The sequence below is a fragment of the Lysinibacillus sp. FSL W8-0992 genome (assembly GCF_038008685.1).
Classification (GTDB): Bacteria; Bacillota; Bacilli; order Bacillales_A; family Planococcaceae; genus Lysinibacillus.
In genome coordinates this window covers 1,326,447-1,441,789 of sequence record NZ_JBBOZQ010000001.1, presented here as the reverse complement: position 1 = coordinate 1,441,789, position 115,343 = coordinate 1,326,447, and the positions used below count along the sequence as shown (strand labels likewise).

The 115,343-nt window shown below is 37.7% G+C and carries 96 protein-coding genes, 3 rRNA genes and 3 riboswitches (2 of these 102 cut by a window edge); of the genes, 19 read left to right on the top strand and 80 right to left on the bottom strand.

Annotation, left to right across the window (positions count from 1 at the left end; all coding sequences use genetic code 11):
• Positions 1 to 659, bottom strand: partial view of a flagellar motor stator protein MotA gene (motA, locus tag NSQ74_RS06935; protein ID WP_340822322.1) — the 5' portion only. It extends 145 nt beyond the left edge of the window; the window shows 659 of its 804 coding nt (coding positions 1-659); it begins with the start codon at positions 657 to 659; its stop codon lies off the left edge, out of view.
• A 198-nt stretch (positions 660 to 857) separates the two neighbouring features.
• On the opposite strand from motA, the gene NSQ74_RS06930 reads away from it, so the two are divergent.
• From NSQ74_RS06930 to NSQ74_RS06920, 3 genes are all read left to right on the top strand, one after another.
• Entirely contained in the window at positions 858 to 2,093 is a 1,236-nt protein-coding gene (locus NSQ74_RS06930; protein WP_340822321.1) for an aminopeptidase, read from the top strand.
• A gap of 142 nt (positions 2,094 to 2,235) precedes the next feature.
• Positions 2,236 to 2,370 (top strand): hypothetical protein, encoded by a 135-nt coding sequence (locus tag NSQ74_RS06925; protein ID WP_340822319.1) that lies wholly within the window; start codon positions 2,236 to 2,238, stop codon positions 2,368 to 2,370.
• 183 nt (positions 2,371 to 2,553) lie between these two features.
• Positions 2,554 to 3,114 carry a beta-class carbonic anhydrase gene (locus NSQ74_RS06920; RefSeq protein ID WP_340822317.1) on the top strand — a complete coding sequence of 187 codons (561 nt, stop codon included), beginning with the start codon at positions 2,554 to 2,556 and terminating at the stop codon, positions 3,112 to 3,114.
• Positions 3,115 to 3,229: 115 nt separating this feature from the next.
• Here NSQ74_RS06920 and NSQ74_RS06915 read toward each other — a convergent pair whose 3' ends face one another.
• Positions 3,230 to 4,306 carry a helix-turn-helix domain-containing protein gene (locus NSQ74_RS06915; RefSeq protein WP_340822316.1) on the bottom strand — a complete coding sequence of 359 codons (1,077 nt, stop codon included), beginning with the start codon at positions 4,304 to 4,306 and terminating at the stop codon, positions 3,230 to 3,232.
• Positions 4,307 to 4,447: 141 nt separating this feature from the next.
• On the opposite strand from NSQ74_RS06915, the gene NSQ74_RS06910 reads away from it, so the two are divergent.
• On the top strand, positions 4,448 to 5,197 hold the full coding sequence (locus NSQ74_RS06910; protein WP_340822314.1) for a class I SAM-dependent methyltransferase: 750 nt from the start codon (positions 4,448 to 4,450) through the stop codon (positions 5,195 to 5,197).
• Between the two features lie 302 nt (positions 5,198 to 5,499).
• On the opposite strand, the gene NSQ74_RS06905 is transcribed toward NSQ74_RS06910, so the two are convergent.
• Together NSQ74_RS06905 and NSQ74_RS06900 are read right to left on the bottom strand one after the other, a co-directional pair.
• Entirely contained in the window at positions 5,500 to 6,087 is a 588-nt protein-coding gene (locus NSQ74_RS06905; RefSeq protein ID WP_340822312.1) for a GNAT family N-acetyltransferase, read from the bottom strand.
• A gap of 109 nt (positions 6,088 to 6,196) precedes the next feature.
• The gene (locus NSQ74_RS06900; protein WP_340822311.1) at positions 6,197 to 7,024 is read right to left on the bottom strand and encodes a polyphosphate kinase 2 family protein; all 828 of its coding nucleotides are present in this window, start codon (positions 7,022 to 7,024) and stop codon (positions 6,197 to 6,199) included.
• 207 nt (positions 7,025 to 7,231) lie between these two features.
• Between NSQ74_RS06900 and NSQ74_RS06895 the strand changes: the two genes are divergently transcribed.
• Positions 7,232 to 7,945, top strand: coding sequence for a hypothetical protein (locus NSQ74_RS06895; RefSeq protein WP_340822310.1), 714 nt, complete (start codon positions 7,232 to 7,234; stop codon positions 7,943 to 7,945).
• A 47-nt stretch (positions 7,946 to 7,992) separates the two neighbouring features.
• On the opposite strand, the gene map is transcribed toward NSQ74_RS06895, so the two are convergent.
• The gene (gene map / locus NSQ74_RS06890; protein WP_340822308.1) at positions 7,993 to 8,748 is read right to left on the bottom strand and encodes a type I methionyl aminopeptidase; all 756 of its coding nucleotides are present in this window, start codon (positions 8,746 to 8,748) and stop codon (positions 7,993 to 7,995) included.
• A gap of 254 nt (positions 8,749 to 9,002) precedes the next feature.
• Positions 9,003 to 9,563, bottom strand: coding sequence for an energy-coupled thiamine transporter ThiT (gene thiT, locus NSQ74_RS06885; RefSeq protein ID WP_340822306.1), 561 nt, complete (start codon positions 9,561 to 9,563; stop codon positions 9,003 to 9,005).
• A gap of 121 nt (positions 9,564 to 9,684) precedes the next feature.
• Positions 9,685 to 9,792, bottom strand: a riboswitch (TPP riboswitch).
• Between the two features lie 128 nt (positions 9,793 to 9,920).
• Between thiT and NSQ74_RS06880 the strand changes: the two genes are divergently transcribed.
• The gene (locus NSQ74_RS06880) at positions 9,921 to 10,253 is read left to right on the top strand and encodes a DUF4870 domain-containing protein (RefSeq protein WP_340822305.1); all 333 of its coding nucleotides are present in this window, start codon (positions 9,921 to 9,923) and stop codon (positions 10,251 to 10,253) included.
• A 28-nt stretch (positions 10,254 to 10,281) separates the two neighbouring features.
• Positions 10,282 to 10,404 (top strand): hypothetical protein, encoded by a 123-nt coding sequence (locus tag NSQ74_RS06875; protein WP_255639590.1) that lies wholly within the window; start codon positions 10,282 to 10,284, stop codon positions 10,402 to 10,404.
• A 188-nt stretch (positions 10,405 to 10,592) separates the two neighbouring features.
• Here the strand turns inward: NSQ74_RS06875 and NSQ74_RS06870 are convergent, their stop codons facing one another.
• The 9 genes from NSQ74_RS06870 to NSQ74_RS06830 form a co-directional block, all read right to left on the bottom strand.
• On the bottom strand, positions 10,593 to 13,673 hold the full coding sequence (locus NSQ74_RS06870) for an SMC family ATPase (RefSeq protein ID WP_340822302.1): 3,081 nt from the start codon (positions 13,671 to 13,673) through the stop codon (positions 10,593 to 10,595).
• Positions 13,670 to 14,827: an exonuclease SbcCD subunit D gene (locus NSQ74_RS06865; RefSeq protein ID WP_340822300.1), complete on the bottom strand. Its 1,158-nt coding sequence runs from the start codon at positions 14,825 to 14,827 to the stop codon at positions 13,670 to 13,672. Before NSQ74_RS06865 ends, NSQ74_RS06870 begins: the two co-directional genes overlap by 4 nt.
• A 1,012-nt stretch (positions 14,828 to 15,839) precedes the next feature.
• The gene (locus NSQ74_RS06860) at positions 15,840 to 16,772 is read right to left on the bottom strand and encodes an SGNH/GDSL hydrolase family protein (protein WP_340822298.1); all 933 of its coding nucleotides are present in this window, start codon (positions 16,770 to 16,772) and stop codon (positions 15,840 to 15,842) included.
• 32 nt (positions 16,773 to 16,804) lie between these two features.
• The gene (locus NSQ74_RS06855) at positions 16,805 to 18,034 is read right to left on the bottom strand and encodes an aminopeptidase (protein WP_340822297.1); all 1,230 of its coding nucleotides are present in this window, start codon (positions 18,032 to 18,034) and stop codon (positions 16,805 to 16,807) included.
• A 1-nt stretch (position 18,035) separates the two neighbouring features.
• Positions 18,036 to 19,184, bottom strand: a complete 1,149-nt coding sequence (locus NSQ74_RS06850; protein ID WP_340822296.1) for a DEAD/DEAH box helicase — start codon at positions 19,182 to 19,184, stop codon at positions 18,036 to 18,038.
• A gap of 147 nt (positions 19,185 to 19,331) precedes the next feature.
• A complete protein-coding gene (locus NSQ74_RS06845; RefSeq protein ID WP_340822294.1) occupies positions 19,332 to 20,033 on the bottom strand; it encodes an aspartate/glutamate racemase family protein in 702 nt (233 codons plus the stop codon).
• Entirely contained in the window at positions 20,030 to 21,262 is a 1,233-nt protein-coding gene (locus NSQ74_RS06840; RefSeq protein WP_340822292.1) for a carboxylate--amine ligase, read from the bottom strand. Before NSQ74_RS06840 ends, NSQ74_RS06845 begins: the two co-directional genes overlap by 4 nt.
• Positions 21,263 to 21,365: 103 nt before the next feature.
• Positions 21,366 to 22,349, bottom strand: coding sequence for a C39 family peptidase (locus tag NSQ74_RS06835; RefSeq protein WP_340822291.1), 984 nt, complete (start codon positions 22,347 to 22,349; stop codon positions 21,366 to 21,368).
• Between the two features lie 146 nt (positions 22,350 to 22,495).
• Positions 22,496 to 23,992 carry a class I adenylate-forming enzyme family protein gene (locus NSQ74_RS06830; protein WP_340822290.1) on the bottom strand — a complete coding sequence of 499 codons (1,497 nt, stop codon included), beginning with the start codon at positions 23,990 to 23,992 and terminating at the stop codon, positions 22,496 to 22,498.
• Between the two features lie 383 nt (positions 23,993 to 24,375).
• On the opposite strand from NSQ74_RS06830, the gene NSQ74_RS06825 reads away from it, so the two are divergent.
• The gene (locus tag NSQ74_RS06825) at positions 24,376 to 24,987 is read left to right on the top strand and encodes a metallophosphoesterase family protein (protein WP_340826421.1); all 612 of its coding nucleotides are present in this window, start codon (positions 24,376 to 24,378) and stop codon (positions 24,985 to 24,987) included.
• A 647-nt stretch (positions 24,988 to 25,634) separates the two neighbouring features.
• Here NSQ74_RS06825 and NSQ74_RS06820 read toward each other — a convergent pair.
• The 5 genes from NSQ74_RS06820 to NSQ74_RS06800 all read right to left on the bottom strand — a co-directional run bounded on the left by NSQ74_RS06820 (position 25,635) and on the right by NSQ74_RS06800 (position 28,750).
• The gene (locus NSQ74_RS06820) at positions 25,635 to 26,213 is read right to left on the bottom strand and encodes a DUF305 domain-containing protein (RefSeq protein WP_340822289.1); all 579 of its coding nucleotides are present in this window, start codon (positions 26,211 to 26,213) and stop codon (positions 25,635 to 25,637) included.
• Between the two features lie 94 nt (positions 26,214 to 26,307).
• Positions 26,308 to 26,490 (bottom strand): cysteine-rich CWC family protein, encoded by a 183-nt coding sequence (locus tag NSQ74_RS06815; RefSeq protein WP_340822288.1) that lies wholly within the window; start codon positions 26,488 to 26,490, stop codon positions 26,308 to 26,310.
• A gap of 84 nt (positions 26,491 to 26,574) precedes the next feature.
• Positions 26,575 to 26,769: a gamma-type small acid-soluble spore protein gene (locus NSQ74_RS06810; protein WP_340826420.1), complete on the bottom strand. Its 195-nt coding sequence runs from the start codon at positions 26,767 to 26,769 to the stop codon at positions 26,575 to 26,577.
• A 25-nt stretch (positions 26,770 to 26,794) separates the two neighbouring features.
• Positions 26,795 to 27,004: a hypothetical protein gene (locus tag NSQ74_RS06805; protein ID WP_340822287.1), complete on the bottom strand. Its 210-nt coding sequence runs from the start codon at positions 27,002 to 27,004 to the stop codon at positions 26,795 to 26,797.
• Positions 27,005 to 27,277: 273 nt separating this feature from the next.
• Entirely contained in the window at positions 27,278 to 28,750 is a 1,473-nt protein-coding gene (locus NSQ74_RS06800) for a helix-turn-helix domain-containing protein (protein ID WP_340822285.1), read from the bottom strand.
• A gap of 452 nt (positions 28,751 to 29,202) precedes the next feature.
• Here NSQ74_RS06800 and NSQ74_RS06795 point away from each other — a divergent pair, with 452 nt between their 5' ends.
• On the top strand, positions 29,203 to 29,493 hold the full coding sequence (locus NSQ74_RS06795; RefSeq protein WP_340822284.1) for a hypothetical protein: 291 nt from the start codon (positions 29,203 to 29,205) through the stop codon (positions 29,491 to 29,493).
• A gap of 185 nt (positions 29,494 to 29,678) precedes the next feature.
• Here the strand turns inward: NSQ74_RS06795 and NSQ74_RS06790 are convergent, their stop codons facing one another.
• Together NSQ74_RS06790 and NSQ74_RS06785 are read right to left on the bottom strand one after the other, a co-directional pair.
• A complete protein-coding gene (locus tag NSQ74_RS06790) occupies positions 29,679 to 31,847 on the bottom strand; it encodes a coiled-coil domain-containing protein (protein ID WP_340822283.1) in 2,169 nt (722 codons plus the stop codon).
• 547 nt (positions 31,848 to 32,394) lie between these two features.
• Entirely contained in the window at positions 32,395 to 32,619 is a 225-nt protein-coding gene (locus NSQ74_RS06785) for a hypothetical protein (RefSeq protein ID WP_340826417.1), read from the bottom strand.
• A gap of 200 nt (positions 32,620 to 32,819) precedes the next feature.
• On the opposite strand from NSQ74_RS06785, the gene NSQ74_RS06780 reads away from it, so the two are divergent.
• Positions 32,820 to 34,427 (top strand): ribonuclease J, encoded by a 1,608-nt coding sequence (locus tag NSQ74_RS06780; RefSeq protein ID WP_445669073.1) that lies wholly within the window; start codon positions 32,820 to 32,822, stop codon positions 34,425 to 34,427.
• Positions 34,428 to 34,498: 71 nt separating this feature from the next.
• Here NSQ74_RS06780 and NSQ74_RS06775 read toward each other — a convergent pair whose 3' ends face one another.
• The gene (locus NSQ74_RS06775; RefSeq protein WP_340822281.1) at positions 34,499 to 35,167 is read right to left on the bottom strand and encodes a restriction endonuclease subunit S; all 669 of its coding nucleotides are present in this window, start codon (positions 35,165 to 35,167) and stop codon (positions 34,499 to 34,501) included.
• Positions 35,168 to 35,382: 215 nt separating this feature from the next.
• Between NSQ74_RS06775 and NSQ74_RS06770 the strand changes: the two genes are divergently transcribed.
• Entirely contained in the window at positions 35,383 to 35,772 is a 390-nt protein-coding gene (locus NSQ74_RS06770; RefSeq protein WP_340822280.1) for a helix-turn-helix domain-containing protein, read from the top strand.
• Between the two features lie 829 nt (positions 35,773 to 36,601).
• Here the strand turns inward: NSQ74_RS06770 and NSQ74_RS06765 are convergent.
• Positions 36,602 to 37,486, bottom strand: a complete 885-nt coding sequence (locus tag NSQ74_RS06765; RefSeq protein WP_340822278.1) for a radical SAM/SPASM domain-containing protein — start codon at positions 37,484 to 37,486, stop codon at positions 36,602 to 36,604.
• Between the two features lie 209 nt (positions 37,487 to 37,695).
• Between NSQ74_RS06765 and NSQ74_RS06760 the strand changes: the two genes are divergently transcribed.
• Positions 37,696 to 38,136 (top strand): hypothetical protein, encoded by a 441-nt coding sequence (locus tag NSQ74_RS06760; protein WP_340822277.1) that lies wholly within the window; start codon positions 37,696 to 37,698, stop codon positions 38,134 to 38,136.
• 69 nt (positions 38,137 to 38,205) lie between these two features.
• Here NSQ74_RS06760 and NSQ74_RS06755 read toward each other — a convergent pair whose 3' ends face one another.
• The 3 genes from NSQ74_RS06755 to NSQ74_RS06745 all read right to left on the bottom strand — a co-directional run bounded on the left by NSQ74_RS06755 (position 38,206) and on the right by NSQ74_RS06745 (position 42,884).
• A complete protein-coding gene (locus NSQ74_RS06755; protein ID WP_340822276.1) occupies positions 38,206 to 39,606 on the bottom strand; it encodes a SpoVR family protein in 1,401 nt (466 codons plus the stop codon).
• A gap of 49 nt (positions 39,607 to 39,655) precedes the next feature.
• Positions 39,656 to 40,822 (bottom strand): sporulation protein YhbH, encoded by a 1,167-nt coding sequence (gene yhbH / locus NSQ74_RS06750; RefSeq protein WP_340822275.1) that lies wholly within the window; start codon positions 40,820 to 40,822, stop codon positions 39,656 to 39,658.
• A 166-nt stretch (positions 40,823 to 40,988) separates the two neighbouring features.
• Positions 40,989 to 42,884, bottom strand: coding sequence for a PrkA family serine protein kinase (locus tag NSQ74_RS06745; protein ID WP_401021964.1), 1,896 nt, complete (start codon positions 42,882 to 42,884; stop codon positions 40,989 to 40,991).
• 201 nt (positions 42,885 to 43,085) lie between these two features.
• Between NSQ74_RS06745 and NSQ74_RS06740 the strand changes: the two genes are divergently transcribed.
• On the top strand, positions 43,086 to 44,081 hold the full coding sequence (locus tag NSQ74_RS06740; RefSeq protein ID WP_340822272.1) for a M23 family metallopeptidase: 996 nt from the start codon (positions 43,086 to 43,088) through the stop codon (positions 44,079 to 44,081).
• Positions 44,082 to 44,410: 329 nt separating this feature from the next.
• Complete coding sequence (locus tag NSQ74_RS06735; RefSeq protein WP_340822271.1) at positions 44,411 to 46,105, top strand: methyl-accepting chemotaxis protein; 1,695 nt, start codon at positions 44,411 to 44,413, stop codon at positions 46,103 to 46,105.
• 46 nt (positions 46,106 to 46,151) lie between these two features.
• Here NSQ74_RS06735 and NSQ74_RS06730 read toward each other — a convergent pair whose 3' ends face one another.
• Positions 46,152 to 46,847, bottom strand: a complete 696-nt coding sequence (locus NSQ74_RS06730) for a hypothetical protein (RefSeq protein ID WP_340822270.1) — start codon at positions 46,845 to 46,847, stop codon at positions 46,152 to 46,154.
• Between the two features lie 542 nt (positions 46,848 to 47,389).
• The gene (locus tag NSQ74_RS06725; protein WP_340822269.1) at positions 47,390 to 47,890 is read right to left on the bottom strand and encodes a YehS family protein; all 501 of its coding nucleotides are present in this window, start codon (positions 47,888 to 47,890) and stop codon (positions 47,390 to 47,392) included.
• A gap of 192 nt (positions 47,891 to 48,082) precedes the next feature.
• On the opposite strand from NSQ74_RS06725, the gene NSQ74_RS06720 reads away from it, so the two are divergent.
• On the top strand, positions 48,083 to 48,283 hold the full coding sequence (locus NSQ74_RS06720) for an alpha/beta-type small acid-soluble spore protein (protein WP_340822267.1): 201 nt from the start codon (positions 48,083 to 48,085) through the stop codon (positions 48,281 to 48,283).
• A gap of 424 nt (positions 48,284 to 48,707) precedes the next feature.
• On the opposite strand, the gene NSQ74_RS06715 is transcribed toward NSQ74_RS06720, so the two are convergent.
• From NSQ74_RS06715 to NSQ74_RS06660, 12 genes are all read right to left on the bottom strand, one after another.
• Positions 48,708 to 49,949 (bottom strand): MFS transporter, encoded by a 1,242-nt coding sequence (locus NSQ74_RS06715; protein WP_340822266.1) that lies wholly within the window; start codon positions 49,947 to 49,949, stop codon positions 48,708 to 48,710.
• 62 nt (positions 49,950 to 50,011) lie between these two features.
• Positions 50,012 to 50,833, bottom strand: a complete 822-nt coding sequence (gene nikE, locus NSQ74_RS06710; RefSeq protein WP_340822264.1) for a nickel import ATP-binding protein NikE — start codon at positions 50,831 to 50,833, stop codon at positions 50,012 to 50,014.
• A gap of 32 nt (positions 50,834 to 50,865) precedes the next feature.
• Complete coding sequence (gene nikD, locus NSQ74_RS06705) at positions 50,866 to 51,684, bottom strand: nickel import ATP-binding protein NikD (protein ID WP_340822263.1); 819 nt, start codon at positions 51,682 to 51,684, stop codon at positions 50,866 to 50,868.
• Between the two features lie 15 nt (positions 51,685 to 51,699).
• Positions 51,700 to 52,533, bottom strand: coding sequence for a nickel ABC transporter permease subunit NikC (gene nikC / locus NSQ74_RS06700; RefSeq protein ID WP_340822262.1), 834 nt, complete (start codon positions 52,531 to 52,533; stop codon positions 51,700 to 51,702).
• Positions 52,530 to 53,474 carry a nickel ABC transporter permease subunit NikB gene (nikB, locus tag NSQ74_RS06695; RefSeq protein ID WP_340822261.1) on the bottom strand — a complete coding sequence of 315 codons (945 nt, stop codon included), beginning with the start codon at positions 53,472 to 53,474 and terminating at the stop codon, positions 52,530 to 52,532. The genes nikC and nikB overlap by 4 nt, the downstream gene beginning before the upstream one ends.
• A gap of 17 nt (positions 53,475 to 53,491) precedes the next feature.
• Positions 53,492 to 55,123: a nickel ABC transporter substrate-binding protein gene (nikA, locus tag NSQ74_RS06690; RefSeq protein WP_340822260.1), complete on the bottom strand. Its 1,632-nt coding sequence runs from the start codon at positions 55,121 to 55,123 to the stop codon at positions 53,492 to 53,494.
• 137 nt (positions 55,124 to 55,260) lie between these two features.
• Positions 55,261 to 56,214 carry a tRNA dihydrouridine synthase gene (locus NSQ74_RS06685; RefSeq protein WP_340826416.1) on the bottom strand — a complete coding sequence of 318 codons (954 nt, stop codon included), beginning with the start codon at positions 56,212 to 56,214 and terminating at the stop codon, positions 55,261 to 55,263.
• Between the two features lie 446 nt (positions 56,215 to 56,660).
• The gene (locus NSQ74_RS06680) at positions 56,661 to 58,607 is read right to left on the bottom strand and encodes an LTA synthase family protein (RefSeq protein WP_340822258.1); all 1,947 of its coding nucleotides are present in this window, start codon (positions 58,605 to 58,607) and stop codon (positions 56,661 to 56,663) included.
• A 484-nt stretch (positions 58,608 to 59,091) separates the two neighbouring features.
• Positions 59,092 to 59,937 (bottom strand): methyl-accepting chemotaxis protein, encoded by an 846-nt coding sequence (locus NSQ74_RS06675; protein WP_173479625.1) that lies wholly within the window; start codon positions 59,935 to 59,937, stop codon positions 59,092 to 59,094.
• Positions 59,938 to 59,957: 20 nt separating this feature from the next.
• Positions 59,958 to 61,412: an aldehyde dehydrogenase family protein gene (locus tag NSQ74_RS06670; protein WP_340822257.1), complete on the bottom strand. Its 1,455-nt coding sequence runs from the start codon at positions 61,410 to 61,412 to the stop codon at positions 59,958 to 59,960.
• A gap of 457 nt (positions 61,413 to 61,869) precedes the next feature.
• Entirely contained in the window at positions 61,870 to 62,652 is a 783-nt protein-coding gene (locus NSQ74_RS06665; RefSeq protein WP_340822256.1) for an SDR family oxidoreductase, read from the bottom strand.
• A 17-nt stretch (positions 62,653 to 62,669) separates the two neighbouring features.
• A complete protein-coding gene (locus tag NSQ74_RS06660) occupies positions 62,670 to 63,440 on the bottom strand; it encodes an SDR family NAD(P)-dependent oxidoreductase (RefSeq protein ID WP_340822255.1) in 771 nt (256 codons plus the stop codon).
• Positions 63,441 to 63,580: 140 nt separating this feature from the next.
• Here NSQ74_RS06660 and NSQ74_RS06655 point away from each other — a divergent pair, with 140 nt between their 5' ends.
• Positions 63,581 to 64,174, top strand: a complete 594-nt coding sequence (locus NSQ74_RS06655) for a TetR/AcrR family transcriptional regulator (protein WP_340822254.1) — start codon at positions 63,581 to 63,583, stop codon at positions 64,172 to 64,174.
• 100 nt (positions 64,175 to 64,274) lie between these two features.
• Here the strand turns inward: NSQ74_RS06655 and NSQ74_RS06650 are convergent, their stop codons facing one another.
• Entirely contained in the window at positions 64,275 to 65,258 is a 984-nt protein-coding gene (locus tag NSQ74_RS06650; RefSeq protein ID WP_340822252.1) for a bile acid:sodium symporter family protein, read from the bottom strand.
• A gap of 11 nt (positions 65,259 to 65,269) precedes the next feature.
• Complete coding sequence (locus NSQ74_RS06645) at positions 65,270 to 66,655, bottom strand: FAD-binding oxidoreductase (RefSeq protein WP_340822251.1); 1,386 nt, start codon at positions 66,653 to 66,655, stop codon at positions 65,270 to 65,272.
• Between the two features lie 239 nt (positions 66,656 to 66,894).
• On the opposite strand from NSQ74_RS06645, the gene NSQ74_RS06640 reads away from it, so the two are divergent.
• Positions 66,895 to 67,605, top strand: coding sequence for a FadR/GntR family transcriptional regulator (locus NSQ74_RS06640; RefSeq protein ID WP_340822250.1), 711 nt, complete (start codon positions 66,895 to 66,897; stop codon positions 67,603 to 67,605).
• Positions 67,606 to 67,894: 289 nt separating this feature from the next.
• On the opposite strand, the gene NSQ74_RS06635 is transcribed toward NSQ74_RS06640, so the two are convergent.
• Complete coding sequence (locus tag NSQ74_RS06635) at positions 67,895 to 68,977, bottom strand: LuxR C-terminal-related transcriptional regulator (RefSeq protein ID WP_340822249.1); 1,083 nt, start codon at positions 68,975 to 68,977, stop codon at positions 67,895 to 67,897.
• A gap of 163 nt (positions 68,978 to 69,140) precedes the next feature.
• On the opposite strand from NSQ74_RS06635, the gene NSQ74_RS06630 reads away from it, so the two are divergent.
• Positions 69,141 to 70,034 carry a 3-hydroxyacyl-CoA dehydrogenase gene (locus NSQ74_RS06630; RefSeq protein WP_340822248.1) on the top strand — a complete coding sequence of 298 codons (894 nt, stop codon included), beginning with the start codon at positions 69,141 to 69,143 and terminating at the stop codon, positions 70,032 to 70,034.
• Positions 70,035 to 70,279: 245 nt separating this feature from the next.
• Here the strand turns inward: NSQ74_RS06630 and NSQ74_RS06625 are convergent, their stop codons facing one another.
• From NSQ74_RS06625 to NSQ74_RS06530, 20 genes are all read right to left on the bottom strand, one after another.
• Positions 70,280 to 71,623 carry an APC family permease gene (locus NSQ74_RS06625; protein ID WP_340822247.1) on the bottom strand — a complete coding sequence of 448 codons (1,344 nt, stop codon included), beginning with the start codon at positions 71,621 to 71,623 and terminating at the stop codon, positions 70,280 to 70,282.
• A 12-nt stretch (positions 71,624 to 71,635) separates the two neighbouring features.
• Positions 71,636 to 72,352 carry a cysteine hydrolase family protein gene (locus tag NSQ74_RS06620; RefSeq protein ID WP_340822246.1) on the bottom strand — a complete coding sequence of 239 codons (717 nt, stop codon included), beginning with the start codon at positions 72,350 to 72,352 and terminating at the stop codon, positions 71,636 to 71,638.
• A 160-nt stretch (positions 72,353 to 72,512) separates the two neighbouring features.
• A riboswitch (Lysine riboswitch) is annotated at positions 72,513 to 72,697 on the bottom strand.
• Positions 72,698 to 73,089: 392 nt separating this feature from the next.
• On the bottom strand, positions 73,090 to 74,298 hold the full coding sequence (locus NSQ74_RS06615) for an MFS transporter (protein WP_340822245.1): 1,209 nt from the start codon (positions 74,296 to 74,298) through the stop codon (positions 73,090 to 73,092).
• A gap of 702 nt (positions 74,299 to 75,000) precedes the next feature.
• A complete protein-coding gene (locus NSQ74_RS06610; protein ID WP_340822243.1) occupies positions 75,001 to 75,855 on the bottom strand; it encodes a malate synthase in 855 nt (284 codons plus the stop codon).
• A 539-nt stretch (positions 75,856 to 76,394) separates the two neighbouring features.
• Positions 76,395 to 77,759, bottom strand: coding sequence for a 23S rRNA (uracil(1939)-C(5))-methyltransferase RlmD (gene rlmD / locus NSQ74_RS06605; protein WP_340822242.1), 1,365 nt, complete (start codon positions 77,757 to 77,759; stop codon positions 76,395 to 76,397).
• Positions 77,760 to 77,968: 209 nt separating this feature from the next.
• Complete coding sequence (gene cydS / locus NSQ74_RS06600) at positions 77,969 to 78,091, bottom strand: cytochrome bd oxidase small subunit CydS (protein WP_340822240.1); 123 nt, start codon at positions 78,089 to 78,091, stop codon at positions 77,969 to 77,971.
• A gap of 12 nt (positions 78,092 to 78,103) precedes the next feature.
• Positions 78,104 to 79,129, bottom strand: coding sequence for a cytochrome d ubiquinol oxidase subunit II (locus NSQ74_RS06595; RefSeq protein WP_340822237.1), 1,026 nt, complete (start codon positions 79,127 to 79,129; stop codon positions 78,104 to 78,106).
• Positions 79,126 to 80,472: a cytochrome ubiquinol oxidase subunit I gene (locus NSQ74_RS06590; protein WP_340822235.1), complete on the bottom strand. Its 1,347-nt coding sequence runs from the start codon at positions 80,470 to 80,472 to the stop codon at positions 79,126 to 79,128. The genes NSQ74_RS06595 and NSQ74_RS06590 overlap by 4 nt, the downstream gene beginning before the upstream one ends.
• 355 nt (positions 80,473 to 80,827) lie before the next feature.
• Positions 80,828 to 81,742, bottom strand: a complete 915-nt coding sequence (locus NSQ74_RS06585) for a diacylglycerol kinase (protein WP_340822233.1) — start codon at positions 81,740 to 81,742, stop codon at positions 80,828 to 80,830.
• Between the two features lie 178 nt (positions 81,743 to 81,920).
• Complete coding sequence (locus NSQ74_RS06580; protein ID WP_340822231.1) at positions 81,921 to 82,481, bottom strand: thioredoxin family protein; 561 nt, start codon at positions 82,479 to 82,481, stop codon at positions 81,921 to 81,923.
• 168 nt (positions 82,482 to 82,649) lie between these two features.
• Positions 82,650 to 84,077 carry an Asp-tRNA(Asn)/Glu-tRNA(Gln) amidotransferase subunit GatB gene (gene gatB, locus NSQ74_RS06575; protein ID WP_340822229.1) on the bottom strand — a complete coding sequence of 476 codons (1,428 nt, stop codon included), beginning with the start codon at positions 84,075 to 84,077 and terminating at the stop codon, positions 82,650 to 82,652.
• Position 84,078: 1 nt separating this feature from the next.
• Positions 84,079 to 85,542: an Asp-tRNA(Asn)/Glu-tRNA(Gln) amidotransferase subunit GatA gene (gene gatA / locus NSQ74_RS06570; RefSeq protein ID WP_340822228.1), complete on the bottom strand. Its 1,464-nt coding sequence runs from the start codon at positions 85,540 to 85,542 to the stop codon at positions 84,079 to 84,081.
• Positions 85,543 to 85,566: 24 nt separating this feature from the next.
• The gene (gatC, locus tag NSQ74_RS06565) at positions 85,567 to 85,854 is read right to left on the bottom strand and encodes an Asp-tRNA(Asn)/Glu-tRNA(Gln) amidotransferase subunit GatC (RefSeq protein ID WP_024364473.1); all 288 of its coding nucleotides are present in this window, start codon (positions 85,852 to 85,854) and stop codon (positions 85,567 to 85,569) included.
• Between the two features lie 335 nt (positions 85,855 to 86,189).
• On the bottom strand, positions 86,190 to 87,326 hold the full coding sequence (locus NSQ74_RS06560) for a CamS family sex pheromone protein (RefSeq protein ID WP_340822225.1): 1,137 nt from the start codon (positions 87,324 to 87,326) through the stop codon (positions 86,190 to 86,192).
• A gap of 114 nt (positions 87,327 to 87,440) precedes the next feature.
• Complete coding sequence (ligA, locus tag NSQ74_RS06555; RefSeq protein WP_340822224.1) at positions 87,441 to 89,438, bottom strand: NAD-dependent DNA ligase LigA; 1,998 nt, start codon at positions 89,436 to 89,438, stop codon at positions 87,441 to 87,443.
• A gap of 14 nt (positions 89,439 to 89,452) precedes the next feature.
• Positions 89,453 to 91,705 carry a DNA helicase PcrA gene (gene pcrA / locus NSQ74_RS06550; protein WP_340822222.1) on the bottom strand — a complete coding sequence of 751 codons (2,253 nt, stop codon included), beginning with the start codon at positions 91,703 to 91,705 and terminating at the stop codon, positions 89,453 to 89,455.
• Positions 91,706 to 91,736: 31 nt separating this feature from the next.
• Positions 91,737 to 92,426 (bottom strand): heptaprenylglyceryl phosphate synthase, encoded by a 690-nt coding sequence (locus NSQ74_RS06545; protein ID WP_340822221.1) that lies wholly within the window; start codon positions 92,424 to 92,426, stop codon positions 91,737 to 91,739.
• A 108-nt stretch (positions 92,427 to 92,534) separates the two neighbouring features.
• Positions 92,535 to 92,855: a YerC/YecD family TrpR-related protein gene (locus NSQ74_RS06540; protein WP_004225717.1), complete on the bottom strand. Its 321-nt coding sequence runs from the start codon at positions 92,853 to 92,855 to the stop codon at positions 92,535 to 92,537.
• Positions 92,856 to 92,871: 16 nt separating this feature from the next.
• Positions 92,872 to 93,924 carry a DUF3048 domain-containing protein gene (locus tag NSQ74_RS06535; RefSeq protein WP_340822220.1) on the bottom strand — a complete coding sequence of 351 codons (1,053 nt, stop codon included), beginning with the start codon at positions 93,922 to 93,924 and terminating at the stop codon, positions 92,872 to 92,874.
• 85 nt (positions 93,925 to 94,009) lie between these two features.
• On the bottom strand, positions 94,010 to 95,731 hold the full coding sequence (locus tag NSQ74_RS06530) for an adenine deaminase C-terminal domain-containing protein (RefSeq protein WP_340822218.1): 1,722 nt from the start codon (positions 95,729 to 95,731) through the stop codon (positions 94,010 to 94,012).
• A gap of 304 nt (positions 95,732 to 96,035) precedes the next feature.
• Between NSQ74_RS06530 and NSQ74_RS06525 the strand changes: the two genes are divergently transcribed.
• Complete coding sequence (locus tag NSQ74_RS06525) at positions 96,036 to 96,473, top strand: YgaP-like transmembrane domain (RefSeq protein WP_340822217.1); 438 nt, start codon at positions 96,036 to 96,038, stop codon at positions 96,471 to 96,473.
• Positions 96,474 to 96,565: 92 nt separating this feature from the next.
• Here NSQ74_RS06525 and purD read toward each other — a convergent pair whose 3' ends face one another.
• The 16 genes from purD to NSQ74_RS06445 all read right to left on the bottom strand — a co-directional run.
• Positions 96,566 to 97,822, bottom strand: a complete 1,257-nt coding sequence (gene purD, locus NSQ74_RS06520; RefSeq protein WP_340822216.1) for a phosphoribosylamine--glycine ligase — start codon at positions 97,820 to 97,822, stop codon at positions 96,566 to 96,568.
• 266 nt (positions 97,823 to 98,088) lie between these two features.
• Complete coding sequence (purH, locus tag NSQ74_RS06515) at positions 98,089 to 99,615, bottom strand: bifunctional phosphoribosylaminoimidazolecarboxamide formyltransferase/IMP cyclohydrolase (RefSeq protein ID WP_340822215.1); 1,527 nt, start codon at positions 99,613 to 99,615, stop codon at positions 98,089 to 98,091.
• Between the two features lie 183 nt (positions 99,616 to 99,798).
• Complete coding sequence (purN, locus tag NSQ74_RS06510; protein WP_340822214.1) at positions 99,799 to 100,368, bottom strand: phosphoribosylglycinamide formyltransferase; 570 nt, start codon at positions 100,366 to 100,368, stop codon at positions 99,799 to 99,801.
• Complete coding sequence (purM, locus tag NSQ74_RS06505; protein WP_340822213.1) at positions 100,368 to 101,423, bottom strand: phosphoribosylformylglycinamidine cyclo-ligase; 1,056 nt, start codon at positions 101,421 to 101,423, stop codon at positions 100,368 to 100,370. Before purM ends, purN begins: the two co-directional genes overlap by 1 nt.
• Positions 101,424 to 101,602: 179 nt before the next feature.
• The gene (gene purF / locus NSQ74_RS06500) at positions 101,603 to 103,027 is read right to left on the bottom strand and encodes an amidophosphoribosyltransferase (protein ID WP_340822212.1); all 1,425 of its coding nucleotides are present in this window, start codon (positions 103,025 to 103,027) and stop codon (positions 101,603 to 101,605) included.
• Complete coding sequence (gene purL, locus NSQ74_RS06495; protein ID WP_340822210.1) at positions 103,003 to 105,237, bottom strand: phosphoribosylformylglycinamidine synthase subunit PurL; 2,235 nt, start codon at positions 105,235 to 105,237, stop codon at positions 103,003 to 103,005. The genes purF and purL overlap by 25 nt, the downstream gene beginning before the upstream one ends.
• Complete coding sequence (purQ, locus tag NSQ74_RS06490; protein ID WP_340822209.1) at positions 105,224 to 105,907, bottom strand: phosphoribosylformylglycinamidine synthase subunit PurQ; 684 nt, start codon at positions 105,905 to 105,907, stop codon at positions 105,224 to 105,226. Before purQ ends, purL begins: the two co-directional genes overlap by 14 nt.
• Before the next feature lie 2 nt (positions 105,908 to 105,909).
• Positions 105,910 to 106,158, bottom strand: a complete 249-nt coding sequence (gene purS / locus NSQ74_RS06485; RefSeq protein WP_024364458.1) for a phosphoribosylformylglycinamidine synthase subunit PurS — start codon at positions 106,156 to 106,158, stop codon at positions 105,910 to 105,912.
• 2 nt (positions 106,159 to 106,160) lie between these two features.
• Entirely contained in the window at positions 106,161 to 106,871 is a 711-nt protein-coding gene (gene purC, locus NSQ74_RS06480; protein ID WP_340822207.1) for a phosphoribosylaminoimidazolesuccinocarboxamide synthase, read from the bottom strand.
• 127 nt (positions 106,872 to 106,998) lie between these two features.
• Entirely contained in the window at positions 106,999 to 108,294 is a 1,296-nt protein-coding gene (gene purB, locus NSQ74_RS06475) for an adenylosuccinate lyase (RefSeq protein ID WP_340822206.1), read from the bottom strand.
• Positions 108,295 to 108,307: 13 nt separating this feature from the next.
• On the bottom strand, positions 108,308 to 109,432 hold the full coding sequence (gene purK / locus NSQ74_RS06470; RefSeq protein WP_340822205.1) for a 5-(carboxyamino)imidazole ribonucleotide synthase: 1,125 nt from the start codon (positions 109,430 to 109,432) through the stop codon (positions 108,308 to 108,310).
• Complete coding sequence (gene purE, locus NSQ74_RS06465) at positions 109,429 to 109,917, bottom strand: 5-(carboxyamino)imidazole ribonucleotide mutase (protein ID WP_340822204.1); 489 nt, start codon at positions 109,915 to 109,917, stop codon at positions 109,429 to 109,431. Before purE ends, purK begins: the two co-directional genes overlap by 4 nt.
• Positions 109,918 to 110,129: 212 nt before the next feature.
• Positions 110,130 to 110,228: riboswitch (purine riboswitch) on the bottom strand.
• A 91-nt stretch (positions 110,229 to 110,319) separates the two neighbouring features.
• Entirely contained in the window at positions 110,320 to 110,514 is a 195-nt protein-coding gene (locus NSQ74_RS06460) for an NETI motif-containing protein (protein ID WP_340822203.1), read from the bottom strand.
• Between the two features lie 238 nt (positions 110,515 to 110,752).
• Positions 110,753 to 110,868 (bottom strand): 5S ribosomal RNA (gene rrf, locus NSQ74_RS06455).
• A gap of 71 nt (positions 110,869 to 110,939) precedes the next feature.
• Positions 110,940 to 113,867, bottom strand: a 23S ribosomal RNA gene (locus NSQ74_RS06450).
• A 310-nt stretch (positions 113,868 to 114,177) separates the two neighbouring features.
• A 16S ribosomal RNA gene (locus NSQ74_RS06445) occupies positions 114,178 to 115,343 on the bottom strand (it continues 386 nt past the right edge of the window).
• The 16S, 23S and 5S rRNA genes sit together here, the layout of an rRNA operon.

Below are 115,343 nucleotides of genomic sequence, written 5' to 3'. Positions count from 1 at the left end.
CGTTTTTGCTTCACTTCAACTGCTGATTTACGTTTTAACTTGTTAGCAAATGGATGCCATAATACGTAACCTGTAAAGATACCTAATAATGTTGCCATGAAAGCAGCTGAAATGGCATGTCCTAACTTATCAATATCGTTCATATCTGCTAACGCTGCGATTAAGCCTACTACCGCACCGAGTACCCCTAATGTCGGGGCATATGTACCTGCTTGTGTAAAAATGGCTGCGCCACTTGTATGTCGGTCTTCCATCGCCTCTACTTCTTCCGTTAATACGTCACGAATATAATCTGCGTTTTGACCATCAATTGCTAATGTAAGACCGTTTTTCAAAAATGGATCTTCAATTTCTGAAGCCTTACTTTCTAACGCTAACAAACCTTCACGTCGAGCTAAATCGGCCCATTGTGAAAACATCTTAATGATTTCAATATCATCCGCTAGTTTTGTTTCTTTAAAAAGAATTTTAAACAGCTTTGGCACCCGCTTTAATTCCTTCATTGGGAAGGCAATTGTTACAGCAGATATTGTACCGAAGATGATAATTAAAATAGCCGCTGGGTTATAAAAGGCACTTAAATTTACACCTTTTAACACCATCCCTGTTAACAGGGCGATAAACGCTAAAATTACCCCTACTACTGACGATAAATCCATTCTCGAACCTCCAAATCTTCTATCTTACTTATTTTCGTCCAATTTTCCATATTTTAAATAAAGATATTATATAGTATAAATGTATTTCACTAATTTTTCGATGAAATAAATGCTTTTTATTCACATTTCGACCATATTTGATTATATTGAATTAAGAATAATACACTAAATTGTCTTTAATGGAGAGGGGTTAAGAATTTGTTATTATCATTTAACACAAAATTACTAAGATATGCCGAATTAGCTGTGAAAATAGGTGTAAATATCCAGAAAAATCAATACCTTTATATGAGTTGTTCGACGGATAACTTAAAATTAGCAGAAATAATTACTAAAATTGCCTATGAAAATGGTGCAAAACAGGTTTTTGTCGATTTATCGGATGATAGACTTGTTCGTACACGCTATGAAAAAGCTCCAAAAGACTCATTTGATTTCTTCCCACCATGGAAAATTCAAGAACGTGAATGGCTAGCTGAGCAAGGTGCTGCCTTTTTAAGTATCGTTTCACAAAATCCTGACCTTTTAAAGGATATAGATCACGAAAAAATTATGACTTTCCAAAAAGCCTCAGGTAAAGCACTTGTAAATTATTATAATATGATGCAGGCAGACAAATTTAGCTGGACAGTTATCGCTGCTCCTTCTAAACCTTGGGCAGCTAAAGTATTTCCACATCTACCAGAAGAACAACAAGTTGATGCATTATGGGAAGCAATTTTTGCAGCAACACGCACAGATCAAGAATATCCTGTAAGTGCATGGGAAGCACACGATTTACAGCTACATAACAAAGCTGACTACTTAAATGGGAAACAATATAAATCCCTTCGCTATACAGCTCCAGGAACAGACTTAACAATTGAATTACCAGAAAAACATGTATGGACAGGTGGTAGTAGTGTCAATACACAAGGACAGACATTTATGGCGAATATGCCAACTGAGGAAGTTTTCACAGCACCGCTAAAGACTGGTGCTAATGGCTATGTATCAAGTACGAAGCCTTTAAGCTATGGCGGAAATATAATTGATAACTTTAAATTAACTTTTAAAGATGGCCGTATTGTCGATATAAAGGCTGAACAGGGGCAAGAAATTTTAGCGTCGCTTGTAGCAACAGACGAAGGTGCTCATTACCTTGGGGAAATAGCACTTGTTCCACATCAATCACCTATCTCGCAATCAGGGTTATTATTTTACAATACATTATTCGATGAAAATGCTTCTAACCATTTAGCAATAGGTAATGCCTATGCATTTTGTATTGATGGCGGCAAAGAAATGTCTTCAGAGGAACTACTAAAACATGGTCTGAATCAAAGTTTAACGCATGTTGACTTTATGATTGGCTCAGCAAATATGGATATTGATGGCATTGCAGCTGATGGTCAAATTGAACCGATTTTCCGCAATGGTAACTGGGCCTTTTAAGAAAATAGTCAGTCTTATTAATATTATTCTAGTCTAGGTATCTTATGGATGTCATAAATTATCCTTACATTTTCCTAGCAACCTATTGTATAATTAGTATAGTTCTTATAGTAGATTATTTAAGTAGAGAGGAGCTTTTATTATGTTCATCACAACTGTACTTGGCTTTTCAGCCGTATTATTAATTTCTACAGGATTCTTCATCCACTACCTACAAGTTGGTTTAGATACTAAATCTTCAGTAACTATAGACCCACAACCAAAAGAAAAATTTTAATCATATTAAAAACAGCTACTTTACGTAGCTGTTTTTTTGCATATATAAAATTGCCTTATAGTTCGCTAATTAACTATGCAAACTTCTTTTTTTTTTCATAAAATTGCATGAATATTGTTATTATTATTTGCATATTTACTTTTTTGCTCTAAAATATTTCTGTAGGGAAGGGAGCAAAATTTCATGACAATGTTAAATGATATTTTAAAGTTTAATGAAGATTTCGTTCAAGAAAAAAAATATGAGCCTTTTATTACAACTAAGTACCCAGACAAGCGTATCGTTGTTTTATCTTGTATGGACACTCGCCTTGTAGAACTATTACCAAAAGCGATGAACTTAAGAAACGGCGACGTAAAAATTGTAAAAAGTGCTGGTGCTTTAGTAAGTCACCCATTTGGTGCAGTAATGCGTAGTTTACTTGTTGCTGTTTATGAACTACAAGCTGATGAGGTGTATGTAGTTGGACATTATGACTGTGGTATGAGCGCAGTTGATCCAGATGCAATGCTTAGCAAAATGGTTAACCGAGGTATTAAACCAGAAACTATTAAGATGATGGAATACTCGGGTATTGATTTAAAAGACTTTTTACGTGGTTTCGGCGACGTAGCGACTAGCGTTAAGAAAAGCGTTGATACGATTCGTAATCACCCCCTAATGGTACAAACTGTACCTGTTCATGGTTTAGTAATTGATCCGAATACTGGTCGACTTGATTTAATCGACGATGGTAGCAAATAATATACAAAATTAAATGAGCTTTTTGTAGCTCACTATTCTATTGGCAAACAATCATTCAATAAAAAAATGTGTCTATCGTATCGAAAGATCGAATGATAGACACATTTTTTTTGCCCTATTTAATTTTATTTATAAGCTCTACGTATTGTGTATCACCATAGCCTACTGTCGGAAATAGAGCAAATAATTGCTTCAATAATTCTGTTGTTGGCATGTCTTTATTTTTAGCAATAAATTTTACTACTGCATTATCTTCGTTTAGCATATCTAAGTATATGTTGATTGCCTGATACATTACGGGTAGTACTTCGTTAGTCGCCTTATTGTGGTTGACCAATACTTCGTTGTATACAGCATCATAATGTCCTAATGAAAGTTCAGTTTGATTAACTTTAAACTCATCCTCCCTGAAACTATTTAAGAACACTTTCCCCTCATAGCCTGACTGTTCAAGATAAGACAGTATAGTAAGAAGGTTCATTTGACAAAACATGTCTTCACCAAACCATAAAACAATACATTTATACTCTTTGTGAAAAAGACCCTCTAATGGTGCAATTACCTTCTGCATATAATTCTCTACAGAATTACGATGTCCGTCAGCTCGTTTGTTTATAAATGCTTTATTAAAAACTTGTTTAGTAGTGGCGTTTACACACATAGCTTCATTAAAAGGAGCGTAATCGGAATCCCCCATTAGTCTATTATGCTTAAATTCCTCATACATTATTTGTCCGTTCAAAATGTTAAGTACGTCCCTCTCAAATAATTCGCTTTTCGTATTTTGTAACCGCTCTACCTCAACTTTTTGATTGATATTCATTCCATACCATTCCCCGTCTTTATTCATAGTAAGTTTAACAATTGACTGAACAGGCAACTTGCTAAGTTGATATTCTTTCGGACTAATACCAAAAACAGTTTTAAAAGCTCTGCTATATGCTTCCTGTGAGGAATAATCGTACTCAAAGGCGATGTCAATTATCTTTCTGTTTTTCGCCAAATCTTCTGTAGATAAATACAACCTTCTAAGATGAATATACCGTCGAATACTTATACCTGTTACTTGGTGAAATTTAAAAGAGCAATAATAAGGGGAGTATCCCATGAAATTAGAAAGCTCATTTAATGAAAATTGATTTTTTAATTTACCTTCAATCCACTCAATCATAAATTGTATCTGTTCATCCATTTATTTCACCCCCCAAATAAAATTATAAGTAGCATCCATATCTTTTATATGATATTTCTTGTGTTTTTTTAAAAATAATTAACTAAATTATGTATAATAATACTATAAATAGAAAAAATAATAATTTAGTTGGAGGAACATATGCAAACTTATCATTCTATTTCAGCAGAAGTTTATAATATTGATAAACCAATTGGCAGTTCGTTTGGTGATGTTGAATACTATAGCCAAAGACTTTCACATGTGAAAGGAAAAATATTAGAGCCAGCTGTTGGAACGGGTCGTATTTTAATTCCATTACTTGAGCAAGGATTGGCAATTGAAGGTTTCGATCTTTCCGAAGAAATGTTAGCGTACTGCCGAGACAATTTAAAGATGGCAAATAAAGAAGCAAACATCTTTCTAGCCAATATGGAGACCTTTCAGTCAGAACAACAATATGAAGCAATTATTATCCCAGCAGGAACATTTTTATTAATTGAAGACGATGACAAGGCTTTTCAAATACTAACTAATTTTCACCATCATCTAGAATCAAATGGGCGATTAATAGTAGATTTATTTTTGCAACCTGATTTTAGTGAAGGGAGCTCACACTATCGAACGTTTACAAACAATCAAGGCGAATTAATTACATTACAAGTAACACAATCTGAAGTAAATTATATTAAACAAACAACTACTTCGCATCATCGCTACGATAAATGGAAAGATGGTAAATGTATCGAAAGCGAATTTGAAATTTTTACTTTGAAATGGTATGGAATCAATGAATTTAAAAGGCTTTTAATGCAAATTGGATTTAGAGATATCGTCATTTCAGCAGACTATTGCTATCAGCAATACCCAACAAATCGAAATCAAGTCATAACGTTTGAAGCTGTTAAATGACTGTTCGATGCTAAATGAACATCTAAAAAATGTGGGTGGGACAAAACTTTAAAATTTTATAAAGAGTGAGCACTAGTTGTTGGTAGCGGAGGTGGCGACTCCTGCGGGAACGCACAAAACGTAAGACGCAACGATCCGCGCGTAGCGAGGGTTGCGGCTTACGGTGTGCCCGCGGAAAGCGCCCGCCGTAGCGGACAACAACGGCATTGCAAAAAAGTGTTAAATTGATTGTAGTCAATCTAACACTTTATCTCTTTTACCATTGCCACATTTGCACTTTTTAATAGCTTATAGCCTATTCATCATGATGGCTCTAAGCGGGCATACATATAGTGATCTACCCATTGGCCATTGATGTACAATAATTTTCTTAACAAGCCTTCTCGTTGAAAACCTGATTTTTCTAAGACGCGGATAGATGCGTTATTTTCAGTTGATACATAAGCCTCCACACGGTGTAATCCTATTTGTTCAAAGGCAAATTGGACAACTAATTCTACAGCTTCTGAAACAATCCCTTTTCCAACATAGATTTCATCCATTGCGTAGCCAACAAATGCACTTGAATACGGTAAACGTTTGATAGCGTACAACGAAATGTGCCCTATTAAATTATTTGTACCTAGCTCATATATACCAAATGTATATTCCCTCTTCGAGTTCATTAAATATAAACTTTCTTGAATTTTTTTATATTGAGCATCAACTGTATAGTATTCAGGACGCTGTAACGGCTCATATGTAGACCAAAAATATTTATTTCGACTTACAAGACCCATTAAGCTTTGTGCATCTTTTTCTTGGAATGTGCGAACGTAGCATTTTCCCCCCTGAATCGAGACCACATTTCCACCCTTTTTCCTTAATAAATTCCAAATTTTAAGCACCATTTCTCCCCCACAAGCCTTCCGATAAATGTAAATACATATTCATTGTATGTAAAAAAAGATGCTGCTACAACTAAAACAGTCTTGTCTTGTTATCACAGCATCGGTCTATTTATTTACTTGTTTTTACTTGTTTTTTAGAATGTATTTGTAATTCAATACTTGATGATTCAGCGTCTTCTATATGGGACTTATCTAAAACATTCGATAGATGTAGACCTCTTTTTTGTGCCTCGCGTTCAATATGTGCAAGTGTTTCTTGTAACACTTGTACTCGTGCATGTTTTTTATCGTCTCCTGCCACCAAAATCCAAGGAGCATTTTTCTTATCTGTTTTTGCAAACATTTCATTTGCCGCTTCTATATACTCAGGTGTTTTCTCACGATTTCTCCAGTCTTCATCTGTTAACTTCCATGATTTATACGGATCCTGCGCTCGCTCATTAAAACGCTTTAACTGCTCTTCATCTGACACATGTAACCAAAATTTTATAATAATGTAGTCTCCAGCAGTTAATATCTTTTCAAAGTTGTTAATCTCTTCATAAGCACGAGACCATTCATCTTTTTTTGCAAATCCTTCAATACGCTCTACTAGCACTCTTCCATACCAAGAACGATCGAATATAGCGATTTGTCCATGTTGCGGTAACTTTCTCCAAAAGCGTTGCAAATAGTTATAGCGTAGTTCGTGAGGCTGTGGAGCTGAAATTGGATGGACTATGTAACCTCGTGGGTCTACACGTTCAATTAGACGTTTAATGGCCCCACCCTTACCTGCTGCATCCATTCCTTCAAATACTAAAATAAGTCCGATTTTATTGTTTAGTAAAAATTGCTGTGCATTTAACATTTCGTATTGAAGTACTTTTAATTTCTTTTTATATAATTTTTTATCTAGTTCAATCGATAGGTCAAGATTTTTAAGATTTTGAGCCATAAAAATTCCACTCCTTCAAATTGGTTATTTCTATTGTACTAAAGAAATATTTGGATGCATATTCAAATGGTAAAATGTAGATTTTTTAATGCAAATTCATATGATACATTGTAAGGGTTTTCCGCTATAATAAAATAGATATTATGTGACAGTCATATACTTATTTGTCTTTTCCCTATACAATTTAACACGAAGGGAGAGGAATCCTTGCCTAAGTTTATTTTAATGACAATAACCTTTATTGTCTCACTCATCCTAACCTTTTCATCCTATTTCATAAAAATAAATGGTCAATCTTCGTTAGAAATCTCAAATCGTTTTCCCGTAATGTTTGCACCTATTAATATTAGTTATATGATATGGATATTAATTTACATTTTACTCGCATATTGGTTAGTTATGAATTTTCAAAAGACATCTATTAAACAGACTGTTCTCTTTAGCAATGTATGCATTTTACAGGCGCTCTCTATTTTATTTTGGCATTATGAATTATTCATCGTATTTTTCTGTTGTTCTGTAATTTTAGTATTGTACTTGTTTATCCTTTACAATACTTATCCGCATACAAATAATGCTTTAACTGGCCGTCTGCCCATTTCAATTTATTTTGCCTGGTCTACATTTATCATGATGACAAATGCAAGTTTTACGCTAACATCTTATGAATGGCATGGTTTTGGACTTAGCAACCCACTTTGGGCAGTTATTTTACTGTCAATCGGTGTAGCCATCGCCTTACATATTCGCTATTATCATTTCGATATTGTTTATCCTAGCGTGTTTATATGGGCTTATATTGGCATTGCATTCCATAACCACCTTGATGAATTACTTGTGACGACAGCGGCTCTATTTTTATGTGGCGTCCTAATCGTTGGTATCCGATTTGTCAAAAAAAAACCTGCTCACCGAAAATAAATCGGTAAGCAGGTTTTTCATTTAGCCTTGTTTATCACTTGGCTATTTTATGCTTCATCTAATGAAGTTAAAATGATTGGTTTATCTTTTGTAACAATAATTGAATGCTCAATTTGGGCAACTAATGATTTGTCAGGTGTAATAAATGTCCAGCCATCACCAGCTTCAACGATATGTTCTGCTTTCGCAGAAATAAACGGCTCAACTGCTAGCACCATACCTTCTTTCATAATTGTTGAATCCCAAGCATCGTAATAATTTAAAATATGGTTTGGCTCATCATGTAATGAACGACCTAATCCATGACCTGTTAAATTCATAATAACAGTTAAATCATTTGCATAAGCTTCACGCTCTACAGCTTTCCCAATTTGGTTTAATTTAGAACCTGCTTTTACTTTTGTCATAGCGCGATCAAAGGCACTTTTTGCTACGTGACAAAGTTTTTCTTTATCCTCGTAACCTTCCCCTACTACAAATGAAATACCTGTATCTGCAAAATAGCCATTTAGTGAACCGGATACGTCAATATTTACAATATCCCCTTCTTGTATAACACGTTGTCCTGGAATACCATGGGCAACTTCCTCATTGACACTAATACAAGTGTATCCTGGGAAATCATATTCTCCTTTAGGACCAGAAATAGCTCCTGCTTCAGCAAACATGCGGCCTGCAATTTCATCTAATTCAAGTGTTGTCACACCCGGTTTTGTAGCTTCCTTCATTGCCTCACGAATTTCTGCACAAATGCGACCAATTTTTTTAAAGGCTTCAATTTCTTCTTGCGTTTTTACAATCATTTTTAACGTCCCTTTCATCTAATATCTATTCATTAATATAACATAACTTTATATGTCCATAACGCCAAACGCTTTAATTATTCTATGCTAACATTATTTCATAAGTACCATGCAAATAATAATTAGGCCTTTTTTGAAGTTCTTCGACTAAAAAATATTGACCAAATAACGTGGAAACCTTGGATGATAAAAAAAATAGCATACTAAGTAACACTTAGCATACTATTTTCTCTTTTAGGACAGTCTTATAGTGTTTAAGATTTTCGCTGCATTAATTGTGGCGCAGCTGTAAATAATAGCACAGCAACAATGGCTGTTAAAATTGTTGCTGGAAGCATGTATGTTCCATTGTAAATGATTGAATAAATCCATGCGTTTTGCTCGCCTGCATACTCTGCAAAGAATACTGCACCTGCAAATGTGTGCGCAAGATAACGTAGGAATCCAGCTAACAACGTACCAATGACAATATAAACGGCCATTTTCTTTTTATTTAAAGCTGTTGCCGCTTTTAATACAGGTTCACGAACGATTGCCGCTAAACCTACTACGGTAAAGGCTACCCCGTAATCTAGTAATCCTTGAAGCCAGTGCACAATATAAGCACCAAACATTGTTTGCATAACACCAATCAATAGCCCGGTTGTGAGCCCTGACAAGAGACCCCAACGAAATGCTATTAAGATGATTGGTACCATTACTAAGCTTACCGAGCCACCTTGTGCCCATACTTTAAAGGAAACTTGATCGAGTACAAGTCCTACCGCTGCGAAAATTGCAATTTCCACCAGCATGAGTAATCTTTTTTTGTCCATATTATTATTCTCTCCTTTGTTCCGATGTAGGATACAAGAGCAGGAATAGAAATCATTTTGATATGCATGTCAATCCGGCATAAAAAAACGATGCCAGGACAGAGCCTCACATCGTAAAAGTGTCGGTTTCTATCCACATCCCTACGCAAGCGTTAACTTACAGGTTCGAAGAGTAAAGGCATTACGTGCCCAGTCTCAGCTGACATCATCAGCTCCCCTTGTGGTCGTTACATCTAATTTTTTTGTTGAACACCCTCATTGTACGCAAACACTTTTGCAATTACAACCTTTTCAACATTAATTTTTTTGAAACTTTCGAGTTTTCTATGCGTAAATAATTAAAAAGGAGGGACTACTATGGAGAATCCAAAAATTTTATCTGCCTTTAGTTATCTCAGTATTTTTTTTGCACCATTTATCGTTCCGTTAATCGTTTATTTCGTGTCAAAAGATAGCGATGTCAAGAGACACTCCATCAAAGCACTTATTTCTCATTTAATACCGTTTGTCTTTGGTATCATTTTCTTTATCGTCTTTATATTTTCTACTATGTCATTAAACACGTTTGATCCTTCGTCTAATGGGAATACATTTATTATCATATGGTTTGTATCTTTTGGTATTTATTTACTCGTTTCATTAGGCATTGTCATTTGGAATATTGTCCAAGCTGTACGAGTTATTCGTTAAAATTTAGTACTAAGGAGCTGTCGTATTCATGAAAGTATCGAAAGTAGTTAAAACTGCTATAAAATTAGCGCCCATCGTTATTCCGATTGTCAAAAAAGTGGTCGCAGCAAAAAAAGGAACAACTCCAAACGTAACGACACACAAAAAATAATAGCCAATGGGCTCCTATAACGTAAAAACCCACTTCGCTTTCCTGCGGCGCAACAATCTGTAAGCCGCAGGAGGCTTCGTAGGTTTTTACTTTGTTATACATAAATTGTTTGAGTGACTGGCACTCTTTTGTGGTCTAACCCTACTCCCAGTGCCCTAAGAATTCAGAATTGTTTGAGTGACTGGCACTTATTTTACTTCAAAATGTGTTGTACTATGTCCGCTCAGCGTTTTTTCAACGTGTAATACTGCCGGCATAGCAGCCTTTAATTCGGCTACATGTGAAATAACACCAATCATTCTTCCAGAGTCTTGTAAATCAATTAGCGTATCAATCGCTTTATTTAACGCTTCCTCATCCAATGAACCGAAGCCCTCGTCAATAAACATTGTTTCAATACGAATATTACCTTGGAAGCTTTGAATTACATCGGCCATACCTAATGCAAGACTTAATGATGCATTAAATTTCTCCCCACCTGATAATGTTTTGACATCTCTTAATTGATCTGTATACGCATCATAGACATCCAACCCAAGCCCACTTTGCTTCGCATGTTTCTCTAACCGATCGGAACGACGCAGTTCAAACTGTCCATTCGATAAATGGAATAAACGAATATTTGCTGCCGCAGTGATTTTATCTAAATAATTAATTTGAATATACCGCTCAAAGGAAAGTTTTTTCGGATTTTGACCATTCAACACTGTGTAAAGCTCTTTTACACGACCTGCTTCTTTTTCAAGGACACGGATTTCCTTTGCCGTTTCCTCTACTTTAACAATAAAGTCAGCACATGCCTTTGCATAGCTTTGCGTTTGTTGTAAGGTTTTAAATGCTTCTTCATATGTGGCACGGAGCATCTCAAGCTTTTCTTCTAATACTGTTAGATTTTGCTTTTCTTTTCCTTCAAGATGCTTTGCTCCATCCTCCATTTGTTGCTGTAAGGAATGTAGTTGTAAGGCATAGTCACGACATGCTTTACGTAAATCATCAATTTGACTAACGCTACGCTTTGCAGAAGCATAGTCTTCATACGTTGTAAAACCAACATCTTTCATGCTTACTAAAAACTGTTCACGCTTGTCATTCAGTTTATTTAGCAATTCCTCATATGCGGTTTTAGCTAGTTCTTCTGCCATTGATGCTTTATTTGTTGCTTCCTTAGTCGTTTGTAAGTTTTGTTGTATTGCGTTCCAAGCTGACTGTAACGCCATTTTTTGCGATCCCACATCTGCAATCGTTTGTTTTAAAGCTCGTAATGACTGTACATGTTCGGGTATTTGCTTTTGCTGTTCTTCTACAATCGCTTGCTGTTTTATTAACTCTTTCGATTGCTCTGCAAAATGTTGCTCTAATTGTAATTGTTTCTGTTGTAGCTGTTCATTTTTTTCGTGTTGCCCTTTTAGCTTAGCTCGCGCGACGGACAGTTGGTCATTCACTATTTTTAAAACAGTCACTTGTTGTTCAATAGCGTGTAAAGAAGTTGTCAGTTCTAATCGATCAGCTATTGAAATATGATAAGCATCTACTTGTTCAATTGCCTCTTGAAGCAGTTTTTTAGTCGATTTTAACGTCGCCTCTTGTTCCAAATATTTACGCTCAATTGCATTGGTCATCGCTCGTAAAGATTCTAGCTCCGCTTCATCTACTACTTCTAACGGTTCTCTATGTGTTAGTTGATGTGTTGTGCTACCGCAAACTGGACATGGATCTCCGTCCTTTAACTTAGCTGCTAATATACTTGCCTGACCGGTAATCCATTGTTGCTCTTTTGTTTGCAGTGCTTGCTTACTTTCTTTGTATTGTTGATGTGCATTTGTAACAGCTTGCTCAGCTACTTCAATCGCTCGCTCATATTTTTCAATTTGAGCTAATAGTGTTACTTGCTCTTTCAGTAATGGAAGCTGTTCTAAATAGCCTGCATATGGTTCCATCTGTTTTTCATATTGCTCAATCGTTGCTGTTAATTGTCGAACTTGCATTTGTTCTTTTTCTAAAATATGAAGATTATCAGCTACTGCACGCTTGGAACTTTCGACAAGCTGTTCTGTTATTTCTAATTGCTGCTGATTACTTTCAAATGCCTCAAATTTCGGCACTAATGCTAATAGCTCTATTTCGCGTTGCAATATTTGCTGACGCTCAGGCTCTTTTGCTTCTTCCTCTGTATACAATTGTTGCGATTTCTTCAGTTGTTCTACTGCATTTTGGTGATTAATTGTAGCTTGCTGATAAAGTTGTTCTTTTCGATTTTGCTCTGTCCGTAAATCTACACACTGTTGTTCAAGCATAATGAGACGATTTGCTTGCTCTGCTAACTGTATTTCCTGTTCCATAGCTGTATACTTTTCTCGTTGTTGCATCAACAATTGCAAACGTGCTTGTCGTTGTGCCTGTTGATCGAATTGTTCATTGAGCGCCTTTGCCATACTGTAATATTCTTGTTCTTTTTGATGATTTGCATAAGCTTCTTCATAGCGCATTTGTTCCGTTCGTATACTAGCACTATAAAAGAATTGCTCCTCTTCAAGGGCATTTTTTAGCTGATGCATATTGTCGGTATTATTGCTTATACAAGTAAATAGTGTTGATGATCTGTGTGGTAAAACGCCTGCAATCTGCCCAAGTAAATGCTCTTTTAATTGCTGGGCACGTTCTAAATCCTTTTCTGCTTCTTTTCTTTTTAGATCTAGCTTTTTTGTCATTGCACTGAAACGATCCGTTTTAAAAATCTTACGTAAAATCACTTCTTTATTGGTTGAATCTGAAGTTAAAAGTTTGCGAAACTCTCCTTGTGGCAACATTACAATTTGACTAAATTGATCTTTTGTTAGTCCTATAATCTCCAACAACTTTTTATCTACTTCATTTGTTTGCTGTTTTTCCACAATACTAAAGTCAAATTTACCATCCTTCATTTCTGCTAACTCGACTTTTTTTCCTGTAACACTTTTATTTTTTGCTTTAATATGGCCCGGCTGACGTACAATTTGATAAACTTTACCTCTCATTTCAAAAACCAATTCCACTGAAGTGTAAACATCATCTGCAGCAAAACCGCTTCGAAGCATCGCTGTATCCTGACGATCTTCTCCGCTTCCTGATCCATAAAGTGCATAACAAATGGCATCAAAAATAGTCGTTTTACCAGCACCTGTTTTTCCTGATATAGCAAATAACCGATATTCACCAAGCTGTTGGAAATCAATAATTTCTGTATGTTTGTAAGGACCGAAAGCAGTAATAGTTAACTTGAGTGGTTTCATCGAACTGCCTCCCGTTCCTCTTCTAATAATTCCTGTAACATTTCTATAAATAAACGTTCAGTTTCTGAGTCAGGCTGTTCACCCAAAATATCAGCATAAAATCCTCGAAATAAATCAATATCCTCTACTTTTTCCATTTCAATTGCTTGTACTTCATGGTTTTCTTGCATTCGTGACGCTTTTCGTTCAATATGCATCGCATGAGGAAATACTGTACGAATTCGCTCCATCGGTGAAGCGACTGGTGTGGCGTCTGTTAAACGTACGAAAACATAATCTTCACATGGTGGTAGTTTTAATAAATCGTCCATCGAGCCCTCTACCACTCGTAGATCACGTCTTGGCACAAGTTTTTGTTTAGTGACGTCTACGTTTCCACTTGCATCTAGTTCTACAATTAAAAAGCCTTTTTCATGTAAATGTTCAGACAACGAATATTTTAAGGGAGAACCCGCATATCGAATCGATTCATTCAATACAAAATGGGCTTTATGGAGATGCCCCAGTGCCGTATAGTTGAAATGTTTAAATAGCGCTGCATCCACACAATCAGACCCACCGATAGATAGTGGACGCTCTGAATCACTCGTGTTTTCTTCTTCATAGCCGTATTTCGTCACAAAGGCATGTCCAATAAAAACATTACGCTTTGTTGTATCCATCGTTTGTTTGATATGTGCGATAATTTTTTGCATTGCATCTTGATGTGTTTGAATCGTATCATCTTCTAACATAGTACGGACTGAAGCTGGCTCTGCAAACGGCACAAGATGAAAATGGACCTCACCGAATTCGTCTGTTAGTACAATAGGTGAATGCTCTTTTGTGAACTGACCTACTATATGTAATCCACTATCACGCATTACACGACTACCAAAATTCAATCGACCTGCACTATCATGATTGCCGGCGACCGCTAACACAGGAATTTTCTTCTCCAATACAATTTCTGCTAAAACATCATTCAGTAAATTAACGGCCTCTACAGGTGGCATTGAGCGATCATATAAATCTCCTGCTACAATAATTGCATCCGGTTTTTCTTTATCGATGGCTTGCATAAATTGCTGTAAAATATAGTGTTGATCTTCAGTCATATACATCCCTTGTACAAGCTTGCCTAAATGCCAATCGGCTGTATGAAATAATTTCATTGTATTTGCGCCTCCTGTCTTTTTCATTTATTTTATTTTATCATGCATTTAACTATATTCTTGCTTTAAGACAACATCTTTTATATGGAAAAAGCCTCAATTGTTTCTGTGCCTGTACTTGTTTCTGTGCCTGTCACTTGTTACAGCACTCGGCACGGGCTCCTAGCAATGTTTCAGTCTTCTATTTCGTAAAAATCCACTTCGCTTTCCGCGGGCACAGTGTAAGCCGCAACCCTCGCTGTCGCGCATTTCAGAATTGTTTGAGTGACTGGCACTCATTACAGCACTCGGCACGGGCACCTTGCAATGTTTCAACCTTCTATTTCGTAAAAATCCACTTCGCTTTCCGCGGGCACAGTGTAAGCCGCAACCCTCGCTGTCGCGCGGACTGTTGCGTCTTACAACTAATTGTTTTAGTGCCTGTCACTCATTACAGCACTCGACACAGGCACCTAGCAATGTTTCAGTCTTCTATTTCGTAAAAATCCACTTCGCTTTCCGCGGGCACAGTGTAAGCCGCAACCCTCGCTGTCGCGCGGACTGTTGCGTCTTACAACTTGTGCTGTTCCCGCAGGAGTTTTCGTGGATTTTTACTTAGATATTAGAAACGCCCTACTAGCAAATTTCAGAATTGTTTTAGTGCCTGTCACTCATTACTGCACTAAGCACAGGCACCTAGCAATGTTTCAGTCTTCTATTTCGTAAAAATCCACTTCGCTTTCCGCGGGCACAGTGTAAGCCGCAACCCTCGCTGTCGCGCGGACTGTTGCGTCTTACAACTTGTGCTGTTCCCGCAGGAGTCTTCGTGGATTTTTACTTAGATATTAGAAACGCCCTACTAGCAAATTTCAGAATTGTTTTGGTGCCTGTCACACATAAAATTCAGAATTGTTTCGGTGCCTGTCACTACAATAAAAAAGTATGCTAAGTTACTTGAATTGCCACTAATTAGGAAGCAGTTCATTTACTTAGCATACTTTTTTACTTTACAGCTTTTTGGATCTTTCATGTCCTAGATTCGTTGTAGTTGCAAGCGCTGATTGGCTCTGGCTTTTTCAATGAAAGTAGCATAGCCAATAAAGCCTTGAATGTTTCTGACGGTTGAAACTTTCTCCTGTTTTGCTTCTACTGATCTTTTCTTGGACTCTGCTTGTTTCTGTAATATTTCTTGAAATGTCATTGGATTAGGCTTTGGTAATTCTGATGTAGAGATTGCTAACATATCACTACCACTATAAGATTTTAAAAAGGCATTCGCCATTTGACGATAGCCTTCAAAATTAGGATGGACATCTGCAACATTTGGTAAGAACTGTGTAGCTTGCAATCCGAAAGCATCATAGACATTAATGTAAGTCATCCCTGCCTGCTCAGCTTGTTGCTCTAAAATCGTATTTAACTTCATGAGCTGTGCATTCGTTCCCTCTTTTTGTGTTGCATGCACATTTGGATAGGCAAAATAATAACCCATGACGTACACTTTTGCATTGGGTGCACGTAATTTTAACTCTGCTAACATCTCTGCCATATTTTTTCGGGCTATATTTAAAGCGTAGTCTACCTGAAGCTGCGAAAATGCTAACGTACCAGCCATTGGGTTGACCTGCACAAGACGCAGTAAATCATTGGCGCCTGCTGAAATCGTAATAAGTGATGCGTTTGCTAATACCTCACTTGCCTCTTCTGATTTTACCCGCTCTAAAACGTCCGCTGTTGTGAAGCCTGGGAAAGCGAGTTCTTTTGTATAGTGACTCAGTTGTCCCATCTTCCCTAAACGCATCGCGATAAAATCACTATAGCCTGCATCAATTTCCTGATACGGTGTTTGACCAGCTGCTAATGAATCACCAAGTGCTACATAATTTTCAGCACGTGCAAAAGCAGATGAAACACCAAGTGTCAACGAAAGCACCGTTATACTTACTAGGCTCAATAGTCGTTTCATCTGCTCACCTCACATTTATTTACGTTAGTCTATTAAAAAGCCCAGCTACCTTTACGGAAAATCGGCTCCACAGTACCATCTGGTAAAATACCGTCAATATCCATTTCGCCACTACCAATCATAAAGTCCTCATGTGTAACTGAAATATTCGCCCCTAACGCTTCAAGTTGACCATTTTCTAAATCTCTTCCACCTTCTAAACAAGTTGGATAAGCTTCGCCGATAGCTAAATGGTTTGAAGCATTCTCATCGAATAATGTATTGAAATATAATATTTCTGAAGCCGAGATTGGGGACTCATGCGGGACAAGTGCTACCTCTCCTAAATAACATGAACCCTCATCGACTGCAATTAACTCTTGTAAAAGGTCTTGCCCAACTTGCGCTTTCGCATCAACAATTTTTCCTTCTTCAAATGTAAGCTTAAAGCCATCAATAATATTGCCTTGGTAAACTAATGGCTTTGTATTACTAACATAGCCATTTACACCTTGCTTCATTGGCAACGTATAAACTTCTTCCGTCGGCATATTAGCGATGAAAATAGTATCATCAGGAGTTTTACTGCCACCTGTAAGCCATTTATGCTGAGGTGCTAATGCGATCGTTAAGTCAGTACCTGGTGCAGTATAATGAAGTTTTGCATACTTTTTATTGTTCAGTAATGCAGCGCGCGATTCTAAATTTGCAACATGTGTACGCCAGTTTTCAACAGCGTTCCCCTCACCAATGTGCACCGTTTTAAAGATGGCTTCCCAAAGAGCTGGTACTTGTTTTTCAACTTCTAAATTCGGGAATACTTTTCCTGCCCACTTTTCTGAAGGTACTGCGACGATAGTCCATGCAATTAAATCCTTCATGACTGCATTACGATAGTTTTTCAATGCTGCGCCTGATACCTTTTGATGTGTTGCTAAACGGTCTGCTGGAATACCAGTTAATTTATCTGGATCCGCCGCATCTATCCATAATAATGCCCCTTTGCGTTCGATTAGCTCATCACGCATTTTAACAACCCATTCTGGAAAACGATTAAATTCCTCAACAGACGCATGCTCGAAATAAGCACGGTCCATTTCATCATCTGAAAAATTAACATGAACACGACCAGCTCCAGCTTTGTATGCCTCCTTCACCACTAGACGAGCAAAGTCTAAAGCTTCCACTGATGTATTCACTAATAAGTATTGCCCTTGTTGAATATTGACACCAACCTTAACCGCTAGTTCTGCATATGCCTGTAATTTTTCTTCAAATGTCATATTAGTTCCCTCGCTTTTGTCCAATTGTTTTTGAATTACCTTCTACGAGCTTGCCATCATGCCATACCTTCTGCACTGGTTTGCCTGGAATTTCACGTGTCCACTTTTTATACGTTTTTTCATCATGGTATGATAACAATGTTAGTACTTCACCATCTGCACCTGCACGACCTGTACGACCAGAGCGATGCAAATACTGTTCAATTGTACGTGGAACATCGACATGAATAACATGTGTTAAACCAGCAATATCTAAACCACGCGCCGCAATATCTGTGGCAATTAAAACACGCGCATCTCCTTTACGGAATGCATCTAAAGCTTTTTTACGTTCTTCCTTTTTCATGTCAGAATGTAATGTCACAATTGGTGCTGAACGATATTGTAGCTTCGTTTCTTTCATTAACAATTGATCGATATTATTGACAAAAGCAAGGGCACGTAAGCCTTCTGTATGTGATAGTCGACGTAGGAAGTCTGTTTTATCACGTTCTTCTACTTTCAAGAACGAATGCACGACTTTACCAAACTTCACCATATCCTCAGGTTTAATTTTAAAGCGTAATGGCTCAAACATCATACGGCTTGCAACTAATTCAATTTCCTCAGTAATTGTGGCAGAAACAACAACTACTTGGCGACCGAACGCTGACCCTTCGATAAATGATTTCACCACAACGCGATACTCGCGGCTTAGTAGCTGATCACATTCATCTAAAATAACTGTTTCAATTTCTTTTAACTTTAATTTACCCGAACGCACTAATTCATTTAAGCGACCTGGTGTACCAACTACGATGGTTGGCTTTTTCTTTAACTTCTCAATTTGTCGTGCAGAGTTTGCACCACCAATAAGTTGTTGTACGGTAATATCAGTACCCGCTGTCCATTCACGAATGACCTCGACGATTTGCATTGCTAATTCTTGAGATGGCGCAACAATTAAACCTTGTGTTTGCTTTTTCGATCCATTTACTTTATTAAGTAAAGGCAACACATAGGCCAATGTTTTCCCTGAGCCTGTTGGTGATTCTGCTACAATATCCTTGCCTTCAAGCATTGCTGGAATCATTTCTTCTTGAATTTTCATCGGTTCTTCAAAGTTCCATTTTGCTTGTAATTCTTCTTTTAATAAATTTATTACTGACATGTTAATTCCCACCTTATTATCCTGCTTGACATTAGTTTAACACACTAGCTGTGCACAAGCATTTTCCTTCTATATATTGTGCAATACTCATTAATCTTTTAGACATGGATTAAAAAAGCTCACCTTTTACAACAGGTGAGCCAAATGTTACTCCACTAATTCATAGCCGCATGCTAAAATAGCACATTCAGCTAAAACGATTAATGAATCTATATATTTGTCACTTAATTTTAAGTCTCGATTGACGATTGATAACTCTGTACAGCCTAGTACGATACGATCACAATTCAGGGCTAGCATCGCTTCTTCGATAGGCAGCCAATCTTCTTGTGTGACATCCTTACCAGCTTTCACATAATCGTAAATAATCGCCATCACTTTTTCTTTCATTTGATCATCTGGTATTACTGGTGTAATGCCAAACTCCTCTAATGCATCTTGATACATGCGTGACGTTAACGTGCCTGTTGTCGCTAAAATACCAACCCGCTTTGCCCCTAAATCATTTGCTCGCTTTGCCGTTTCACGAATCATGTGTAGCACAGGAATTGGAGAGCCTTGTGCTATTTCATCATAAAAGGTATGTGCCGTATTACACGGAATGGCAATTAAATTTGCTCCAACAGAGGCTAGTTTTTTTGCATCCTCTATTAAAACTGGAACAGGGTTTTCTTTTGTTTTATCTAATATAAAAGCTGTTCGGTCAGGAATATTTGTATCATTATCAATAATGGTATGTACATGCTCCTGATCTTTTGTAGCCTTTGTACGTCTTACAATCATTTCGCCGATAAACATTGTTGCAAGTGGACCGACGCCACCAATTATACCTAAAGTTTGTTTTTTCATGAGTTAGACAGACCTTTGTTGTTAAAATATTTCTTATATTTGCGATAGAAGCTTAAATTATCAAGCGTTACATTCAGCCAACGCTTCGCATTCATATCTTTATAATTAAAAATAGAATCCGTTGCTAAACCTTGTCGAATCAAACTTTTAGCTTCAATTACAAGTTGTTCATTTAATACGTATTTAAATAATACACCATTAGGCACTATCGTCCAAAGGTGCTTGTTCTGCACATATGTTAGCTGCTGTTTACTTCCCCGAATAAAATCATCCGCTACATACTGCATTAAATTATAGCCGCTTGCTGTCACATAATAATTCGATAGTTCATTATGTAATTCCATACTCAATAATTTGTACAGTCCATCACGTTCATCATATTTCATATCAAATGTAGCAAAGCCTTGAAATTGTAGCGCCTCAAGAAACGTTTTAACACAATCCATTAGTTCCTTGTCATAAGTCGTCATAATGGCGACATAGCGTCCAATACCGTGCGGTGAATGCTCTTCTAAAATCGGGTTCCCTACAGATAGTAGCTTGACTTTGTGATCTTGTCCAACATAAGCATTTACAACACGCATATTGGCATCTTCACCTGGAATATATTGTTGCACCATTAAATCATCACGGTAGGCAGATTCCTTATATATTGCGTGAAAAATAGCATCTTTTTCATCTTCATTATGTGCAGTATATACCTTTTTCTTACCAGGGAAAATACAACTTGCGTACTTCGTCATATTCATAGGCTTAATGATAACAGGATATTCAAATGGCATCGTCAATTGCTCATAGTCATTTACCGTACAAACATGCATTGCAGGATAGTGGAAGCCATACGCTGCACAAAGCTGATACATACTTTCACGCTTTAATAGTTGATTGGCAAGTGGTTCATCGACATAGGGAATAACAAAAAAACTCGATAATTCATCTTTATGCTGCACAATTTTCTTTACATAAAATTCATCACAAGCTAACAGTAATAATTTCTTTTCTGAAAATTCCTCTGCGATAGCTTTTAAAGCAACAACAAAGCGCTCTTCAATATTCAATCTTGCTACTTCACGAAAAGTAAATAAATCACTTTGTTGAATTTTTTCCATATTCGTATGATTTAATGCAAGTGGTTTAACGCCATAGGACTCGTAAAATGCTCGCGCCATGCCGTAAGCATTCATTTCATCGCCCAATAAAACCGGTAAAAAAGCGTGCTCAATGGCCATTCTACTCAACTCACTTTAGCTTTTTTATTAGTGTAACATATTTTACTACAGTCAAAACTGCGCTCCAATAGCTTTCCTAAATATAAGAAGTTTGCAAAAATCCTTATTTATGAATCGCTACTGCTTGCATATTTAACTCCTGATAGCTCTTGAAAAATTCGTCTACATTGTATGAAACATTACCCTGTAATGGGTCCATGACGACTACTTGCTGATCTGAATGACCAGTTAATACTACGGCATGTAAGTTTAAGTACGCATCATGCTTCACCGTTTCACCTTCATAAATCCAGCCTTTATTCGCTGTTGTTTTAGGTGTCGATAAATCAAGCGTAACCCATACGACAACAGGAACTCCCTCTTCTACAAGGTCTAAAATCTCACTTTGAGATGCACCGCTCATATCCGTTACACGAAGGTTTGCCTGCTTATCTGCAATAGCGGCTTCCGCAGCTTTGACAATAGGCGCTGCAAAGACGTACATACCATTTGCCTTATCCCGTGGATTTCCTGCATACGCAAGCGCTGGGTTCGGCCCGTAGCGTTGACCGCCTGATGTATATATTTTTTGTTTAGGCAAATAGTTATCCGCCATTTCAAGCTTTGTAACATCCATGCCGTAATAATTTAAAACAGCCGTTAGTGCCGTAATTTCACAACCTTGAGGAAGCTCTGGTTTCTGCATGATTACTGGAACAGCAAGCTCCTGCTCTGCTCTTGAAGAATGCGTTGGCAGTCGATAATACGGCTTTGTCACATCATACGTAAATTTTTCAATTGTCGTATAGCCATTATCATCCTTGCCACTTAGCGTTGTTGCCGTAATCGTATATTCTCTGCCCTCTACAAGGTTTGAAAAAGTAGCCTCGCCCTCTTCAGAGCCTACTGCTTCTTCAATTTTCTTACCGGTCTCCGTATCTGTCATTGTTATATAGAGACTCGGAATTGGTGCACCACTATTAAATTCTACCGTCAAAACAGTTAATTGATTCTTTGGTCGACTCTGCTGTGTTAATTGATTACAACCAGAAAGTAGCATGATAATCATAATACTAACTATTAAAAGGCGTTTATAATCACTCCACAAGACAAATTCCGCTCCTATCTCATTCGAAGAAATACATAATCTTCTATTCTATTTTTACAATTTGTCGTAGCTTTATTATACGCTAATTTAATAGGTGTTCATATTTTATCCTGCTACTTTTCAATGTATTGACAAAATCCTATACTTTAAGATGTTGCTATTTTAGGTCGAAGCGTATGTTTTAATACCTTTCCTGATGCATTACGTGGTAACTGTGCTAAAAATTCAATTTCAAAAGGCACTTTATATTTTGCAAGCTGTGAACGACAATAGGCTAAAATAGACTCTTCATCTAACAGCTTCCCTTCTTTTAATACAACAAACGCTTTTGGTACTTCACCATACACTTCATGTGGTAAGCCAACTACTGCTGCCTCTAAAATTTCTGGCAATTGATATAATACTTCCTCAATCTCAATTGGATAAATATTTTCCCCACCACGAATTATCATGTCCTTTTTACGATCGACTATATATAAGTAACCTTCTTCATCAAACCGCCCTAAATCCCCTGAATAAAGCCAACCATCTTGAATAGCTCGGGCTGTCTCTTCATCATTACGCAAATAACCTTTCATTACCTGTGGTCCTCTAACGCAAATTTCTCCAACTTTGCCTGCTGGCACTGCTTCTCCATAGCTATCTACAACACGTACTTCTGTCTGTGCTAACGGTTTTCCGACTGAACCAATCTTCGACAATGCATCTGCATCTAAAAGAGAGGTAGCAGCAGGTGAATTTTCTGTTTGACCATATAAGTTTTGAACTTTTACATTCGGCAAAGCTTCTTTAACTTGCTTCACAAGTTCATATGGCATTGGTGCTGCACCATAACATAATAAACGTAAATTCATAAAGGAATGATCCTTAAATTCAGGCGTATTTAATATCATCGTATACATAGAAGGTACACCGAAGAAAATAGTGGCCTGTGTTTTTACAAGTTGTTCTAACGTATTCTTTGGTGAAAAGCTTTCCTCTATAATTACCGTACCGCCTTGAAAGAACATTGGCATCGCAAATACGTGGAGTCCTGCACAATGAAACAAAGGCGTACAAATAAACATGCTGTCCTCGTTTGTCATATTCATAGATGCTGACCAAATATCCGCTGTCGAAACAATATTTTGATGCGTCAGCATTACCCCTTTTGGCTTCCCTGTTGTACCAGACGTATACATTACAACAGCCGTATCATCTGCTTGTAATTGTATAATCTTTCTTTGCCCTTTATAGTTTTCGATAACCTCTTTCATATCTTTTAATCCAATCACATGTTGAAATGAATACGGAACATCAGCTAGTACTTCTTCAATTCTCTCGTCATAAATGAGCCCTTTTGCTTCTGAATGGTTGACGATAAAATCAACCTCTCGTGCTGCAAGTTTTGTATTGATAGGCATCACAACATAACCTGCTAGTTGGATACCGATGTAAGCAATTAAAAACATATCGGAATTAAGTGTATATAGCGCAATGACATCATTTTTCTCATAGCCCTGCTCTTGTAAATAGGCTGCAAACTTTTCTGCACACTTATAAAACTCGCCATAAGTTACCTTTTCACCTTCATAAATCGTTGCAATCGCATCAGGTTGCTGTGTAGCGTATTTTTGTAAAATATCCGTCATAAATATCGTCATCATATACCCCCTCATTTTTAGTTGTTACTCAGCGAATCGATGTTTTCAAGCTAATCAAAAACTACGCTTAAATTTGTGACATCCGCAGACGCTTGCCCCACTACATTCAAAACATAGTTGACATTCATTTTCCACGTTAAGAAATGGAAAACTTCTGTTAAAGTAATTAAAAGCTTTTAAAATCGAATTCTACTAACATTATTCAGAAAATTTAGACTACACAAACTATTTTATCAAGCAACTTATTTGTTAGCAATTTTTCCTCACATTCAAAATATGTAAGTAGTGTCACAAAATATTCTGATACATATTACTTTTCTATCAAATTCTGTTAGGTGTATGATACTTGTAAAATTATTTTGAAAATGAAAGGCATGATTATTATGCTGTATGCACTTTTAGGAGATTTACATTCTAATATTGATGATACAAAGGCAGTATTAGCTCATATACAAGAAACAGCAGAAGATGCTGCAATAATAGGATTAGGCGATTTATATGAATGTACAGTAAGTAAGAAAAAAGCAAAAACGATATCAGGCTTGCCTTTGCAAAAAGCAGCTATTATAGATAATGATTTCGAAAAACTACTGACATTCCCGTCTATTCGAGGCAACCAAGAAGAACGGATTACACACGTTACAGGCATTGAGCGCTTTATTGCATTGCCCGAAACGATGGACATTGAAGGAGCAATGCTAATTCATGGACACCAGTTCCAGTGGAGTGTTTCATGGCAGCCTAAGTTTCCTTCAATCGAAAAGCAGATTCTTTTTTTCGGACATAGCCATGAATCAGGAATCTATCGCCAAAATAAAAAGCTGCCAATTCGTATTCATTTTGGTCAACCAATTGAGTTGCAAGCAAAACAATATCGCATCAATGTTGGTTCTGTAGTGGATCACCGTGAGTGGTGCCTCTACGATAGTGACAAGCGAACGGTCACTTTTATGTGCGCATCGTCCTGCGAAGCTAAGGATGCAGTTGGCATTTAAATTATCGTTACTTAGAAATCAACATAAGTTCTTTAATCACATTTAACTACTTAAACAATCAGATACTGCAACTAATAAGGCTCAGAACGCTGATGCTTTCCGCTTGCACAGAACGTAAGCCGCAACCCTCGCTAACGCGCGAAATGCCCACGTCTTACGTTCTGTGCTGTCCCCCAGGAGTTACCGCCTCCGCTACGATTAACTAGTATCACCTAGTCGCCACGACCTACCTCGCTTTAAGAGCAATCCTTTATTACAACTAAGCGTGCGACAAGTAGAACCCTCTTAAATATCGATCTTTTGCTACAGCTGTCCCTCATTTCTTTACATAGAAGCCTTTCATTTCCGCAAAGAGCGGTGACTCCAGTGATTTAAGCTTTTGCAGAAAGCTTAACAGGAGAGAAGTATTGTAATAGTATATAATCCTAGTTGATTGGAGTGGAAGGCGCGACACATCTGCCGAAACAGCACGAGCAATATCGCGAAGAGTGACGACTCCAGCGAAAAGCTTGAGCTGAAAGCCCCGCAGGAACGAGACCACTCGGAGCGAAATTCAAACGCATTAATATTTTTAGATACACATTCATTTAATTCTATTATCAACAAAATAAAACGCTAAAATTGCGAACAATTTTAGCGTTTTATTGTTAACAATCACAATCTTGTAGCGCATCAAGTAATTTTTGCATTTCTTCAAGTTGACAACATAATGTTTGAATCATACATTGAAGAATTGGAATTAACTCTTGGCATATGCAGAATCGTTGAACGTTTTGTACTAATCGTACGCCTGCTTGATGATGGATAATCATATCTTGAAGATAATTTATATTGATACTATTAGAGGTTGGTGGCGAGCACAATGCTTGGAACATCGTTTCAGCAATTTCTTTAAATGCGCACATATATTCATATAATTCATATTCTGTATTTTGTACGATACAGCATCTGTTTTGTATTGCTTCTAGACTTTCGACTATTTCGGTATGAGTTTGTATAACTTCTAATGCGAAATTTTGAACAGGTATATTCGTTGTATATTGCAACACATTTTCTGACATTCTAATTGCCGCGATTTGATGTGGAATAATTTGTTTGATAAAGTTTTCCGATATGCTACACGTTATGGTTACATAGGTCATACCTTGCATCATCTTATTGATTATTCTTTTGTTTTCCTCTAAATATGCCTGGGTTACATTACTAAGTGGAATTGGTTTGGTCATTAGACACACTCCTTTCAGAGTAATGTATGCCCCGTAGGTTGTTGTGCGATAGACATTTGTACCACCGAATATCAAGATAATGAAACAGAAAAAGCTAGATGTTTTGATATGTATGTAAACAATTTTGGCAAATACACTTTTTAGGTTCGTTAGAGACTGCCCCTATTATACCTTCAGGAAATTTTTCGTTCATACACCAGCATGCATCTTGGCCTTCTGCTACACCACATTGATTTTCTTTCCCACATAAAGGACAACATTTTTCTTCATATTGCATGTAATTACACTCCTTTCTCCGATGATTGTAATGTACAACAAAAGGAGTACGAAATACAGGTTAAATTTCGCACTCCCTAAACTATTACATATTACGCATTGATTGATTATTTTGCGCCTTCACTTCTTCACTATCTGTATCACTATACTTTGCAGTACCATGCCCACCAGTTTTAGCTAGTAGCTCTTTTACTTCGTTATAGGAAAGCCCCGCTTCTGCGTTTTTCCGTTTTACATCATTAATATTCGTACCCGAAGCCGTAAGCTGTTCTTCATTCATATTAGGCAAGCAAATTCATTCCCTTCTATAATTCATCTGGCTGCATTTCAATCAATTCATCGCCTTCTCTTTTCACCCTTTTATTGAGCTCTTCAATTGGAATGATATCGACTGTTTGCATATCTTCGTGCAAGTCAAAAATACTAATGGTATCCGAATCAACCATATCGGGCTTATCTTTACTTGATAAGTTCATAAACATTCTTTTCTCAGGTGGCACATTTTCTTTATTCATATTGTCACACTCCTTTATCGTTAATGTGTGTAAACATACAAAGATTATGTGTCCTTCGTTTTATTAACTCGATAATATTTAGAAACTTGAAAAACGTGAACATTTCTTATTTTTAGCCATGTGTACTGTTTTCTTAAATAGTGCAGATTGAAAGCCATTATATTAAACAAAAATTAGGGGATAATTGTTCTTTTACATCTATCTTAAGATTGGGGTGGGAATTCTAAAAATTCACTAAGATATTTACAATGCATAAAGCATATCGAGATTACGCTAAAAAACTATTAGTTCAGTATATTTAGTCATTTTTTTATTTAAAAGTTCGTTTATTTTATATTCAAGTTTGCTCTTATCGGCGTTACTTAATAAAGGGGAAATAGTCAAGCTTTCAACGCCTTTGAAAAGACTATTGTTATTTTCCATATTTATTAACAAATCATACTCTTGATAAAATATATTTTTTTTGAAAGCGTATAGGTTCAATGAGTATGTTTGTATATTTGTACCGTATTTAAACGTTAAGTATTCTGTTATACTTTCTTGTTCAATTTCAGATTCCGTTATAATAGCTATTGATACAGTTTGAATCTTTTTTATTCTAAGTTGACTGATTGAAAGAAAGTAGTACAGCGCAAATATATCAATCTCTTTAATTTCAGGAAGAAAATTATATTGCTTAAATAACTTTAAAGCTGCTTCTTTTACTAAAAAATAAAAAGGATGATCTTTACAAATATTTATGTAACCGCTTAACTCATTTAACCTATTACTAGTTCCTAAACGTAAATCAATATAGTAGAGTTCAGTATATCTGCTTAACCCTTCAACGAGTCTTATATCAGAAGAGAAATCAAAATAAAAATTTTCGGATATATATTCTAAAAAATTAAAAATCATACTATAACGCAAATTAGTTTCTTTTAAAGAATAAATTTCACCTATTGTGAGCTTTCTCTTGCGTATTAAATAATTATATAAATTCGTTGCATAATAAATAACCTCACATTGTTTAGTGTTTTTGTCCATATAATTAGGAAAAAATGATTGCAGCTTTTTCGTTATGTTTATATAAAGAGAATTTTCTTCAGTAGGGAAATTTTCATATTGTATATACCTTGAAAGTCGACTCCTAATATGCAAAATTTCCATGGAAATTGATAATTTTCGTAGACCTTGCGGTGTCAAATTGAAACTATTTAAAATACAAATTTCGTCTATTTTCTCCACAAAAAGTTCCTTATTAAAAAATCTTATTTCTGATAAAGAACGAGATAAATAAAAATCATAAAATTGTTGCATCAAATTTCTAATATTTTTTTCATCACCTTGAATCGTTAGCACTGGAGCAGTAACTAATTTTAGTTTATATTCTTGCAGCCATTCTTTTATAACTTTAAATTTACGGTATACTGTGGATTTGCTCATATTTAAAATATTGGTTATTTCATTTACAGAATTTATATTTTTCTCGAAAAGTAATGTTATTATTTTTAAAAATATATTATTTTTATATAGCATTTTCAGTGTATCGTCTATAAGTGAAGGAGAAACTATATCCAAATGGACTTCCCCAGATTTTATAAAAAAACTTGTGTTACTTAGTGTCTCCATTAAAAAATGTAATTCTTTTTCTATAGTTGATCGTCCAACTTGTAAATGTTCTGCCAACTCATCAATCTTTGCTTTTCCACTTTTACAATAAAGGTAAATCAGTATTTTTTCTGGGCGATCTAAAAATCTTTCCATAAAAAATCAGCTCCTTTTTATTTCATCAATATACTAAAATTCAAACTAAATACACCAAAATACATTCTAAAAAAACATAAAAACAAAGCCATTATCGACTTTGTCTTTATATCAAGCGTTTCGGAACTTATTCAACTATCATCGTAGCTGTTGTTATGAAATCCAATATGTATGATTTTCTGTGTTGTCGTGCTGTTTAAGGAGACACTAACGGAAGTTTTAGTCTTATATGAGATACAAGGTATCAAAACTTTATGATTTTGATACCTTGCATTCTGAAATCCCTGTATAAAGAGATTCTCTAATATAGAATCATCCTCATGTGCTTTACGAAAATGTAGGAAAGCAAGTTTACAATAGGCATGTCTAGACAATGAGATATATAGCAACATGGAATCGGCCAATGTTTGTTTAGCGTTAAATCAGTAATTGATACTTCCGCGGCTGCAAAAATGTCCGCTCTGTTTGCGACTGATACCGTTGTTGTGCGAGCAACCGGTTCCTGTGTATCGACACCTGTTTTAGTTGCAATGGTAGATACATCTGTCGCTGACCTAGCAACTGATTTGGATGAATCGGTGCGGGATTCCATAATTGAGTCAACAGTTGTGTCAATAGATGATTTTGCTTTAATAACAAGTAGTTTTGTTGGGACAGCAACAAATTCTGTTGGTTTGGTTGCTGCTGATTTTGTTGTTTTGTCGGCAACTGGTTCGCTCCATATAGAGCAGATAACCGTTTGATTCGTAATCGATTATATGAAATCAATTGAGTTACCACCTTTGTCTATTCCTTTCTTGTCTCACGTATAAAAATTAGCTTATTCCTTAATGACTTACAGGTTTTTTTAAAATATTGTTATTCCCATTGTCAGATTTATAGCTTGGATCGGACACGCCATAAAAAAGGAATTTAGTTACGAATTATATTAGTCGTTTTGATGAGTTAGCAACTCGTTTTGTTGCGCTAGTAATTCGTTTTGTTGCGCTTGTAACTCATTCTGTTGCGCTAGTAACTCGTTTTGTTGTGCTAATAACTCGTTTTGTTGCGCTTGTAACTCGTTCTGTTGAGCTAGCAACTCATTTTGTTGTGCTAAAAGCTGAATCCATTTATCCAGTAGCTCGTTCTGCTCTGCGTCAGGAGCTGGTTCTGTTGGCTCTGTTGGCTCTGTTGGCTCTGTTGGCTCTGTTGGCTCTGTTGGCTCTGTTGGCTCTGTTGGTTCCGTTGGCTCTGTTGGCTCTGTTGGCTCTGTTGGTTCTGTTGGTTCTGTTGGCTCTGTTGGTTCCGTTGGTTCTGTTGGTTCCGTTGGTTCTGTTGGCTCTGTTGGCTCTGTTGGCTCTGTTGGCTCTGTTGGTTCTGTTGGTTCTGTTGGTTCTGTTGGTTCTGTTGGTTCTGTTGGTTCTGTTGGCTCTGTTGGCTCTGTTGGCTCTGTTGGCTCTGTTGGCTCTGTTGGCTCTGTTGGCTCTGTTGGCTCTGTTGGCTCTGTTGGCTCTGTTGGCTCTGTTGGTTCTGTTGGTTCTTCCCATTTAGCAAAGATTTCCGTTTTACTAGTAATTGGCTGTGTACTAAAATCAAATCTTTTTCCTTCTTTATCTACCCATTCGATAAATGTCTTGCCCTCACTTGTTGGTATAGATGGCTCTTTTACGTTGTCTCCTGATAGAACAAGCGAAGTCGCTAATATTTCGCTCATCTCGCTATTTCCATAAAATGTGACCGAATTATAGTTTAACGTAGGAACAGTAGCGATACGACCATTTCTATGGATCGTAATGCTCCCTGCTGGCTTAAGCGTTTTATGAATATTTGCAGCTTGAACTGAATCTGTTAAATCATAATCTGTCAAATCGTAAATATAATATGTTCCCACATCATTCACTAAAAATTTTCTTGGTAATGTTCTTGTATAATATATTTTATCGTCTTTCGTACTAACTAAGCGAAGTGTTCTGCCATCCCATTGATCAGTTACTTTTTCCCCATCTATTCTCATTGCAATGTTATAGCCTGCTATTAAAACATATACCACACGTTTAGCATTTTTAGGCGGTGTCACTGACGTTGTTTCATTCACTTTTGGTTCTGTTGGGACTGTCACTGTTTCATCCACTTTTGGTTCTGTTGGAACTGTCATTGTTTCATCCACTTTTGGTTCTGTCGGGACTGTCACGGTTTCATCCACTTTTGGTTCTGTTGGGACTGTCACTGTTTCATCCACTTTTGGTTCTGTTGGGACTGTCATTGTTTCATCCACTTTTGGTTCTGTCGGGACTGTCATGGTTTCGTCCACTTTTGGTTCTGTTGGGACTGTCACTGTTTCATCCACTTTTGGTTCTGTTGGAACTGTCATTGTTTCATCCACTTTTGGTTCTGTCGGGACTGTCATTGTTTCATCCACTTTTGGTTCTGTTGGGACTGTCACTGTTTCATCCACTTTTGGTTTTGTCGGGACTGTAGTTGATGTTGGTACACACCATTTAGCGAAGACTTCAGTTTTGCTAGTAATTGGCTGTGTGCTAAAATCAAATCTTTTCCCATCTTTATCTACCCATTCGATAAATGTCTTGCCTTCACTTGTCGGCTTAGAAGGCTCTTTAACTTTATCTCCTGAAAGAACAAGTGATGTCGCTAAAATTTCGCTCTTCTCACTATTTCCATAAAATGTAACTGTATTGTAATTTAAAGTAGCGATACTCGCCAGACGACCATTATGGTGTATTGTAATTTTCCCAGCTGGTTTTAACATTTTATGAACATTTGCTGCTTGAGCCGAGTCTGTTAAATCATAATCTGTCAAATCATAAATGTAATATGTTCCTGTATCTTTTACTGAAAGGGCTCTTGGTAATGTTCTTGTATAATATACATTATCGTCTTTTGTACTAACTAAACGAAGTGTTCTGCCACCCCATTGACCAGTTACTTTTTCACCGTCTATTTTCATTACAATGTTATAGTCTGCTTGTAATACATATACCCATCGTGATACAGCTTCAGCGTCTATTGGCGCTACTATTGCTGGTGTTACTAGTGCAGCAGTAGCAGCAGCAGCAAAAATTGCTGTTTTTTTAAATTTATTTCTTTTTTTCTTCTTCATTTTTTGACCCTCTCCCTTTCTTTAATTTTTTTTGCAATTTTGCAATCTATCTAAACCATAAATTATTTAATAGGCACGTAAGAATCTTCTTTTTTGCTTCTTTTATCTTTTTTTGAGAAATTTTATAACTACAAATACACTTTTATGTATAAATATTAGAAAATGAATATATTAAAATGAGCATTTTACACTTTTTAATGATAATTACTTAATTTTTCAACTATATTCAAAATCATATTTTTCTTTTATTTTTTATTTTTTTGATACAACCTAAAACATAATAGAATATAAACGAATGGGTTTAATTTTTAACGATGGCTTAAAAAGGATGAAAAAAACATTGATTGTCCTTTCAAAGGGGAAAGGGTTCAGTCCTTTAACAAACAAAAACAAACTGGACTGTTTAAGCCCAGTTTGAAATAGTATTTAGCACTATTTGTGTTGGATTTTCACTTATTTCTTTTGATAAGTTCATAAACATTCTTTTCTCAGGTGGCACATTTTCTTTCTTCATGTTGTACACTCCATTATCGTTAATGTACAAAGATTAAGTGTCCTTCGTTTTATCAACCCGATGATATTCGGAAACTTGAATAACGCGTACATTTTTTGTGTGTAATTCATGATATATTCCTCTACTATCTGTAAAAGCAATATATTGATCCCGTTCACTTTTAACCAATTGTTGTGCTTTTTCTTGTGACTCAATATGAATAAATCGCCTAACATAATGAATCTCATCAAAGAAATAGGTTATTTTAAATTCCTTCATTGTCAAACAACTCCTCCATTAATGCACTTATCATATCCACTAGCTGTTTTTATCATTCTTCCGCAAAAGTATAAGATTGAAAACGTGAGCAATAATAAAAAGTATCGGAATACGTTTAAACGGAGGTAAAAAAATTGACCGCTACAAATAATGCATTATCCATTTTTGCTCTAGGTGGTATTAACGAAATCGGTAAAAATATGTATGTAATACAATATGGAAATGATTTACTTATTGTCGATTGTGGAGCAAAGTTTCCAGATGAAAGTCTACTTGGCATTGATTTAATTATCCCTGATATCACCTACTTACAGGAAAACAAAGAAAAAATTAAAGGATTAATTGTCACGCATGGGCATGAAGATCATATAGGTGGCATTCCGTACCTTTTAAAGAAAATTAACGTTCCCATTTACGCTACAAGATTTACATTAGGGTTAATTGAGTTAAAACTAAAGGAGCACAAGCTGCTAAGAGAGACTGATTTAATAGAGATTCGCTCAGACTCCTCGTTACATTTCGGACAAATTGATGTGAGTTTCTTCAGAACAAATCATAGTATTCCTGACTGCTTAGGTATCGTTTTTCAAACACCTGAAGGCAAAGTAGTGCACACTGGAGACTTCAAGTTTGATTTAACTCCAGTTAATAATCAGTATGCTGATATTCACAAGATGGCAGCTATTGGATCTGAAGGTGTATTATTATTAATATCTGAAAGTACAAATGCTGAACGACCAGGATTAACACCATCGGAAAAACTTGTAGGTCATCATATTGAAGAAGCTTTTCTTCATGCCGAACGTAAAATAATCATTTCTACCTTTGCTTCCAATGTAAATCGAATTCAACAAATTGTAGATGCCACTATTGCAACGAATCGTAAACTTGCATTGTTAGGTCGCAGTATGGTGAATGTGGTTGATGTCGCCTTAGAGCGAGGGTATTTATCGATGCCTGATGAGTTGTTACTTGATGCCCGTGAAGTGAAGTATCTCCCTCCAGAAGAAGTTGTTGTATTATGTACAGGGAGTCAGGGAGAGCCATTGGCCGCACTTTCTCGTTTAGCTAGTGGCAATCATCGTGAAGTAAAAATTTTACCTGACGATACTGTTATTTTAGCTGCCTCTCCAATACCAGGTAATGAAAAAGGCGTTTCGCGAATTGTCGATAATTTATTTCAGCTAGGGGCTAACGTCATTTATGGTTCGGCGAGTAACACAGGCATGCATGTTTCTGGACATGGTTATCAAGAAGATTTAAAGCTAATGTTGACGCTAATGAAACCAAAGTTTTTTATTCCGATACATGGAGAATTTCGTATGCTACATCAACATCGCTTGTTAGCAGAATCTGTCGGTGTCAAAAGAGGACATACCTTTATAATGAAAAATGGGGATGTTGTTGATATAGAAAAGTCGAAAGCTAGACAAACACGAAAAATCCCATCTGGTGAAACGTATGTTGATGGTATTGGCATTGGTGAAGTTGAAGGAATTGTTTTACGTGATCGTAAACAACTATCTGAGGACGGCATGCTCGTTATCGTGTTAACGCTTAGTAAGAGTGATGGGTCTATTATTTTAGAACCTGATACTACATCAAGAGGATTTGTTTATGCAAAAGAGTCGGAGAATTTGCTACAAAAAGTGAATGAACTCGTAAAAGCAACTATTAGCGAACTCCAAGGGGAAAACAAGCAACAGCTATTTGTTTTAAGGCGAGAGATTAAAAAAACGGTCGGCCAATATTTGTTTTCACAAACGAAACGCAAACCGATGATTTTGCCTATTATAATTGAAATTTAACTTCATATCGCTTTATGTTAAAAAGTCGGTGTTAGTCTTTCTATATCACACCGACTTTTTTTAACGCCAACTCAAGGTTTCCTTTTAACATTATTGTTGTGGAACTGATATAGCTCTCCAGTAAAGATTTTATGAAGTGCCAGATGATATAACGTTTGAAGCTGTTCAAATCCGTCATTTAAATGGCTAGCATGTTGTTCAGTTTGCTTTGAAATGTTTCGAATATGGAGTGGTAACTCCTCCACAACAGCTAGCAATGATTTTTTATGTTTCAATAAAAGCTGACTAGTTTTTAACAGCTTTACAATATTTGTTTGTATTTCTAATGCAGGTAAATCTAACTTTATATGATGCAATTGTCTCCAGTCTTTATTGGTCTGATACCAATGGAGAAAAAAATACAAATAATCACTTAAAATAATAGATTCATTTGGGATAATTGCAACTACATCATTAGCAATATATGCATCTTGTTCACATTGAAATATATACTTTTTAGCACGACCTAAGTCATTTTTCGCGAGAATAATTGTTTTTGCTGGCACCTTTGCACACTTAAAATGCATATTAACCGTATCATTCCATTTAGATAATTTACGAATATCACCATCCAGTGCTAACCATTTTAAATTTTTTGCTGTAATAAGAGGTTGACCAACATTTGAGTAATCTGAAATATTAGGTGTTGTTAAACTAGCAACAATAAGAGCTATTTCATCTAGTCTATAACGCTCCAACAAGTTGAGATCCTCCATTCTTAAAGAGCTTTCAAAATTTCATACAACCAATCAAAAAATGCTTGTGTAGACGGTCCAAAATGCTATGAATATTCTTCCATATCATTATTATAGTGATTATTGTACCATTTTAATGTAACATTATCTACATTATATAACTTTAATGGTATATGCATTTTCATTGTTTTTCACTAGCTTTTTACATAGAGGTGAGTGATATGTCAGACTTTTTAAAGCTAGTAGGTGAACAACTCCGTATCATTAGAGTTTCCAAAGGGCTTAGTCAAGAAGAAGTAGCAGAGAGAACGGGGAAGTTAGGTTTTAGTAAAGGTCGCATTTCAAATATTGAGCACGGGCAATCAAATATTACTTTAAGTACGTTAGAATTGCTTATGAAAGCGTTAGATATTGCACCAGAGGAACTTTTTAATTTCCAACGATTATCGGGTGTTACTGATATTGAAGAAAAAAATCTTATGCTCGACATTCATCGCTCATTATTAAGAGAGCGCAATTTAGACGAAGTAAAATACGTAGTACGCATTACAAGAGATTTTCTAAATACGATTGATGCTCAATCAAAGAAAAACAGCTCCAATGTTGAATAACATTGGAGCTGTAAGACTGTAGACGCACCTTGTCCCTTTCAAAGTGTTAATTGATTTCCGTTACGGGTTGCTCGCTTTCCGCGGGCGTGGGGCTATGTGGCGTGCCAGTCACTCATACTATTTCTATGCTTTGCATTCTAAACTAACAAAGGAAAAATCCACGTAGACTCCTGCGGGAACGCACACAGTGTAAGACGCAACAAGCCGCGCGTTAGCGAGGGTTGCGGCTTACGTGTGTGCCCGCGGAAAGCGCAGTGGATTTTTCCGTTTTAGGAACTACTACTCTTATGCCATGGGGCTATACCGTGTGCCAGTCACTCATACTATTTCTAGGCTTTGCATTCTAAACTAACAAAGGAAAAATCCACGTAGACTCCTGCGGGAACGCACAAAGCGTAAGACGCAGCAAGCCGCGCGTTAGCGAGGGTTGCGGCTTACGTGTGTGCCCGCGAAAAGCGCAGTGGATTTTTCCGTTTTAGGAACTACTACTCTTATGCCATGGGGCTATACCGTGTGCCAGTCACTCATATATTTCTAAGCTTTGCATTCTAAACTAACAAAGGAAAAATCCACGTAGACTCCTGCGGGAACGCACGCAGCGTAAGACGCAACAAGCCGCGCGTTAGCGAGGGTTGCGGCTTACGTGTGTGCCCGCGGAAAGCGCAGTGGATTTTTCCGTTTTAGGAACTACTACTCTTATGCCATGGGGCTATGTGGCGTGCCAGTCACTCATACTATTTCTATGCTTTGCAGAAAGCGACCGTCCGCAACGGATATCGACGGTCACAGCAAGATTCGTGCAGTCAAAGTAACACTTTTCTCTTTTACCCTATTCGCCTTCCATACCGAACTTTTGTCGGTAGCCACATTTTCTACATAACTCTTCGACCGCTTCTCGTCTTGAAAAACCATCAACTAAATTATTGGCACGCTCGCCTTCTACAATTTCACTAAAGGACTGCTCATGTACATTCCCCAAGTTGATAACACCTTCTCCATCAAGACAACATGGCACAACTGTACCATCTACAAGAATGGCTGCTTGGCTGCGTAACGCATGACAAAAGCCTTTGCCTTCATCCTCTGGCGCAAGCAAACTTGGCCATCTAAATTCATGATCCTGATTTAAATAAACATTGTTCGCAATTTTTACGCCCTTGCCTGGCTGAACTTTTTCCTCAATGCGAAAATCGAGATTATATTCATTTTCTAAAATTTCTAATGTCTCACGGTTTCTTCTAGCAGCAAGATCTGTAACATGATCCTGCTGTAAATTCCACAGACGATACGAAATTATTGTGTTAAATTCTTTTGCTTCGCGGACAAAATCTAAAATATCCCCTAAATATTTCTCACGATTTTCAGAGCCCTCATGGCCATCAAAGCTGTGTAATGAAAAATTAATTTGGCGTAGTGCTGGCTTGCCCAATAACTTTTCACGATTCTTTTTAATAAGTGTGCCGTTCGTCGTAATATTCACCTTAAAGCCCTTGTCATGTGCCGCGTCTAATAGCTGATTAATCCGCGGATGCAAAAGTGGTTCACCTTTAACATGCAAGTAAATGTATTTAGTATGAGGTCGTATTTCATCAAGTATTTTATTAAACTGTTCTACCTTGATAAGCCCTTTTGCACGCTCAGTTGGCGGGCAGAAACTACAAGCTAAATTACAGACGCTTGTTATTTCTATATAAACCTTTTTAAATGTTTTCAACGTTTATTCACCGTTCCAGTTCCATAGATATTCATATAATCTTATTCATTTTAACAAATTTTCGTTACGTCGCGCAGAAATTCATTATTAATAACTACCGCTTTATATATTATCTTCAATATTTCCTTTATAGATAAGGCTACACGTACAAGTGAACTCTTAAAAATTTAATACTTTAATAATAATACTTAAAGAAAGGAGTGAAAAATATGACAGGTTATAATAATGCCTCTAGAAATTCTAATCACTCTGAGGAACCTGAAAGAGATAAAGAGGGAAAAAATAATATTACTATAAATATCACATTTAATATTGGCAACACAGAGAACCATTTTGAGCAAAGAGCTGAAGGTGGCGGTCAAATTAATAAAGATGTTGGCACAAATGCCAACCAAGGCGGACAAAATGCGCTCAATCATAGCCAAACAAGAAATCTTGATTCTAAATTCGCTGATGGTAATGGCAGAAGTGGTATTGCCGGAGATAATAATGACGAAGCAGGCGGACAACAAGGGATTAAGGTTCGCGATAGTTTAGTCGTTGATAGTGATATACATTCGTCTTCTAATCAATCACAAGACGTTGAAGAAGATGAGTTACAAGAACCAGTAATTGAAGAGCATCCTTCTAACAATGAAAACAATGAATAAAGTTATCTCAATAAAAAAGTAAAACTTCTATCTGTAGGGTTTTTCATCCTACCTGATAGAAGTTTTACTTTAGACAGAGCGCTTATAATTTTTTGTACCATCATACGAATAAAGCATCGGTTTTCCCTCAACAAACGTCTCTAAATGCACAGGACGCCCCCACAATTGATAAATATACGGCAATACATTTTCTAAATAATGTGGATCTAGCTCCATTCCCTCATAACCATGCACTAAATATAGCTCTCCATTTCGTAGATAATCGCCGTTTTTCACAACGATATATGGGAACCCTCCATTAACGCGCATCGATACAAGCTGATCACGAACCATTTCATGATCTTTGTCTGTAATGCGATATTCATTACCCTTTTTCTGGAATAAATATAGATCCTCTTGCTTTGCTAAATCCTTTGTTAAATAGTTGCGAATAAAGGAAATATCCGATTCAATCTCACGCACCTCAAACATCTTTTCACGTCCGCTATTTGGTAGTACCCCTAATCTTAGCATCTCTTCACTTGGATTATTATAGCGTTTTTCAATATCCTCAAATATTTTCAAGCCCAAATAATAAGGATTGATTGATGTTTTTGATGGCTGCACAACACCCGCGTTTAATTTGGCATATTCAATCGTCTCTACTGTTGTTAAATTGAGTTCACGCATGATGCGCTGATGCCAAAAGGAAGCCCAACCTTCATTCATTATTTTCGTTTCTAATTGAGGCCAAAAATATAGCATTTCCTCACGCATCATTGTTAAAATATCACGTTGCCATCCCTCTAGTTCACGACTATGCTCTTGGATAAAAAGTAATAAATCCTTTTCAGGTTTCATTGGAAACTGTTTAATTTTTCTCCGTACCGACCTTTGTTCTTTTTCCTTATTATCTAAATTCCAAAGGTCATCATACGGCGATCTAGAAGTAACAATTTCTTCTTCATCATGTTCTTCATCTTCTGATGACAGCTTTGGTCTTAATAAAGAAGGATCGATATGTTCTTGAATAGCTAATATCGCATCTAAAAACTGTTCTACCTCTTCCTTCCCATATTCCCTTTCATAGCCCGCAATCCGCTCTGCAGTTGCTGTCATACTCTCTACCATATCTCGTCTTGTATTAGAAAATCGTACATTGTTTTTAAAGAAGTCACAGTGTGCTAATACATGCGCAATAATTAGCTTGTTTTGCGTGAGAGAATTCGTATCAAGTAAAAATGCATAGCACGGATTTGAGTTAATAACAAGCTCATAAATTTGACTTAGCCCTAAATCATATTGCAGCTTCATCTTATGAAATTGCTTTCCAAAGCTCCAGTGGGAAAAACGCGTAGGCATACCATATGCGCCAAATGTATAAATAATATCTGCAGGACATATTTCATAACGCATTGGGAAAAAATCTAAACCAAACCCTGTTGCAATTTCTGTTATTTCATCAATCGCACGGTGAAGCTCCTTCTCCATTTTTCAACCTCCTCCTCTGGAAAAATGAATGCTTCGCACCTTCCTAATATTAATTTTCATTTTGCAACTCATGTTTTTGGAAAAAGCTCTTTAAGGCATCATAGACATCGCCTTTTTTCTTTAAAATATGATACCTAAACTTTGGATCATCAATTTTTTTATACGTATACATTAATGTTGAAAAACGATTATGTTGATTTACTTCGCCATATCCAAACATGCTTGAGACGTCCATCAATTCATTAACTAGCTTTAAACATTTTTCATTATCCATTGAAATGTTTTCACCATCTGAAAAATGCACAGGATAAATATTATAACGACTAGGATTATACTTCTCACGAATCAACTCTAACGCTTTAATATAAGCCGAAGAACAGATCGTTCCGCCACTTTCCCCTTTTGTGAAAAACTCTTCCTCTGTCACTACTTTTGCCTCTGTATGATGTGCTATAAATTCAATTTCAACTGTTTCATATTTCGACCGTAAAAATCTCGTCATCCAAAAGAAGAAACTTCTAGCACAATATTTTTCAAAAGCACCCATAGAACCACTTGTATCCATCATTGCAAGGACTACAGCCTTTGATTCAGGCTTCTCCACTTCATCCCATGTTTTAAAGCGTAAATCATCATTATGAATTGGTGTAATTTGCGCTTTTCCTTCCATGGCATTGCGTTTCAGCGCATTCAATATTGTGCGCTTCTTATCCACATTACCCATAAGCCCTTTTTTCCTTATATCATTAAATTCAATTTTTTCGGTTTTAATATCTGCTTTTTCTTTTTGCTGTAAATTAGGAAGCTCCAGCTCTTTAAATAACACACTTTGAATTTCTTCCATACTTACTTCTGCTTCATAATAATCTTGACCAGGCTTGTCACCAGCTTCTTTCCCATTGCCCTGCTGATTGCTCTTGCTACCGTCACGCGCGACAACATCCCCTACACTACTATCACCTTGTCCTTGACCTACATGCTTAGAATTATCATAATTGTATCGAATTTTATATTCATCGAGGGAGCGTATAGGTATTTTAATTACCTCACGACCATTTGACATGACAATACTTTCTTCACTAACTAAATCAGGTAAATTATTTTTAATCGCATCTTTAACCTTTTCCATATGACGTTGCTGGTCTTGGTGCCCTTTACGATGGAGGGACCAATTTTCCTGAGAGATGACAAAACCCTTATTTTCGTTTTCAGTCATTTTTATCCTCACCCATCTATCAAATTCGCTTTTTCTATACTATGCTAGTGATCCGCTTTATTGAACTTTTTTAGAGAAATAAAAGGAGTGCCCTAAAATTGGGACACTCCTATTACGTCTATCAATTACGCTTTTGGCATAATTGTGGCTGCCACTAAAATGAAAATTAACGATTCAGTAAGCTTCCTACATATTGTAATAACTCATTTGCTGACGTTGTATTATAGCCGTGTTCATCGACAAGTCTTGCTACAACTTCATTAATTTTCTTCAACTGTGACTCATCAGGCATTTTAGAAGAAGTCGTAATTTTCACAACATCTTTTAAATCAGCAAATAATTTCTTTTGAATCGCTTCTCGCAATCTTTCGTGAGAATTGTAGTCAAACCGTTTTCCATTTCTTGCATAAGCCGAAATACGAATTAATATTTCCTCACGGAATGCTTTTTTCGCATTTTCAGAAATACCAATTTGTTCTTCAATGGAGCGCATTAATTTTTCATCTGGATTCATTTCTTCACCAGTTAAGCGGTCAAATATTTTATTTTTATTACAAAATGCCTCTACATTATCGAGGTAATTATTCATTAACGTTTTTGCAGATTCCTCGTACGAATAAACGAACGCTTTTTGCACTTCATTTTTGGCAATATCATCATACTCTCTTCTTGCCACAGCTATATAGTTCATATATTTTTCTCGATCTTCCTGCGATATAGAAGCATGCTGATCAAGACCATCCTTCAGTGCGCGCAAAACATCCAATGCATTAATCGATGGAATTTCTTTTCGAATAATAGCTGAAGAAATACGATTTATAATATACCGTGGATCAATACCGTTCATGCCTTCGTTAGGAAACTCTTTTTTAAGCTCCTCTAAGTCAACGGAATTAAATCCCTCCACATTTTCTCCGTCGTACAAGCGCATTTTCTTTATAAGATCCACACCTTGTTTTTTCGGAACTTCCAGCCTTGTTAGGACCGAAAAGATTGCTGCGGCCTTCAATGCATGTGGCGCAATATGAACATGGGACATATCACTTTCATTAATCATTTTTTCATAAATCAGTTCTTCTTGGCTCACTTTTAAATTATAAGGAATTGGCATTACAATAATTCGCGAGTGTAATGCTTCGTTCTTTTTATTAGAAATGAAGGAACGATATTCAGTTTCATTAGTATGGGCTACGATTAACTCATCCGCACTAATTAAGGCAAATCTTCCTGCCTTAAAATTCCCTTCCTGTGTCAGTGACAACAAATTCCATAAAAACTTTTCATCTAATTTCAGCATTTCTTGGAATTCCATCATCCCTCGGTTTGCCTTGTTTAACTCTCCATCAAAGCGATATGCACGAGGGTCTGACTCTGAGCCAAATACGCCAATTGTCGAGAAATCAATGCTACCCGTCAAATCCGCAATATCTTGAGATTTTGGATCAGAAGGTGTAAAGGTTCCTATACCTACACGTTTGTCTTCAGAAAAAGTTATACGTTCAATGATGACATTCTCAATACGTCCATCGTATTCTTTTTCAAGACGCATCGTATTTAAAGGCGATAAGCTACCCTCAATTCGTATTCCGTACTCTTCAAAAAAGTCATGACGTAAATGATGTGGAATTAAATGAAGGGGATCCTCATGCATTGGACATCCTTTAATTGCATAAACTGCTCCCTCTTCCGTACGCGAAAACTGTTCAAGTCCACGCTTTAACAAGGTCACGATCGTTGACTTTCCTCCACTTACTGGCCCCATCAATAACAAAATTCGCTTTCTAACATCTAATCTTCTTGCTGCTGGATGGAAATATTCCTCCACCAGTCTTTCAATTGCTGATTCAAGCCCAAAAATTTCTTGCCCGAAAAATTGATACATTTTTTGCTCATCGCGTTCCTCTACTCCAGCGCTTTTAATCATATTGTAGACGCGAGAATGGGCTGTTTGAGCAACTTCAGGTCTTTCCTTCAGAATGCTTAGATAATCTGCAAATGTACCTTCCCACTTCAGTCGATTTTCTTCTTCGCGATAGCTTTTCACTTTATCTAAAATGTTGATAGCCTTCCCTCCATTCAGGGCTTGATTTATAACATAGTATGAAGTTAAAGACATTATGATACCCATTACTTTTTCTTTGATTAAGTTTCTTCTTATTGTTCCTTTTTTTTCTTGCTACAAAAAAGGCATTTACTGTATGTAAAGCGGACTTATGAAATATAAAATTTCGGTTATTCTAATCTGTAGAAAGGAGGTTCAATTTTGAGTCGTCATTTTATTTTCCTTCTGACATGTATGCTAGTGTGGAGTTATTTCTTTCCAACAGTTACATTGGCAAATGAAGGACCTAGTAATGAGGAAATTTTACAACAACGCATGTCTTATTATGTTCAATACGATGAATTACTGATTCCATGGCACTTCTTAGCAGCAATCGACCAATATGAGCGCAATCTCCAATCTGTTCGTAAAGATATTCCTAAGCGAGATGGCTACATTGCCATTCAATTTTCTGATGAATATTGGTCAGGCGCATTAAATCCTGTCAAGGAAGATACGATACCCGAAACAATCAGTTACTTCGGTGGAATGGGACTTGATGGTAATAATGATGGAATCGCTAGTCCTAAAGATGATCTAGATGTTATATACTCCATGGCAAGCTATTTAAGTAAATTTGGTTCTACAGATGAGGACTTCAAACTGGCTTTATGGGAATATTACAAAAGTGAAGAAGCTGTCAATCAAATCGTAACAATTTCTACTTTGTATAAACATTTTAAAACAACGGAGCTAGATGCTCATACATTCCCTATTCCAACTCGCTACAATTACAGCTTTAGAGGTACTTGGGGTGACAACAGAGGCTGGGGCGGTAGACGCATCCATGAAGGTACAGACATATTTGCCAGCTATGGGACGCCTATACTTTCCACTTCCTATGGTGTAGTCGAAATCAAAGGCTGGAACCAATTTGGTGGATGGCGAATTGGCATTCGAGATAATCATAATTCTTATCATTATTATGCCCATCTTGGTAGCTATAATAAGGACATTAAGGTTGGAGATGTTGTGGAGCCAGGAACAATACTCGGCTATGTCGGTAGCTCTGGTTATGGGAAAGAAGGAACTTCAGGAAAATTCCCACCACACCTTCATTACGGCATTTATAAATTTAATGGTCGAACGGAATGGGCATTCGATCCATATCCATCTCTCTTGCAATGGGAGCGTCAGGCCAAAAAGGATAAGCAGTAGTGAGCTTGCAAAAAGCATTTTTTAGCGTTTATAGACACTTATACGCAACGTAAGCAGAGACATAAAGCAAGCCCCCCACAAAAACCATGTGGAGGGGCTTGTTTTTTAATATATCTTTTTAAACAGTGTGCTTTCTAAAAATGACATTAACATAGGCAAATAGATAGACATTTTTTGCATTCTAACAAAAATATAAGAAAATTGTAAATTAATTATGCCAAAAAACCTTTTTTAGTATTTTTAACAAAAAAATTCTACTTTTCTTATGAAATAGTAATAAAATAAAAAGATAGGACTAGTTCTATAGAAAAAGCTAAAGGATGGGAAAAATGAACCATTTATTTCAGTTTAAATCAATCAAAGCGCGCATTTTAAGTAGATTTATAATTTTATTAGTATTATTTGTGTGTTTTACTACTTATACTTATTTTTCTAATACAAACATGGAGAAGCAAGCAACAGGACTTGTTAAGGAAGATTTAGTTGTTTTAGAAGCAAGTAAAAATCTATCTATGTCTATAAGCGTACGATCATCTGCAGCCTTAAGTTATGTTGTAACGGGCGATGAAAAATACATAGATACTTTTAATGAGTACCGTCAAATTGCTGAGGATAATAACCGTATCGTGGAGCAATATGAAAAAACGGCTGAACGTGAAAAGCTGGTAGAGATGGCTCGTGAATGGAGCAGCCGTGTTAATAGTGAAGTATTTGAAGTATATAAGAAGGGCGATAAACAATTAGCATTAGAAAATTTAACATCTATTAATCAACTCGTAAATGAAGTTCGTGATGGCTATGAAGAAGTAGCTGATAAACGCGCTGAATTGATTACGCAAGTCGGCAATGATGTCGTTTCAACAAGTTCAAACAATAAATCAATTGGGGCCACTGTAAGTCTCATCTTAATTGTTGCAGGCATTCTTTTAGCGATTTTTACAGCAAGTCGAATTTCTAAACCAATTACGATTGTGTCAAAGCGTATGAGAGAATTAGCTGATGGGAATTTGCGTCTTGATAAGTTTTCAGTAACAACCCAGGATGAGATTGGGCAATTAATGCTTTCTGCCAATGACTTAAATGAGAAATTAAAGGATACTATAAGCTCTATTCATAATGTATCTGAAACGGTCGCTGCTAGCAGCGAGGAATTAGCGCAATCTGCCAATGAAGTTCAGACAGGTACAGAACAAATTTCTTATACTATGCAAGAGCTTGCTACGGGAACTGAAACACAAGCATCTACAGCTAGTGATTTAGCAGAAACTATGACAACTTTCCAACGCAACATTCATGAAACAACGCAAGAAGGAATGGAGTTAAAAGAACATTCAGGCCATGTACATGATTTAACAACGTCAGGTAAAAAATTAATGGTACAATCAACAAAACAAATGGCAACTATTAATGACATTGTATTGGATTCTGTGAAAAAGGTAGAAGGCTTAAACGAGCAGTCTGCTGAAATTTCGAAGCTCGTTTCAGTAATTGATGAGATTTCAAACCAGACGAATTTACTTGCTTTAAATGCTGCAATTGAAGCGGCACGTGCAGGAGAGCATGGCAAAGGCTTTGCGGTTGTTGCCGATGAGGTACGTAAGCTTGCCGAACAAGTGCAATTCTCTGTTACTGATATTTCAACAATTGTTCACCGCATTCAAAACGAAACAGGAAGTGTAACAAATTCACTACAATCTGGCTATGAAGAAGTAAGAAAAGGTACTGCGCAATTAGATCAAACTAATAATACTTTCGATCAAATTTCTCAAGCTATTGAAGATATGAATGACAATATCAATGTCATTTCAACTAACCTAACAAAAATTTCACAACACTCCGAAATGATTAATGGTTCTATTGATGAAATGGCTTCTATTTCCCAAGAGTCTGCTGCAGGCGTAGAGCAAACAACTGCAACTGTCGAAGAAACAGCCGCGACGATGGATGAGATCTCAAAGAGTGCAAATCAACTTGCAGAAATGGCTGAAGAGCTAAACACACAACTACAAAAATTTACTTTATAACAGTATTACAAGCTATCCGAAATGTTTTTCGAGATAGCTTTTTTTATTACTGCCACCGTCGAATTGGCACTCTTTCAAGTTCATAGCGCTTTATAATAATACTGATCTTTTGATACCATTGCTCACATAACTCCATTGCCTCTATATACGTTTCATCTTCTTTGGAAATCGCATCCTCTTGTTCTAAAAAGGCATATTCAATAATTGGAGCCGTAATATTATCTACCACCATCTTTATAGCTAATTGTGAAACCTCCTCCATTTCTCCATCATCTTCTTCCTCAATCTCCTCTTCTTCTCCTAAAGAGCTTTCGTCTTCTTCTAGTAATGATTCACTAAAAAGTCCGTTACTAGTTCTGGCAATGATATGACCATCTTCAAAAATGGCTACTTCATAAATTTCATTAAAATGGACTTCCTTCTTTATTAACTCAGCTTCCCAATCTTCTTTAACAGCTACTAATAGTGTTTTTGTATGCTCATTGAGCAATAATGCATGTAAACCGTCACTGGAGATTGTGCCATGTGTATGTGGGATATTATTTAACTCCTCTTCACTTGCTCTTTTTAGCTCTGTCATTATTTTATAAGTATGATATTTCCATTTAATATAACGAATGACCCCAACAGTAATTAAAGCAATTCCAATTAAAAAATACGCTTTCTTAATTAGTATGGCTTCCATTGCATTTGCTAAAAACAAATAAATTGTACCTAACAATAATAGAAAGACTGTTTTCATTATTATCCCACCTTCAAAATAAATAATAGATAGGAAAAATACATCTATATACTAGAAATCTTATTCAGTAATCTCTCTTTTCATTCTTCATTTAAATAGCTGACCACTACAAAAAAGCAGCGACAACGTTTTTTAAGACGTGTCGCTGCTCAACTATTAATAAACACTTACCCCTAAATGTTTATTGTATAAAATCATGCAAATTGTGTTACGAGTAACACAGATGGTATAAAGGATAAAGCAAAAACAAACATATACCATACTGAAGTACGGCGTAATGAAAAACGAACTTTTTTGTGTTCTGCATAAAAAATATCTAACATGATTGCTACTATTAATGGAATACTAATGCAAGAAACCACAATTAAAATAAGATCAAAAAATATCATAAAAGCACCCCTCTGTTCATGAACATTTCTTTTCCCTTTTGTGACAACATTGTGTCAATTCAAGTGTACACAATTTCGTCACATATTGCAATGGTCAAAAGAAAAAAATGGTACTTTTACAATATATTTTTTAATTAAGTAATGATTGTTGTTTTAGTCTCTATATTTATATGTTAAACCTTTTAAAAAATTCCTTACGAATCGATCACCGCATTCTTTGTAGTTACGATGGCTTGGATTTCTTAAAATCGCACCGAGTTCACCTTTCGATACTGACACGCCACCTTCAGCTAAAAGCTCAAGCATATCCTCAGTTGTTAAAGCTAGTGCAATTTTCACTTTTTTCATCAGCATATTATTTGAGCTTTCATTACCAGTCACTGGTGGGGGTCCTTCTTGTTGACCTTGTGTTGATTGTTGTGGGCCTCGTTTAAATGTAATTAAACCATTTAAAAATGCCTCTAACATTTTATTATTACATTTGATGTAATTCTCTGGGATGTTCTCTTCTTCTTCATCTTTAATTTTTATTAGCATATTTAAAACATCTTCTTTTGAATACTTCATGCCACCTAGCTTAAAGATTTCCACCATATCCGTATTTTTAATATCTAATGCATATCGTAAACGAATCAAAATATCATTATTCGTCATATCAAAACCTCCTCGATCTTCTAGCTAAACCTTAATTTTAAGAGCCAGGATTTATTATAACAGAGTAAATTGCATTTTTAGCTAGCTTTCCTGTTATTCCTAACTATAGTATATAGTTTGCACATTTCCTTCTTTTTAAATGTATGAAAAACAAGCTCACGACCATTCTAATATCACAAGGAGGTGAGAAAAATGGCTAACAACAATCGCAGTTCAAATAAGCTTCAAGTTCCTGGTGTACAAGAAGCTGTCAATCAAATGAAATATGAAATCGCACAAGAATTCGGCGTACAACTAGGGCCAGATGCTTCTTCTCGCGCAAACGGTTCAGTAGGTGGAGAAATTACAAAACGACTAGTAGAAATGGCTGAAAAAAGAGCAAAAGGTTTTTAAATAAAAAAAAAGTGCCAGTCACTAAAACAATTCTGAATTGTTTTAGTGACTGGTACTGCAATTACTTCTTCTTCGCTCCATTAATCATGACAATAATGAAGACTAATAAAAGAATAAGTAATCCACCTATAATTACGTATCCGACCATACTAGTTATACCCAAAACGTTGTTGCTCCTTCCCATACGTAAAGTGGAACAAAATCTTTCCGATAATAATGAAATTGTTAAAATTCCACTTTAGTTTACCTATTTAAAATAACCTTCTACTTCTATTTCTTCAACTAAACTGCTCTATTACTATAATAAATTCAACCACTACAACTTTATTTTTATTCACATTAATTTCATTTTTCCCGATAATGGCGAAATATAATCTTCTACTTATGCTTGTGGAAGAAGATTTCACTTTTGAAGCCCTGTTTCTCAACGCTTTTCTTGAAAGAGCAACACACCAAACAAACCAATGATGGAGAAGATAACTGGGGCAAAAAAACCATAGTAGTAGCCATCGCCTAAATTACCTGTATTAGATTGAAAATAATCCAATAAATATCCGAAAATAATTGGTAGTAAGACAGCACTTAGAAAACCACCTGTATTTGCAAACCCCGAAACTACCCCAGCTTCATTTAACGGGAATGATTGTCGTACAGCAGCAAAAGTTAAAGCACTTGCACCGTAGCCAAAGCCAATAATAAAAAATAATAACATTAATAAGAATAAAGATGGATGCCCATTGAATAAAAGAAACGAACACCAACCGAGTAAGACGATCATATGAACGGCAATATATGGTTTTTTTATTGTTTCTAACCTACTTGAAATCCAACTAGTTAAAGGAGCTCCAATAAGTGCTCCAATAAGACCTACCATAATGAATTGACTTGCATCCGAACGTGTCATTTCATACATATTCATCCCATATGGTACAGCCCAAGAGCTAATAAATCCCACATAGCCACCTACTACACCAAAATGACAAAAGAATAGCGCCCACGCTTGGGGATGTGAAAATATTCGTTTTACTAAAATGAATGGTTTTTCACGTTGTCCTTCTGCTGTGACAACTACTTGCTCATCCTTAAACAGTGTTTTCGGCTTTTTTACGAGGACAAAATAAAGAACAACACCGCAAAAATATAATAATAACCCCGCTGAGAAAAATGCCGCTCTCCAACCAAGTAAATCTATCCATTCGGAAAAAGGGACTGTCGCCAATAAAAAACCAAGACTCCCAGTCATACCTGCTAAGCCAATTAACCGAACAAATTCCTTTCGATAAAACCATTGAGCTAAAATGAGCACTATATTAACCCATATGGTCGCATCCCCTACCCCAGTAAGTATTCTTGAAAAGAACAGCACAAATTCATGTGTACCAAAACTATAAATGATTGTGCCTAAACCTGTAAGCGTCGCACCAATAATTAAGAAAAAGTTCGGACCATAACGATCAGCCAAAATCCCCATTGGAATTTGCAAACTTGTGTATACAAAAAATTGTATACTCGTTAACAAACCAATCGTTGCTGCTGTGACATGAAAATCCCGCATCAATTGCTCTGTAATTAATCCAGGAGCTGTTCGCTGACTCGCCATTAACAAATAAGTAAATAATACAACAACAAATACAATCCATCTGTATTTGCTATTTTGTTTGTCCATTAATATCTACTCCTATTGGCTTTTACTAAAATATATGAAAAGGTGCCAGTCACTAAAACAATTCAGAATTGTTTTAGTGACTGGCACCTTTGTTGTGGATGCTCAGGCAACATAGAGTCTATCATTTTCTTTACAACAGGATGTTCTGATGCAAAAAATTGCCTTTTTGAATTGTATAAATTGACTAATTCTCCTCTTTCTATTACACCTAATGTATCACTAATTGCGCAGGCTGCTTTAATATCATGTGTAATAAAAAAATAAGATAATCCAAAGTCTTTTTTTAGATCTCTTAGTAACCCTAAAATAAGGGTTTGATTCACCATATCTAAACTACTAACAGATTCGTCTAAAACAATTAGCTTTGGCTTAAGTGAAATTGCCCTTGCTATATTGATACGTTGCAATTGGCCACCACTAAATTGATGCGGATATTTTTTCAAGTCCTTTTCACTGAGCCCTACCCTTTCCAATAATTCAATAACAACTCGCCTTTGTTCAGCTATTGTCAGCTTTTCATAATTTTCTAGTGGTTCTGCAATAATCCGTTCGGCAGTCATTCGAGGGTTAACGGACGAGTAAGAATCTTGAAAAACAGCTTGCAAATTACGGCGAATTTTTTGACGAGTGTGCTTATCTACTGTATAAATATCATGCCCTTGAAACAGAACTTGTCCATGCTGTGGTCGTTCCAAACCAAGAATCACTTTTCCTAACGTGCTTTTACCAGCTCCACTCGTACCGAGTATTCCTAAGCAGTTTCCTTCCTCAATCGAAAGAGAAATACTAGAAAGCACTTTTTTAGGACGATTGTGCCTTTTGAAAAAGCTTCGGAAGCCAAATCCATAGCTATGAGTTACTTCATTAACTTGCAATAAACTCATTTGTTCACCCCCGCTAACATGACTATCATCACTCAATTTATATATTCTTCTATGTGTAATATTGAACGTGCATTTAATAGCCTCTTCGTATAATCAGACTGTGGCTCATTAAATAATTGAAAGACATCTGCTTGTTCGACTATTTTGCCGTTTTGCATAACTACTACTTCATCAGCCATTTCTGAAATGACACCTAAATCATGAGAAATTAATAAAATGGCTGAGCCATATTCAGAACGTATTTGATCTAAGTGATGTAACACCTTCTTCTGATTGTTTACATCAAGTGCAGTTGTTGGTTCATCTGCAATAATAACAGCTGGATGTAAGCATGCTGCAGTAGCAATCATAACCCTTTGAAGCATACCGCCACTTAATTGAAAAGGATACTGTTTTAAAAGATTAACCGGATTAGGTAAGTTCACATGTTGTAAAGCCTCGATGGCAAGCTCTCTAGCTTGTTTTTTATTCCATTGTGTATGAGAGCGTATTGTTTCTATCAGTTGGTGTCCTATCGTAAAAACAGGTGTAAAAGCATTCATCGGGTTTTGCATAATAAACGCTATATCCTTACCACGTATTTTTCGCATTTCTTTCTCAGCTAAGCCATTCAATTCTCTTCCTTGTAGTGCTACGCTACCTATAGTAGTTGTTGTCTTCTTATCTAAAAGTTGAAGAATAGACATACTAGTAATAGTTTTACCGCTTCCACTTTCCCCAACAAGTCCAAGTATCCTCCCACGATTTAATTCAAAATTAATATCTCGAACGAGGATAGCATCGCCATTTTGGGATTTAACTTTGACATACAAATTTTTAACATCTAATACCTTCCTCTGTTCAATTTCCAATCTTCTCATCCCTTTTTAAAATCTTCGTTTGATACCGTAACGTTCTGCTAAAGCTTCGCCTAATAGATTGAAAGTAATAATCACAAGCATAATGCTCAAGCCTGGATAAAGCATTAATTCTGGATTTGTCCGAATATATGCTTTTCCTTCATGAATCATCGCCCCCCATTCTGGTATAGGGGGTTGTACCCCAAAGCCTAAGAACGACAGTGCTGATATATCGATGATAGCCCAGCCGATTTCTAATGTACCAATTACCACAAGGGGTGGGAGAACATTAGGAATAATATGCTTTTTAATTATTTTTCGTTGTGAAGAGCCACTAATTTTCGCGGCGGCAATAAAGTTCTGCTCCTTCAGACTAAGAACCATGCCTCGGAATATTCTGGCGTAATAAACCCATTGCACAAGCATTAGCGCTAAAATAACTTGTGGAAGCCCTGGACCGAATATGCCAACTAAGCCAAGAATAAGAATCAGATTCGGAAATGCCAAAATACCATCGCATAATCTCATCAACATATAATCGATCCATCCACCTTTATATCCCGAAAAGGTTCCTATAATTAAACCAATAACTAATGAAGAAATAAAAATAAGCATAGCAAAGCCCAATGAAATGCGTGCACCATATAATATCCGTGACAAGTTACATCTTCCTAAATGATCTGTCCCTAATGGGAACTGCCAAGATGGAGACTGCAGCTTATATGCTAAATTAACAGCAACAGGATCATTTGGTGCTATCCAAGGAGCAAAGATTGCGATGACAAAAAGAATAGCTAAAATGATTGAACAAATGGTAATCGCTTTCTGATGTTTCAACAATGTACGTATTCTTATTCTCATTGAAGACGCCCTTCTTTCCTTGAAATACGGGGGTCGATATACATTTGAATAAGATCTACGATTAAATTGCTAATAATAAATAAACAAGCTGCAATTAATACATAGCACTGAATGATAGGTATATCACGGTTTAAGATAGCTTCAATAAAATAGCGACCAAACCCTGGCCAAGAAAAGACCGTTTCAACGATAATTGCTCCCGTTAAAAGTTTTCCAAGATTTATCCCTAGTCCAGTAATCATTGGAGAAATCGCAATCCTTAATACATGCTTTGCCATAATAATTGTTTCTTTTATTCCTCTCGTCCGGGCAAATAATACATAAGACTCTTGTATATTTTCTAACACACTTGCACGCAACAGCCTTGTATACGTAGCCACTAAAGGGACAGCTAATGTAATGGAGGGCAGAACAAGATGCTGCCATGTCCCAATACCCTCCACTGGAAATAGATTAAGTTTGACAGAAAAGAAAAAAATCAATATATAACCTAGCCAAAAAGAAGGAATCGATGCTCCCATATACGAGAGCAAGCGACTAGTATAATCAATCAAGCTGTTTTTCTTCACTCCGGCTAAGAACCCAAGAGGAACACTGAACACCACCGCTATTAATAAACTTCCTAGAGCTAGCTGAATAGTGGCCGGTATTTTAGATGTAACCTCTTCCCAAACAGGCTTTTTAGAAACATACGAGTTACCAAAATCAAGCTGAATTATTTTAATAATAGAGTTTATATACTGTTTTAAAAATGGTTGATCTAAACCAAATTCTTGTCTTTTTTGAGCTAATATTTCATCTGTTGGTTGAATATGAGCCGCTGCTAAATACGCCTCAGCTGGGTCCACCGGCGAAAGGTGGATCATTCCAGATGTAAGAAGTGTAGCCAAAAGAAAAACTGGAATAATCGACGTAATTCTTTTTAGTATATAAGTACCCATCAAATCCCCCTAGCTCACTATTTAATGCTTATTCCTGTGAATGGGTGCTCGTCTCGATTAGCAGGGAATGTGAAGTCAGAGACGTTCTTTTGATAGACCGCTGTCTGGCTTAAATAGGAAATAGGAACAAGAGCTCCTTGATCTTGTAGAGATGATAATATCGATGCGTATAATTGTTGACGCTCTTTTTCATCTGTAGTTTTAGGAACTTCTGTCATTTGTTTAAGCAATTCATCTTTGTTCGGATAAGCAGATATTGCTTCACTAAATCCAAAACCTTCTGTTGCTACAATATTAATAAATGTATGCGGATCATAAGGAGCACCATAGTTACTAAAGAAATTAATAGCAAAGTTATTATCTTTAAATCTTTGAATTTGTTCTGCCAATTCTAGCGGAACAATATTTAATTTCACCCCAATAGCAGCCCATTCTGATTGCAACGTTTCCGCCATTACTTTTTGAATAGTTTCAGCTGAATTGTACATTAATTCCACCGCGAGCTGCTCTCCACCTTTTTCACGAACCGTTTTCCCCTCTGGAAGTATCCAGCCTGCTTCATCTAATAAAGACTTTGCCTTTTCGACATCATATTGAATCGACTTCACTTCAATTTTGGATGTATACGGGAAATTTGTTGATAAAATACGATCTGCTACTTTTTCTAAACCTGAGCTAATTCCTTCGACCATTAATTCTTTATTAAACCCATAATGTAAAGCCTGGCGCACACGCTCATCAGACAGTTGTTCTTGCTTTGTATTCATGACAAGTAACCTCGTCGCAACTGGCTCTGAAATACTAGTGTTATATTTAACAGTCGATTGTAATTGTAAGAAGGAATCTAAACTTATAGCCCCTTCACCGAAAATTAAATCTACTTCACCTTTTTCAAAGGCTAGTACCCTTGTTTCTGTATCAGGAATGACTTTCACCATTATTTTCTCCACTTTCGGCTTATCACCCCAATAATTGTCGTTCCGTTTGTACAGTGCATATTCATCAACCTTATGTTCTTCCAAAATCCAAGGGCCAGTACCAATCGCTTGCTCGACACCTTTTGAAGTATCAGAATCATTAGGGAATCCAGCCTCACCTAAAAAACGAACAGGCCGAACGACAGCTAACTCTTGAATCGTTGGATAATACGGCTCGGTTAATGTTATTTGAAACGTATTTTCATCCTTTACGTCCGTATGCTCTATTTTAGAAAGAAAACCCAGCCAACTATGTAATTGGAGATTGTTCATGATCGTATCAAAATTCTTTTTAACAATTTCCGCGTTAAAACTTGATCCATCAGAAAACTTTACGTCTTTACGAAGATGAAATGTATAAACTTTTCCATCTTCAGAAACTTCCCACGACTCAGCAAGGTGCGGTTTTAACTCACCCCCGCTTTGATAGCTTACTAAAGGTTCGTAAACCATCGACTGAGCAAATAATTGTGTAGGGTTATAAACATGTGGATTCATTTCACCTACATCTCTTGGCCATGCCATAGTTAGTATATTTTTTGCCTCTTCGCTCTCAGCCGTTGTTGGTGTAGCCTCTTCATCAGACTTTGTACAACCAAATAATACTGTTGATAGCAACAAAATAAACAAAGATGTTAAAAAAACTCCCGATTTATTCATTGCACAAAGCATTACAATTACCTCCTTGATTGATATTGATAATCATTTTCAATTATATAATAAAAACTTGATTTTTCTTTGTCAAGAAAAAAAAAAGTGCCAGTCACTCAAACAATTCAAAATTGTTTGAGTGACTGGCACACATCTTTTTATTCAAATCTATCTAGCAATGCACGTACTTCATCTGTTGTTTTTGTATTCATCAATTGATTTCTTAATTCACCTGCTCCGCGGAATCCTTTAACATAAATTTTGAAAAAGCGATGCAGTGCTGTAACTGAACGTGGCAACTCCTCTGCATATTTATCCTGAAGATCAAGCTGTAATCTTAAAAGATCTAAATATTCCTTACTAGTATGTTCTTTCGGCTCTTTTTCAAAGGCAAAAGGATTTTTAAAAATACCTCGACCAATCATAACCCCATCAACACCATATTGTTCAACAAGCTTCATGCCAGTTTCACGATCAGGAATGTCCCCATTGATTGTTAACAGCGTATTAGGTGCAATTTCATCTCGTAATTTCTTAATATCCGGAATTAGCTCCCAGTGTGCTTCTACTTGGCTCATTTCCTTTCTCGTACGTAGGTGAATAGAAAGGTTTGCGATATCCTGCTTTAAAATATGTGTTAGCCATTCTTTCCACTCATCTACTTCAGTGTAACCAAGTCTTGTTTTAACACTTACAGGCAGACCGCCCGCTTTAGCTGCTTGTATTAGCTCCGCAGCAACTTCTGGGCGTAAAATTAGACCGCTACCCTTTCCTCTCGTTGCCACATTCGGTACAGGACAGCCCATGTTAATATCTATGCCTTTAAAGCCTAGCTCTGCCATTCCAACACTCATTTGACGGAAATATTCAGGATTGTCTCCCCATATATGTGCAACCATTGGCTGTTCGTCTTCAGTGAAAAGTAGACGCCCTCGCACACTTTTCTGTCCCTCTGGGTGACAGTAGCTATCCGAGTTTGTAAACTCCGTGAAAAATACATCTGGTCTACCTGCTTTATTTACGACATGACGAAAAACAACATCTGTCACATCTTCCATTGGTGCAAGTACAAAAAACGGTCGCGGTAAATCCCGCCAAAAATTATCTGTCATCTCTACTTCAAATCCTCTCATGATGGGATACATTAGTAAATTCTGATCCCCTAAAATGCTTCTACTTTTGCACATTTATGCCATGTTTAATACCTAAAACGTGCCCGAACAAAGGGCAAAATGTTAGGTTCAAGTAGTTAAGTCATTATTATAGTATAACCTAGCTTTTTTAATTTATCTTCACACAGATTCATCTTTAACTAGATTTTCATTTTGATTTATTTTTGATACTTAGAAATAAAAGCAGATGACCAATTAGAAATGCATGTTTGCACTTTTAAACCGTCTGCTTTTTATGCTTTCACGAAAATTAAAATAGGAAGAGCCTGTGTGTATTCATATAAAAAAAGGGCAATTCAAGTAGACGGGAAGATATCCTAAAGCAGTCTTATTATAAACGCTTTGATATCCGACACATCTTCTTGAACTGCCCTCTTAACTAGTAATTATTTAGATTCTACACTCTCATCTTTGCTGTAGTTATACTTAGATGGATCTACGGGCGTGAATCCTGTTGGCGTATAAAATCTCAATAAGTCACCATTCACTACTTTGTCAGATAACCCTAACTTAAAGTCTACTTCTTTTTTCATAGCTTTCGCTGACTCTAATTGACTATCATCTAATAGTAAACCTGTTTTGTTATCGTAATATTTTTCATTAATTGAATAAATCGAAGGACTTACAAAATCACCATTTCTAAATGGTACAATTTCATTGTGCTCTTCTGATAATAAATCGGAACCGAATTGAACATAGTTTTGCGTTTCAATTCCTAGTAAATGTAATAGCGTTGGAAGAAGGTCTGTTTGACCACCATAAGTATGGTTAGTTTCACCTTGCATTCCTGGAACATGAATGAATAGTGGTACGCGTTGTAAATTAGCACTTTCATATGGTGTAATTTCTTTACCCATAACTTGCTCCATCGCCGCATTATGATTATCTGAAATACCATAATGGTCCCCATAAAGAACAATCATCGTATTATCATATAAGCCTGATTCTTTTAATTGATTGAACATCTGCTCGATTGCTTCATCTGCATAACGTGCAGTTTGGAAATAATTATCTACACTTGCATCTCCAGTAGTAGCTTTATCGATTGTTACTAAGTCTTGATTCATTTTATATGGATAGTGATTCCCTACCGTAATTAACTTTGTATAAAACGGTTGTGGTAAAGAACTTAAAAGACTTTGAGATTGTTCAAAGAATGGTTTATCTAATAAACCATATTCAGCCATGTTATCTGAAGAGGCTGTGTCATAATAACTAGCATCATAAAACTTATCGAATCCAAATGATTTATAAATGACATTTCGGTTCCAGAAGCTTCCGTTGTTGCCGTGGAAGACAGCTGAAGTATAACCATAATTTTTTAAAATACTTGGTGCTGCTTGGTACGTATTTTGTGCTTTCGTAATATAAGCAGAACCTTGTGGTAATCCGAATAAAGAGTTTTCTAACATAAATTCTGCATCAGATGTTTTACCTTGTCCTGTTTGATGGAAAAAGTTGTCAAAATACATTGTGTTTTTATCTTTTGCTAATGAATTTAAAAATGGCGTAACTTCTTCACCATTTAATTTATAGTCGATAAGGAAGTTTTGGAATGATTCTAAATGTAAATAGACAACATTCATTCCTTTTGCCGCACCAAAATATTTTGGATTAGGGTTGGCATAGTTAGATTTTGTATAGTTAATTACTTCTGTAATATCACTACTATCCGCCAATGCTCTTTCTGAAGATGCTTTCATCGTTTCTACTGTGTCATAAATAGTATAGTTATACATTCCTAAATATTTCACAATATAGTTTCTATCAAAACCTCGAGATAAAAGTTGCGGACGACTAGTTTCAGCTAATCCTAAGTTTACGATTGATATTGCTAAGGCAAATGCAATAATTGCAAATGCTTTTTTATATCCAAAACGATTTGTTTCTTTTTCTATTTTTCTTGAGAAACGTAGGTAAATCATGACAAGTACATCGACAAAGAATAAAATGTCATAAGGTTTTAATAACGATAGAATACTACCACCTAAATCGCCAAAGTTCTGTGTTTGGAAAATTGTTGGTAATGTAATGAAATCACTAAAAAATCTGTAATACACAACATTCGCATATAAAAGAATAGACATAAGCGTGTAAATTACAACGAGTGATGTATATTTTTTCTTTCCTCTAAATAAAAATGAGAACCCTAGGAATAGCATTGCTGAACCTAGTGGATTTAATAGTAAAAGGAAATGTTGAAGTGCTCCTTCTACACCTAAATCAAACTGTGCTGTTTGAGCGATGTATGTTTTAACCCATAAAATTAAAACAGCTAATATATAAATCCCTAAAAATTTGTTTAATAAGTTTTTACTTACTAGATTTTTCATTTTTGCACCTACCTATTACTTATTTAAAAATATATCTAGATTAGAATATAAGTATAAATTTCGGAAAATTATTACTTCACTATAGCTTTTTTTCGGCGGCTAATGTATAATACTCCCGTTTTTGCACTTCTGTCAAGTTGTAGACGATATTGCAAGAGAAATAGTTTCGTTTCTCTCTATTACTGGAATCCTTGCCATAAAAACACCCCGCAAACGTTAGTTTTTACTAACATTTGCAGGGATAAATTTTCCTTCTTATCTCGTTTAAATTCAATTATTCCACAGCCTTATACTATGTGTTGGTAGTTTCAGTTGGTCAAACTTCTGCTATAGTAAAACTGAGCTTTTTTTATCATCAAATAATTTTTCTACGGGTAATTTCATTTTTCATAATTCAAATATTAAACAGCAGCATATGGGATAATGAAAAAAAGATTAAAGACACGCTCTTCTTGAGCACATCTTCAATCTTTAAAATTTCTCTCTATTTTTTTTCCTTATCGTATAAAATCTCTTCAGCAAATTGTGCTAATTGTTGAGCTTTCAAGCTTATTTCTTGAATCGTTGAAGAAAACTCGTAGATTGAACCCGATTGCGTATCTGTTAATGTGTTGACTTCTGCAAATGATTGATTTAACACTTTTAGAAGCTGTTGAATATTTTTTGTAATATGATTAATTTGATCTGCATTTTGCTTCGAATTTGTAGCAAGCTTACGTATTTCATCGGCCACTACTGCAAATCCTTTACCCTGCTCGCCTGCACGTGCAGCCTCAATTGCCGCATTTAAACCTAATAAATTACTCTGATCTGAAATCCCTTTTACTACAGAAGAAATCTGACCAATTTCCTCCGCACTTGAACTCACATCTTTCATTGAAGAGGTCATATCTTTCACGCGGTCGGATAAATTGCCTACTGAGCCACTAATTTCTTCAATAGAAGCGGCCGTTTGCTCTACAATCGCAGAGAAACTTTCAGCCATTTCAAATAGTTTATGAGCTTTTTCCAAACTTGTTCCAATGCCTACCCCACCAATTACTTTCCCAGTACTATCGTGAAGCGGGATAGCTCTTGCAACAAGTGGGAAGCCGAATAATTCTTTCGGTATAACTGCTGATAAAGATTTATTTGCTTTAATCGCATTTGTGATGACATCACCTTCAACAAGTGGATCCCCTGGCGTAACATTTAAAGCGAATGTCTTCGCTGGAATATTAATGATTAGTTTCTCAGTATCGTAAATGCCTACCGTAATATCGTCTTGAATAAGCCCGTTTAACAAAGGAGCTACTTTAATAAACGCACTAATTACATCTGCTTCTTGCATATTTTCCGACCCCTTTGTCCTTAATAAGGTAAAATTCTTTTGCTATAGTTTACAGAAATCCATTTTAAAGTTGTAAACTCCTCAAGGCTCCATTCTCCGTTTAAGCGACCGATACCTGATTGTTTTTCGCCACCAAATGCAACATTTGGTTCATCATTGATTGTTAAATCATTTACATGAATCATACCTGTATGTACTTTCTTAGCCATTTCTACACCACGTTCAAGGTTAGCCGTATGAATTGCACCGCTTAATCCAAAACGAGTATCATTTGCGATTTGAATAGCTTCTTCTTCCGTTTCGAATGGAATAACACAAACAACTGGGCCAAATAGCTCTTCTTGTGCCACACTCATGTCTGTTGTTACATCTGCTAAAATCGTTGGCTCTACCATTCTACCTTTAATATTACCTTTAATAACGGCTTTCGCACCTTCAGCAATGCCTTTTTCAATCATTGCTTCTAGGTTAGCTGCTTGGCGATCATTAATGACTGGGCCAATGATTGTTTCAGGATCTCTTGGATCACCAACTTTCAGTGAAGAAACTTTCGCTACATACTTGTCAAGGAACTCATTGTAGATCGATTTCTGCACTAAAATGCGGTTTGCTGACATACAAATTTGCCCTTGGTGTGTGAATCGACTAAATGTCGCAGCACCAACTGCGTAACCCATATCTGCATCTTCTAATACGATAAATGCACTATTGCCACCTAACTCTAATAATGGCTTTTTGAAATTTTTAATCGCTACTTGACCAATGTAACTTCCTACCTTTGTTGAGCCTGTGAAGGAAATAATTCTTGGAATTGGATGCTCAACAAATGCATCCCCGATTTCATTAATATCCGTTACAACAACATTCATTAATCCTTTTGGTACACCAGCTTCTTCAAAAATCTTTCCAATTAATGTTCCACCTGTAATAGGTGTATCTTCATGAGGCTTTAATACAACAGCGTTCCCAGCACCTAATGCAGGTGCTACAGATTTCATTGATAAAAAGAATGGGAAGTTAAATGGACTAATGACGCCAACAACGCCTGCTGGAATGCGATAAAGTCTGTTTTCTACATCATCGATTGTTGAAGGTAAAATCTTACCTTCCATACGAATTGGGAATGTTGCAGCCTCTTTAATAATATTCTTAACAAGACCAATTTCAAAAGCAGCCTTTAATCTTGTCCCACCTAATTCATCCATAATAATCGATGTAATGGCCTCTTCGTTTTCTTCAATATATTTCACTGCATTTTCAAGAATATCACGCTTTTTATATGGGTTTACTTTGTCCCATTCTTGCTTCGCTTGTTGCGCGGCTTGATATGCATAATCAATATCAGAAACGTTTGCTAATTTAAATTCTGTTATGACTTCATCTGAATAGGGATTAATGTCATGTAAAAGGCTATTACTTTGTCCTTCTCTCCATTCCCCACCTATAAATTGATTTCCTAAATTTTTAATATCCATTTTATAACCTCCAAGTTTAATCGACGTGTGTAATACAAATATCGACAAATATTTAGAAAATTTTATAAAATAACAAAAATTTTGTAGGTTTTTCTTTCTAATTACAGCTTACTCATATTATGCTTTGTCCCTATTTTTAAAATTCCCCATCTACAAAAAGGACCTTATCGTTTTAAATTTTTTTCTTTATATAATCTGTTTTACTCATTACATTTGACCCAAAGTCCTCAAATTGGTAATGAAAGGCGTTCCTTACTCATCTTACTGATAGCCCAAAATAGCTCCGTCTCCGTACATACGGCGAATATCTAACTATCTGTATTTATAGTTAGTTAGCATTTATTTCAGTATTTCGATGCATCGCTAAAACAATTTAAAAAAGAGAAAGGTGAAATTGAACGTAGTCAATTTCACCTTTCTTACTATTGGAGATTGCTATCGTAACTCTCCAGCATTATTAGTATTTATATGATTGTCCACCATCGATTGGTACAACAACACCATTTATGAAGTCTGCTTGGTTAGAAAGTAAGAAGGCAACTAAGTAACCAACCTCTGCTGGTTTACCGAAACGGCGCATTGGGTTTGGTTTTACGAATTCTTTACCTACTTCTTCCCAATTATCTCCACCAATTTGACGTAAAGAGCCCTCTACCATCGGCGTCATTATGGCACCTGGTGCGATTGCTTTAATAGAAACACCAAATTGTCCATATTCAATTGCTGAGTTACGTGTTAATCCGACTACACCATGTTTAGATGCTGCGTAGCCTGATTGATTTCCAACACCACGAATACCACCTACAGATGCTGTATTGACAATTGAACCTGACCCTTGTTCTTTCATTACTTTTAAGACGTATTTCATGCCGTAAAATACACCATTTAAGTTAATAGACACAACTTTTTGGAACTCATCAATACCAAAGTCTTCTGTTAAATTTTGTTTTCCTTCAATGCCTGCATTGTTAAAGAAACCGTCAATTTTGCCGAACTTTTCAACAGTCGCATCTACAAAACCTTTGACAGCATTTTCTTCTGCTACGTTTGCTGCAATTAATAACAGTTCAGCCTGTGGTGAAACGGCTAACACTTTTTCTTCTGTTTCTTTTAAACCCGCTTCATTCAAGTCGACTAATACTAGTTTAGCACCTTCTTCTGCTAATTGAAGTGTTGCTGCTTGGCCAAGACCAGATCCAGCACCTGTTACAATGACTACTTTCTCTTCAAAACGTTTCATATTATATTCCTCCATTATTAAATATTATATAGTGACCCATCTACTGTGTAGGATGAAGAACTTACATAAGAAGCTTCATCTGATAGTAAAAACGCAATGACATTGGCTACTTCATTTGGTTCACCATAGCGCTTCATTGGCACTGCATCTTGATATGCAGATTGCGCTGCTTCGGCGGCACCTGGTGCAACTTTTGCCTCAATCTGACGCATCATTTGTGTATTAATAACACCAGGATTGACTGTATTCACTCGTACATTATATGGAGCAGCTTCTAATGCAGCTACTTTATTAATGCCCATTAGAGCATGTTTTGACGAATTGTATAGCATCATATTTGGCGAACCAATTAATCCAGCAACAGAAGCTGTATTGACAATTGAACCTGCTTTTTGCTGTTTCATAATGGGCATGACATATTTTAAACCGTAGAAAGCACCTTTTACGTTAATGCTATATACGAAATCGAAATCTTGTTCAGTAATTTCTTCTAAAATTTTTGCTGGACCTTCTACCCCTGCGTTATTTGCAAATCCATCAATGCGACCAAATTTTGATACAGTTTGATCAACATAATTTTTTACTTCTTCCTCTTTAGAAACATCTGCCTTTAAAGTCAGTACGCGATCCTCACTTAAGTTAAGCTCCTCTGCAACCGCTTTCACAGCAGCTTCATTTAAATCTACTAGCGTTAACTTAGCTCCTTCACCTGCAAGCTTGCGAGCAATCTCTTTACCGATACCTCCTGCAGCACCTGTAATAATGACAACTTTGTTTTCAAATCTCATTTTTTGTACCTCCCCTAAAGATTGTTGTTACATTTATAGTTTAATCCGTTTCATTTTCTGTAAGCCATCCTTAATATTTGCTATAATGTCGAAGAAACCAACACTTTTTATCAATCTGTCTAATGTAGGAGATAAATTTGATGAAATCTAATTCCAATCAAGCTTTACGTACAAAGCATTTCTTAAAAAAGGCATTTATTGATATGGTCCATAAAAAGGGATTTAGTGCTGTTACAGTGAAGGATATTGTAGATTATGCTCAATATAATCGAACAACCTTTTATGTGTACTATCAAAATATAGATGATCTTGTGGAAGAGTTAATGGAAGAAATGTTTGAAGCTATCCAATATAACAGCATGTCTAAGTATGTAAGTAATAGTCGTGTGAAAGTACAGGAGTTGACTACCCATTCCTTCGAATTGTTGTATTACATTTACGATCACCGTGATTACTTCACATTATTATTGTTAGAAGATACGTTACCTCGTATCCACCAGCAACTACCTGAAGCGATTTTTAATTTGCTCAAAGATAAATTTGATATTCATTACGGCGTGTCGGTTGTTGATGATCATTCCCAAAAGCGCTATATGGCTTATGGGACAGCCGGTTTGATTTTAGACTGGATTGCACAAGATTTTGATGCGACACCTGGTGAAATGACAGAGCGTCTCAATCGAATTTTCAACACTTTTGCAAGAGGCTTTATTATAAAAGAAATCGATACTTAATAAACAAAAGAACGAATTCCACCGTCGGAAATTCGTTCTTTTAATTATTATTAAGCTAACTTCACCACGCAACATGGAAACGAACACTTTAATTTTACTTTTAAATATGTGTTCCGACGTTGCTTTCCTGTATGTTTTTGCTAAGATGAGTCTCTACGTTCTCCGTTTTTTTCGACCAATACGTGGCTAAAATTGGACCTGAAATATTATGCCATACAGCACCAAGAACACTCGGTAAGGCAGCTAACGGACCAAAATGGGCAGTCGCTAACGCCACCCCAAGACCAGAGTTTTGCATACCTACTTCAATTGAAATAGCTCTTCGATTACTTTCATTTAGTCCTAACACAAGCGCTGTTAAATAGCCCAGCAGCAAACCGAATGCATTATGAAGCATTACTGCCGTAAAAATAATAAATCCAGCTGAAGCAATGCTATCAACATTTCCTGCAACAACCGCAGAGACAATAATAATAATAGCAACTACTGAGATTAGAGGAATGACGTTGATGCTTTTTTCTACAACTTGAGGAGCAAATCTTCTTATAACAATACCTAGAATAATAGGCAAAATAATTACTTGAATAATTGAAGTAAACATTGCCATTGGATCTACAGGCATCCATTTACCTGCAAGTAATAGTAGAATTAATGGTGTTGCAATTGGGGCTAGTAACGTCGAAAAAGATGTCATTGTAATTGACAACGGTACATTACCTTTAGCTAAATACACCATAACGTTTGAAGCAGTACCCCCTGGAACAGAACCGAGAAGGACTAGCCCCGCAGCTAATTCCGCTGGTAAGTTCATAATGTAAGCAATTAAAAAAGCTGTCAGTGGCATAATAATATATTGAGCGCATACACCAATGATGACTGGCAATGGATTCGTTAAAATCAATTTGAAATCAACTGCTTTTAACGTTAGCCCCATACCAAACATAACGATGCCTAGCAAAATCGTAATATATCCTCCAAATATTAAAAATGGATCAGGAACTATAAAGGCAATAACAGCTATACAGATAACCCATACGGCAAAGTATTTTCCCGCTATCGTACTAATGGCTTCTAAAATTTTCATATTTCCACTCCCTATTTCTTTATTTTTAATATTTTATTTGGATTCAAAAGAGCGTCAGGATCGAGCGCTTGCTTAATCTTTTCCATCACAAGCAGTGCTTTTCCATGTTCTTTCTCCTGGTATTTCTGTTTCCCAATACCGACACCATGCTCTCCTGTACAAGTTCCCCCTCTTTCAAGTGCATACATTACTATCAATTCATTGAATTCATCAGCTTTCTTTATTTCATCACAATCATTCATATCAATCATTAAAAGAACATGGAAATTACCATCACCGACGTGGCCCACAATCCCCCCTGTAAGTGCTAACAAATTAAGGGCTTCTCTTGCATGTTCAATTGCTCCTGCTAACTCTGAAATCGGTAAACAAACGTCGGTCACCATAAGTTTTTTCCCTGGGTGTCCATGGACATAGGCGTAAGCTAAATTATGACGAGCTTCCCACAGCTGATTGCGAGCTGCATTATCGGACTCAAATTCAATATTTTCACAATTGTGCTCCACTACAATTTCTTTCATAAAGTCAACGTCTTGCTTTAAGCCAGCTTCATTTCCATGAAACTCTAAAAATAAGGTCGGTTGCTCCTCATAAGCTGTTTTACTATGCAAGTTCACTTGTTTCATCGAATGCTCATCAACCAGTTCTACTCTTGCAATGGGAATTCCCGCTTGTAAAATACTAACGACTGCCTCGACAGCATCATTGACTGTTTTAAACGATGCTCGAGCAGCCATTTCATGTTCAGGAAGCCCATAGACTTTTAGCGTCAATTCAGTGAAGCAACCAAGCGTTCCCTCAGACCCTACAAATAGACCATTTAAATGATAGCCAGAGGATGATTTTTCTGCTAAATTCCCAGTATGAATTACCTCACCATCTGAAAGAACAACCTCTAAATCTCGAACTTGGTCGCGCATAACTCCATATTTAACAGATGTTGTTCCACTAGCATTTGTTGCTGCCATCCCCCCAAGTGTTGCATCTGCTCCAGGATCGACAGAGAAAAACAATCCGTATTTTTTCAATTCTTTATTCAACTGAGAACGCGTTACTCCTGGTTGAACCTTTACGAGAAAGTCCTTCTCCCTAACTTCTACTATTTTGTTCATGTTGGAAAAATCTATCGTTATCCCGTGGTCGTAAGGGATAACATGTCCTTCTAAGCTTGTTCCTCTACCAAATGGCACTATTGGTACTTTGTATTGGTTTGCTATATTTATTGTCTTACTCACTTCTTCCGTCGTTGTCGGAAACACAACAATATCCGGTAAACTGACTCTATGATAGGATTCATCACTACTATGTTGTTCTAAAATCGTTTGATTGATTGTTACTTGGCTTTCAGAAAGAGCACTTCTTAGAGCAATCACCAATTCCTCATTTGTTGCAATCATTTTTTTCTCCCCTTTTTACTCTCATTCCTTCACAGTACTTGTTTATGGTGTTTTGGTTGTGCAAATAATATATGTCATACCAATTTATAAAATAACGAAATTGGTCCAACCATTATTATTATACTTAATATTCTGAAAATATCAATAATTATTAATTTTCTTTAATTGATAACAATGTAGTATTTCTGTATGATTAAAGCGTTTATAATATTAGGTAATTGAGGGGAAGGACATAGGTAATGCTGCAACCAAGAAAAAAAGCCTATCAAGTAATTGTTGATCAAATAAATGAATATTTTTTAAATGGGGAATTACAACCTGGAGAAAAACTCCCGACAGAAAGAGAATTAGCGAGTCGGTTTAATGTTAGTCGAACATCGGTTAGGGAGGCACTTCGGAAGCTTGAAATAAAAGGAATTATTGAAATTAAACAAGGCAGTGGTAGCTTTGTTAAAACACAGGAAAGCCATTCTGTAGGACAAGAGCTTTCATCTACAATCTTAAAAACTGAAAAAAAATTAGTATATGAAATGTTAGAGCTACGCCAGACACTTGAAGTAGAATGTGCTTTTTTAGCTTCACAACGTGCCACTTCAGAAGACTTAGAACGCATTGGTCATGCATTAGAAATGATGGATCAAGTTAAAAATGATGTGGAACTAGGTATACAAGCTGATCTCAGTTTCCACATTAGTATTGTTCTCGCCTCACATAACTCAATCTTCTCGCAATTGTTCCAAACCCTTAGCGAACATATGCAAGATACAATCCGAGTTACCCGAACACAACGCTTGAAAGATGTAGAACGGACGCAAGAGACTATTGATGAACATAAAGAAATTTACTTGGCAATCGCAGCTGGCGATGCAAATCAAGCTAAACAACTTATGGAAAAGCATATTAAGCAAATAAGAAGAGAATTGACAGAGTCACTTTTTAATCATATTTGAAAACTAATCAAATAAAGCGCCCTACTCGTTGATTGGAGCGGAGGACGGGCGACTCCTGCGTGAACGCACAGTACGTAAGACGCAACAGACCGCGCGTTAGCGAGGGTTGCGGCTTACGGTGTGCACACGGAAAGCGCTCGTTCGTAGCAGAAATCAACGGCAGGAGACATCACTTCTATATTAATTTTAAATAAAAAAAGGACTATAGACAAACTCGAAAATCTTCGAATTTGTCTATAGTCTGAACGAATCCTCACTTAGGATTCGTCCATTCCTTTAAAGCTTTAATTTATTCTAAAACAGCCATTCGAAAAGCCGTCGCAATTATTTGTGTACGGTTTTTTGCATTAAATACAGTTAGTAGCTTTTGAATATAGTCACGAATTGTGTACTCACTGAAAACGAGAAGCTCTGCCATTTCTTTATTACTGAATCCTTCCGCTAATAAAAATAAAACCGCCAAGTCTTTATCCGTTAACTTTAAGTCATGCAGTAGCCGTTGTGTACTGCGAGTACGTGAAAAGTAACAGCCTAATAAGTTCCCTACTTCTTCAAGTAATTGCATTTCTTCTTCATTATATGAAAAAGGCGTTCCACATTGGTCAAACGTTAACCAACCAAATAATTGTCCATTTTGCTGAATCGGAATAAAAATAATCGTAGATAAATTCAACATTTCTATTGCAATCGGATTTATATATGGCGCTGGTTGTTCTAAATAGAGTGGCTTTTTAATAGCAAAAACGGCCACCTCTTCCAGCTTACCTTTTAGCATTTGTACTTTGTGTAGCTCAGAGCCGTATACACCTGAAAATTCATTGAGCCATGGATTATAGCTATGAAAAATGACACGTTGAAATCCGAAGTTTTCCTGTGCTTTCGATAAAATAGTTGGTATATGATCTACGCCATCTAATTGAATAAGCAATTTGCTAAAACGTTGTAACTTTAGCAAACTTTCAAGACTTATTTCAACCTTTAGTGGAGATTGTATTACTTTACTATTTACAAGACGTAATACATCTAGTACTTTTTCGTGATACTTTAGCATTTCGTCTGTATTCGGGTGCTTAATTTGTACAAGGACGTCTTTAGTTGCGTAATAAGACAATGAAGGAAATATAGTGAGTAATTTTTCTGGTAAAAGTCGACTATGCATAGTCGCCCAGTTAATAAGTTCTTCGCGTTGAATCGTTTTATTTTTTAACTGACCATTTAAAAACGTCAACCAAGAACGATACCAATAACCAATTTGAATAATTTCTTGCTCATTTAACTCTCTTTTCGTTTGCAAATGCTTATTCCACGCATAGGCAATATCCTGATGGTGAATTTTATGAAACAATACATATTGAAAGTTTATTTTAGTCATAGTACACCTACATTTGCATGTTTATTTTCAATTAATATACCCTGAATTGCCGGTATCTTTGCATTAACTCTATCATTTACACTCTAGATATAACAACTTTATTTTGTTATTTTGCTCCACTATTTATGTAAGGGTATTCAAATACAGAAATGAGGTACTAGATATGGAATTTAAAAAAATATTAGTCGCAGGTAGCGGCGTATTAGGAAGTCAAATTGCTTTTCAAACAGCATTTTTTGGATATGAAGTGAATGTATATGACATTAACGATGATGCGATTGCAACAGCGCAACCACGCATGCAATCGTTATCGAACACATACGGAAATTATTTTAATGATACTGCACGTGCAGCTAAAGCATTAGAAAGTTTATCATTTTACACAGATTTAGCACAGGCAGTAACTGATGTAGATTTAGTTATTGAAGCTGTACCAGAACGTATTGAAATTAAACAATCATTTTATGAGCAGCTAGCAAAAGTAGCACCAGCAAAAACTGTTTTCGCATCAAATTCTTCCACACTATTACCTAGTCAATTTGCACAATATACAGGACGACCTGAGAAGTTTTTAGCATTACACTTTGCAAATTCTATTTGGAAAAACAATACAGCTGAAGTAATGGGTCATGAAGGAACTGATCCACAGTACACTGAACAAGTAATTGAATTTGCTCGTACTATTGGCATGATTCCATTCCATTTAAAGAAGGAACAACCAGGCTATATTTTAAATTCATTACTTGTACCTTTTTTAAGTGCTGGTATGGAGCTTTGGGCAAATGGCATTGCAGACCCACATACAATTGATAAAGACTGGATGATTTCAACTGGTTCACCATCAGGGCCGTTCGGATTTTTAGATATCGTTGGTATGGAAACACCATATAACTTAAATATGATGAAGGCAGAAATTAATCCAATGGCTAAAATCATAGCGGAAAAAATTAAAGCCGAGTATATCGATTTAGGGAAAATGGGTGTATCTTCAGGGGAAGGTTTTTATAAATATCCAAATCCAGCCTATCAGGATAAAGACTTTCTTAAACAAAATTAATTAGCAACAAAAGAGAAAAAGTGTTAGATTGACGAAGTCAATCTAACACTTTTTTGCATCACCGTTGATGTCCGCTACGGCGATACTTTCCGCAGGAGTCACGCCTTCACTACTATCAACTTGGAGCGATTAGCTAAAGCTTCATTCATTTTGCATTGAAGAAAAATACCATCGATGGAATTCGTTGATATCCGCCACGGCGAAGCTTTCCGTAGGCACATCGTAAGCCACAACCCTCACAAACTTTATAATTCTGAAAAAGTTGGTAGTTTCTTTTTGAAGCCTTTCGTCGTAATGAAAGCATAGATAAAACCGATTGCAAGCCACAAAAAGCCGATCTTCAATGTCATCGGTGATAAATTAATGAATAAGTAGAAACAAATACCGAACCCTAACCCTGGAATTAATAAGTATCGAATTATTTTCTTTTCTTTTTTACGGAAGAAGTAATATACGATTACTGACAAGTTAACAAACATAAATCCTGTCAGGCCACCAAAGTTCATTAACTCTGCTACGAAATTTGCTGATAAAAACAGCGCTCCTAAAACACTAATTGCACACATCAATAAAATATTGTATATCGGTGTTTGATATTTTGGATGTAAATGTGTGAAAAACTTTTTCGAAAGTACATCATCCCGTCCCATACTAAACATTAAACGAGATGCACTTGCTTGCCCTGTTAAACCAGCTGTTACTGTCGATACAATAATGGCAACCGTATAAAGCGTTGCAAGAACTGCACCACCTGCTTTATCCGCTATGTCAAATAAAGCCGTATCGGCTGAGCTAAAGTTTGTAACATCAGGCCATACGAGCTGAGCTACATATGCTTGTCCAATAAAAATAAGTCCTCCGATTAAACAAGCTAAAATAGCTGCCTTCCAAATATCATCTTTTGGATTGACTGCCTCTTCTGAAAGAGTTGTAATCGAATCGAACCCTAAAAACGAGAAGCAGGCCATTGCTGCACCAGAAATTATTGCAGACATAACGAATTTTTCATCGTTGAAGAACGGTACAACAGTAAAGAGCGACGTACCACTTTCCCCACCGACAATTGACTTCACACAAAAAATGACAAAAATAACGACTACAATTCCCATAAATATAACAAGGATTTGATTTGTTTTTGCTGCGATGCCAATACCTAAAATATTTACAGTAGTTATAATACCTGCAATTAGTAACACCCATACCCAATACGGAACAGATGGTATTAATGCATTCGCATATGAAGCACCTACCATAAATACAATGAGCGGCACTAAGACATAATCCATAAACATTGCCCACCCTGCAAAAAAACCTAAATGCGGATTGATGGCACGTTGCGTATATGTATAAGTTGACCCTCCATTTGGAAAAACAGCAGCCATTCGACCGTAGCTATAGGCAGAAAACATCATTGCAACCATTGCAATCAAGTAGGCTAATGGCAGCATCCCGCCTGTGGACTCTGCTGCAAAGCCATAAATATAAGCTGGCGCAATCGGTGTCATAAAAGCAATACCATAAATGACTAAATCTTTTAATGTTAAAACACGCTTTAACTGTGGTGTATGATCATTGGGTGTTTGACTCATAGTCTATTCCTCTCACACATTCACAGGGTTACGTTTTGATAGTTCTTCCGTTACTAAATCAATTACTTCATCTGTGCTCATTACTTGGCAATAAATTTGATTCATAATCATAATTTCAGCATCATGAAGCTGTTGTGTAGCAGCTGCACATGCATCTTCAACTAAAATAACTTCAAATCCTGCGTCAGCTAAGCTTCGAACTGTTGATGCAACACATTGGTCAGTTACAACCCCTGTACAAACTACTGTTTCAATGCCCATATTACGCAGTAAAAATTCATAATTCGTTCCACTTAATACGCTATCTGTCGTTTTATTTACAACAATTTCGTCATCAAGAGGCTTTAATTCATCCACCATCTCCGCTCCTGGGTCACCGATTGGCAATAAAATATTGTTCCATCCTGGACGGCGTTGTACAGGAGAACGATCTCGTCCATTTTTATGATGGCAAGCAATGCGACCAAATGTTACTTCAAGTTTATTAGTACGGAAAAAATCTAAAAGCTTTTTATTGTTCGGAATCGTTAAATCATCGATACGATTAAAGAAGTATTCCCACTGTTTAAACATGCCCTTTTCTCTTGCAACCTGCGCGTCTAAACCGTCTCGGCTAATAAACTGGTGTTGCATATCTACGATTAGTAATGCTGTTTTATCTGGGTCCACGTTTATTTTTTGACCGTCAGTCGGTAAAAATTCATAATATAATGTTGATGTATTATCCATAATAATTCCTCCAAAATACCTCTAATTCAAATATGTTTAGACAAATAAAAAAACAGACTCTTTGTGCAAAAGAATCTGTCTAACACAAAAATGACCTACTCATTTTTAAAGCTAGAAACTAAAAATGAATCGACCATTTAAAATTCCCACTGTTTGTCTAAACAGAGATAGCACAACTTCATAAACACGAATGCTTATGAAGACAGTCCTGTAACTATTCGCTACAGACCCAGCATATGATGGCGAGAACTCATCACACACTTCGGCGACACTTCCTTCTACCTAACCTCTACATCTTCTCGGACTCCATTAGGTACTGTTAATTGTCGCGCCTCTACCTCACTATCGAAAAAGTGAGGTTTATTTAATTGTTTGAAATAATTATATTATTGCGTTTTTTCTATGTCAACTTTAAATTTACTATATTTTATAAGATTTATAGCACAAAACTTCAAATAAATACCATACAAAACACTTTTATACAATAATTATTTACAATAAATATAACAATATACTATAAATTATTTACTCACTTAATTATTCACTTTATAATAATCCGACTTACAATATAATTCATTAAGATGGTATTCTTCTTTCAGCTTGTCATGGGAAAATATAAAGCAATTCCTGTTTTATAAAGCAGGACTTAGCCCGTTATAGCAGACTCGCGCCCTAAAAAAATACCACCAATTAAAACGCAAATGCATTTCATTTGGTGGATAAATAAACTTACGTTGTTATATAGTTTCGCTTACATTCCCTAAATTATCTTTTTTAAGCATTAGCATGACAATAAAGGAAATACAATATAAACCTGCTAAGTAAAGCATCGCAACTTTCATATCATAACTTTGTAAAATATAGCCGACAAGGATTGGTGAAAAGCCTCCTATAGCTCGTCCAAAGTTAAAAATTGTATTTGTTGCGGTACTTCGAATTTGAACGGGATATAGACTACCAATCAATGCTCCATATCCAGCAAACATACCATTTGAGAAGAATCCGACAATTGCACCACCTATTAGGACACCAACACTACCCGTAGCATAAGAGTATAAAAACACAGCACATGCTGAGGCAATAAGGAAGACGCCAAAGGCACGCTTTGCGCCAAATCGGTCTAGAAATAGTCCAAAGGTTAACATACCGATAATCATGCCAACCGCTGTACTAATTGTCCAAATGGCAGAACTTGAAACAGACAAACCTTGTGACTGTTGCAACATCGATGGTAACCAAATCATTAATCCGTTATAGCCGGCAATTTGAACTGTTGCCATTATGATTAAAGAGATTGTTGTAATCGCTGTTCGTGGCGTTTCAAACAATTGTACCAACTTACCCTTTTCATCTTTCTTACTAGCCTTTTTATTTTTCTGAGCAGCGAGCCACTCAGGTGATTCATCTAAATTTTTCCTTACGATAAAGGCAAAAATAACAGGTATTACACCAACAAAGAATAATGCTCTCCATCCTAAAGTAGGAAGAATGATGGCACTTAGTAATGCTGCTAAAATAACACCATATTGAGCACCTACACTGACATATGAAGACGCACGCCCTTGTTTATTTTTCGGCCAAGCTTCTGCAACAAGCGCCATACCAATTCCATATTCTCCTCCGGCACCTATTCCTGCGATAAATCTAAATAGGTACACTTGTTCAATGCTAGTGGCTAATCCTGTTAAAGCAGTACCAATGGCAAACAAGATGACGGTATAAGTAAAGACCTTTACCCTTCCATACTTATCTGCTAAAACTCCGAAAACGATTCCTCCTAATAGCATCCCTACATTCGTTATAGAAGAAATAAGTCCTCCTGTTGCTAAATCAATGTTAAATTCTGCAATAATCATTGTCATCGCAAATGAGATAAACATGATGTCCATGCCTTCTAATGTTAAACCAGCTACCGATGCGACCACGGTTTTTTTTCGATAATCCATTCTACTCTCCTCCAGTATGTTCTAGATGAAATAAATCTCTTTTATTTACGAATGAATGGATGTATCTATATAAATATAACGTTTCCATTCTCCTTTTAAGCCTCACTGGACTTCCTTTAAAAGAGGTACGTTAGTTGTGTAATCACAGCTAAAATGCAAAATAAATGCCCTTTCGTCAGAACAGACAAAAGGGCATGAATAAACAAAGATATTACTAGCATAATAACTTAAAGTATCATATAGCCCTTTTCAGCCTCTCTGGACCGTATTAAAGGTAAATTATTTCAAAAGATATCTTAGCAAAATTATTTATATTTTCATACAAGAAAATTTTGGTAAAACCTTAATTAAGCTAGTTCTAGTAATGCTTCTAACTCAAATAAAAAAATTTTAACAGTTGCTCACACGAAAAAAACTAGTCAAGATAGGCGGAGATTTGCTCCACACTCACGAAGAAGTGGAATCGAGCCAATTTTCTTCATCATATTTGGTTTTTGCTTATTTTATTAAAGTCCCACTTCGTTAGCTCAATAAATTCAATTAATACAAAAAGAACGAATCCCATTAATAAGAATTCGTTCTTGCTAAATAATTATATGAACTCCACATGTTAATTAGCAAACAGAGCAAAGCACTGTTCGGCATTAGTGATAGCTAGGAGATTATGTCAGTGTCCTGTCATTCTTATCTTTAGGCTAAAGTCTAAATACGCATTAATGCACCATTAGGCTTTGGTAAATCATGATCTGTTATTTGATTCATTTTACAAAAATGTTTAAAAAATCGTTGTGCTAGCTCTTGTTCTGTTGGTTCACTCTTCAACGAAACGATATCAAGTAAAATTTGAGCCATCCATACATTATCAAAATAACGGTATTTACCTGAATTCCATGTCATTTTGTCAGGGGATTTTTTATCTGTATAATACTTCCATAAAAGTAATTGATTCGATTCCTGTTCTGAAAGTTGGAGTTTGTATTTTGAATGGGCAGGAATATTTCCATCTTCACACAGCTTACCGATAAAATCTTCATTCACCATATAGACACCTATGATACGTCTGTCTTTTTCAGGCATGCCGGGATCTAGTGCTGTTAACAGGACAGCGCTATTTTGGTGCATGCGGATAGGTTTGTTTGGCTTCCCCTTGTTATTACCACTTTTTATTGCGCCTGAAAAAACCTTCCACTCTGAAACAGAACTATTTTGTTCTTCTATGTCACATCTAAAAACCATTTGTGATTCAGGATGGAGTTTATGATGTTTCATAAGTTTTTCGTGTTCTAATCGAAGTTTCAGGTTTTTTCGCTGTAGTTTTTTTTCTTCTTCCTTCTTCCTTTCTTCCTCTTTTCTTTCCATTTCCTTTATTTGTATTATTTTTTCGATTAAATGAGCATCACTTTTATCATGTAGTTTTAGGTACTTTCCAAATACATCAGGGAAAACAAACATTTTATTTTCCGACGCAAAATGTATTTCAATAATAGACTCATTATGTTTAACTATACTACCCATGCCAAAACGCTTATGTGTAACTTTTTTATTGATTAGATTCATTATTCTAATCCTCCTTTTGGAATAAAAACGCGGTTACTATTAGATAGTAAATTAATTAGACCTATTATCTTAAAAGCTTAAATAACTGTTTTAAATTTTTTCCTTTGTCTTAAGATAAAGGATATAAAAAAAACGTATCCGAATTCTATCTGCAAAAAAGGTCAGCGGAATTCGAAATACGATCTGAAAAAAACAACTATAAGACTATTATAACATTTTTTTAAAAAATCACAAATTTATTATTGACACCATATTTTATTATGAGGTAAAATAAAAAATTACTCTCTAAACCCTCATAAAATAAGACCCCTTATAAAAAGTCATGAAACTTATGGAAAGCCCCTATAAAAAGCAACTAATTTCCTGGGATAAGCATAGGATATCTTCATGAAATAAATCAATGATATTTTCCAATTAAGTTCCATATAAAAAGACCCCCATTTCGCAAAAGGTATTTGCAAAATCAGGGTCTGTATGGAACTTTTCTACTTTTAAAATTATAATCCGTATTATTAAGAATTATATGTGTACCCCATATATTAAGCTAACTCCAACCATGCAACTGCTTCACAATGCGTGGAGTGCGGGAACATATCGACAGGTTGAACTTCCTGTGTTTTGTATCCGCCATCTTCCAATATGCGAAGGTCACGTGCGAGTGTAGCTGGGTTACATGATACATAAACAACTCGTTTTGGGCGTTGCTCTAAAATTGTTTGTAAAAGTGCTTCATCGCATCCTTTACGTGGTGGGTCTACAACAAGGACATCTGCTTCTTTGCCTTCCTTATACCAGCGTGGAATCACTTCCTCTGCTGGACCTGCCTCGAAGTACGTATTTGTAAAGCCGTTAAGCTCTGCATTGCGTTTTGCATCTTCAATGGCTTGTGGTACGATTTCGACACCCATTACTGCCTTCGCTTTTTGAGCGAGGAATAATGAAATTGTACCGATGCCACAGTAGGCATCAATGACACGTTCATGACCTTGTAAATCAGCATAGTCTAGCGCTTGCTTGTATAGCACTTCCGTTTGCTGAGGATTTACTTGGTAGAACGATCGTGCCGAAATTTCGAAGCGCACATCACCGATAGAATCAATGATTACATCATTGCCCCAAAGGTTGATCGTTTCATCACCAAAAATAACGTTTGTTTTATCGCTATTGATGTTTTGCATTATCGATGTAACGTTTGGCAATAGCTTTAATATGCTCGCTACAGCCGCTTCTTTTTGCGGAAATTTTTTCTTTTTCGTAACGAGTACGACCATAACCTCACCTGTTGCACGTGCAGTACGGATAACGACGTGACGCAGCATCCCTTCATGTGATGCTTCATTATAAGGTTGAATACCGATTGCCGTTAATTCCTTTTTTAATCCCGAAAGAATTGCGTCCGCTTCGCCTGTTTGGATTAAACAGCGGTCCATATCGACAATTGTATGCGATTTTGTTTTGTAGAAACCAGCAATGACTTGTCCCGCGTCATTTGTAGAAAATGGAATTTGAGCTTTATTGCGATATTGCCAAGGCTCCTCCATCCCCTTCACTGGTAAAACGGGTGCGTCAATTTTGCCTAAGCGTTGCATAACATTCCGCACCATATTTTCCTTCCACTTTAACTGCCCCTCGTACGATAAGTGCTGTAACTGACAGCCACCACATTGCTTAAAATAATCGCAAGGTGCATCTACTCGATCAGGTGAAGGTTGAATTATTTCTATCACTTTTGCAAATCCATAATTTTTTAACGTTTTTAAAACATGAATTTCTGCTGTTTCATTCGGTAATGCACCTTGAATAAATAATGGATAGCCATCGACTTTTGCGACACCATTGCCATCATGTGTTAAATCTTCTATATAAACTGTGAGTTGGTCATTCTTTTTTACGGGTGCTGACATTCGTACATCCTCCATTTCAATCTTCTTATTGTAGCATGTGATAGCGGAGGAAAAAAGAACAAGGCATGAATTTATCACGCTATTCTAGCTGTGCTAAAAAATAATGACCTGGAGCGACCACGACTCGCAATGTGAACGAGCTCCCCGTTTTCCTTAGCATATCTTCAATTGATAGTTACCTTAGCCCAGACAGTGCTAAAAAAGAGTCGCTATTCGCGACTCTTTTCATTATTTTTCGTTACATAATCATCTTTTGGTGCCCACCAGAACATCACAATTATTCCGAGAATGACGACAATAAATGGTGCATAAAACATTAAAAATTTTTCCATCGCTATAACCTCCTATGCATGATGGTCTTCTTTCCCTGTCACATAATTTTTGTTGAATAAAAATAGTTTCAACAATAAATATAGTGAAGGTAGAAGCAGGCATAATCCTAAAACAAATACGATGACTAATGCAATAGCCATTTGTGTGTTTGTAAAGCTATCATAAATCGTTAAATATGGATACAGTAAATATGGATATTGCGCGATACCGTAAGCAAAAAACGCTACTGCGAACTGAGCGATTAATAGTCCTACAGCAAGCCCATAATTTTTTCGCATCCATAACAATATGACAGTAATAATAAATAATACTGCGGAAATAGCAAACATCCACCATAAGTTGACCATATGCTGATAGCTTTCAGGGTTAATGGATTTCATTTCATACATAATCCCAAGTGCACTAATCATTAATGGTGCTGCCCAAATTAAGGCATATTTTCGCATTAAATTTGTTGCCTCTACATCTGTTGCTTTATGTGCATACCACGTTAAAAATACTGCGGATATATAAAGAACAGCTGCTATGCTTAATACGACAATACTCCAAGCAAACGTACTCGTATATAGTGTCCAATAATTTAATACTGGTTGCCCTTCCACCATATCCACATAGCCGCCACCTGCAATAGCAAATACTACAGATAATGAGGCTGGTATAAGTAAACCTGTTAAGCCATATGTCAGAGAATAACCAACATGTCCACGTGCGCCATACGATTCAAATGCATAGTACGAGCCACGAATCGCAAGCAACACTAATGAAATACTAACCGGCACAAGCAAAATTGTTCCATAGTAAAATGCTGTTTGAGGGAAAAATCCTACAATCCCAACAAAGAAAAACACTAAAAAGACATTCGTTACTTCCCATACAGGCGATAAATATCGTTTAATAATATTCGTTATAATATGGTTTTTCCCAATTAGGAGACTGTAAGCATTGAAAAAGCCTGCACCAAAATCAATGGATGCGACCATCACATAACCAAAAAGGAAAATCCACAATACTGAAATTCCTAATATCTCTAATGTCATATGATGTCACCGCCTTTTTCTATATTCCGATCTTCAATTTCACGCTCAATTGGATTCTTTTTAAACATGCGAATTAATACAACGGTACTACCTACTCCAAGTACCGCATAAACACCTGAGAATAACAGCATCATTAAATCCACATGATCGCTCGTTGTTGCGCCCTCTGGTGTTCGCATAATACCGTATAATATCCACGGTTGACGTCCAACTTCGGCAAGCCACCAGCCTGATTCAATCGCTATTATTGACAGTGGTGCACCTGCAACAATAATCCATCTAAACAACCGCGAATGAATAAACCGCCAACGACGTAATTTCCCTACTACATAAACTAAAGAAACTAATGCCATGAACATACCGATAAAGACCATCGTATTAAACAGATAGTGAATATAAAGCGGTGGTCGGTCTTCCTCCGCAAATTGGTCTAAGCCTATCACTTCTGCATTTGGATTATTAGCTGCTAGTATACTTAATGCATAAGGTACTTTAATGGCATACTTTACTTCCTCGCCATCTAGCACACCGAATAAAATAAGTGATGCTTTATCTGTTGTTTCAAAATGCCATTCAGCCGCAGCTAATTTTTCTGGTTGGTATTCCGCTAAGTATTTGCCTGAGAAGTCACCTATTATTGCAGCTGAAATTGATGTCACCAGACCAATCTTCATTAATAAAAATAATGATTTTTTATGATAAATATGGTCTGAGCCTTTAAGCATACGGTAGCCTGCAATTGCCGCCAACACAAATGCTGATGTCATATAGGCTGTAACAAGCACGTGCGCTACTTTAGTTGGCATAGCTGGGTTAAACATTGCTAGAAATGGTTGAATATTAACGAGCTGACCGTCCACTATGTCAAAGCCTTGTGGTGCGTTCATAAAGGCATTCACGATTGTTATAAAAACTGCAGACATTGATGCACCTAATGCAACAGGAATTAGAAGGAGCATATGTTTTTTCTGACTATCGAAACGATCCCAAGTGTATAAGTAGATACCTAAGAAAATGGCCTCAAAGAAGAATGCAAAGGTTTCCATAAAGAGTGGTAATGCTATAGTTTGCCCTGCGAGTTGCATAAAATTCGGCCATAGTAAAGATAATTGTAATCCGATAGCTGTACCTGTAACGACCCCTACAGCAACGGTAATGACGAAACCTCGTGCCCAACGTCGTGCCATTAAAATATAATGCTCGTCATTCTTTTTGTATCCAGTCCACTGCGCAATCATAATCATTAACGGCACGCCGACACCAATCGTTGCATAAATGATATGGAACGATAACGTAAGCTCCGTTAATGCACGACTCCAAAAGACTGCTGATTCATTAATCATCTCATTACCCTCCTAACTACCAAATATTCTTCCCAGTATGGAAAGTAGCATGATAATTGCAACACCGAAGCTTAACCAAATAAGCTTTCTTTCCTGTGACTTATACACATTGCACCACTTCCTTTCCCTTATCCATACCCATATTTTCCACTATTTCAACGAAAAAAACCTTTATAATGGACCGAAACTTCGGCCTATTATAAAGGTTTCAAATTTTGTTCATTTAATATACGCATATTCGCCAAACATTTTTCTTAATTCGTTCACAACCCCAATTTATGAGGGGATTACAAACAAATAAGTGTAAATTTACAAAATTATTTACACTTATTTGCCATTGTTCCATAAGATTAATTTAAATCCGATCTTCCTCCCGAATATCTTCAATCGGTACAAAAATTTCAATATGGCGCTTCAAATTTTCAAATGTTGCAGGTGCATCTCCACCGTATTCGCCATCTAGATTTAAATGCACTTCGTTTTCCGTCGTAACTTTCACAACACTTGCTTTTTTATAAATAACACGATCATCCTTTAAATGTTCGCCTCGTAACGCCATTGCCGCAAGTTGAATAAATTCTGGAAGGCTCACTTTTTTCAATACTAATAATGTAAAGTAACCGTCGTTTATGCTCGCATCTGGTGCAAGCTTTTCAAAGCCGCCAACAGAGTTCGTTAAGCCACATAAAAACATCATTGCATCTCCATCAAATACTTCACCATCATATTCAATACGCATATGTGATGCCTTAATAGATGGAATCATTTCAACCGCTTTTAAATAGTAAGCTAACTGCCCTAGCATTGTTTTCATTTTGCTTGGCACTTCGTACGTTAGCTCAGTAATACGTCCCCCAGCAGCGATATTGATGAAATAGCGTTCTCCATTTAACAATCCAACATCTACTGGTAAGGTATCGCCTTTAATAATAATATCAACGGCTTCATCAATATTTCGTGGAATATGGACGGCACGTGCAAAATCATTCGTTGTCCCCATTGGAATTAAGCCAATCTTCGGACGTTTTTCAAATTGCCCGACACCAGAAACAACCTCATTTAACGTCCCATCCCCACCAACTGCTATGATAATATCAAATCCACGTTCTACTGCGTTTTTTGCTGCTTCTATAGCATCGCCTTCACAAGTCGTTGCGTGACAAGATGTCTCATAGCCTGCTACCTCTAGTTTCTCCAATACTTCTGGTAAATGCTTTTTAAACGCTTCTCGCCCAGATGTAGGATTATAAATGATTCTTGCTCGTTTCATAACATACCTTCCTGCTTCATAAGATTCTAATACTTTCAACGAATAAACCATTGAAATGTTGCACTGATGATTTAATGCGAAGTTCTACGCCTTGCAAAACAAATTACACCATATGCTTTCAATACGCCCCTACGAGCGCGTATTATACGTTACACCTTTGACTAAGCCAATTACTCCATTATTGTAATGCTGCTGTTACATGTTTTTTGAAATCTTCGTATACATATGTCCAATTTGCTTTGTTCGTAATATTATCTTCACGTATTTCAGTGTAAAGTGCTTTTTGTGCTTCCTCAAAAGTTGGATCTTCTTTGTCTGGTAATGTAGCTCTTTTCTTCACAACAATATCCTGTAACTCAGGCGCACGTGGTCCCCATTTACCGATAACTTGACCTGATTCATTAAGTAAAATATACATAGGAATTGCACGGCCACCGTTTGTTAAGTAACGGTCGATTAAATCTGTATCGGCATCGCGTAAAACGGTGCGCATATCTAATCCAGCTGCCTCTGCAACACGGCGAATAATTGGATTATTTAACATCGCATCTCCGCACCAATCTTCAGTGATTGTTAAAATTTTAGGTTGCTTGTCTTTTAATAAAGCTACAAAACCATCGTACATTGGCACTTCAAAGCCATCATAAATACGGAAGCTATCTTCTTTAAGAGTTGTCATGTTTTCCATATATTGTTGAATTGAAATGGCTTCTTCAAAATATTGTTGTTCAGTTTTCATATACTTATCCCCTTTTTAAATGAAGTGTTTGTTCTATTCTATATTTTGCTATGAATACTCTTTTTAGACAACTATTTAGTGTTACGATTTGTTAGTATGTACAATTTTTACATTTAAAAAGCCAAGAAAGTGAATACACTCTCTTGACTCATCGAAATATCAAAAAAATTAGCGTTTTGCAATTTCTTGTTGTAATAATTTGTTGACCATTGGTGGGTTCGCTTGGCCTTTTGTAGCTTTCATAATTTGTCCAACTAAGAAGCCAATTGCACGATCCTTACCATTTTTGAAGTCTTCGATCGATTGTGCATTGTTATCTAATACTTCTGTTACGATTGCTAATAATGCACCCTCATCAGAAATTTGAACTAATCCTTTTGCCTTCACGATGTCATTAGCTGAACCACCGTTTTCGACTAACTCAGTAAATACTTTTTTACCGATTTTAGAAGAAATTGTACCGTCTGCAATCAATTTCACCATGCCTGCTAGGTTTTCTGGAGTTAACGCAGTATCTTTAAGATCTTTTTGTTCAGCATTTAAATATGCAGAAACATCACCCATCAACCAGTTTGCAGAAAGTTTTGCATCTGCTCCTTCAGCTATCATCGCTTCAAAGAAATCAGAAATTTCTTTAGAAATAACAAGAACGCCAGCGTCATAAGGTGTTAATCCTAATTCTTCAACATAACGTTTTTTACGAGCATCTGGAAGTTCTGGAATCTCTGATTTTACGCGCTCTAACCACTCATCATCGATTGACAGACGCACTAAATCTGGCTCTGGGAAGTAACGATAATCATCTGTTCCTTCTTTAACACGCATTAAAATAGTTTTACCTGTTTTTTCGTCAAAGCGACGCGTTTCTTGATCAATCACGCCACCTGACAGTAATACGTCCGCTTGACGTAACTCTTCGTGCTCAATACCACGACGTACGTAGTTAAATGAGTTAAGGTTTTTAAGCTCTGTTTTTGTACCAAATTCTTCTCGGCCATATGGGCGAATTGAAATGTTGGCATCACAGCGTAGTGAACCTTCTTCCATTTTACAGTCTGAAACATCTGTATATTGAATAATTGATTTCAATTTTTCAAGGTAAGCATACGCTTCATTTGCTGTGCGAAGATCTGGCTCAGAAACGATTTCTACAAGCGGTGTACCTTGACGGTTAAAGTCCACTAATGAATGGTCACCAGCATGAGATAGTTTACCAGCATCTTCTTCCATATGAAGGCGCGTAATACCGATACGTTTTGTGTAACCATCTACTTCAATATCAATCCAACCGTTTTTACCAATTGGCTTATCGAATTGTGAAATTTGATATGCTTTCGGATTATCCGGATAGAAGTAGTTTTTACGGTCAAATTTTGTTTCTTGCTCGATTTCCATGTTTAGTGCAAGAGCTGCACGCATCGCGAAATCTACAACATTTTTATTTAAGACAGGAAGGACACCAGGATAACCTAGGTCGATTACTGTTGTATTTGTATTTGGTTCAGCACCGAAGTGAGCTGGCGCTGGCGAGAAGATTTTTGAGTTTGTTTTTAACTCAACGTGTACTTCTAAACCAATGACTGTTTCAAAGTTCATGTTATTTTCCCTCCCAAATTTGAGGAACTTCTTTATGGAACGCAGTAGCTTGCTCGAACGCATGCGCTACACGGTAAATTGTTGCTTCATCGAAGTATTTACCAATGATTTGCAAGCCTAGTGGTAGACCGTTTTCAAAGCCACAAGGAATTGAAATTGCTGGCACGCCCGCTAAGTTCATAGGAATTGTTAAAATATCGTTGGCATACATCGTCATTGGGTCATCAACATTTTCACCAATTTTAAATGCTGGCGTTGGTGCCGTAGGTCCAATGATTACATCAAAGTCTTCAAATACTTTGTCGTAGTCTGCTTTAATAAGTGTACGTGCTTGCTGTGCTTTTTTGTAATAAGCGTCGTAAGTACCAGCGCTAAGTGAATAAGTTCCTAGCATGATACGACGTTTTACTTCATCACCAAAGCCTTGTGCACGTGTTTCTTTGTAAAGGTCCATTAGGTTATTAACGTTTTCTGCACGGAAACCGTAACGGATACCATCAAAACGAGAAAGGTTTGATGACGCTTCAGAAGAAGAAAGGATATAGTAAGCTGCAAGTGCATATTTAGAATGAGGAAGTGATACTTCTTCAACTGTCGCACCTAAGCCTTTTAGTACTTCTAGTGCATCAAGTACTGATTGACGTGCCGCTTCGCCAACACCTTCACCTAAAAATTCCTTTGGTACAGCAATACGTAAACCTTTTACATCGCCAGTCAGTGCTGCTGCGAAGTTTGGTACTTCTACATTTGCTGATGTTGAATCATTAGTGTCTAATCCTGAAATAGCTTCTAGTAAAAGCGCATTGTCTTCAACATTACGTGTAATTGGTCCGATTTGATCTAACGAAGAAGCGAATGCCACAAGTCCAAATCGAGATACACGACCGTATGTAGGTTTCATCCCTACGACACCGCAATATGCTGCTGGTTGACGGATTGAACCACCTGTATCTGAACCAAGTGAGAATGATACTTCTCCTGCTGCTACTGCTGCCGCAGATGCACCTGAAGAACCACCTGGTACGTGATTTAAGTTCCATGGATTTTTTGTTGTTTTATAGAATGAGTTTTCATTTGAAGAACCCATTGCAAACTCGTCCATGTTCAATTTACCGATTGTAATCATGCCAGCTTCGCGTAGCTTATTAACGACTGTCGCATCGTAAATTGGCATAAATCCTTCAAGGATTTTAGAAGCACAAGTTGTTTCTAAGCCCTCTGTTACGATATTGTCTTTTACACCAATAGGAAGACCAAAAAGTGGTCCACGTTCTTCAAATGGCACTTTGTCCATTTCAGCTGCTTGTGCAGTTGCTTTTTCTTCGTTTGAAGCAAGGAATGCTTGTACATCGCCGTCAAGCTTTGTTACGCGTTCATATGCTTCTTTTGTTAAGTCAGCGATTGTTAGGTTACCAGCTTTAATTTCAGCTTGTAGCTCCTTTGCTGAACGTTCAAATAACGTCATGAGGAATCCTCCTATTTTTTAGTATTACATGATAGCTGGTACTTTTACTTGACCATCTTCTTGTTCTTTCACGTTTAACATCATTACATCACGGTCTAGACCTTTTGTTGCCACATCTTCACGCATTACGTTTACCAATGGTAAAACGTGTGTTGTTGGTTCAACATTTGTAGTATCTAACTCGTTTAGTTGCTCTGCAAAGTCAGTAATTTTCCCAAGTTGCTCAGCAAATTTTTCCGCTTCTTCTTCTGTAATTGCAAGACGTGCTAAATTCGCAACGTGCTTAACTTCTTCTTTTGTTAATTTTGCCATTTTTTACACCTCCGAATACGATCCAATTCATTGTTTTTGTTGATAACAATAGGGTTGAATAAAGTTAACCATGCCAATAATCATAACATTTTTCCTATTAAAAATCACAACTTTCACCAAAAATACAGAAACTTTCACTACTATAACAAAGTGTTGTCCAAAGATGTCTTCTTTTGTTGAACGTAGCTATAATTGTTAACTGAACTGGATTTCAGAAAAGCTTTACAAACCATTACTTACATATGATGTACATTGTCCAAATTCTATTAAACGAAAACCTAGTGGATTTAAGTGCGATTATGCATAAAAATAGCCAGCACAAGGCTGACTATTTTTTACTCATAAACGTGTACATACGGGTCTTTATCATTCGCTTCTTTCATAATTAAAGCCTCTGGACCATTAATTGAAGTAATGCTCACTTCGACATTTATATTATCAAATTGATTGATTAGGGCGCCCGTTAAATATTGTGTAAAGCCTATAATTTCAGCAGTGCCGAAAAATTGAATTGGAATTTCAATTGTTAGCTTTTGTATTTTTTTATTTTGATAGAAGCCTGTGCCAATAACACTTGTATAGTTAGAAAAATATTTATCGACATCTTGTTTGAAGTTTTTGAAGTTATTACTAACATCTCGATAAGTATCATGTGTATCATCTGTTGGGAACATCACATATTCTTCGTCAAGAGGTTGCCAATCGCCAATATCATTTTGCCCCTCTTTTGCAACACCATAAGTAAAATAAGTACCTGGAATAATTTCATTGCGAGCCTGCTGTTTAAACAACCCAACGACTATCGGTACATCTTTTAATTCATCACGTGTACGCATACGGGAAACGATTTCAGCCGCCATTTTTTTGCCTTGCTCAACAAGAGCAGACTCAGGAATAGGCTCCTCGTAATACTCACCATATTTTTCTTTTTGATAATAATAGATAGAATTTAATGATAGCCCTATTGAAATACCAGCTAATTTCACCTTATTATCATCCGTTTTCTTTAAATAATTTTGCTCCACAATATGAGATAAATAAATAGGTGCTTTTGTTGCACGTTCTTCTGGTGTCATAGCATCTGTTGTTGGAGGATTTAAACCATCCTCCGTTTGTGAACTACGTGCTAGCCAAGAGCTTACAGTGCTTTCAGCTAAATATTGGCCTTCTTGGAAGTAATAATTTTCAGTGTCAAACTCATTTTGAGAAAGACGCATTAATCCTGTTTCTACTTCCTTCATATCATATTTCGTGTAAATATTCGAAACGACTAACCCACGGCTTGCACTTTCTTTATATGGTATTAGTGTTTTATAAAAAGATTCATCAATCTGTAGACTAGGAATAATCGTTGTTTCCGCTTTTTCCTGTTGCGTTTCCTGTGTAAGCTCTGTCTCCTTCTTATTCGAAGGCACACAGCCGACTAGCATTGCAGCAGCTACAATTGCTGGAATGAGTCGAAATGACTTCATTATTTTAGTACCCCTTTACTAATTATCAGATTCACCTTTGACAAATTTTTTATACCGCTCTCATTTAAAATTTAAGAGCAAACATCTGCCAGTGCTATATCTTTTACGTATTGTTTAAGTTAGTTGCTCAATTAGGTCGTCTTCATTCCAAACTTCAATACCTAATTGTTCTGCCTTTGTCAGTTTAGACCCTGCATCCGAACCTGCAATAACAAGATCCGTTTTTTTACTGACACTTCCTGTGACAATTCCACCTAACTCTTCTATTTTCGCCTTTGCATCGTTCCGTGTCAATTGCTCAAGTTTACCAGTTAGCACGATTGTCTTGCCTGCAAATGGATTGTCACCTACGACTACCTCTACCTTTTTGCCTTTATACGTCATATTGACACCAGCCTCAGCAAGACGCTGAATAACAGCACGTGCATCTTCATTGGCAAAATACTCAACGAGTGAAGATGCCATTTTATCGCCAATTTCATGAATTGCTATAAGCTGCTCCTCAGTTGCAGCCATTACCGCTTCCATCGTCTCAAATTGCTCTGAGACAATCTTTGCCGCCTTCTCGCCAACATGTCGTATCCCTAAACCAATGAGTAGACGTTCCATTGAATTGTCCTTCGATGCTTGAATAGCATTCACTAGGTTTGTAGCTGATTTTTCGCCCATACGTTCTAGCTCGACTAACTGCTCTACTGTTAACTGATATAAATCAGATACATCATGAATTAAATCTTCACGCAACAGCTGCTCAACAACCTTTTCACCAAGTCCGTCAATGTTCATGGCGTTACGGGAAACGAAGTATTTAATGCTCTCAGCAATTTGTGCAAAACATGCTGGATTTACACAACGCAGGGCAACCTCTCCCTCAATTCGAATAAGCTCACTATCGCAAACAGGGCAATTTGCTGGCATTTCATAAGGAATTGAATCCTCTGGACGTTGCTCTAGTAATACACCAACTACTTGTGGGATAATGTCGCCCGCTTTTCGGATAATGACTGTGTCCCCAATTCGAATATCTTTATCACGAATTAAATCTTCGTTGTGTAAAGATGCTCGTTGCACAGTAGTTCCCGCTACTTGTACAGGTGTTAAAATCGCCGTTGGTGTCACGACGCCTGTTCGACCTACTGTTAAATCGATATCAAGCAACGTTGTTACAACTTCTTCTGCAGGGAATTTGTAGGCAATTGCCCAACGTGGACTTTTTGCTGTATAGCCAAGTTCATCCTGCTGCGCAAAACGATCGACCTTGATTACGATACCATCTATTTCATAGGCTAAATTCGGGCGATTTTCTGTCCAAGTTTCAATAAAGGACAAAACCTCTTCAATCGAAGCACAGCGTTGACGTTCTTTATTTGAAGGGAATCCAAGCCCTTCCAAATAATCTAGCATCTCGCCATGCCCATCAATGCCGTACGCTTCACCATCTCCTCCAATTGCATAAATGAAGGTTGATAGTTGACGACTTGCTGCAATTTTTGGATCTAATTGACGTAATGAACCAGCAGCAGCATTTCGAGGGTTTGCAAATAATTCTTCACTATTTTCAGCGCGCTGTGCATTTAATTTTTCAAACGACTTTTTAGGCATATATGCTTCGCCGCGCACTTCAATCGTAATTGGTTCTTTTAATCGAAGTGGCACAGCACGAATTGTTCTTAAATTTGCTGTTATATCCTCACCAATTACGCCATCACCGCGTGTTGCTCCTTGGACAAAAACACCATTCTCATATTTAAGAGAAATCGCTAGACCATCTATTTTTAGTTCGCATACATAAGAAAAGTGATCTCCGATTGCTTGACGAATTTTACGGTCAAACTCGCGCAAGTCCGCTTCATTAAATGCGTTGGACAGACTTAGCATCGGATAATCATGCGTCACTTTTTTAAATCCCTCTATGACAGCACCGCCAACGCGCTGTGTCGGTGAATCTGGGTAAATTAGTGAAGGATTTGCCTCTTCTAATGCAATGAGTTCGTGTAATAGTTGGTCATATACACTATCTGCAACAAGAGGATTATCTAGCACGTAATACGCATGCCCATATTCATGCAATAATTTATTTAACTCCGCTATGCGCTGTTCAATTTCGTTCATTTAAGTTCCTCCGCTTACGCTTTTTCAATAGGTGCAAATTGCGCTAGTAATCGCTTAATACCAATTGGTTGTGGAAAAGCGATATCTAGTTCTGTACTATCACCCTCACCTTTTACGCTAACAACCATACCTGTTCCCCATTTTTTATGAATCGCTTTATCTCCAGCTTTCCAACCAAATTGGTCCCCACCAGTTGCTTGCAGGCGTGCCGTTGCTGGTTGTGTATGCTGTTGCGAGCCAAGTGTCCGTTTTTGATAACCACTTGCCGAACGATTACTTGAGCCAAATGGAACTTCAGGCTTTGGACCACCTTTTGAGATGGATTCTAAAATATCCTCTGAAATTTCACGTAAGAAACGGGAAGCATTGTTAAAGCTTGAACGACCAAAAATCGTTCGAGATTGCGCACATGTTAAATACAACCGTTCCTCTGCACGCGTTATGCCGACATACGCGAGACGTCGTTCCTCTTCCATTTCATCATTATCATCAAGAGAACGAGAATGTGGGAAAATATTTTCTTCCATGCCAATAATGAAAACTATAGGGAACTCTAACCCTTTAGCAGCATGCATCGTCATTAAAATGATATTGCCTTTAGATGCATCTTCCTTATCAAGCGCATCAATATCTGCAATTAAAGCTAAATCTGTCAGGAAGGCAATTAAGCTCTTATCTTCACTACGTTCTTCAAACGCTTTTGTCACAGATAAAAACTCTTCAATATTTTCTAAACGACTTTCCGCTTCAATGCTCTTTTCATTTTGTAACATCGCTCGATAGCCTGATTTCTCAATAACTTGCTCTACGATTTCCGTTACGGACAAGTAATTTTGCATTTCAGTAAAGCCTTTAATCATCGCATAAAAATGTTCTGCTGAAGCAGCGGCTTTCCCTGTTAATCCCATAAACACAAGATCATTCATTGCATCAAAAATAGAGCGATCCTGATCGATGGCATAGCGTGCCATTTTTTCGAATGAGGTTGCACCAATACTACGCTTCGGTTCATTGATAATACGCGCAAGCGATAAATCATCGTCATTGTTCGCAATGAGACGCAAATAGGCTAATAAATCCTTTATTTCTTTACGATCATAGAACTTTGTACCACCGACAATTTGATAAGCCATATTAGACTTAACTAACACTTCCTCCATTACACGAGACTGTGCATTCGTACGATATAAAATGGCAAAGTCATCAAATGAACGATTTTCCTTTTCCATCAACTGTTGAATCGTTTGTACGACAAACTGTGCTTCTTCCTGCTCATTATAAGCTTTGTACAAAGCAATCTTTTCACCATGTGCATTTTCGGTGCGCAGCTCTTTTGGGTAACGGCTTGTGTTATTTTGAATGACGTCATTTGCAGCTTGAAGGATGCGTTTTGTTGAGCGATAATTTTGCTCTAGCATAATGACTTTCGCATTCGGATAATCCTTTTCAAAAGACAGGATGTTTCCAATATCTGCGCCACGCCAGCGATAAATTGATTGATCCGAATCCCCTACTACGCAAATATTTTTAAATTTCTTCGCTAGTAATTGCACAAGTAAGTATTGGGATTTATTCGTATCTTGGTATTCATCAACATGGATATATTGAAATTTATTTTGATAAAATTCAAGCACTTCAGGTACTCGCTTAAATAATGTAATCGTCGTCATAATCAAGTCATCAAAATCAAGTGACTGATTGCGACGTAATCTTTTTTCATATCCTTTATAAACACGAGCAACCGTTTTTTCATAAGGATTTTGTTCATTAATTTGCCCTGCATATTCATCGGCAGTTATGCATTCGTTTTTTGCTGAGCTGATTGCATTTAAGATTGCACGAGGTTCAAAACGCTTAGGGTCAATATTTTCATCCTTCAAGACATTTTTTATGACAGAAAGTTGGTCAGTAGAATCTAAAATCGAGAAATTGCGCGAGATGCCAAGCTGCTCAATATTACGTCGTAAAATGCGTACACACATCGAGTGAAATGTTGATACCCACATGCTGTCGCCAGTACCATTTCCGAGAATACCATCTATACGCTCACGCATTTCACGAGCTGCTTTATTCGTGAACGTAATGGCTAAAATCTTCGAAGGGTATACTTCTTTTTCTATGATTAAATACGCAATACGATGCGTTAATACTCTTGTTTTTCCCGAACCAGCACCTGCCATAATTAGTAATGGCCCTTCTGTTGCTTTCACTGCTTTTTCCTGTTCAGGGTTCATACCTACTAATAAGTTTTTTGTTAAATGCTCCATTTCGCACCACCTTACAAACGTTTGTTCCTAATTATATCGCATTTTTTACGGCCTTAACAGTCGCAAGTGCAGCTTTTAAATCTTCATAAATAATATTTCCTACAACGACCGTATCAGCAAACTGTGCCATTTCTGCGGCTTGCTTTGTAGAAGTTATGCCACCACCGTAAAATAGCTTTGTATTTTGCAATTCATTTTTCACAGCACGTACCATTTCAATGTCGCCATATACACCGCTATATTCTAAATAAAATACAGGTAGCTTAAAGAAATTTTCAGACATGCGCGCATACGCAACAACATCATCCACTGATAAATCTGTCTTTGCTTGTGTTACTTCTGCAACTTTACAATTTGGATTTAAAATACAATAACCTTCAGCGACTAACTCATCCCATACCATAATGTCTCCGTATTCTTTAATCGCCTCATGATGCAAATTTTTAATCCATTTCGGGTCATCACTATTTAATACCGTTGGAATAAAATAATAGTCATAGCCAGGTGTTACTGAATCAATCGTTGAAATTTCAAGAGCTATTGGTACTTCAAAGCGACGTACGCGGACAAGTAAATCTAAAACACCATCTAATGTTACCCCATCTGTTCCACCAACTAAAATGACATCTGTTCCAGATTCACAAATTTTTTCTAATGCTTCATCCGATATATCCTTTGCTGGATCTAGCTTGAACACATGTCTCCACTGTAAATAATCCATCTATTTTACCACCTATCATTTTCTATCTACTCGTTTACAAGTATAGCTTATGACTCTCGACAAAAAAATAAAAAAGCTGAGCAGAAACTCTACCCAGCCTCTTATCTACTATTCTTTTGGTGCTTGGAATGGCTTTTCATCTGGATACAAACGACCTAACATTTCATCATATGTATCATTTCCATAATCAAAGCATCGACGTACACGAGAAATCGTTGCTGTACTTGCCCCAGTCTCCTTTTTAATGGATTCATAGGTTTTCTTTAAACGTAATAAATGCGCTACCTCAAATCGTTGTGCTAGCGATTGGATCTCACTAATCGTACATAAATCATCAAAAAATTTATAGCATTCTTCAATGTCCTTCAGTTCTAATACTGCTTTAAATAACTGATCTGTTTGATGCCCTCGAATTTTTTCGATTTGCATGCAGTTTTCCTCCCTCTTACGGCTGCGTTTTCACCATTGCTTCTAACCCTGGTGAAGCTGGTACGAAATGTACCCATGTCTTTCCTGGAACTAGCTTCACAAGTTCACCAGTCTCTTCGACAGCCGTTGGTAATCCATCGATATTAGCCCATTTTACTTCTCTTAAATAACCATTTTGAAATACATATGCATTTCCACCAGAGGTTAAATCAATATCTTGGCGACCTACATCATCAATTGTTTGATGCTTCATTTCAAAAAATAAAACATTTGCAAATGTTAATGCTTCACCTGTCAACATATCCTTTGTTTCTACGCCTGCCGATTGTCGACCATAACGATTTGTTTCATGATCATATACATAGGTGTTGTGGAAAGAATTACTATTCCCATAGTAAATGTCAACTTGACTTGTTTCAACGCCTATTTTACCACGTTCATCGGGTTCATAAAAAGCCTGACGCACTTTTTCACTGTAATTCATTGAAGCGCCTACTTTTTCAGCACCATTTAATATATTTTCAGAAGTTATATAGGAATTGTGTGGGGCTACACGATCGTTAGAACGTTTAAATAGTGTGCCATCATAGTTCATCCCATTAATATTATCAACAACATTATTGCTAAGCATCGTTTTCGCCTCTGGACTATAGCCGTGTGCTACATAAAATGCACCAAGGCCCTTTGCCATATCAATAAAATAAGAACGAGCACTTCGGACCGGTCCAATATTTTCTGGTAATTCACTTTGATAGACTGCTAGGAAACGAGTGACATTTCCTTCTGCTAGCATTTCGTAAATAATATCTGCTGCTGCCAATCCTGATTGAGGACGAGCAGCAGGATGATTGTTAACAGTCACAATAATTGGACGCTGCGTCACTTCTTCTTTGACAGCCTCTCCCGTTAATGGGGCCACAATTATTTCTTCCTTCACAGGCTCTTCAATAGCTGGTTCATCATCTATTTTAGTTACGTCCTCTTTTGGTTCAGAGGCATCTTTAGAACATCCGCCGATAAACAAAGCGCTAAATGCTAGGCCAACTAGTAGTTTCTTTGATTTCAACACTTGCATTACTCTCCTTTAGTCAATACCGCCTCGATGTAAAAGTGTATGCTGCTGCTCTGGCGCTACAAAAAATGTGCTACTACACCTAACGCATAACTGCAGGTAATAATAATTTATTCTTCATTACATCGAAAATTCCTTTAGGTGTAATTCGAATATACGGTAAATGCGTAGATTGTAAAAATAGTAAAGTATAAATAGCGTCGCCTAGACGATAACCACGTTCTGCTAATGCTTGCTTTAAGGCAAGCTCTTTTACTGTAAGCTCCTCCACATCGCCTTGATATAGAAGACCACCAATTGCTAGCGGAACCGATGCGACAACTTCTCCTTTTTCTACAAGGACAATACCCCCACGCATAGCCTTCATCTCTTCAAACGCTTTAAGCATATCGTCTTTATTTTTCCCGATAAGCAAAATATCCCCAGTGTTTGAATATGACGATGCAAAGCCTTGAACATTTGTTGCAAATCCTTTAATCATCGTATTAACATGCCAGTTTCCACTTCGGTTAATGAGCATTAAATAGCTTTCATCATGGTTTGCAAGCTGTCCTTCTCTTGTGATTAACGAATTATAAGGTTTTGTAATAACATCATTTACTAATTCAATCCCAAAAGGCATTGAAAATTGGAAGTCATGGGAAGTTAGTGAAAAATCCAATTCAAATGATGGAATTGCTTTATAGTCGATTGCATTAAAGCGATGCACTCGTTCGCCATCACGTTTTAACCAAACACCTTTTGACAGTACACTTTCTGGAACTGGATGCCATTCATCTTGCAAAATATTAAGCGAGGCAAAGCGACCAGTCGCAATAAAGCCATGTAAGTTTGACATATTGTAATAACGCGCAACATTATATGATGCCATTTGGTAAGCATCTATTGGTGAGACACCTGCATCTAAAGCGACTTGAATACATTTATCCATTACGCCATCTTGATGGAATGAAGGCGTTGAGCCATCAGTTGTCATCATTAGATGATCGAAAATAGGTAGTTGTTTTTCTACGATTCCTTTTAATAGATTCGGTAAATCAGGGCGGATAGAAGAATGACGAAGCGTTACTGCAAATCCTTGCATAATCCGTCGCTCTACTTCTTCCACCGTCATCGCCTCATGGTCGCCATCTGCACCAAGTAATTTCATTCGCGCTAAAGTGCGTTCTGAAGCACCTGGGAAGTGGCCTTCAATCTTTTTGCCATGCGCCTTAGCCATTTGCATGCGATATAACATTAAATCATCACCATGCAATAATTTTGGCCAACCAGTTAGCTCGCCACCTAACAATACATCATCACGTTGTAACCATTCTAAAATAGAAGTATTTGAAAAAATTTCTTCTTCCTGTTCCATTTCAGTCTGTGAGTCAAACCGCGCCCACCAATAAAAAGAGAACGGTAACTTCTTTAACTCATCTAATATTGAAAACGCTTTCTTGTTCTCTAAAGATAATACAAAACTTAAATTATCTGAGATAAAAGCGGTAGTACCTAGTTGCCCACAAAAATCAGCAAAAGACTGTGGATGGTACAACTGGAACGGATGAACATGAGGTTCAATATAACCTGGAACAATCGTTTTATTCGTACAATCAACAATTTCTGTGCCTTCTATTAAAGGTGGCATTCTATCCCCTGCATAAACAATACGGTCTTCTGAAATCCAAATGTTTCCTACCACCCATTGCTTTAACATGCTATGTAAATAACGCGCATTTTTCAAGACAATATTAGGCGATTTTTTGCCATCTATGACAGCTATATGTTGACGCAATTGCGAAATTCTCCATGTTGGATCCATGTAAATCGCTCCTTCCTAATTTGCGTAAAATTTCATTGTGTAAATCCTATTTGAATTCACATACTACTATTGCATAAGCGCTTATTTGTTTTCATTGCGCCTTTTGCGTAATGATTCGCATTTTGAATAGGACTCGTTATTTGACGCCTTTCAAAATCCGTGCCACATATCCTCTTTACTAAAAGACGATAAAATAATGCTGCTTTATGCAATCATCTTGTTTCAATCGTAACACAGCACTTTCATAAAGCAAAGTGCACCCCGCTTTATTTTTTCCACTATGACTAAAGGAGGAAATTATATAATGCAACAAGCAAATCTAAGTGATAAAAATGCCTTTTGCCGCTTTGCCCTTGGGACAAGTATGACGGCGTTTGGTATCGCTAAGGTATCTAGAAATCCTAGCTGTATGAAAGGACGACTTATGATTGCATTAGGAGCCATGAAAATGGCTGAAGGTATTTTTAAATATTGTCCTTCGAAGGCAATGTTGAACACAAATGTGGAAAATGCCATGAACACCTCTATGCAAAGTATGTTCAGTGGACAAAATTCTATGTCTTCTGAACAAAATTCTATGTCTTCTGAACAAATCAGTAAACTTATGAAGGATTTCTCCTCTGCTATTACTGGAAATTCGTCAGAACTAACAGCAAGTTTTAATTCATCTGACACCAGCACTTCAACACAAAATTCCTCAGACAGTAAAAATTCTACAAATAAAGCACAAAATCCTTCTTAGTCAAAGAAGCCGTCTCAATCAACATGAGACGGCTCCTTACTTTTTTAGAGAAATGATATGTCTATGAAAAATAATTATTTCAAGTAAAACTGTTATTTAAATGTACGCCAGCCGATATCTTTGCGGTAGAAAAAATTATCCCATTCTGCTGTTGCGATACCAGCATAAACTTTTTCTTGTGCTTCCTGTAAAGAAGATGCTTTAGCAGCAACAAGTAAAACGCGCCCGCCATTCCCTACAAACTTTCCATCTACATGCTTCGTACCTGCATGGTAGACAGCATGGGATGCAGATAATGCTTCTAAGTTCGGTAAGGCATTTCCTTTTACAACATCACCAGGATAGCCTTCAGCAGCAATGACAACACCTAACATAGCTTCGTTTGACCATTGCAAATCAAATGGTTTTTCATCCATTAATGCGCTCATAAACGCACCGAAATCGGATTTCATGCGTGGTAATACGACCTGTGTTTCTGGGTCACCAAAGCGTGCATTGAACTCGATTACTTTAGGGCCACTTTTCGTTAAAATAAGACCTGCATATAAAATGCCAGTAAATGAGACCCCGTCTTCTTCCATGCCTTTAACAGTAGGTTCAACAACTGTTTGATACGCTACATCTACTACATCCTGTGAAATTTGTGGTACAGGTGAATATGCACCCATTCCGCCAGTATTTGGTCCTTTATCGCCGTCATATACACGTTTATGATCTTGTGCAATGACCATAGGATAAATTTGGCCCTTGTGAACAAAGGACATAAAGGAGAACTCTTCACCATCAAGGAATTCTTCAATGACAACACGAGATGAAGATTCACCGAAACGTTGATTACCAATCATATCTTGCACTGCTTCAATCGCTTCTTCTTCCGTCATTGCTACAACAACACCTTTACCAGCTGCTAAGCCGTCTGCTTTAATAACGATTGGTGCTCCTTGTGCTTTAATATAGTTAATCGCTTTTTCTGCTTCTGTAAACGTCTCGTGGGTTGCTGTTGGGATATTATATTTATTCATAATATCTTTCGCATATGATTTGCTACTTTCAATTTGTGCAGCTGCCTTCGTCGGACCAAATATGCGTAGACCACGATGTGTAAAGAAATCCACGATTCCTTCTGCTAGTGGTTGCTCTGGACCAACAAATGTTAAATCTACTGCATTTTCTTTTGCAAATTGTGCAAGACCTGCAAAGTCCATTGTATCAATAGCAACAACCTCTACATCTTCTCGCATACCGTCGTTACCTGGTGAAACGAATACTTTTTCTACGGACGGAGAAATGCTAAATTGTTTGGCAATTGCATGCTCACGACCGCCACTTCCTATTACTAATACGTTCATAATTAGTGAATCCTCCTCTTTAAAGGTAAGGACTGTCTCATAAATCGCTCCACACTTTCTAGAAAAGTCCACTTCGCTTTCCGCGGCACAGTATTCGTTACTTGCTATTTAGTGCGTCATACTGTCTTGTGCTGTTTCTGCTTAAGTCGACTTGTACTTGGATATGAAAAAATAGCATACTAGAAACACGTCCAGTATACTATTTTTTTCTATTAGGACAGACCCTTTGTTTTTTTTTCTATTTGTAAATTACTGCATATCGACTATTAATGCTTGAAGTGACGTACACCCGTAAACACCATAGCAATGCCGTATTCATTTGCTTTATCAATTGAATCTTGGTCTTTAATAGAGCCACCTGGTTGAATAATCGCTGTAATACCTGCCGCATGCGCAGCCTCCACAGTATCACTCATAGGGAAGAATGCATCAGATGCAAGTGAAGCACCTTTCGCCTTATCACCCGCTTGCTCGAAAGCGATTTTTGCAGCACCTACTCGGTTCATTTGGCCAGCACCAACACCCAATGTCATTTGCGAATCTGTTACAACGATTGCATTTGATTTCACATGTTTAACTACAGACCAGCCAAGTTGTAATGCTTCCCATTCTTCCTCAGTCGGTTCTCTGTCTGTTACTACTTTAATGTCAGCGTCTGCAAAGCCATAGCTATCTGGCTCTTGTACAAGTAAACCACCTTCAACAGAAACAACGTTAAATTGATCTTTTTTAGCTTGCTCAAATGGAATTGTTAGTAATCGAATATTTTTCTTTTGTGTTAAAATGTCTAATGCTTCTTGAGAGAAAGCAGGTGCAATAATAATTTCTAAGAAAATATGGCTTAACTTTTCTGCAGTAGCCGCATCTACTTCCTGATTCAATGCAATAATACCACCGAAAATTGACGTAGAATCAGCTTCATATGCTTTATCAAAAGCTTCTTCTAGTGTTACGCCTGTACCAACACCACAAGGGTTCATATGCTTCACAGCAACCGCTGCAGGCATTTCAAACTCTTTTACGATTTGAAGTGCCGCGTTTCCGTCTTGGATGTTATTATATGATAATTCTTTTCCGTGCAGTTGCGTTGCATACGCCAATGAGAAATCAGAACCAAGGCGTTTTTGATAAAAGGCTGCTTTTTGATGAGGATTTTCGCCATAACGTAAGTTTTGTTTTAACTCGTAAGTAAGCGTTAAGCTTTCAGGGAATGCTTCTTCAGTTAAATGATTCGAAATATAAGAATCATAAGCTGCTGTGTGACGGAAGACTTTTGCCGCTAGCTTACGACGTGTTTCAATTGTTGTAGCGCCAGTTGCTTTCAGTTCTTCTAATACTGTTGCATAGTCATTGCTATCTACAATAACTGTTACGTATTGATGGTTTTTAGCAGCAGAACGTAGCATAGTTGGCCCACCAATATCAATATTCTCGATGGCATCATCCCATGTTACATTAGGCTTTGAAATTGTTTCAACGAACGGATAAAGATTAACACATACAATTTCAATTGGTTCAATGCCGTGCTCATTCATTTGTGCTTGATGAGAAGCATCATCAAATTTCCCTAATAGTCCACCGTGAATCATTGGATTTAAAGTTTTCACACGACCATCTAAAATTTCTGGGAATTTTGTTACTTCATCCACTGCTGTTACAGCGACATCATTGTCTTGTAACATTTTTTTTGTACCACCAGTTGATAAAATTTCATAACCTAATGCCACTAATTCTTTTGCAAATTCTAAAATACCATCTTTATTGGAAACACTGATTAATGCACGTTTTGTCACAACGAAATCCTCCTAATTTGTCTCGTGTATAGCCACGAAAATATCTAGCCAACTTGATTTAGCGGAGTTAGGTGCTAATTGAACGACTCGTTCTATTTGAGCGGAGTTCATCATAAATTGATCGAATCTTACGGGTAATTAGCGTTTCCCGTTACAATAAGCCAGACCTAACTACCTACCAATCTACTTTAATAATTGCTGTAATGCCTTTGTATATAGTACATGCTCTTCTTTATGAATAGCAGTTTCAGTTGCCTCGCGATCCCCTTCGATAACTTCAACAGCAGCTTGCGCAATAATAGGCCCTGTATCCATGCCTTCATCCACAAAATGCACCGTAACACCAGTCACCTTGACACCGTGCTCTATTGCTTGGCCAATCGCATCTTTTCCTGGAAAGGATGGTAATAGTGAAGGGTGGATATTAACGATACGCTGTGGATATGCCACCAATAGCACCTCACTAATTAAACGCATATACCCTGCAAGCACAATCCACTGCACACCACATTCACGTAAAGCTTCAATAATAGCAGTTTCATATTCTACTTTCGAGGCAAATTGTTTTGGGCTCAAAGCTAGCACTGGGATGCCAAATTGTTGAGCACGTGTAACGACAAATGCAGTAGGCTTATCTGTTACAACAAGCTCAACCTTTGCATGTAATTCTCCACGTTCAATCGCTTCTTGTATAGCTTGAAAATTACTGCCGCTTCCTGAAGCAAATACGGCAATTTTAACTGGTGCAGTCATTACACTAAACTCCCATCATGTGAGCCGTTAAATACAACACCCTCGCCTTTCACAACGCGACCGATTTTGTACGCTTTTTCACCATTCGCTTGTGCTGTAGCAATTACTTTCTCTGCTTCTGCTGCTGGTACAGCCAACACGAAACCAATACCCATATTGAAAACATTGTATAAATCTTTGTCCTCAAGCTGACCTTTTTCCTTTAAAAATTCGAAAATACGAAGAACTGGCCAAGAACCTAAGTCAATTTCTGTTGCTAAGCCCTCTGGCATCATACGTGGAAGGTTTTCATAGAAGCCGCCACCTGTTACGTGTGCGCAACCATGAACGTCAGCTGCTTTTAATGCTGCAAGTACTGGTTTTGCATATAACTTAGTCGGTACTAGAAGCGCTTCACCAATTGGTCCTAAATCTTCGAAGCCTTCAATAACTGCGTCTACTGCATAGCCGTTGTCAGCGAAAACAATTTTACGTACTAATGAATAGCCGTTTGAATGGACACCACTTGAAGCTAATCCAACAAGCACGTCACCTTCGACGATATTTTCACCTGTTACGATTGCCGATTTTTCACATGCGCCTACAGCGAACCCTGCTAAATCATACTCATCTTCTTCATAAAGGCCAGGCATCTCAGCAGTCTCACCACCGATTAAGGCAGCACCGGATTGTACACAACCATCTGCAACACCTTTCACGATTTGTTCGATCTTCGCTGGCTCTGCTTTACCAAGTGCCACATAATCTAAAAAGTAAAGTGGCTCTGCACCTTGCGCTACGATATCATTTACACACATAGCAACACAGTCCACGCCAATTGTATCGTGCTTGTCTACCATAAATGCTAATTTTAATTTTGTCCCAACACCATCTGTACCTGAAATGAGAACAGGTTCTTTAAGATTTAGTTCTGACAAGTCAAACATACCACCAAAGCCACCAAACGTACCCATCACACCTAGTCGATTTGTACGTTCAACGTGAGACTTCATTCGTTTTACAGCTTCGTAGCCTGCTTCAATATTTACACCTGCTTGTTCATATGCCTTTGACATGCAGAGATCCTCCTTTAAATTATTTACGCAGCAGTCCATTACTTTTAAAAGTAGAGGACATATGCATGTTCAACATTCAGTGAGGAATCGTAATCCTTACTCAATGTTATTTCACCTTCAGCGGATACCCACCAAATAACTGTGGGCAGTCCGACAAGGTTTCATCTATTAACATACACTTAGCGTAAAAGTTCTTTTTCATGTGGTAAGATTGTATCTGGGAAAATTTCAGTTGGGTATTTGCTTGTAAAGCATGCTAGGCAAAGACCTTTGTTCTCATCCTCAAATGGACGTGCTATCGTTTCTACCATACCTTCAACGGAAAGGAATGTTATTGAATCAGCACCGATCGCTTCTCGGATTTCATCTACACTATGACTCGAAGCAATAAGTTCTTCATGTGTCGAAGTATCAATGCCGTAATAACAAGGGTCAGTCATTGGTGGAGAAGAAATAACTACATGCACCTCAGCTGCACCAGCATCTTTCAGCATTTTGACAATACGACGTGAAGTAGTACCGCGTACAATCGAATCATCTACCATCACAACACGTTTTCCTTTGACAACTTGAACTACAGGTGAAAGCTTCATTTTTACACCGCGTTCACGTAATTCTTGCGTCGGTTGAATGAACGTACGGCCAACATAACGATTTTTAATTAAACCCAACTCATACGGAATACCACTTTCTTCAGCAAAGCCAATTGCTGCAGAAATACTTGAATCAGGTACACCTGTTACGACATCCGCTTCAATATGTGCACATTCACGTGCAAGTTGTTTCCCCATACGTTTACGTGCCATATGCACATTAATACCGTCAATATCAGAATCTGGACGTGCTAAGTATACATATTCCATCGCACACATTGCGCGATTTTCCATATTAGCAAAACGGTCAGATTTTACGCCCTCATCGTTTATAATTAATAATTCCCCTGGTTCCACAGAACGAACAAACTCTGCCCCTATTAAATCAAACGCACAAGTTTCAGAAGCAACAACCCAACCATCTCCTAGTTTTCCAAGAGATAATGGACGTAAACCATGTGGATCACGTGCAACAAGCATTTCATCTTTTGTCATAATTAAGAACGAATACGCACCCTTTAGTAATGAAAGGGCATTTTTCACCTTCGCTCGGAATGGTGAATGCGAGCTTTTCTTAATAAGATGCGCTAACACTTCTGTATCTGAGCTAGAGTGAAAAATACTACCTTGACGCTCTAGATATTGCTTTAAGTGTGTCGCATTGACTAAGTTACCGTTATGAGCAATTGAAAGGCTACCTGTAGATGAATGAAATAGTAATGGCTGTACATTTTCGATACCGCCACCACCAGCAGTCGTATAACGAACATGCGCAATAGCCGCTTTTCCGTCCACTGCCTTTAACTTCTCTTCATTGAAAACATCATTCACTAATCCTTCACCTTTCACCGCGCGAAGGTGAAGACCGTCAGAAACGACGATACCAGCACCTTCTTGTCCACGGTGTTGAAGAGCATGAAGCCCGTAATAACTAAGGTGTGCTGGATTTGGATTGCCCCAAATACCAAACACCCCACATTCTTCGTTTAAGCCTCTGAGTTCAGCAAGCATGGGATTGCTCCTTTCCAATTAGAACGGAATTCCTCCACTGTACCTTCTACAAGCACACCGTTGTCCCCGTTGATTTTAACAAGTGCATCGTTCGTTACGACACCGATTTTCAGTGCACCTTCTACTGTTTCTACAAATGCAGCTGCATTTTCTTCTTTGACAGTTACAACAAAACGGGTTTGTGTTTCACTGAATAGAGCCGTTGTTGCAGAACCTGTTAACGTTACATCAATACCAAGACCTTGCGCACCAAAAGTAGTTTCTGCAAGTGCTACAGCAAGTCCACCCTCTGCTACGTCATGCGCAGATTGTACAAGTCCCGCTTTAATCGCTTTTAGTAATGCTTGTTGGCGGGCTGCCTCCACAGCCAAGTCTATAGCTGGTGCTTTTCCTGAGATTACACCATTATTTAATAATTTTTGAAGCTCAGAGCCACCGAATTCAGTTTTCGTTTCACCAATAACGAATACGACATCACCAGTAGCTTTTACATCTTGCGTTGTTACATGTGCTAAATCTTCTATTAGTCCTACCATACCAATTGTTGGTGTTGGATAAACAGCTTCTCCTGAACGTTCGTTGTAAAGTGATACGTTACCACCGATTACTGGTGCATTTAATGCTGTACAAGCAGCAGAAATACCATCGGCAGATTTTTCAATTTGCCAGAAGATTTCTGGCTTCTCTGGATTACCGAAGTTTAAGCAGTCTGTAATTGCAAGTGGTGTACCACCCGTTGCCACAATGTTACGAGCCGCTTCTGCTACTGCAATGGCACCGCCCACTTCAGGATCAAGGTAAATGTAGCGAGAGTTACAGTCTGTTGTCATCGCAAGACCTTTGTTCGTACCACGCACACGGATAACTGCAGCATCTGAACCAGGCGCCACAACTGTTGACGTACGTACTTGATAATCATATTGATCATAAACCCATTCTTTTGAAGCAATTGTTGGTGCTTTTAAAAGCGCGTTTAATGTTTCTTTGTAATCTGTTATAGCTGGCTCAGCGTTGTCGATTGCTTGGAATTCTGCATAGTATGCAGGCTCAGCAGAAGGCTTATGGTAAACTGGCGCATCTTCCGCAAGTGCATCCGCTGGTACATTCGCTACAACTTCACCGTTGTGAAGTAAACGAAGCATTTTATCGTCTGTAACGACACCAATAGCTACTGCATCTAAATCATATTTATCGAAAATCGCTTTAATTTCATCTTCGCGACCTTTTTTCACAACTAATAACATACGCTCTTGAGATTCGGATAGCATCATCTCGTAAGCAGTCATGCCTGTTTCACGTTGAGGTACTAAATCTAAGTTCATTTCTACACCAGATCCAGCTTTAGAAGCCATCTCTGCTGAAGAAGAAGTAAGACCCGCAGCACCCATATCCTGAATACCAACTAGAGCATCCGATTTTACAACTTCTAAGCAAGCTTCAAGTAGTAGCTTTTCCATAAATGGGTCCCCTACTTGCACAGCTGGACGTTGGTTTTCTGATTCCTCTGTTAATTCTTCAGATGCAAATGTCGCACCATGAATTCCATCACGACCAGTTTTTGCACCTACGTACATAACTGTATTTCCTACACCTGCGGCAATACCGCGTTGAATATCTTTGTGGTCAATTAAACCAACACACATTGCGTTCACTAGTGGATTTCCTTCGTAGCAAGGGTCGAATTGAATTTCGCCACCAACCGTTGGAATCCCAATACAGTTACCATATCCAGCAATACCTGCAACAACTTCTTCAAATAAATATTTACCACGTGCTGATTTCAACTCACCAAAGCGTAGTGAATTTAGCATTGCGATTGGACGTGCACCCATTGAGAATACGTCACGAATAATGCCGCCTACACCTGTTGCTGCACCTTGATAAGGCTCGATTGCTGAAGGATGGTTATGTGATTCCATTTTAAATACAACTGCTTGCTCGTCACCAATATCTACAATACCTGCACCTTCACCAGGACCTTGTAATACTTGTGGTCCCTTTGTAGGGAATTTACGTAAAACTGGTTTCGAATTTTTGTATGAGCAGTGTTCAGACCACATTACTGAGAAAAGACCTGTCTCTGTCCAGTTTGGTAGACGGCCTAAAATACCTTCTACCATTGCAAATTCTTCGTCTGACATCCCCATTCCAGCGTATAGCTTTTCATCTTTAATTTGCTGTGCTGTTGGCTCAAACTTAGTTGTTGACATGATTTTCCCTCCACTGCTTCACAATTGATTTAAATACTGCTAGACCGTCTGCTCCGCCCACTAGTGCATCGACAGCTCTTTCTGGGTGAGGCATCATTCCTAATACATTTCCGCGCTCGTTAATAATCCCTGCGATATCCTCTAAAGAACCGTTTGGATTTTCTCCTGAGTATGTGAACACGATTTGATTGTTATCTTTTAGTTTTTGTAATGTTTCCTCATCACAGTAGTAATTGCCTTCACCGTGTGCGATTGGAATATTAATTACTTGACCTTGCTCATATTGATTTGTGAATAATGTATTGTTGTTTTCAACTTTAAGCTGTATAGTACGACACATGAATTTAAGATTTTTATTGCGAAGTAAAGCACCAGGCAATAATCCTGCCTCAGTAAGAATTTGGAACCCGTTACAAACGCCTAATACGGGCTTACCAGCATCTGCTGCTTTTTTAACTTCAGCCATAATGTTTGATTGGTTTGCCATAGCGCCACAACGTAAGTAGTCGCCATAAGAGAAACCACCAGGTACTAAAATACCGTCAAAGCCACTTAAATCTGATTCTGTGTGCCATACATATTCTACTTCTTCACCTAGTTCGTCTTTAATCGCATGATACATATCGATGTCACAGTTTGACCCAGGGAATACGAGTACTGCGAATTTCATGATTAGTTAGCCTCCTCGACTTCGTAACGGTAGTCCTCAATTACTACATTTGTTAAAACTTTTTCACACATTTCTTTAACTAGAGTATCTATATCACGCGCTGAATCTCCAACAGTTAGTTCAAGATATTTACCGATACGTAAATCTTCTACTTCACCATAGCCCATTTTTGCTAAAGAACCTTGTACTGCTGAACCTTGTGGATCTAGAATACTCTCACGTAATGTTACGTAAATTTTAACTTTTTTCATTGTTATTTGCCTCCGAGTCTAGAAAGAATAATAGTATATACTTCAGTTAAATTACCAAGGTCTCGACGAAAGACATCTTTGTCCAACTTTTGCTTTGTTTTTGTATCCCAAAGTCTGCACGTATCTGGTGAAATTTCATCTGCCAGTAGGACATCTCCGTTTGTGTCACGTCCAAATTCCAGTTTAAAGTCAATTAGCGTGACATCAACATCAGCGAAAATCGGTTGCAGTACTTTATTAACTGCTAATGCACCATCATACATAGCTGTTACTTCTTGTGCTGTTGCTAAGTCAAGTACATCAATATGCTCCGTTGTAATAAATGGGTCACCTAACGCATCATCCTTATAATAAAATTCAACGATTGGGCGTTTTAATGGTGTGCCTTCTTCAAAGCCAAGACGTTTTGCTAAGCTACCTGCCGCGATGTTACGTACGACAACCTCAATTGGAATAATTTCAACCTTTTTCACTAGTTGTTCCGTAGCAGACAATTGTTTTACGAAATGTGACGCAATTCCGTTAGCTTTTAATTTTTCGAAAATTAAGGAGGTAATGCGGTTATTTAACACGCCTTTGCCTTCAATCTCTTCTTTTTTCTCACCATTAAATGCAGTTGCACTATCTTTGTATTCTACTAAAAGTATAGTAGGCTCTTCTGTCGCATATAATTTTTTGGCTTTACCTTCATACAAAAGTTGGTCTTTCGTCATTTCGTCATTCCCCCAGATTATTATGAAATACGCCTCGACGTATTGATGTTATGGATTTTGAATCTGGGATAAGATTCAAAACCCGTAACATCCGTCGTGGCACTAACTGTCTATCGTTTCAATACGGTTAGTTAAGTCCAAGACGTTCAAAAATCATGTCTACATGCTGTAAGTGGTAGTTGTAATCAAAGCACTCATCTAACTCTTCCTTCGTTAAGTATGAAGTGATTTTTTCACTTCCATCAACTAACGTACGGAATTGTACTTGCTCGTCCCACGCCTGCATCGCTAATGGCTGAACTGTATCATACGCTTCTTCACGTACTAATCCTTTATCGATTAGTGCTAATAAAATGCGTTGAGAGTAAATTAGCCCAAATGTTCGACCCATATTACGTTTCATGTTTTCAGGGAATACTGTTAAATTTTTCACGATGTTACCGAAGCGATTTAACATATAGTTCAATGTGATTGTCGCATCCGGTAAAATAACGCGCTCAGCAGATGAATGTGAAATATCACGCTCATGCCATAATGCTACGTTTTCATAAGCTGTCACCATGTAACCACGCATTAAACGTGACATACCAACCATGTTCTCAGAGCCGATTGGATTACGTTTATGCGGCATAGCAGATGAACCCTTTTGCCCTTTCGCAAAGGCTTCTTCTACTTCTCTCGTTTCTGATTTTTGCAAACCACGAATTTCAGTTGCGAACTTTTCGATTGATGTTGCAATTAATGCAAGAGCACTCAAATATTGTGCATGTCGATCACGCTGTAATGTTTGCGTAGAAATTGGCGATGCTGCAAGCCCTAATTTATCACAAACATATTGTTCAACACGTGGGTCAATATTTGCATACGTGCCAACTGCGCCAGACATCTTACCTGTTTCAATTACAGCTGCAGCTGCATCAAAGCGTTCTAAGTTACGCTTCATCTCTTCATACCATAATCCTAATTTTAATCCGAATGTTGTTGGTTCCGCATGCACACCATGTGTACGGCCCATCATAACGGTATGCTTATGCTCTTTTGCTTTTGCTGCAATAATATCAATAAAATTCACAATATCTTTTCTTAAAATATTATTTGCTTGTTTAATCACGTAAGAAAGGGCTGTGTCCACAACATCTGTTGAAGTTAAACCGTAGTGCACCCATTTCCGTTCTTCGCCTAGTGTTTCAGATACAGCACGTGTAAAGGCAACTACATCGTGACGTGTTTCTTTCTCAATTTCTAAAATACGATTTACATCAAATGAAGCATTTTCACGAATTTTAGCTACATCTTCTTTTGGAATATCGCCAATTTCTGCCCAAGCCTCACATGCTAAAATTTCAACCTCTAGCCAAGCTTGGTATTTATTTTGTTCTGTCCAAATTGCACCCATCTCAGGTCTTGTGTAACGTTCAATCATCGCTTATCTCCTTCTATTCTGACCAAATGCCAGAACTCTCGATTTGTTGTAGTGTTGCTTCTAAGTCTTTTGTCATAATCGTTACGTGGCCCATTTTACGGTTCACCTTAGCTTCAGCTTTCCCATAAAGATGTAATGACCATTCAGGATATTTTGCAATTGAGTTACTAAGTGGCATAACATGCTGCCCTAATACATTCACCATTATAGATGGCGCCCAAAGTTGTGGTTTACGCAATGGCCAACCACAAATAGCACGGATATGCTGATGGAATTGTGATATATTACATGCCTCTATCGAATAGTGACCAGAATTATGAGGTCTCGGTGCTAGTTCATTAATAATAATGTCGCCATTTTCTAAAACAAACATTTCTACTGCCAGCGTCCCTACTAGATTTAAGTAATCAGCTATTTTTATAGCCTCTTGTTCAGCAGCCTGTGCTGTCGCCTCTTGAATGCGAGCTGGTACAATTGTTTCGTGTAAAATATGATGAACATGAATGTTTTCACCAACTGGCTGACAATATAATTCGCCATCACCGTTTCGTTGTACAATAACTGATACTTCTTTCACAAAAGGTACGAAACCTTCAGCAATACATTGTGAATGAGCAAAAAGCCCTTTTGCCAATGGTAAATCTGCTGCTGAATTTAGAAGTTGCTGCCCTTTGCCATCATAACCACCTCTTGCAGTTTTTACGATACATGGGTAGTTAATCTGGTCAATGCTAGCTACTAACTCCTCATATGTATTTGCTACGATATAAGGAGCTACTGGACAGCCTGCTTTAACGATTGCTTCCTTCTCAGTCACACGGTTTTGTGTAATGCGTACTAATTCTGCTCCTTGTGGTACATAAGCCATTTGAGTTAAACGTTTTAAGCCTTCGTAATCGATATTTTCAAACTCATACGTAATAACGTCACTGACTTCGGCAAGTTCCTCGAGTGCAGCCTCATCATCGTAAGGTGCCACAATTCGAATATCTGCAACCTGTCCACATGGTGAATCCATTGTCGGTTCAAGAACAGCTATTTTAAAACCTGCTTCCTTAGCAGCTAGTGCCATCATACGGCCAAGCTGTCCTCCTCCGATAATTCCTATCGTTTGTCCAGGATATATAATTTTTGTCACACTAAGTCACCTGTGCTTTCCAATACTTGTTGCTTCGTCGCCTCGCGTCTAGCATCTAGTTTATTAGCAAGCTCTACGTCTGTTGTCGACAAAATTTGCGCTGCAAGTAAGCCAGCATTTGTCGCACCTGCTTTTCCAATTGCCACAGTTGCTACAGGTACACCACCTGGCATTTGAACAATTGATAAGAGTGAATCAAGACCATTAAGTGCACGAGATTGTACAGGCACTCCAATGACAGGTAACGTTGTTTTAGCTGCTACCATACCCGGCAAATGCGCCGCACCACCAGCACCTGCAATAATCACTTGAATACCTCGCCCACGTGCTGCCTCTGCGTACTCAAACATTAAATCAGGCGTACGATGTGCAGATACTACTTTTTTCTCGTACGGTACTTGTAATTCATCTAAAATATCACACGCATGTTTCATAGTTTCCCAGTCACTTGAACTACCCATAATGACACCGATTTTCGGATTCATGAATTGTCGCTCCTTTTAAACGATAGAAAAATGATCGATTATTGTGCAAGCCTCTATTATTCAATAGTCACTGCATTTCTTTACTTTTTGAACAAAGAAAATCCTCAAATAAGCTACTCTCTACAATACACGTGAAAGCAGCCTACTTGAGGACTTATTATGAAAAGAATATGCAGATTTAGACATCTGTACACACATCTTCCCGTAACATGCCAAAAGTTGCTTTCCCGCATAGTCCAGCATTTACGGTGCCGGGTAGAGACACTAGAGCCAATCCTCTAGCATATATGGGGATTTAATTGTTTTCCTTATCACATTTTAACAATTGCAAACACTGACGTCAATGCTAAAATGCGAACAATTTATTTTCGGCATTAATTATTGTTCGGTTTTAAGTCGTGTTTATTCAGAATCTTGACACAACATTGCTTTAAATTGTATTTTTTGACGTAAATACGTTGGTTCACCATTCACTAGATGAAAGATAGGCTCTTCTTTCCGTCCCATCGCTATATAGCCATCCTGACGCATTCTTTCTAAACATTGATCAATTGTTTCATTTTCTTCTACTTCATACCAAATTTGCTTTTTCCCCAAACCGTTCTTCCTTCCAATCACTTGTCATTTTTATTCTTCCTTACTTGTACTCCATTATACCCGATTTGACTCATTCAAAATGTACAAAATTGTAACAATTACTACCGCCGCAATAATCCGAAAGATATGTAAACAACAGCGGAGGTTATCCTCATATTTCATATCCAATATTGTTATTACATTCTAAAAAAATGAAAAAACAAAAAAGCCAAGGAATATATCCTTGGCTTTTTTTATTGCCTAGCGACGTCCTACTCTCACAGGGGGAAGCCCCCAACTACCATCGGCGCTAAAGAGCTTAACTTCCGTGTTCGGTATGGGAACGGGTGTGACCTCTTTGCCATCATCACTAGACCTTATATTTTGTTGAAAGATTTTGTTCTTTCAAAACTGGATAAACGGTTCATTGAATGTTTCAAACTTTTTTGGTTAAGTCCTCGATCGATTAGTATTCGTCAGCTCCATGTGTCACCACACTTCCACCTCGAACCTATCTACCTCATCGTCTTTGAGGGATCTTACTTACTTGCGTAATGGGAAATCTCATCTTGAGGGGGGCTTCATGCTTAGATGCTTTCAGCACTTATCCCGTCCACACATAGCTACCCAGCGATGCCTTTGGCAAGACAACTGGTACACCAGCGGTGTGTCCATCCCGGTCCTCTCGTACTAAGGACAGCTCCTCTCAAATTTCCTACGCCCACGACGGATAGGGACCGAACTGTCTCACGACGTTCTGAACCCAGCTCGCGTACCGCTTTAATGGGCGAACAGCCCAACCCTTGGGACCGACTACAGCCCCAGGATGCGATGAGCCGACATCGAGGTGCCAAACCTCCCCGTCGATGTGGACTCTTGGGGGAGATAAGCCTGTTATCCCCGGGGTAGCTTTTATCCGTTGAGCGATGGCCCTTCCATGCGGAACCACCGGATCACTAAGCCCGTCTTTCGACCCTGCTCGACTTGTAGGTCTCGCAGTCAAGCTCCCTTGTGCCTTTACACTCTACGAATGATTTCCAACCATTCTGAGGGAACCTTTGGGCGCCTCCGTTACCTTTTAGGAGGCGACCGCCCCAGTCAAACTGTCCGCCTGACACTGTCTCCTGCCCCGCTAAGGGGCATGGGTTAGAATTTCAATACAACCAGGGTAGTATCCCACCGACGCCTCCTTCGAAGCTGGCGCTCCGAGATCTCTGGCTCCTACCTATCCTGTACAAGTTGTACCAAAATTCAATATCAGGCTACAGTAAAGCTCCACGGGGTCTTTCCGTCCTGTCGCGGGTAACCTGCATCTTCACAGGTACTATAATTTCACCGAGTCTCTCGTTGAGACAGTGCCCAGATCGTTACGCCTTTCGTGCGGGTCGGAACTTACCCGACAAGGAATTTCGCTACCTTAGGACCGTTATAGTTACGGCCGCCGTTTACTGGGGCTTCAATTCGCAGCTTCGCTTGCGCTAACCACTCCTCTTAACCTTCCAGCACCGGGCAGGCGTCAGCCCCTATACGTCACCTTACGGTTTTGCAGAGACCTGTGTTTTTGCTAAACAGTCGCCTGGGCCTATTCACTGCGGCTCTCGTGCGCTTGCACGCTCAAGAGCACCCCTTCTCCCGAAGTTACGGGGTCATTTTGCCGAGTTCCTTAACGAGAGTTCTCTCGCACACCTTAGGATTCTCTCCTCGACTACCTGTGTCGGTTTGCGGTACGGGCACCTCTCACCTCGATAGAGGCTTTTCTTGGCAGTGTGAAATCAGGAACTTCGTCCATACGGACTCGCCATCACAGCTCAACGTTATAGTGTGCGGATTTGCCTACACACACGCCTTACTGCTTGGACGCGCACAACCAACGGCGCGCTTACCCTATCCTACTGCGTCCCCCCATTTCTCAAACGGTGAGGAGGTGGTACAGGAATATCAACCTGTTGTCCATCGCCTACGCCTATCGGCCTCGGCTTAGGTCCCGACTAACCCTGAGCGGACGAGCCTTCCTCAGGAAACCTTAGTCATACGGTGGACGGGATTCTCACCCGTCTTTCGCTACTCATACCGGCATTCTCACTTCTAAGCGCTCCACCAGTCCTTCCGGTCTGACTTCAACGCACTTAGAACGCTCTCCTACCACTGACATCGTAGATGTCAATCCACAGCTTCGGTGAATCGTTTAGCCCCGATACATTTTCGGCGCAGCGTCACTCGACCAGTGAGCTATTACGCACTCTTTAAATGATGGCTGCTTCTAAGCCAACATCCTGGTTGTCTGTGCAACGCCACATCCTTTTCCACTTAACGATTACTTTGGGACCTTAGCTGGTGGTCTGGGCTGTTTCCCTTTTGACTACGGATCTTATCACTCGCAGTCTGACTCCCGTGTATAAATATCTGGCATTCGGAGTTTGTCTGAATTCGGTAAACCGGGATGGCCCCCTAGTCCAAACAGTGCTCTACCTCCAGTATTCTCATCACGAGGCTAGCCCTAAAGCTATTTCGGAGAGAACCAGCTATCTCCAAGTTCGATTGGAATTTCTCCGCTACCCACACCTCATCCCCGCACTTTTCAACGTGCGTGGGTTCGGGCCTCCAGTAAGTGTTACCTCACCTTCACCCTGGACATGGGTAGATCACCTGGTTTCGGGTCTACGACCACGTACTAATTCGCCCTATTCAGACTCGCTTTCGCTGCGGCTCCGCCTTCTAAAGCTTAACCTCGCACGTAATCGTAACTCGCCGGTTCATTCTACAAAAGGCACGCTATCACCCATTAACGGGCTCTAACTACTTGTAGGCACACGGTTTCAGGATCTCTTTCACTCCCCTTCCGGGGTGCTTTTCACCTTTCCCTCACGGTACTGGTTCACTATCGGTCACTAGGTAGTATTTAGCCTTGGGAGATGGTCCTCCCGGATTCCGACGGAATTTCACGTGTTCCGCCGTACTCAGGATCCACTCTGGAGGGAATGAACTTTCGACTACAGGGCTTTTACCTGCTCTGGCGGACCTTTCCAAGTCGCTTCATCTAACTCATTCCTTTGTAACTCCGTATAGAGTGTCCTACAACCCCAAGAGGCAAGCCTCTTGGTTTGGGCTCTTCCCGTTTCGCTCGCCGCTACTCAGGGAATCGATTTTTCTTTCTCTTCCTCCAGGTACTTAGATGTTTCAGTTCCCTGGGTCTGCCTTCAAGACGCTATGTATTCACGTCAAGATACTACGCGATTAAACGTAGTGGGTTCCCCCATTCGGAAATCTCCGGATCAAAGCTCACTTACAGCTCCCCGAAGCATATCGGTGTTAGTGCCGTCCTTCTTCGGCTCCTAGTGCCAAGGCATTCGCCGTGCGCCCTTAATAACTTAACCTTCAACGGCTTCCAATCCACTGCGCATTTCGTTGTCAGCTTCTTTCGTTCAGTCAGTCACGTACGTAAGTACGCTCCTTCTTTCACTCAATTGCTTCCTAGAACTGCTTGTGTCTTGAAACCCTATTATTAGTTATTAAGCCTAAAAAACTTAATTTAAAAATAAATGTGTTTGTTACAATTTCAATGTCGTTTTATCCAGTTTTCAAAGAACAAGTTTTGAAGTATTTCATCGTAATGATGAACCTTCAAAACTGAACGCAAAACGTAATCTTACAAACCCAAGGTTTGTATTCCGAAAATATCCTTAGAAAGGAGGTGATCCAGCCGCACCTTCCGATACGGCTACCTTGTTACGACTTCACCCCAATCATCTATCCCACCTTCGGCGGCTGGCTCCAAAAGGTTACCTCACCGACTTCGGGTGTTACAAACTCTCGTGGTGTGACGGGCGGTGTGTACAAGGCCCGGGAACGTATTCACCGCGGCATGCTGATCCGCGATTACTAGCGATTCCGGCTTCATGTAGGCGAGTTGCAGCCTACAATCCGAACTGAGAACGACTTTATCGGATTAGCTCCCTCTCGCGAGTTGGCAACCGTTTGTATCGTCCATTGTAGCACGTGTGTAGCCCAGGTCATAAGGGGCATGATGATTTGACGTCATCCCCACCTTCCTCCGGTTTGTCACCGGCAGTCACCTTAGAGTGCCCAACTAAATGATGGCAACTAAGATCAAGGGTTGCGCTCGTTGCGGGACTTAACCCAACATCTCACGACACGAGCTGACGACAACCATGCACCACCTGTCACCGTTGTCCCCGAAGGGAAAACTGTATCTCTACAGTGGTCAATGGGATGTCAAGACCTGGTAAGGTTCTTCGCGTTGCTTCGAATTAAACCACATGCTCCACCGCTTGTGCGGGCCCCCGTCAATTCCTTTGAGTTTCAGTCTTGCGACCGTACTCCCCAGGCGGAGTGCTTAATGCGTTAGCTGCAGCACTAAGGGGCGGAAACCCCCTAACACTTAGCACTCATCGTTTACGGCGTGGACTACCAGGGTATCTAATCCTGTTTGCTCCCCACGCTTTCGCGCCTCAGTGTCAGTTACAGACCAGATAGTCGCCTTCGCCACTGGTGTTCCTCCAAATCTCTACGCATTTCACCGCTACACTTGGAATTCCACTATCCTCTTCTGCACTCAAGTCTCCCAGTTTCCAATGACCCTCCACGGTTGAGCCGTGGGCTTTCACATCAGACTTAAGAAACCACCTGCGCGCGCTTTACGCCCAATAATTCCGGACAACGCTTGCCACCTACGTATTACCGCGGCTGCTGGCACGTAGTTAGCCGTGGCTTTCTAATAAGGTACCGTCAAGGTACAGCCAGTTACTACTGTACTTGTTCTTCCCTTACAACAGAGTTTTACGAACCGAAATCCTTCTTCACTCACGCGGCGTTGCTCCATCAGGCTTTCG

What these genes read in the sequence shown, in the direction of transcription:
- thiT (WP_340822306.1), bottom strand. Translation starts at nt 9,563, where the DNA reads ATGGACAAAAAAAGATTACTCATGCTGGTGGAAATTGCAATTTTCGCA.
- NSQ74_RS06655 (WP_340822254.1), top strand. Translation starts at nt 63,581, where the DNA reads ATGAAATCTAATTCCAATCAAGCTTTACGTACAAAGCATTTCTTAAAA.
- NSQ74_RS06860 (WP_340822298.1), bottom strand. Translation starts at nt 16,772, where the DNA reads ATGAAACGACTATTGAGCCTAGTAAGTATAACGGTGCTTTCGTTGACA.
- NSQ74_RS06815 (WP_340822288.1), bottom strand. Translation starts at nt 26,490, where the DNA reads ATGCAATATGAAGAAAAATGTTGTCCTTTATGTGGGAAAGAAAATCAA.
- purM (WP_340822213.1), bottom strand. Translation starts at nt 101,423, where the DNA reads ATGTCAAAGGCATATGAACAAGCAGGTGTAAATATTGAAGCAGGCTAC.
- NSQ74_RS06590 (WP_340822235.1), bottom strand. Translation starts at nt 80,472, where the DNA reads ATGATTAATGAATCAGCAGTCTTTTGGAGTCGTGCATTAACGGAGCTT.
- NSQ74_RS06585 (WP_340822233.1), bottom strand. Translation starts at nt 81,742, where the DNA reads ATGAAACGAGCAAGAATCATTTATAATCCTACATCTGGGCGAGAAGCG.
- NSQ74_RS06735 (WP_340822271.1), top strand. Translation starts at nt 44,411, where the DNA reads ATGAACCATTTATTTCAGTTTAAATCAATCAAAGCGCGCATTTTAAGT.
- purE (WP_340822204.1), bottom strand. Translation starts at nt 109,917, where the DNA reads ATGAATCCGAAAATCGGTGTCATTATGGGTAGTTCAAGTGACTGGGAA.
- NSQ74_RS06620 (WP_340822246.1), bottom strand. Translation starts at nt 72,352, where the DNA reads ATGGATAATACATCAACATTATATTATGAATTTTTACCGACTGACGGT.
- NSQ74_RS06870 (WP_340822302.1), bottom strand. Translation starts at nt 13,673, where the DNA reads ATGAAACCACTCAAGTTAACTATTACTGCTTTCGGTCCTTACAAACAT.
- map (WP_340822308.1), bottom strand. Translation starts at nt 8,748, where the DNA reads ATGATTGTAAAAACGCAAGAAGAAATTGAAGCCTTTAAAAAAATTGGT.
- NSQ74_RS06665 (WP_340822256.1), bottom strand. Translation starts at nt 62,652, where the DNA reads ATGAAACGTTTTGAAGAGAAAGTAGTCATTGTAACAGGTGCTGGATCT.
- NSQ74_RS06800 (WP_340822285.1), bottom strand. Translation starts at nt 28,750, where the DNA reads ATGGAAAGATTTTTAGATCGCCCAGAAAAAATACTGATTTACCTTTAT.
- NSQ74_RS06595 (WP_340822237.1), bottom strand. Translation starts at nt 79,129, where the DNA reads ATGACATTAGAGATATTAGGAATTTCAGTATTGTGGATTTTCCTTTTT.
- NSQ74_RS06795 (WP_340822284.1), top strand. Translation starts at nt 29,203, where the DNA reads ATGTCCGCTCTGTTTGCGACTGATACCGTTGTTGTGCGAGCAACCGGT.
- NSQ74_RS06640 (WP_340822250.1), top strand. Translation starts at nt 66,895, where the DNA reads ATGCTGCAACCAAGAAAAAAAGCCTATCAAGTAATTGTTGATCAAATA.
- purB (WP_340822206.1), bottom strand. Translation starts at nt 108,294, where the DNA reads ATGATTGAACGTTACACAAGACCTGAGATGGGTGCAATTTGGACAGAA.
- nikE (WP_340822264.1), bottom strand. Translation starts at nt 50,833, where the DNA reads ATGAGTTTATTGCAAGTTAATGAAGTAACTCATAGCTATGGATTTGGC.
- gatB (WP_340822229.1), bottom strand. Translation starts at nt 84,077, where the DNA reads ATGAACTTTGAAACAGTCATTGGTTTAGAAGTACACGTTGAGTTAAAA.
- NSQ74_RS06720 (WP_340822267.1), top strand. Translation starts at nt 48,083, where the DNA reads ATGGCTAACAACAATCGCAGTTCAAATAAGCTTCAAGTTCCTGGTGTA.
- NSQ74_RS06780 (WP_445669073.1), top strand. Translation starts at nt 32,820, where the DNA reads ATGTATGTAATACAATATGGAAATGATTTACTTATTGTCGATTGTGGA.
- NSQ74_RS06635 (WP_340822249.1), bottom strand. Translation starts at nt 68,977, where the DNA reads ATGACTAAAATAAACTTTCAATATGTATTGTTTCATAAAATTCACCAT.
- NSQ74_RS06825 (WP_340826421.1), top strand. Translation starts at nt 24,376, where the DNA reads ATGCTGTATGCACTTTTAGGAGATTTACATTCTAATATTGATGATACA.
- NSQ74_RS06790 (WP_340822283.1), bottom strand. Translation starts at nt 31,847, where the DNA reads ATGAAGAAGAAAAAAAGAAATAAATTTAAAAAAACAGCAATTTTTGCT.
- NSQ74_RS06865 (WP_340822300.1), bottom strand. Translation starts at nt 14,827, where the DNA reads ATGAAATTATTTCATACAGCCGATTGGCATTTAGGCAAGCTTGTACAA.
- NSQ74_RS06540 (WP_004225717.1), bottom strand. Translation starts at nt 92,855, where the DNA reads ATGCAAATCGAAAAAATTCGAGGGCATCAAACAGATCAGTTATTTAAA.
- NSQ74_RS06675 (WP_173479625.1), bottom strand. Translation starts at nt 59,937, where the DNA reads ATGCAAGAAGCAGATGTAATTAGTGCGTTTATTAAAGTAGCTCCTTTG.
- nikC (WP_340822262.1), bottom strand. Translation starts at nt 52,533, where the DNA reads ATGAGAATAAGAATACGTACATTGTTGAAACATCAGAAAGCGATTACC.
- NSQ74_RS06785 (WP_340826417.1), bottom strand. Translation starts at nt 32,619, where the DNA reads ATGAAGGAATTTAAAATAACCTATTTCTTTGATGAGATTCATTATGTT.
- purC (WP_340822207.1), bottom strand. Translation starts at nt 106,871, where the DNA reads ATGACGAAAGACCAACTTTTGTATGAAGGTAAAGCCAAAAAATTATAT.
- purN (WP_340822214.1), bottom strand. Translation starts at nt 100,368, where the DNA reads ATGACTGCACCAGTTAAAATTGCCGTATTTGCTTCAGGAAGCGGCAGT.
- purQ (WP_340822209.1), bottom strand. Translation starts at nt 105,907, where the DNA reads ATGAAATTCGCAGTACTCGTATTCCCTGGGTCAAACTGTGACATCGAT.
- purD (WP_340822216.1), bottom strand. Translation starts at nt 97,822, where the DNA reads ATGAACGTATTAGTAATAGGAAGTGGCGGTCGTGAGCATGCAATTGCC.
- NSQ74_RS06625 (WP_340822247.1), bottom strand. Translation starts at nt 71,623, where the DNA reads ATGAGTCAAACACCCAATGATCATACACCACAGTTAAAGCGTGTTTTA.
- NSQ74_RS06755 (WP_340822276.1), bottom strand. Translation starts at nt 39,606, where the DNA reads ATGGAGAAGGAGCTTCACCGTGCGATTGATGAAATAACAGAAATTGCA.
- cydS (WP_340822240.1), bottom strand. Translation starts at nt 78,091, where the DNA reads ATGGAAAAATTTTTAATGTTTTATGCACCATTTATTGTCGTCATTCTC.
- NSQ74_RS06760 (WP_340822277.1), top strand. Translation starts at nt 37,696, where the DNA reads ATGACAGGTTATAATAATGCCTCTAGAAATTCTAATCACTCTGAGGAA.
- NSQ74_RS06685 (WP_340826416.1), bottom strand. Translation starts at nt 56,214, where the DNA reads ATGACAGATAATTTTTGGCGGGATTTACCGCGACCGTTTTTTGTACTT.
- NSQ74_RS06770 (WP_340822280.1), top strand. Translation starts at nt 35,383, where the DNA reads ATGTCAGACTTTTTAAAGCTAGTAGGTGAACAACTCCGTATCATTAGA.
- NSQ74_RS06610 (WP_340822243.1), bottom strand. Translation starts at nt 75,855, where the DNA reads ATGAATCTAATCAATAAAAAAGTTACACATAAGCGTTTTGGCATGGGT.
- NSQ74_RS06560 (WP_340822225.1), bottom strand. Translation starts at nt 87,326, where the DNA reads ATGAAGTCATTTCGACTCATTCCAGCAATTGTAGCTGCTGCAATGCTA.
- NSQ74_RS06820 (WP_340822289.1), bottom strand. Translation starts at nt 26,213, where the DNA reads ATGACCAAACCAATTCCACTTAGTAATGTAACCCAGGCATATTTAGAG.
- NSQ74_RS06805 (WP_340822287.1), bottom strand. Translation starts at nt 27,004, where the DNA reads ATGAATAAAGAAAATGTGCCACCTGAGAAAAGAATGTTTATGAACTTA.
- NSQ74_RS06650 (WP_340822252.1), bottom strand. Translation starts at nt 65,258, where the DNA reads ATGAAAATTTTAGAAGCCATTAGTACGATAGCGGGAAAATACTTTGCC.
- NSQ74_RS06810 (WP_340826420.1), bottom strand. Translation starts at nt 26,769, where the DNA reads ATGAATGAAGAACAGCTTACGGCTTCGGGTACGAATATTAATGATGTA.
- NSQ74_RS06670 (WP_340822257.1), bottom strand. Translation starts at nt 61,412, where the DNA reads ATGGATATTAAAAATTTAGGAAATCAATTTATAGGTGGGGAATGGAGA.
- NSQ74_RS06545 (WP_340822221.1), bottom strand. Translation starts at nt 92,426, where the DNA reads ATGGATTATTTACAGTGGAGACATGTGTTCAAGCTAGATCCAGCAAAG.
- NSQ74_RS06880 (WP_340822305.1), top strand. Translation starts at nt 9,921, where the DNA reads ATGGAGAATCCAAAAATTTTATCTGCCTTTAGTTATCTCAGTATTTTT.
- NSQ74_RS06840 (WP_340822292.1), bottom strand. Translation starts at nt 21,262, where the DNA reads ATGGCCATTGAGCACGCTTTTTTACCGGTTTTATTGGGCGATGAAATG.
- NSQ74_RS06920 (WP_340822317.1), top strand. Translation starts at nt 2,554, where the DNA reads ATGACAATGTTAAATGATATTTTAAAGTTTAATGAAGATTTCGTTCAA.
- purF (WP_340822212.1), bottom strand. Translation starts at nt 103,027, where the DNA reads ATGCTTGCTGAACTCAGAGGCTTAAACGAAGAATGTGGGGTGTTTGGT.
- NSQ74_RS06680 (WP_340822258.1), bottom strand. Translation starts at nt 58,607, where the DNA reads ATGAAAAATCTAGTAAGTAAAAACTTATTAAACAAATTTTTAGGGATT.
- NSQ74_RS06725 (WP_340822269.1), bottom strand. Translation starts at nt 47,890, where the DNA reads ATGACGAATAATGATATTTTGATTCGTTTACGATATGCATTAGATATT.
- NSQ74_RS06875 (WP_255639590.1), top strand. Translation starts at nt 10,282, where the DNA reads ATGAAAGTATCGAAAGTAGTTAAAACTGCTATAAAATTAGCGCCCATC.
- NSQ74_RS06580 (WP_340822231.1), bottom strand. Translation starts at nt 82,481, where the DNA reads ATGAAAACTGAACAACAATATTTTGAAGAAGCCATTTCAATTCAACAA.
- nikB (WP_340822261.1), bottom strand. Translation starts at nt 53,474, where the DNA reads ATGGGTACTTATATACTAAAAAGAATTACGTCGATTATTCCAGTTTTT.
- NSQ74_RS06855 (WP_340822297.1), bottom strand. Translation starts at nt 18,034, where the DNA reads ATGACATTTGAAGAAAAATTACAGGCATATGCAGAACTAGCGGTTAAG.
- yhbH (WP_340822275.1), bottom strand. Translation starts at nt 40,822, where the DNA reads ATGACTGAAAACGAAAATAAGGGTTTTGTCATCTCTCAGGAAAATTGG.
- NSQ74_RS06845 (WP_340822294.1), bottom strand. Translation starts at nt 20,033, where the DNA reads ATGAAAAAACAAACTTTAGGTATAATTGGTGGCGTCGGTCCACTTGCA.
- NSQ74_RS06645 (WP_340822251.1), bottom strand. Translation starts at nt 66,655, where the DNA reads ATGATTGCAACAAATGAGGAATTGGTGATTGCTCTAAGAAGTGCTCTT.
- NSQ74_RS06925 (WP_340822319.1), top strand. Translation starts at nt 2,236, where the DNA reads ATGTTCATCACAACTGTACTTGGCTTTTCAGCCGTATTATTAATTTCT.
- purS (WP_024364458.1), bottom strand. Translation starts at nt 106,158, where the DNA reads ATGAAAAAAGTTAAAATTTACGTAACATTACGTGAGAGTATTCTAGAT.
- NSQ74_RS06525 (WP_340822217.1), top strand. Translation starts at nt 96,036, where the DNA reads ATGCAACAAGCAAATCTAAGTGATAAAAATGCCTTTTGCCGCTTTGCC.
- NSQ74_RS06630 (WP_340822248.1), top strand. Translation starts at nt 69,141, where the DNA reads ATGGAATTTAAAAAAATATTAGTCGCAGGTAGCGGCGTATTAGGAAGT.
- NSQ74_RS06900 (WP_340822311.1), bottom strand. Translation starts at nt 7,024, where the DNA reads ATGGCTCAAAATCTTAAAAATCTTGACCTATCGATTGAACTAGATAAA.
- gatA (WP_340822228.1), bottom strand. Translation starts at nt 85,542, where the DNA reads ATGACGTTATTTGAACGTTCAGCAAAGGAGCTACAAGCTGAAATTAAA.
- NSQ74_RS06715 (WP_340822266.1), bottom strand. Translation starts at nt 49,949, where the DNA reads ATGGACAAACAAAATAGCAAATACAGATGGATTGTATTTGTTGTTGTA.
- NSQ74_RS06830 (WP_340822290.1), bottom strand. Translation starts at nt 23,992, where the DNA reads ATGACGATATTTATGACGGATATTTTACAAAAATACGCTACACAGCAA.
- gatC (WP_024364473.1), bottom strand. Translation starts at nt 85,854, where the DNA reads ATGGCAAAATTAACAAAAGAAGAAGTTAAGCACGTTGCGAATTTAGCA.
- NSQ74_RS06910 (WP_340822314.1), top strand. Translation starts at nt 4,448, where the DNA reads ATGCAAACTTATCATTCTATTTCAGCAGAAGTTTATAATATTGATAAA.
- NSQ74_RS06905 (WP_340822312.1), bottom strand. Translation starts at nt 6,087, where the DNA reads ATGGTGCTTAAAATTTGGAATTTATTAAGGAAAAAGGGTGGAAATGTG.
- NSQ74_RS06915 (WP_340822316.1), bottom strand. Translation starts at nt 4,306, where the DNA reads ATGGATGAACAGATACAATTTATGATTGAGTGGATTGAAGGTAAATTA.
- NSQ74_RS06730 (WP_340822270.1), bottom strand. Translation starts at nt 46,847, where the DNA reads ATGAAAACAGTCTTTCTATTATTGTTAGGTACAATTTATTTGTTTTTA.
- NSQ74_RS06530 (WP_340822218.1), bottom strand. Translation starts at nt 95,731, where the DNA reads ATGGATCCAACATGGAGAATTTCGCAATTGCGTCAACATATAGCTGTC.
- pcrA (WP_340822222.1), bottom strand. Translation starts at nt 91,705, where the DNA reads ATGGAGCATTTAACAAAAAACTTATTAGTAGGTATGAACCCTGAACAG.
- NSQ74_RS06615 (WP_340822245.1), bottom strand. Translation starts at nt 74,298, where the DNA reads ATGGATTATCGAAAAAAAACCGTGGTCGCATCGGTAGCTGGTTTAACA.
- nikA (WP_340822260.1), bottom strand. Translation starts at nt 55,123, where the DNA reads ATGCTTTGTGCAATGAATAAATCGGGAGTTTTTTTAACATCTTTGTTT.
- NSQ74_RS06850 (WP_340822296.1), bottom strand. Translation starts at nt 19,184, where the DNA reads ATGTCAGTAATAAATTTATTAAAAGAAGAATTACAAGCAAAATGGAAC.
- NSQ74_RS06660 (WP_340822255.1), bottom strand. Translation starts at nt 63,440, where the DNA reads ATGAGATTTGAAAACAAAGTTGTCATTATTACAGGTGCTGCAGGAGGT.
- purL (WP_340822210.1), bottom strand. Translation starts at nt 105,237, where the DNA reads ATGTCAACAACTAAGTTTGAGCCAACAGCACAGCAAATTAAAGATGAA.
- rlmD (WP_340822242.1), bottom strand. Translation starts at nt 77,759, where the DNA reads ATGTCAGCACCCGTAAAAAAGAATGACCAACTCACAGTTTATATAGAA.
- ligA (WP_340822224.1), bottom strand. Translation starts at nt 89,438, where the DNA reads ATGAACGAAATTGAACAGCGCATAGCGGAGTTAAATAAATTATTGCAT.